The following is a 115,343-nucleotide window of genomic DNA, read 5'->3' on the forward strand; positions in this document are numbered from 1 at the left end:
CCCCCCACCCCCCATACTATAATACCCCACCCCTTTGATAATACCCCCTCCCCCCCTTGCATTATACCCCCTCACCTCTTGCAAAATACCCCCTCGCCACTTGCGAAACACCCCCTCACCATTTGCGAATTACCCCCTCACCCCTTGCGAAATACCCCCTCGCCCTTTGCAAAATACCCCCTCACCCTTTGTGAAATACCTCCTCACCCCTTGCGAAATACCCCATCGTCTCTTGCGAATTACCCCCTATTCCCTTTTGTAATACCCCCTATCCCCTTTGGTAATAACCCCTCACCCCTTTTATAATAATCCTCCACCCCTTTGGAAATACTGCCACCCCCGGTTGAAAAATGACAATGAATTATGGCCCTGACTATTCGGCCGGCAGATACGCGTCCAGCCGAATCTCAAACCCCTTAACGCCTTTCCAGGTGCTCTTATAACCCTGGCTGGGCTCGTGAATCTCGGCTGCGCGGGCCGGATAAGACCTGACCTGTTCCTGATATTTAATGCCGCAGGCATTCAAGAATGTCTTGCCATTGACCATGCCGAAGAGACCGGGCTTGACTAATTTTACCGGAAAGACGGCCGCGCCTACTTCCCGATTGACCGGCTCAAAGGCAATCTTTTTCACCTCGGGGTCATAATAAAGTTTCAGATACTTGCAATCCGTTGGCTTGATAAAACTCTCATAGCAGACCCGGTTGAAACAAATCAGGCCGGTGGTCAGGATGCTGATGACCGGTTTCTCGCCCGTGACCGGCCACTTGCCCTTGAATGATTTATAAGACATATAATTTTCTCCTATTCTTATGGCGCCGCTTTCTTCTACCTATAATATAACCATTATTCTGGTTTTATCAAGTCGGATTTGGAAAATACTGAAGATTTGTTGGCCGACGGGATATTAATTCAATATGTTCGCCCCGCACATAAATTATGTGCTGCGGGTGTCCCCCGAATCCCCCACCCTTTTAACATCCCTCCTTATCTTGACATCATTCCCCGTATTTGATAACGAATGCTCTATGAACCACAAAGATAAATCCGCTTCAGCCGCGCTCATTCTCCTGTGGCTGATTGCCCTCCTGGCCGGCGTATCCGTTCCTTACGCCTGGCTTGAATTCCGGTCATCCCAATGGCTGGGAATTTATGACCGCTGGGGGCGGATGAACGACAAAGAATACGTCCGCCTGACCCTCAGGCAGTTCAGGGACGGCAAAGATAAATCCGGCATCCCGGTATTAATCAAGCTGCTCAACGAACAGGATTACGAAATCCGCTATCGGGCCATCGACGCCCTGATAGCCCTGGGCGCCAAAGAGGCCGCCCCCCGATTAATCAGGATGCTCACCGACCCCAGCAACGCCGTCAGATACAAAACAATATCCGCCCTGGGCGCGCTGAACGCCCAACAATCGATTCCCGCGTTGCTAACCGCGTTAACCGACGACGACCCGATGATTCGGGGCGCATCCGCGGCCGCCCTGGGTAACCTTCAATCCAAGGAATCAGCCCCCCGATTAATCAGCTTGCTGGACGACCGGCATCATTTTGTCCGGGAAAGCTCGGTCTTTGCCCTGGGCGCTATCGGCGCCAGGGAATCCATTCCGAAATTGATGAGCCTGCTGGATACCGAGGACTACTACCTCATCCGGCGCAACACGGTCGAGACACTGGGAAAACTCAAGGCCACCGAAGCAAAAGCCAAGATAATCACGCTGTTGCAGGACCGGGATTTGGGCGTGACTTACAAAGCCATTACCGCCCTGGGTAAAATCAATGCCCGGGAAACCATCCCGGAGATGATGAAGTTACTGACCAATCCTGATATGAATCTCCGCCGGCTGGCTATCGGCGCCCTGGCCGACCTGGGCGCCCAAGAAGCCATACCGGTCATCAAAAAACTGCTCCGGGACGAAAACGAACCGGTGCGCCAGGCCGCCGAGAAAGCCCTCAAACAACTCGGCCTAGACCGCGAATAGCGTGACTCCGCGCTTTACTCGCATCTGGCATCCCGCCCAATCCGAAAAATATCTCCGATTATTATTGATGCTCCACCATGAATAACCTATAAATGCAGCAATATTATTATAGCAAGTGGTCCGAAAAGCATTCGGGACCAAAGGAGCAGTCTATGACAGACACCATAAAACTAAAACTCGGTCTGGGCATTATCCTGGCCGTTGGTTTAATCGCCGGCTATTACGGGTGCGGCGGCTCGTCCTCCTCCGGCTCGAGCGCGCCGGCCGTCACCGAACACCGGGCTTATGTCTCCAATGTCATGAGCGGCACCGTCTCGGTTATCAACACCCAGACCAACGCGGTCATTGACACTATCACAGTCGGCATCACCTCCGGAGCCCTGGCCATCAACCCGGCCGCCAACCGGCTCTACATGACCGACTTGTCCAGCAACAAACTGGCCGTCATCAACACCCTGGACAACAGCCTGGTTGTCAGCATCACCGTCGGCTCATCGCCCCTGGCCGGCATCGGCATCAACACCGTGACCAAAAAGGTCTATGCGGCGGATTTCAGCGAAGGCGCCGGCGGTCAGAATGTTTACGTCATTGACGCCCTAACCAACACGGTTGAAGCCACTATACCCATCGGCGCCAACCGGCTCCAGGACTTTGCCATCGACCCAATATCCAACACCGCCTATATCACCGAATTCAGCACCAAGGCCGTTTACTTCATCAACACCATCAACAACACCGTGCCCATCAGCGTCACGGTCGGCAACGACCCGCACGGCGTGGCCTTTGACCACGCCGCCAACCGGCTTTACGTCACCAATCTCACCGACAACACCGTCTCGGTCATCAGCACGGCCACCAACACGATTGTGGCCACGATTCCGGTCAGCAGTACGCCCCAACTGATTGTGGTCAATCCGGCCGCCAGCCGGGCCTATGTCTCTAACGAAGGCGACAACAACGTCTCGGTCATTAACACCCTGACCAATACGGTCATTGACACGGTCACCGTGGGCAGCGGACCCTCGGGCCTGGAACTGGACGTCGCGGCCGGACGGTTGTATGTTACAAACGGAGGCGGCAATACCGTCTCGGTAATTAACACCACCAATAATACGGTGGTGGATACCATCACGGTCGGGACTGCGCCCGTCCGGGTGGCCATTGCGCCGTAATATAATCACTTATTTGACAATAAAGAAAGGAGTGTCTATGACAGACTCAACAAAGATAAAACTCGGCCTCGGCTTGATATTGGCCGTTGGTTTAATCGCCGGTTATTACGGCTGCGGCGGCTCCAGTTCCAGCGACTCCGGCTCTTCGGCCGTCTACGAGGCCCTGGGCATCACGGACACGGCCTTCGGCACCCTGGGCGTCGTCACCACAGCCATCAGCGGCGGTTCCGCGGCATACAGGGTTAAAATCCAGCCGGATGGGCTTATTGTCACCGCTGGATATGCGAACAGCCGCTTTGCCCTGGCCCGGTTCAAGTAGGAAAATAAAACAGCCCCAAATCAAATCCCCCTCCCCCTTCACCAAGGGGGGGGTATGGTAGTGGAAGGTTTAATCCAGAACGGTGTCGCTTATTATGGTCAACACCGCACCTGCAGTGATTAGATAGTCACCATGTAAATATTAGATGGCAAGCCTGTAAATATTGGATGGTAACGATGTAAAAATCAGGTGGTAACGATATAAATGTTAGGTGGTGACGATACAAGGATTGGATAGTAACGATGTAAAGATTGGAATGTATGCACTCTGGGGCCAAGAACAAAAAAGCTGGGAAGAAGGGCTATTTCGGTAAAACCGCGTCTTGTAACGCAGAAAAATTAAGGGTTACCGGGCGCGGTGTGTGTCACCTGAGCAGAATTTGGAGATTGACAGAAAGGAAGGTTGTATGAAAAGAAACCAGGTCATGAGTTATGTCCTGTGCCTGACGCTGGGAGTAAGCGCGCTGCTCTGGGGATGCGCCCCGCCCCAGACCCTGGATTCGGTTGAAGGCAAATTCACGGTTTTATTCCCGGCCGGTTTTCCGGCGCCCAAGAAAACGAGCCAGCTGGTCAGCACCGCCGTCGGCGATATCGATGTGACTCTTTTTATCTCGGAGAAGTCAAACGGCGCCTGCATGGCCGTGTTCAACGATTACCCGGCGGATTTCAAGGACCAGGCCGACCCGAAAACCGTCCTGGACAGTTGCCGGGACGGCGCAGTCAGGCAGGTAAACGGCGTCCTGAATAAGGATGAGGACTGTTCCGTGCAAAATTATCCGGGCCGTAAAATTTACTATTCCGCGGATTCCATGGGCCAGCATCTTTACGGGGTGCAACTGATCCTGCTGGCCGATAACCGCCTTTACCAGATCGGGTATGTCGGGTCAAATAAAGACAGCCTGACCAGCCCGGAAATCCAGGGATTTTTAAGCTCATTCAAGATTACCGGCCTTGAGACCCGGTAAACCCGGCGCAGAGAGGCCATTTACTCCCGGGGACACCACCCCGATGGCCATCGGGGGGCAGGACACATCGCACCGGCCAGCCCTTGATTCGCTCCGTTCGCTATTATCTTATTTGGGGAACTCCATTGGCGTGCCTTTTAGTTCCTCTGAATAAACATCAATATGGTTGACCTTGACCTCGTCTTTGAAGGCCAGCCACAGGGAGATGTTCTGCTCGGGCAGGCAAAAGGGGATAATCATGACCGCCTTTTTTTGGCCGGCAAAGTGGCGGCTCAGGTCGGTTATCTTCACCCCGGTCTCGTCCAGAATGTCGTATTGGAACGGCAGACGATGGGATGCGATGTCGTTGGAAAAACCCAGGTTTATCCGAACCTTGTTGAGCTTGAGCCGGCTGTGATTGGCCACGACCAGGCGGACGTAATAGATATAGGTTTTTTTGCCCAGGCCCAGGAATCCGGTCCGGGTCTTTTTGCCCTGTTCTATTCTATAGGCATAATCAAGCTGGTCTTTTATTACCGGGGCGGCCGGGGCAACCGGCGTTTCTGCGGTCTGGGTGGCTGTGATTGGCTCCGGGGCCGGAGTCGGCGTTGCCAGCTGTTCCGGCGGCCCGATTACGGCGGCCAGAGCTATCCATTTGTTGATATAAAATCCGGCCACCAGCGTGGCCAGGGAACCCAGGATGATTATCAGGATGCGGAATTTTATGAACAGATGAATTTGGGACTTCCAGCTGCCGATGACGCTGCCGCATTTGGGGCAGATGACGGCCTGCTTGTTGATGGCCTCGGTGCAGAGCGGGCAGATTTTTGTTCCGCTCCGGTTGGTGCTCACGGTCTCTGCTGAATTCGTTTCAGTCGGTTGGGCGTCCATATGTTTTTATTTTACCACCTTTCAGGAATGATGGCAAGTATTTTCCGCCGGGCCGGGTGTTTAAGGCTGTTGATAAGGCGTCAATCTGGGTATCTTAGCGCCGGGCGTTCAACTTTACTTTTTTCCCGCCGGTTCCTGGGGCGAACTGGAGCGTGATTTTTTGGCCATTTGCAGTGATATCACGCCAAACCAGATGCTGGCCAGACCGGCGACCAATGATTCTTTTTCTCCGAAGAAAACCCGGCCGATGATGTTGAGCCCAATCAATGCGGTGCCGACGCAGATAAGAAAGTAAGCCAGGAAGTATTTCCAGAATCCCGGTTCGGTGTTTTTCATGTTTTCTCCTCTGGCACCCTTATGGCGCTCACCCTTTGCTTTGCACAGGGCCATTGTTCGCGGGATTTTGCCCCGGACCGGGAAAAGGATTATTTGCCCTTTCCCTTGTGTTTGGGCGAATCCTTATCTTTGCCTTTATCCTTGTCCTTACCATGGCCGGGCGAGTCCTTGGCCTGGCCAGGCGGAATGTCTTTGGGTTTGGCCTGTCCGGGTGGGGTTTTCAGGTGCCCGGGCGGGATGCGCCCCATCCTGGCCGGCAGTTTCTGGTTTTCCACATAGACCCACGGGCCGTTGTGCCCGGCGCTGTGGAACCATTTGCCCTGGCAGTAGTAATACCAGGCGTTGAGATGGAAATAGACGTTCAGGCCGCTGACAAAGTAGACCTCGGGCGCGCCGTCCACCAGCACCAGGACCGGCCGGGCCGCAAACACCGGCGCCGGTACGGCCGGCATAATGACCAGCGTGGTTTGGCCATGCGGCGTGGAATGTGACGCCACGCATCCGCCGGTTAGCGCGAGCGTTATCAGGACCCCGCTGACCCAGAGAGTTGCCTTTTTCATAAAGACCTCCTTTTTATCCGGTCCATCATACCATTTCGGCTGAAAACAGGCAAGAATTATCGGTTGCGCGCCGGGAATATCAATAAGCCGTAAGTTATTATTTCCGGGGCATAAGCCATCCCCGTTATACTGACATCTTTTTGTAAGATTTTACTTGACTTTTAATTGCCGGGTAGTATAATCCAGCCTTAATATAATAAAAACTTAATAGAAGTAATCCCGGCAAAAACTGGTGGGATAATGGCGCCTGTAGCGCCATAAAGGGAGGTAGAGAATATGGCAAGAAAATTGTTGCTATTGTCGCTGGCTGTCATTTTGATGGCCGGGGCGTTCAGCTGCGGTGGCGGCGGCGGTTCCGAAGCCGGTTCGTCGGTCAAGAAAGGAACCCTTAAAATAACCGTGGGTAAGAGCTAAACCCATTTAAAACACCTTTCCAACCGAAGGCGGATCCGCCTCCGGCGGAAATAACAAACAAGAGGAGATTCCAATATGAAATTGATAAAATACCTGCGGAACCGCAGCCCTTACAGGATAAACTCCGTCTCGATTATTTCGGGAGTGTTATCTGTGGGTTTCCTGCTGCTGATGAATGCGCTGGCTTTTGCCGTGGCGCCGACCGAAGCCACGCCGGATGAATACAAGGTGACCTGTTATAAGACCGAGATTTCCACCAACGGCACCACCTGGGTGACCTGCTTTGACAAACCGGCCGGTGAATTAGTGGACCTGGCCTCTCCGACCGGACCGGGCTCGCTGTTCGGGCAGGGCGATGTGCCGGAAGGGACTTACAAACACATCCGGATTACGATTATGAACACTATTACCTATACCTGCGCCGCCGCAAGCATACTTACCGATACCGGTTTTAATCCTTATCTGGTTGCGGCTGATGCCCATGTGCCGGTGTATTTTTCCATTGACGGTGGAAGCACCTGGAGCAATGACGGCTCGGAATTATTAAGGGCGTTTCCCCTGCCGGACCCGATTAAGGTGGAATATAACACCTCAACCAAGGTGGTAATAAACTTCATCATTACCAACTCCTTGAAAAATAACAGCGGATGGAGCCTGGAGCCGCCGGTGATGAATGTCTCCAGCGTGGTCATCAAGACCCTGGCCGTGACTTTTACGGGCGGGGATTATTTCTTTGACCGGAGCAATATCAATATCGATATCCCAGCCATTACCAGCACGATTACGCCGACCTATATGCGGTTTTCATCCGGTTGGGGTATGATAACCTTCAGCGCTCCGTTATCAAACGAAGGTGTCTACACCATTACGGCCGGGGCAAACAATACAGAAAATAGCCAGACGATTGATAGCTCTGGCGGCATTTCCGGAACGATTAATACTCCGGAAATCTATATGGGCCCAACCGATATGACCGGGACATATTTTATCGACCCGTCCGGTTTTCTCAATATGCTGATGCCGGAATCCGGCATCATCCGCGGCGCGGTCTCGGATGACGGCCGGGTCTTTATCGCGGTCGAGGCCGAGGTGGCCGATAGTTACCATATGATTTATGCGGTCAAGAAAGAGACCCAGTTAGCCCGGGACCTAAACGGTAAATTTATCTTTTGTATGTATGGAAGCCGTATAACTGCCGCGGTAGATGATGCGACCGGTTTACCATATCCTCAGGGTCACAGAATGAGATATCAGGTGGAACTGGGAATGGTGGACATTAACGCAGCGGGCAACGCCCTGACACCCTCAGGGATTAGTAATAATGTAGAAATCCTAAGGCCGTTGAGCGATACCCAATATACTGATTTACCTATGACCGAAGCGTATAGCAATACGCAGTCCGGGACGCTCCATACCGATACCAACGGCACCTGGACCCTGAATGGCGGCGACTCAATGATGCAGGGCTATACGCTGCCTGATGATTCGGTTACCCTGCTCTGCGGAAGTACAATAACCAATACCTCAATATACACCGATACCGGTATTACATATACTACTAATGTAATGCAATTCGGCGTGGTGCTTAACCCGGTTACCAGCACTTCGTTTGTCGAAGCAGACGTGGTCGGCTCTTACACCTTTGTCTATCGGGGCGACGAGTATGGCCAGAATGGCGGGATAAGCACGACCATGTTCTGGGTGATGCTGGGCCGGATTAATTTTAACGGGACCGGCGGTTTTACCGGAAGTATCACTATGTCTGAACGGGGTTCAGTTTCCACCGAAGAGATTACCGGGCAATATGATGTGGTCAGTGAAATAATTGGCGCCGCGGGCGCGACCATGTCGGTCAGGGTAATCAGATTGTTCGGGAGTTCTGTGGGCGCTATTGACCCGCGCAACGGGCCGCACCTGATAATGACGCCGGATAAAAAGGTGGCGGTGGTATATGTCCCGGCCACGGAATGGCTTCCGGACGGAGATGCCAGCCCGGTTGAAACAGATAATCAGGCAAGAGGCCTGGGCTTTGCGGTAAAAACCAGATAGGGAAATACGGTAAGTCCAAAACCCCGCTGCCTTCCCCGATAAATATCGGGGCGGGGGCGGGGTTTTTTATTCTTCCGGTCAATCCCGGAGACTTATTTGCTTTGGTTCCTATACTTATCGATAATATCCTGCCGGATGGGACAAAAGACGTCCAGCATTATGAACGGTTCATCGCCGACACAGGTATCCCCGTGCGGGACATTTGCCGGGATGCAATAGAAATCGCCTTTTCCCACGCTCCGTTCCTGGCCGCCGATACGCAGTAGCGCCCGGCCGGAGTAAACTATCCCAACCTGCTCATGCGGGTGGGCATGGATTTCCACGGTATGCCCGGGTAGGGTGGTGTTAAGCGCCATCATGGTTTTCTCGCCGTTGAGGCCGGTCAGAATTACAGTTTCCAATCCCGGCCGCTGGGAAAACTTGGGCGCGCCGGACGGATTGATAAAATACGAGTTCATATAAATCATCCTTTCAGCCTGCCGATTCAGTGAGACGCCCCGACTGCCCGGAATATCTTATTCGCCGTCGACCGGCGGCGCGAAGTAGATAAAATCACCGACTCCGGAAGACAGCGCTTCCCGGAGCGTGGCCTCTTTGCCGGCCGTGTTTTCATCAACCCCAACCGGTATCAGCGTTTTGTACGATGCCGGATACCTTTTGTAAGAGCGTTCGGGGATGTTGAATTTGTATTTAATATGGCCGCTGCCGGCGACGACGACGATCTGACAGGCCTGATCATTGGCGGATTTAAGGCAATTGGCTATGGCCTCACCGAAGGTTTCATCCCAGATGCACTGGAGCAGATACATCCGGTCTTCGTCGAACGCGCGCGCCATTTTCTTCATCGGTTCAAACGACTTCATCACGAACTCGCGATGCGCCTTATTGGAGGTATCAATGTCCCGGGCAATAAGCTTCTGCTCGCCCGGCGTAAGTTTGTCCCAGCCCTCGTCAGCCAGCTTGCTTTTTATCGCCTTTTCCACGTTCAGCCCGAGCAGTTTCAGGCCGTTGGTTTTGGCGTAACGAACCAGCCCGATGTAGTATTTTTCATACCAGTCGTTGCTGAATCCCTCCCGGACCGCCGCATCGAATTCCGGTTCGGTGATTTTCCCGGCAATATAGTCGTCGCAGACCGGCTGTTTAGAACGGTACAGGAATTCCATGGCCAGGATGGCCTTGGGGTTTTTCCGGGCGATGCCCCGGAGAATATCATCCTGTATTTTGTGATGGGCCGGGTTGGTATGCGATTCGGCCACATAAATAACCCGGATATCCTTCAGCCGTTCCAATAAGGCGTCATAATCCAGCACCTCAACAGTGCCCAGGTCGACGTATTTATTATAGAGATCCGGTATTTTTAACGAGGCCAGCGCGGCCGCGGTCTTTGAAATCGCCCCGGCCTGGGCGGCGTCCGGTTTATACCCGGCGCTAAAACGGACGGGCGGGTTGTCCGCACCTGCCGGCGCCTCCAGCAGCTTTTTTGCCTCCGGCGGAATGACAATCGGGGCGCCCTTGTTATAGTCCGAATAATTCATCTCCATTTTTACCTTCATGCCTATCCCTTCGGCTTCTGCCCTGCCCGGACCGCCGCGTTTCATGGTGGCTTCCAGGCTAAGAATGACCTTGTATAAAAGGCAGGTGTTTTTTTCCACCCACATCTTTACCGATATCTTATCAAATGAGCCGCCCATATTCTGCATCTTGCCCAGTGCCTTGTTTAATACCTCGGCTTTAACCGGCACCTCGATCACCTGATACGCGACGTCCTGTATTTTTTCCTCGGGGCTGAAGGAAAAATCCTGATTAAGGTCCAGGATTGCCGTAAGCGTTTCCGGGGCTATCCTGAAAAATGACGTCATCTCGGACTGGCCCGGCAGCGGCCGCGCCCATTCCTGGCTGGCCGGATCCAGCAACACCGCATTATTCCCGTCTAAATAGCCCTCAAAGCGCGTTTTCATTAATCCCTTGTTCCCGTCCATCACTTCGCCGACGGAATAGGTCAGGTTGCCAGAGCTGGTATTGACGCAGTCAAGAATCACTATTTTCACTCCCATCGTTTCCATGCCGACTACTATTTTGGTCGAGACGCTTTTGGCGCTGTGCAGGTTTTCCGACGCCTGTTTGATAACCCCCCGGGCATCCTTAATTGCTTGGGGCCCGGATGCGCACCCGGCGAATAATGCCGCCGATATTATCAGGGCGTATATTGGCAGATATTTTCTGTTGACCGGTTTCATAAGTTTTTCCTTTCTTGCCCCGGTAAATTCCGGGGACATCCTTCAAAATCAGAACATAGTATTCGGTATGCAGGCCCAGCCTGCCGTTTATCAAGCCCGCCGCCCAGACCCGGAGCCCTTTTTATTGGGTCTTGTCAACGAACGTGCCGCCGGTAATATCGGCAATGGTTTTCATCAAGTAGGTATTGGCCTTGTCGCCCTTGGCCATCGGGTCGGTGTTATTGGGGTCCAAAACGCCGACGGCAATGGTGTTGATTTTTATCCGCCGGGTTTCGTTTATCTTGCGGATGGCGTCAACCATCTCAGCCGGGTCCGATATCCGGCCCAGGTTCGGGTTACCGTCGGTCAGCAGGAAAATAGTGTCGGCGCCGTTAACCGGCTCGACCGGAGAGCCCTTGCCGCCCCCGGTAATCACCCGCTTGGGCTCGTTCGCCTTGGCCGGAGCCAGCGTCAATTTATAGGCCGCCTCCAGAGCGTCGTAAATATTGGTCCGCCCGGCCGGCACCTGGTTGTCAACGGTTTTTATGGCGTCCATCTTGTTTTCGTTGGTCGCCGGCACCAGCTCTTTTTTCCAGATTCGCACGTCGTTACTATAAAATACGATGGAAAAATAAACCTTGGAGTCCAGGGTGTAAAGGGTGTTGATTAATTCTTTCCGGACCGAATCAATTCTTCTTTTGACCGGACGGCTGTCGACCTCTTTTTTCTTCTTTTTCAGTTCTTCCGGAACCGGCGGCGCGGCATCGGTCCCCGATTTTTTCTTGTCATCACCGGTTATGACAACCTTGTCTTTTTCCGGCTCCTCAGGGACCGGCGCCTCTTCTTTGGCCGCCCATTCCATGCTCCGCGATACGTCCATGACAAAGACCACCCGGTTCGATTCGATTTTGGTGCCGTAGTATTCCCCGCGAATCACGGACCGGGTCTGGCCGGGATTTTTGGCGTCGCCCGGGCTGTCCGGTATTTCCCGGTTGAGCTCTTCCAGCAGGCTTATTAACGCGGCCAGGACGCGGGATTCGATGTTTTTGTCATTCATGGCTTCGACGATTTGCTTGATGCTGGCCGGAGATTTTAGCGCGCGTAAATAATCAATCGCCGCCAGTTTGACTTCCCAGGCCACCAACTGAACCAGCAGCTTACCGGCCGGCTCCAATCCGTCCGGCGCGTTCAGTTCCCTTAAGGCATCGAGCGCGGCTATTTGCAGCGCCGTTTCTTTTTCGTTGACCAGTCCGGTCAATACCTTGACGGATTCGGGTTGGTTGATGCCGCCCAGGGCCTTGACCAGGTAAAAGCGCCCGCGCCAGTCAGCCGTTGGATTGGCCACACCCTTGATGATTAAGCTGACGGCTTTAGCGTCGCTTAATTTGCGCAATCCCAGGACGCAGGCGTCAATCACCTTGATACTGACCTGTTCCTCTTCCTTACCGTTTTTGTTGCGGGCCAGCTCGTCGGCCAGCTGGCTGATTAACAGCCCGGCCGCTTCAGGCTCGACGGTTGAGGTTATATTTTCAGCCAGACGCACGGTTACGGCAATCCGTTTCCCGGCGTCATTGTTTTTGCTGTCCTTGAGGAATTCGTCTTTTGCCGTTTTCCATTCGGCATCGCCGCCGGATGAGAATAGCGCTGCCAAGAAGACCAGGCCTGATGCCATAATAAGGATGCAGGATTTTTTTATGCTCATGATATATCTCCTTCTAATATCCCGGTGCATAACGTCATGCACGATGCAAACCTTTCTTGATTGTTTTCCAGCCTATCATTTTTCGGGATGCAAGGCAAGTATTTGTCCGGGCGGTATCCCGATAGGAAGCCGGACGGTTTTTATTTGCATGTTTCCGTCCGGTTATATATATTCAAGGCGATAAGGAGACGAACCATGAAAATATTTTCCTTGCTGATGACCGGTGTCTTTGCCTGCGGTCTGCTAGGTTGCGGGAATCCGCCAACAACACCGGAATCAACAACGGCCCAGATACCAATCATGGTCCGGGGGCAGCCGGCTTTGGTCCGGGCGCCGGATTTCTACCAGGGCGAGCTGGCCTGGACTAATGTGGAATATGTCCTGCATTCGTCGGCGGTCGGCCGGCTGGTTACCAATGACGGAGATAATCCTTATTCGGTGCCGGTATCATTCGGCTATTGCCGGGAGCGGATTTATTTCCATTCCTCAACCATGGGCAAGAAGATGAATAATATCGTCGATAATCCCAAGGTGGCGTTTGTGGTGGACCGGTATAACGAGCGCGAGGGTTGGGCCAGCATCAGCATTTTCGGCACGGCCCGCATCGTAGAGGGTCCGGAGGAAACCAGCCTGGCGCTCCAGCGTTTTTCCGCGGCCTATAAAAACCCGCCCGATGAAATAGAAGCAAAGGCGGCACAGGTAAAACCGGAACCGCTGCCGCCCATGGAACTGACCATGGTGGAGATTACCCCGGCCAAAATCACCTCGCGCCTCCTGCCGGTGTCTTTGGATTTGATGGCGAAAATGCCTTATATGACGGACAGCAAGATACCGGATCCGGGCAACCAACCGCTCAGCCCGGAAGATGCCCAGGTGTTCACCGGCGTGCTGCCGGCGGACACGGTCAAGTGGCTGCTGAATTCCGGCGCCTGGGGGCGCCTGAATATATTCGCGGGCGATTATCCTGATTCCGAGCCGGTGATATATTATTATCGAAACGGCAGTATATATATCGATTTGAAAAACGACGATTCACTGATAGCGCTGATTAAGAAAGACGGCCGGGTGAGTTTTTCCCTGGACCGGATAACCGATGATTTATCGGACTGGAAGGCCGGGCTGCCGGCCCTGGGCGGCAAGTCGCACAGCCGGCCGCTGACACAAACCGCCGGCCTGTGGCTCTGGCTAAGCATCAATGTTTTCGGCGATGCCCAAATAATCTTTGACCCAACACAGGCACTGACACATGTACGGATAAAAATCACCCCGCGGCTGATTACTTCAAAGGCCAGCCATATGCCCCTGACGCTCCCGAAAATGGTTTACACTTTCAAGGAGCCGCTGCTCCTAAGATAATTTATCCTTTAGCCAGGCCCGACTGCGGCGGGCAGGCAGGAAAGTGACGATTTTTGTTTGCTTGCGCCGGGAAATTATATATATTACAAAAACAATAAACAGAAAACTAAGGAGCTGAATCATGAAAATGTTTTCTTTGCTGATGACCGGCGTCTTTGCCTGCGGTCTGCTGGGTTGCGGGAATCCGTCAACAGCGCCGGCTAAAACACCGGCCGCGCCGGTTATAAAGGCCCAGCCGGACCCGGCCAAGGCGCCGGATTTCTATAAGGGGGACCTGAGCTGGCGCGAGATCGAATACATCCTGCATTCGTCCTCGGTCGGCCGCATCATCAGTTTCGGCGAACAATATCCTTATTCCGTGCCGGTGAGTTTCGTTTATTTCGAGGGCAAGGTGGTGATTCATTCCAGCCCCAGGGGGACGAAAATCAATAATATCAAAAAGAATCAATCGGTTTGTTTTGCGGTGGACCGCTATAACGAGCGCGAGGGCTGGGCCAGCATCAATATCTTCGGCCAGGCCAGTGTGGTGGCCGACCCGGCCAGGAAGGGCGAATTGATGGCCAAGTTCGAGGCGGCTTATACGGCCAGCCCAGACATGGTTGAAACCGCCGTGGCTAAGATGCAATTTAAGCCGGTGGATGTGCCGGTGGCCATGATAGAAATCGCTCCGGATAAGATTGCCAACCGAGTTTTGTCCGTGCCCAGGGATTGGCTGCTGAAATTCCCGTATATTGCCGGCCAGATACCGGGCGAGAATGTCCTACCGACCGGCGCGCACGGCGCCAGCACCAAACCCATGCCGGCTGAACTGATTGACTGGACGCTCTATTCCTGTTCCGCGGGACGGCTGGATACTTTAGCGGCCGGATATCCGGATTCCACGCCGGTTAATTACGCCTATTTTGACGGCAAGGTTTATGTCCATTCCCGCAATTACGGCTCCAAGGTAACCAATATCAGTAAAGACCAGCGGGTAGCTTTTTCCGTAGACCGTTTTAACAAGGAACGCTGGCTAAGCGTGAATGTTAGCGGCACGGCCCGGCTCATCACAGACCCGGCTGAGATGGCTTTGCTGATGAATAAATACACGGTGGCGTTTAACACCACCGAGATAGACAAGATACCCGAGGCGGTTAAGGCGGTCATCGCCCCCGAAGAACGGATAAATAAAAGCGTCGGGCGGATGGCTGAGAAGATGGTTCTGATTGAAATCACGCCCAATCAAATCACGGGCCGGATGAATAACGTGAAATTGAATGTGGTCAAGCTGCCATATACCCTAAAAGATAATCTCAGGCCGGAGCAGGAATAACCGGTAAATTCCGGTAGCATTATTTCGCGAAGTCAATAATTTTGACAGTACGCGTCCAGGCCGAATAGGCCATCAGGGCGGTAATACCGGCGGTTAAGACCCAGTAAATCAGCGTGACCCATTTTTCCGCTCTGTCAGCCCCCGGCTTAAAGATGCCGACGTCTTCCGCCAACCGGCTGAAAATCTCCCGGCACCAGATAAACCCCAGAACCAGAACGGCTATATAAAAAAGCTCTACGCTGCGGTGCCCACCATAAAAACGAGCTATTCTAATCATTATTCCTTTTTTAAGTGGTACTAACCAGCAATTTCTGGTATTGGCAGAATCCGCAGTCATCGGTATAATCCGGTATCTGCGAGCGGTCCAGGCAGTCCTTGGCCTTGATGAGTTCCTGTTCCACCCAGTTGTCATTGCCTTGGTATGCGTGGATTTCGATATTGAATTCTAGCCGGGCATCAAACTTTTCACAGTCCTTTTTGCCGTTGCAGTAGACGAAATAGCCGGTATCGGATATCCTGAATCCGTTCTGCCTGAAGAGCCACTGGTAGATTTCCATCTGGCGCTTCCAGGCAACATGCCATTCCTCGTTAAGCGAGAGATCGCCCTTTTTGGCCGTGGCTTTGTAATCCACGATGCTGAGATTGCCGTCCGGGTGTGCCCAGACATCGTCAATGGCTCCGAAGACCAGGAAATTGGTCTTTTTGTGCAGCATCTGGATGCCATGGAAGTTGTTGCGCCAGTCATCGAGTTTCTCGTGCCTGAAAGGCACGGCCGGGATGGCGTATTTTTCCATCAAGGGATGGATCTTTTGTTTGGCGCGGTAGAGGTCGAATTCACGCTTGAGCAATCCATCAACCGCCACATTCAGGGTAAAAGGCAGACCGTCCGGCTGTTTGATGCCCAACCGGCGGTCCAGGTAAAAACAGCGCGGGCAACTCATGAAGTTTTCCAGCTTGGTCCGGCTGAATTTAAAGAGCTCTTTTGATTTGGGGTCGTATAAGGTGGATTTTCTGGGCGGCATATCAGTTCCTTTCGCTATGTTTATTTTACACCCTACCATTTCGCTCATGAAAATCAACTATTTTACCACTATGCATAATCGAAAACTTAATCACATTTATCTCCTTATCATCTTAATTCGCGGTCTCTGCGGCGTTCCATTAAGTTTGGGCAAGATTTAACGGCAGACGCTCAGCGAGACGCCGACCCGGCCCCGGAATAATTCTTACCGCTTCGATAACCTACTCCATGATGATGAAATGCTTTATCAGGGTCCAGCCGATCAGGGCAATGCCGGCGCAATTGATTAGCCCTAATACCGCCACCTCAGGTACGGAGATGTGAAAATAGACAAATTTAGTCAGAAACCAGAATAACATGAAATATAAAAAACACATGCTAATGCCGACGCCTAAAACCGGCGGGAATATATAAAGAAAAAGAAAAGGAAATAATAGTTCCAGGAATGAACATACGGCCATTTTCTTCAGGTCCGAGGTAAAATGGAATATGGTTTCGCCGATACCGAGCCTGTCAATAATAAAGATGCCGGCCACCGATGAAAAGGTATGGGTGGCATAGACAATCAGCGCCAAAAGCCAGAATTTATCAATATCAATTTCCATATTTACCGGGTGCGCATCGCGCCTTGCTTTGATTGGGACGTTGAATTAATAATTTCCGTATAATTTAATCAGGTCGGCCGCGATCAGCGCATAAATAAAATACGTGATGAAAAACAGGGTTTCCCGCCACTTTGGCATTAATACCCAAACACCGGCCAGTATCCCGAACAGGATGGAAACCAGCCATAACTGCTGGATGCCCAGGATTAACGGCACGGCCAGGAAAGATAAGCAGGCCAGGAACGCGATAATTATTTTGCCCCATCTGGCTCCCAGCAATACCGGCAGAGTCATGACGCCGGACTGGCGGTCCGCCTCCGCATCCTTAATGGTGATAATATTGGCCGCCAGGGAAAACCCGAGCGGAATCAGTATCATGAATCCGGTCGGAAATTTATCAGCCGTCTTGACGCCGCCGAAGATTGAATAACCCAGCAGCATAGCCACCAGGGTGTTTATCCCGATGACCATCATATTGAGCGGGAAGACGCGCTTTAACCTGAAAGGCGGAGCCGAATAAACCAGGTATAACGCCTCAAAGAAAAACAGGATTAGCAAGGCGGTTAACGAGACATTAAATGCTATGAAGGCCGCCAGCAGAAAATAAATCAATCCGATAATTTTGTATTCGCCCAAGGGGATAATCCCGAGCGCCAGCGGCCGGTTTGGATTGGAAATCCGGTCGCTCTCTACATCAAAGATGTCATTAACCACCACCATAGCCTGGAAAGCAAAGAAGACAGACAAACACAGACTTCCGCAGGCCAGATAATCTATCGGATTACCGAATACCCCGAAGAAATCCCTGCCTTCCACCAGGTAGCCCAATAATATTCCGGCCAGCGTCATCCCGCAGAAGTGGATAGACCGGGTCAGCCGGATGTTCTGCACCAAAGCCAGGCATCTTTGGCGGTTGTATAAGTAATACCAGACAAAGAGCCCCAGCACAATGACCGGCAGATAAAGCAACGACGGCGCCAGAAATGCTATCGGTATCAAGCTGGGCGCATAAAATATCTGTTCGTAAGGAAGAACGCCAGCATCAGCCGGTGGCGGCATCTGAGGAAAAACAGCATGCCAGCCATAGGCTAGGATAACCAGGAAACCAAAGACGTAGAAGATGAAAGAAATGTAGAACAGCAGCGCGCCGGCCAGCGATTTAATCAGATTCCGAGTCTTGATGAAGATATAGATAATGGACAGCAGGCAGGCGATGACAAACTCTATCCTGATACCCGGCGGAGCGGTCCGGGGAAAGCTTACCCACGGATTGGCGCAATTCACGAAGAAATCCCAGACATGCTCGAATGTATGAGGATAGGTGATATTTTCCCCCTTGCCTCCGGACCAGATGAAATCAAAAATCGGCGGGAACCAGATAATCCAAAAGACAATAACCGTCTTGGAGATTTTCTCTATCCGTTCCCTGGTCAGAAGCCGGACCAGAATTACCAGGATGAGAAACTGGCTGACATACAGCAAAGAATAGTGACTGGTAAAAATGATTATGGCCAGATACGGGTCGTCTGAACACCCAATAGTCTTGACGCTTTCTAATGCCCCTTCCAGGAAATTGCGGATAAATATGATGCAGGAAAAGCATATCATCCACCAGCCGAATCCGATTTGGGTTGATTCAATGGAATCGAAAAACCGTTTCAATCTATTAAACATAAATCCAATTCGTGTAATTCCGGAGACACCCGCCCCGCCAGCCGGAATCTGATTTACTTTATCTCTTTTTCGCCCTTGAGTTCCGGTGCGCTCCAGTAGGTGCTCCCGGTCACGTTTAGTACGCTAACACGATCTCTTCCCTAACGAAGTCACGGCGGTTACGGTATTTGTTTTTCACCTTTCAGTTCGCCTAAAACCGAGTTTTTAATGTGTATTTTCAGGGTGTAAGGACCCTCTGCACCTTTTTTAATGGTTCCGTTGTATCCGCCTCTGATTTCAGAAATATTGTTTTGGGAATTACCCGGAACAGTGCGGTTGATGGCGCCCTTGGCAACTGATTTTTTTCCGGCATCGAATATTTCCACGGTCGCCGGCAAGATGCTGGGCGAAAACTTGCAGTATTCCTCGCCGGCCGAGCCATAAACGCTGACCGATTCGGGTATGCTGACGTTGTTATCCTGAATACTGCAAGAGCAGTCCAATTTATAAGGCGCGCCCCACTGGACTTTGACGGACTTTTTCTTGCCGTCTTTATCCTCTCCCTTAACTATCTCTATACTCTTCATCTCGCCGGCTTTGATGGCCATGGAACACTTTTTTTCCGGGATATATCCCAGCCAAAGACTGTAAGAACCACAGGGCACCAGAGCGGTTTTGCCTTTAGAGACGTCCAAATAAATATCGGACGTGTTCAGAATGAGCATCTCCGGCTTAAGCGGGCATTTAAAATCACTGAGCATATCCACTTCGCCGCATTCGCCTTCGTAAGGAGTCAGGGTAATCTGCTCTCCGCCGGTTTCTATTTCGCATTCGTAAAGTTTATTTTTAATATTGATAACCCGGCTGACCGGCAGAGCATAAAGTGATTTTCCGATAATAAAAGCGTCCCGGCCTTTTTCGTCATAGGCCTCGTTTTTATTGGCGTCAATCAGGGTGATTTCCAGGTCGTCGATTTTACCAGTGACATAAGCCGTAAATTCCTCGGGCGCCATGATACCACGCTGTATCATCTCAGGCGTTATAGCTTTTATTTTTTTCACCTTATTGTCCATCAAAGTCAATTGGTAGGTTTTCGGAGCGGTCGGCCCATCTGTGCCGGACCGAAGATATCCGGGCGAGGCCACAAGCATGGCCGATGCTGCGCAGACAGCCAGAAAAATAGATATCTTTTTCATACATCCTCCTTCATTATACATTTATCCATAATGCATGGGATACCGGGCCCATCTCAATCCGATATTGTCTTTCGACAAGCGCCACCAGATCCTGCAGCCAGAATTACATTAAAACCTTGCGCTTAATGTACAAATCTAATTATTCAATGCCTTCATAAAATATCGTCATCCAATCCTCTTCAGATGGTACTCTGCTATGCTTAATTAAAGATAATCATCAGTATAAATAAAATCAGCCAGCCAGCTGAAAGCGCGTAAAGGAAGTATTTCAATATTTTATTTTTACTGCTCAACCCCCAGGATAAAAAGGCCAGGGAAGGAATTCCCATGACAGTAAACCAGAGGAGCAACGAACCGCCCCAGAATATAAGCGTATAGGCCAGGGTGCCTTGCTGAACCGGACGATCGCCCTTGGTAAAAGCGGCAATCAAAAAGACAAGGAAAAATATTATAGCCAATGCGATGTAAGTGATGACGATAATTCTGAACCAGCGCGGATGTTTGTATTTTTCGGTATTTTCGCTCATCGTCTACTTTCCTTCCCACGTAGTTCCATATCCAGCCTACCATTTACGCTTTCGCCAGGCAAGATTTTATTTAAACTCCCCCGTTAAGGCGCTGGCGCATAACTTCGGCCATAATAATTGCGGCTGAGTGGCTCAAGGATAAGGACGGCCTTTCGTCATCGCCCGGGATATTGGGCATGGGTATCCTGAAAAAGCCGTCACACTGCTCGCGCACCACGGCTGATAAGCCCCTTTTTTCGCCGCCCAAGGCTATAATGCACGGACAGGAAAAATCCATATCATAAAACGTCCGTTTGGCCCCGGCTATCGCGCCCCATATCTTCAGTCCGGATCGGCTTAATTGTTTTAAGGTCTCGGATTCCTTTTCTATCTTGACCAAAGACAGACGTTCATAGGCGCCGCATGAGGTCCTTGAGAGCGTCAGCGGGTCAAAGTTCCAGATGTGTTTCTTGAGCAGGATGGCATCAAGGCCGAAGGCAAAGGCGGAACGGATGATGAACCCCAGATTCTGCTCGTCTTCCACGCCTTCCAGCAGGAGCATTAAAGATGCTTGCTCTTTCCTTTTGATATTGTCAATCAATTCATCAGCCGTGGTCAGGGATATAGACGAACAGATAGCAATGAGACCGCCGTGGGTCCTGCCCTTTGCCGCAGCATCGAGTTCCTCGGGTGAGACGGTTTTGACCGGGATATTCTGCTGGGTGGCCAGGGTCAGAACATCAGCGGTCTTGTCACGGTGCGCGCTCCAACTGACCATAATCAGTTCAATCTTACGCCGGTGCGCCTTCAGGGCAGCCAAAATGGACTGCCGGCCTTCAAGTTTCTCTTTCATCTTGAATAGAATAATCCGGGTTATTTTAGTGTGACGACATCCCGGGCGCAGCGGAAACCCAAATAGTTACTCCAAAATTGGCCCAGGTCTTTGGTTGCATCCGAACGTGAGCCAGGTAAGATGCCGTTTTTGCGGACCGTTAACCTGGCGCTGGTCGGTGAACTTATCCAACTGCCGCCCCTGATAGTATGCCCAATTCCGCTTTGAGGTCCTTTAGGATTGTCCGCGGCCCGTATTTGGTAATATGTGGGATCAAAGTAATCAGCGCACCATTCCGAGACATTGCCGGTGATATCCAAACATTCATAAGGACTCTTGTCAGCGTTATAAACGCCTACGGGTGCAGTCTTACCCGGGCCGTCTTCGCCGGTATTAGCTTTCTTTTCCTGATAGGCACTACCCCAGGGAAAGATTAATTGCCTATCCGAGCGCGCCAGTTTTTCCCATTCGGCCTCGGTCAGAAGTCGCTTGCGCGCCCATTTGGCATACGCCCAAGCGTCTTTCCATGAAACCTGCACCACTGGATGATTTAAAATATTTTCTATACTCTCACCTGTGCCTTTGGGGTCTTTCCACGAGGCGTTTTTAACCGGCTCCAGAACGCCATCATTATAAACCCAGCCGAAACCTTCGACCTCGGCGTCTGTAAGGTATTTAGCCTCTTCCACGAATTTGCGGAATTGTTCGTTGGTAATCTCAAGCTTATCAGCATAATAGGCAAACAGGTTAATCTTTGTAGCAGGTTTTTCTTCAGGAGCGCCGTTGTCATCGCCCCGGGTAAATTCGCCAGCCGGAATCAGGACCATTAATGATGAGTCATTGGTATTGGTGATAACGATATATGCCGACAGGTTTGAATCTCTTTGGCCGGTTGCAGGTTCGATACCGTTAAAATCCAGGAATTCCTTTTCGGTTAGCGCCTTTAACTGGTCAATCTCCGTAAAGCTGTCGGCATATTGCCGGGCGCTTTCCAGGGTGGCATACGCCTCCTTAAATAATTGCGACTGACGCTGCTGGTTGGCCTTGGCAATAGAATCTTTGTAACTCTTCTGACGGTTTGCTTCCATCTCGCGCAAGACTTCAGCCCATTTATCCTTAACTCGCCGGATGAACTGGTTAACCTCATTTGCCTTGATAAAATCATCCAGCATAGCAGCCCGTTTAGAGAGATTAAATTCCTTGGTGCTGTCCGAGATAATTTTGTCCACGGCCAGCTCTTCCTGCTTTATGCGGGCGTCTTCCACAAGTTTTTCGGCCAAAGGCAGGATTTCGCTCTTGCTGTACATGGCATTAAACCGTTTCAGAAGGCTTTTCATTTCCCTAAGGTAATCGCCTTCCAGCGAAATAAGCCAAACGCGCATCTGGAGATAGGTGGCAGCCGGTGGAATAAGTTCGTCCTCTAACTCTATAAGCCGCTCGGTTTCCTTGCGCGCCGCGGAGAAATCCTTTGACTCGATATTCTGAATAATCAGGTTAAATCTATTTTGCTCCTTGGTCTTGGCTTCTTCAATGGATTTAAGGGTCTCGGTAATCATGGCCTCAATCAGCCGGAGTTTTTCGTTCTGTTCGTCTATCTTCTTCTGAACCTCTTTTAACAGAGTAATAGCCGGAGCATAATCCTCTTTCCTGACCAGGATTTCTTCCAGAATCTTTTTGCTTTCATCGTATTGGGCCTGCTCGTAGAATTCGTTGGCTTTGTTATACAACGCCTGGAGTTCTTTCAAGAGCGGGTCTTCCGGAACCGACGTATTAATAGAACCGATCGTTGGAGGAGTAGTGACTCCGGCCATATCGGTGCCGGTTACGGTGTTAGACGCATTATGAGACGGAATTACCGGCGGTTTTTTCCATGGCTGCCAGAACCCCAAAACAGCCAAGACCGCCACCGTGGATACCAGAGCGGCCGTAGCCATAATTTTCTTTTTGCGTTTTTGGTAGATGATGGAACTGGGTGCCAACATTGTGGCGTCGATGCCAGACGCAGCCGCCCGCTCAGGGTCAATCGTGGCGTGAACCAGGGGCTTGCCTTTTTCGAAGGCATCCAGATCCTCCAGGAGCTTAGCCGGCGTGGCATAGCGTTTTTCCGGAGCCTTCTGGATACATTTCATTATGATGGCTTCCATACCTGGCGGGAAATCAGCCATATTCTGGGAAATCATCATGGCCGTGTCGTAGATATGATGGCGAATCATGCTCATGGCGCTTTCGCCTTCGAAGGGAATCTTGCCGGTAGCCATTTCATAAAGCACTATACCCAACGAATAAATATCGGAGCGGATATCAGCCGCGTTGCCCATACCCTGCTCAGGCGAAATATATTTAGGCGTGCCGATGACCGTGCCAACCATAGTGGCCTCATGGTCTCCGCCCTGAGCCAACTTGGCTAATCCAAAATCCATGACCTTGACCTGTGTATCTTTGATATTAATGGTAGCACTCATCAAGCTGGCTGATTTTTCCGCCTTCTCAGGTGAAGGCGAAATGATGGAAGAGCTGTATGAAACCATAATATTGGCCGGCTTGATGTCACGGTGAACAATCTGGGCCGGGGAATTCCAGGCGGCCTTAAAGGCCTTGGCAACCGAGACGGCCACGTGGATAATGTCATCTACTGAGAATATCCGCCCATTTTCCATACACTTGGAAAGAGGCACGCCCTGAACGAATTCCATAATGAAGTAGGGCGAGCCCTGGTATTCGCCGGCGCTGTAGACCTGAATGATATGCTCTTCGGCTAACTGGGCCAAGCATTCGGCTTCGCGCCGGAACCGGCGGACAAAGTCCGGATCGGCCGTAAGTTCCTTTTTGAGAATCTTGATGGCCACGGGCCGGTTGAGCGAAACCTGCTTGCCGATAAAAACCTCGCCCCAAGCGCCCTTGCCTAACAATTTAGCGCGGTCAAGTTCAAAATCACCCGCAATTATTTCTGATGGCATATTACAATGCTTTTATTTCTTTCACCAGTTCAGTGACTATCTTTGATTCAGTAATTTTGCGAATTCTCTTCCCTTGCTTGAAGAGGAATCCGAATCCGTCACCGCCGGCGATGCCAATGTCACATTCCTCGGCTTCGCCCGGACCATTCACCACGCATCCCATAATAGCCACCTTGATATCCTTGCCATTAAGAGATGGTGTGTGTCTCAATAATCCTTTCAACTTCTCCGCTATCCTAACAATATCCATTTCGCACCGACCGCAGGTCGGGCAGGAAATAATCTCAAGCCCGGCCTTGCGCAGTCCAAGTGATTGTAAAATCTTGTATCCGATTTTGACCTCATCGTGCGGCGCGCCGGTTACAGAAACCCTGATCGTATCGCCGATACCATCTAGAAGCAGTCCGCCGATGCCGATAGCAGATTTAATTGTAGCATCTTCTATGGTACCGCTGGCCGTCACACCCAAATGCATCGGGTAATCGCATTTACCGGCTACATAACGGTAGGCATTGACTGTCGTTACCACATCGGACGCTTTAAGCGATATCATCATATCATTGAAATGTAAAGATTGCAAATATTTTGCATATTCCAATGCTGATTCTGATATAGCTTGCCAGTTGCTTCTGGGAATGCCTTTTCCAGACGCTATTTTACTCCTGAGAGTGGATTTATACCATCCTTTTACCGAGCCGGAGTTTAAGCCCACCCGGATAGGGATATTTGCCTTTCGGGCTAACTTGACGATTCCGGCAATCGCATCTGGGTCCGTGATATTACCGGGATTGAGACGCACCGAATCCACGCCCTGTTTGATAGATTCCAAAGCTAGTTTAGGATTGAAATGAATATCTGCTTCTATGGGAATACGAATTTTCTTCTTTATCTGCGCCAGCGCCAGGGCGGACTGGTGATTTGGGATAGCCAGGCGAATAATTTCACAACCTAGTTCTTCTAACTCTTTTATCTGCCGGACCGTGGCGTTGACGTCAGCCGAATCGGTCTTGGTCATTGACTGGACCGAGATTGGCGCGCCGCCGCCTACCTTAACCCGACCGATATAAACAGCCCTGGTTTTACGGCGTTTAATACTTGCTTCCATAGGGGTAATTAAACATTTTTAATCTTTAGTTGACAAGTTTTTCCTAAAGTATATATTGTCCCTATTCCTTGAAATTATGGCGATAATATATTGACCCCATATGCCGTCCGAGATATATTATTCGAAATATTAATAAGTTAGGGAGGAAACTATATGCCGAATCCGAAAAGGAAGCATTCCAAAAGCCGCAAGGGAATGCGCCGGGCGCACCAGAGTATGAGCATACCAAGCGTCTCTCTCTGCCCGCGCTGTCATGCTGAAAAACTGCCCCACCGTATCTGCTCCAACTGCGGATATTATAAAGGCAGTGCCGCTGTGAAACTGTAGAACAACACCCCTGCCCAAGCGGGTGGCGCCAAAGCGCCACGGTGCCCTTATGGGCGCTCACCTGCCCCTCTGGATAGAGGGAATTGATAAGGGGAGAGTAGAAGACATCTTATGAAGATTGCTGTTGATGCTATGGGAGGCGACCGGGCTCCGGAAGAAATCGTTAAAGGGGCTCTGCTGGCGGCCGGTACATTCCCAGACGTTTCCATCTTGTTGATGGGAGATAAAAAGGCCATAGAGAAATGCGCCGGCGGGAATATCCCCAAAAATATAGAAGTCGTCCATACTTCACAGATAATCGGCATGGATGAGTCACCGGTTGAGGCCATCAGGCAAAAACCTGATTCCTCGCTGGTAAAATGTTTCACTTATGCCAAAGAGAAGAAAACCGATGCGGTGGTTTCGGCGGGTAATACCGGGGCGGCCGTGGCCGGGGCTACGATATTCTGCGGATTCTTGCCCGGCATCAAACGCGCCGGGATTTCCATACCCCTGCCCACTGAAAAAGGCGTGACCTACCTGATAGATGTCGGCGCCAATATCTTCTGCCACCCGATTCACCTGCTTCAGTACGGTATTATGGCTGCGGTTTATGCCAAACATATCAGGAAAGTCGAGAACCCCAGAGTGGGTCTGCTTAATATCGGCGAAGAGGATACCAAGGGCAACGAACTGGTCCAGGAAACCTGGGCGCTGATGAAAAAAGCACCGATAAATTTTACCGGCAATATCGAAGGCAATTATCTTTTTAAAGGTGATTGCGAGGTTATTGTCTGCGAGGGATTTGTCGGCAATGTGATTCTTAAAGTAGTCGAAGGCGCGGCTGAATTCCTGACCCGAAGTTTTATGGGCTCTTTGATGAAACTCAAGGACCAAATTCCGCAATTTGAGGCAATATTGCCCGGACTGGAGAAAATAAAAAAGCAGTCGGATTATTCTGAATACGGCGGGGCAATGTTAATGGGCATCGACGGTGTTTGTATTATCTCACACGGCCGTTCCAACGCCAAGGCCATTGCCAATGCCATTAAAGTGGCGGTTGAATCCGTCAATAACCAGGTCAATAAGCACATTGTGGATGAGCTCCATAAGACCAAATTGACCTGGTTTGATTTATATAAGAGTTGGAAGACGCACAGGTAAATTTCGGAATGCTGAATTGAAAGGATATGTCTATGAGAAAAACGATTCTCACCATTGCCTTAATAAGCTACAGCGTCTTGTCTGCAGGCTGTGTTGCAGCTTGGGTTGCAGGCGGAGCGATTGCCGGATACGGCGTTTACTCTTACATCAATGGCGAACTGGAGAGTAAATACCCGGTTGGGTTTGACAAGGCCTGGCAAGCATCTGTCAGCGCTATGGAACAACTGCAATTCACCAAGGAATCATCCACCCGCGACGGGCTGGCCGGCAAATTGGAAGCCAAGCGCGGAGATGGGACACCGATTACCATTAGTTTTGAACTTATCTCTGAGAATGTCACTTCTATCAGGGTAAGAGTAGGCATGTTCGGCGACCAGGAGATTTCGGAACGTATCCATGAACGTATCAAGACAAATATGGGCTTGTCGGCAAAATAATCGGCAGTCCCGATGTCCCTTACGGGATTTTATTATAGAATACCGTTAGGTAAAGCGGGACAGGTTGGAGTCAGCAAATGCAGAATAGCATCAGAAAAGAAATGACCTTGGGGGCGATATTCCTGGCCGCCATTCTATTCCTGATATTTGTCACCGTCAGCATATCGAAACTGAATCTCTTTTCCCATACCGAATACGTCAAAGTAAATTTTGAAAGCGTCAGCGGCTTAAAGAACGGCGACCCGGTCCGGGTCCTGGGAATGGAGGCCGGCACGGTCGACCGGATGAGAATCCTGCCTGATAATACAGTCAAGGTGGTGTTAAAATTATCCGAGGCGATTGAATTGCGGGAAGATTATAGGATTACAATCGAGGAATCAAGCATCCTGGGCGGTAATTTTATCGGAATCGACCCGGGCACGCCCGGTAAAAAGGTCGTCAATATGAAAACAACCCTCAAGGGTGAAGTAATATCAGCCGGACTGGATGCCTTGGGCGTTTTCATCAAGGAAAATAAGGATGAAGTGCGGGAACTCCTGAGCAAGGGCGCTAAAATCGTCAAAGACGCCTCGGAAGGCAAGGGCACCCTGGGCAAACTCCTGGTTGACGAGAGTTTGTATAACAACCTCAAGGACACATCGGAATCACTGAAAAATATGAGCAAAAAAGTTGAGTCCGGAGAGGGCAACCTGGGTAAATTCCTGAATGACGACCAGCTTTATATTGACCTGAAGGATTCGGTGGAATCCGTCAAAAAGACCCTGAAACAAATCGAGTCCAACAAGGGTTTCCTGGGTAAACTCATCTATGACGAAAAACTCGCCCAGCAGGTCTCTGACGCCGGCGATTCGGTGGTGAAACTCTTTGAACCGGTGGTTAAGACCAAGGTCTTCCTGGGCGTGGACAGCAAATATTACCCCGAATCCAAGGCGACGATTTCCGACGTCTTTCTCAGGATAGAACCGCGCGAGAGCAAGTATTTCCTGCTGGGCGGTTCTATTCTTTCGCTTGATAAAAACGGAGACGTCAGCTTTGACAAGCAGAGCCAGGATAAAGACCAAATCTTCATTAAAGCCAATGTCCAGATTGCCTACAGGTTTTTTGAAGACAGTTTTACCTTCAGGACCGGACTGATTGAAGGTAAATTCGGCGGAGCCATTGACTACGAAGAGCCGGTTTCTGACAGTTTTATCACTAAATTCGCCTTTAGTTTAGAGGCCCGGGACGGATACAACAGCGTGGCGGACGAAAAGATAGACGAGAATCTTCCGGCCGCCATGGTCCGCGCCTACGGCTCGTTGACGCTCTGGAATCATTTCAAGGTTTATGCGGGAACTTCGCGCCTGACCAGCGACACGCCTGAATTTATGACCGGTATCACCTTTGAGTATCTGGATGAGGATATCAAGAGTTTCGTAACTCTCTTAGGTATATCACGCTAAATTCCATAATGGCTACTATTAAAAATATCTTAGTTGTCCGCTTAGGCGGCATCGGCGATGTGACGGTTATCACGCCTGCCCTAAAGGCGCTCAGAAAACTATATCCCCAGAGCAAGATTTCGCTGATGACCAACCATTATTCCGCTGAAGTGGTGCGCGGCGCGCCTTACGCGGATGAGCTGATTACATTCACGGATTTATTCTCCACCCAGTCCGTATTTGAATTCCTCAAGCCGGGAATATTATACCAGTTATATTGCCTGGTAACCCTGATGCTCGGGCGGCGCTTTGACGTATTCATTTCGCTCCACAACCTGGTCAAATGGCCCAACGTGGTAAAGCCGTTCATATTATCCATCCTCAGCCAGGCGCCGGTGCGGGCCGGATTTAACACCCATAGCCGGGGATTTTTCCTGAATGTCAAAACGCCGGACGATTCCAATAAGCACCTGATGTTCCGATGCCTGGACGTGATAAAACAACTTGCTTCCCGCGGTAAAATAACTTATACGCTTCAGCCGCCATCGCCTGAGGTCTGGCTGGATGATAAGGACCGCGAATTTGCCGCTGATTTTTCCGGCCGGAATCCGACCGGCCTGCTGGTCGGCATCCACCCGGGCGGTAATACCCGGACTTATGCGACCCAATGCTGGCCGGCCGAAAGGTTTGCCCGGGTTGCCGACGCCATTGCTGATAAATATAAAGCCCGGATTTTGCTGACCGGCAGCAAAGCCGACCGGCATATATTGGACAAAATCACGTCTCAGTTAAAAATCCCTCCGCTTCGGCTTCCGGAAGATATCAGCGTGAAACAACTGGCCGCCATTATCGGCCGCTGTAATCTTTTCATCAGTAACGATACCGGCCCGATGCACCTGGCCGTGGCAATGAAGGTCCCGACCATCGGCATATTTGGAGGAGGCGATTTCAGCATCTACGGCCGCTATCCGGCCGAGATGGGCTTCACCGCCCTGAAAAAAGACCTGCCCTGCTCGCCCTGCTATCATAAAATAAAATGCCAACCGCCGGAATGCCTTGACAAAATAACGATGGAAGAGGTCCTGCAGGCAGTGGATAAGCAGCTAAAAATAATAAACAAAAATGGCTAAGATAAAAATCGTCCATGTCATCACCCGCCTGATTAAAGGCGGAGCGCAGAAGGTCTGCCTTGATATTGTTGAAGGGCTTCCCCAAGGCCAATACGAAGTGTCCCTGCTAAGCGGCCCGGAGACCGGCCCTGAAGGCTCGCTCTGGGACAAGGCCCGGCAGGTTCCGGGCGTCACCATCAAGGCCATCCCTGAACTGGTGCGCGAGATTTCTCCGATAAAGGATTTAACCGCTTTAATAAAATTATACTTCTACTTCTGTAAAACCCGCCCTGGCATCGTGCATTGCCACACCTCCAAGGCCGGATTTATCGCTTGCATCGCCGGATGGCTGGCCCGGGTGCCGGTTATTATTTACGCGCCCTACGGACATCTATTCTCAACCACTGCCATGATACCCTCGGTTTCGCACAGTACATTACGAATGCGATTATTTTATTATCTTACCAAATTGGTCTGCTTATTATCCGTGAAAGTCATTGCCCAAAACTCCGCTGACAGGGATGAGCAGGTGAAACTCCGCCTGGCGCCGGCCGGCAAATTCGAGGTCATCCATAATTCGGTGGAGGTCAGGCCTATATCCCAAACCGGTTCCGGCAGCAAACGCTACCCGCTTTTAGCCACAGTCGGGCGCCTGAGCGCTGAAAAGGGACAGGTATATCTTCTGGAGGCGCTTAAATCGGTCCGGAAGGAATTCCCGGACACCCAGCTCCTGGTTATCGGCGATGGCATACTTCGCAAGGAATTAGAGACGTTTGTGGAAAAGGAGAACCTGAATAACAACGTCAGGTTTACCGGGCTCTGTGACGACCCGTCCCAACTCCTCAAGGATATCGATATTTTTGTCCTGCCCTCGCTCTATGAATCATTCGGCATTGTTTTGCTCGAAGCAATGGCCCAGGGCAAACCGGCTGTGGCCAGCAATGTCAACGGCATACCGGGCGTGGTGGCTCATAATCAAACCGGTATTCTGGTCCCGCCGGCCAATCCACAGGCATTATCCGAGGCGATAATAAAGTTAGCCCATGACAAGGAACTGGCCTGGAAAATGGGTCAGGCCGGATATGAACTGGTAAAAAAATTATTCCGCAAGGAACAGATGGTGGCTGATTTTGACAATCTGTATAAAAGAACTATTGAAAAAACTCTCAACATGTCATTGCGAGCGACAGCGAAGCAATCTCATAGCGCTAATGCGATTGCCACGAGCACCTCTGGCGCTCTCGCAATGACGCAAGAAAGAACTCTAACTACGGCTCCAACAGTAATACCATCCGGATTAATAATAGAACCGGCTGCCAAATCCGACCTGCCGGTTATGGCCGCAATGCATCTAGAACCGTCTGCCACTAAGGTTCGAGAAATAATCCGGAAAAACAGCGGCGCTTATAGATTTTATCTTGATAAGGTAAAAATGTTTTACGCCATGGAACCCAATGGCGTATTGGTTGTCCGGGAAAATAATCAAATTGCCGGTTTTGCCATCATCTCTAAGAAATCCGGAAAAATGAAACAAACGGCATTCAAGAAGGGCTATATTCTGCATTTCGCCGTGAAAGCATTGCTATTGCAATATGGCACGGATAAAAAAATGCTGAAGAAGCTGTTCATGGTGCCGTATGCTAATTTTACCGGACGGCGGATTTCATCACCGGTAGCGCTGGAATCGGACAATCCCGCCAAGATATGGGTATTCATCGTAATGAAAGAATCACGCAATCAGGGCTTGGGTTTGAAACTTATTGAAGCCGCCTGCGCTTATGCCGGCCGGCAGAATAATAACATCAGCGCCACGTTCTTTAAGGATAATATCCCGGCCCTGAATCTCTATAAGAAAGCCGGATTCGCCATCCGCGGCGAGTGCCTGGAAAGCACCGGTCCGTCGTATTATCTGAGCAGGCGTTTGGCAAATACACCATCAAACAATCCGACATTAAAGCGGTCAATCAAGACCGCCAACCGCGCGGTCTATAATGCCAAGTCCGTTGAGCAATACGAGCAAAACCCGAGCATCTTTGAAGCCGGCCGCCAGGAAACCGTCAAAAATATTATCGCCCGGATAGCCAAACAAACCTCCGGCGGTACACCCCCACACCAAAACAACCTGCCCGACTACGCCGTTCAGACTGATTGGTGTGGGGGCAAATTCCTGGATATCGGATGCGGCACCGGCAACCTGGTCAAAAAAGGAAGCGGTTATTTCCCAACCGCGATTGGAATGGATATGGCGGTTAATCTCCTGAAACACGTGAAAAAAGCCAACCCGGAAATAAATCTCGTCGTCGCCGATGCCGATTACCCGCCGTTTAAGAATAATACCTTTGACTGCGTCACTTTATACGCCGCCCTGCACCATTTATTCAACCCGGTAAAAACCATGGGCGGAGTATCCCCGTTGGTAAAACCGGGCGGTTATCTTTATACCGACCATGACCCGAATTATTTCTTCGGCCGGTTCTATCGTTTTTACTATCGGCTCAGATACCGCGGCCAGCCGGGATTTGACACGGAAAACGAGGAAACGGCTGAATTCCACAATACCAAGACCGGCGGAATCAACCCCGAATCGCTGAAAGCAAAATTGCTCAACAACGGTTTCCGGGATGTGCAGATTAATTATCGCCACACCAGCAACCCGTCCCTGCCGCTGTTAGCACGTCTCGGCCTGTTGATGCTCAAGGCATCCGCCCGCATCGTGCCACTGAAAAGTTTCTATACCCACTTCTATATAATTGGCAGACGTTAACCCAGATAAAACCAACGTTACCACCTGTCATAATTTAAGCATAATTATACGATCTTTTTATATAACTCATTATATTATAGAATATTGTATAAATATCACCTCGCCAAAACAAGGGGGGAGGGGGTATGGTGGGGGGTAGTACCCTTGGCGCTACGGAGGTACGTCACCGGCGCTACGGAGGTGCATTCCAGGCCCTGCATAGGTGTATTCCAGGCCTTATATAGGTATATTCCAGGTGCTACATAGGTGCATTCCAGGCACTGCATAGGTGTATTCCATACGTTATAGAGGTATATTCCAAACGTTATAGAGGTGAGTTCCAGGCGCTGTGGAGGTAAGCTCCAGGCGTTATAGAGGTAAGCTCCAGGCGCTACGGAGGTAACCTCTTGGCGCTACGGAGGTAATCTTCTGGCGCTATGGAGTAGTGGCGTCTACAAACCCTCATAGGGGGGTATAAAAAGAGGATTTATGGTGATTCCGTTCCTAAAAGCAGGTGATTTTACCCAGATTATGGGTCACATAGCACTTATGTGACTAACATAGCCCTTAAGCAAGCTTGTTCAACTCCTAAGCAAGCCTGCTCAGCCGTCCGGCAAGCCTGCTCAGTCATTCTGCAAACCTGTAAAATCATTCAGCAAACCTGAAAAATCATTCTGCAAACCTGCAAAATCATTCTGCAAACCTGCAAAATCATTCTGTAAACCTGCAAAATCATTCTGCAAACCTGTAAAATCATTCTGCAAACCTGCTCAGTCATCCAGCAAACCTGCCCAGCCCATTCCTTATGTGCTGGGTGTCCCCGGATTCTGCCCCGGACACCCTCCTTTCCTTATCACCTTATTTACTTATCTACTGTTTTCTTTCCGCCTCTGGCGGGTGTCCCCATCTCAGTTGGAGACGTCCCTATCTCGCTTGGAGAGGTCTCTAACCCAGTTGGATACGTCTCTGAACCGTGGGAGAGGTCTCCATTCCGGCTGGAGAGGTCCCCATTCCGGTCGGGGATGTCCTGGAACGGCATGACACTTTAGGTTGCTTATAACCACGTTAGAAGCGAATATAGTGGCGCGATAAAATAATAAGTGTGTCTAATCACCCAATAGTGGACGCTTCTAATCGGGGCTAACGGGGTGAAGGATTATTAGATGTGGCCTACCCAGAGTTTACCCTGAGAAACAAAGGGTAGGAGAGCGTCCCCCGAATTCCACTGAATTTAGTTGGAACCTTTAATTATAACTTGGGTAGGAATAACTATTACACTTTGCAAACCCAACTGACCGTCAGAGTTATTACCCCAAACCCAAAGTGTGTTATCGGTCTTAAGAGCTAGTGTATGTAAACCACCACAAGAAATATGTTTCCAGTTAGTTGCATTACCTACCTGAACAGGTGAGATATGATTCACTATATTATTCAGTCCTAATTGGCCATAATCATTTTTCCCCCACGCCCAAAGTGTACCATCAGTCTTAATAGCAAGGGTATAATCATCTCCACAGGCAACCATCTTCCAATTGTTTGCTTTACCTATCTGGACTGGTGAGATGTGGACCACTGTATCACCCAATCCTAATTGGCCATAATCATTTTTCCCCCACGCCCAGAGCGTACCATCGGCCCGAATGGCTAAAATATGGCCGTTCCTGCTATCAACCGTCTTCCAATCGCTTTCTGTTCCTATTTTGGTTGGTGTAGTTCTTGAAATCAGATCTCCCAATCCCAACTGACCGTTATTATTATTTCCCCAAGCCCAGAGCGTACCATCGGTTTTAATAGCAAAGGTATGCCAATCAGAACACCTGATTTTTTCCCATGTGGTCTCGGCGCTAACCTGAACCGGCGAGAATTGTCTAATTGCATTACCTATTCCCAATTCACCATTACTATTATCGCCCCAAGCCCAGATTGTGCCATCGGATTTGATGGCGACTGTATGGCCCAATCCACAGGAAACGGTTTTCCAGTAGTCATTATCAGCACCTACCTTAATTGGTGAGTTAACGTATGGCACTTTACGTTCAGAATTAGACACTGGGATAAATTTATATAAGGATTCGTTTTTAGTGATATCACCCAATCCTAATTGGCCATAGTAATTCTCTCCCCAAGCCCAGAGTAAACCAGCGCTATCAATCGCCATAGTGTAATTCTGTCCGCAGGCAACTACTTGCCAATCACCGCCGGCTATATTCAATTTAGTTAGTGCACCAACGGGTAAGAAATCGTCTTTCCTGACACCTAATTTACCGCAATAATCATCGCCCCAGGCCCAGAGTCCGGTTCCGTATTTATCCTCGGCTATGGCTATACTGTGCGATATGCCAGCACCCACCTGCAACCAAGTCATACTCGTTTTAATACTGCCGTTGGTATCAGAATTTTCAAACCACGTCTGGACAATAAGCAGGCCAATGACGGATGATAAAACAACCCCTGATAACAACCCAATAACCAACCATTTAATATTTCTATTCATTTTTATCCGTCTCTTCACTATTACTCTTTAGCATATGTCCGTATATTAATAGTTTTTTCTGTCTTATTATCAGCGTTATCAGTGGCGATAACAGTCGCGCTGGTTTGGCGTCCAATAGTGAATGTGGCAGGTAAAATATATTCCTTCGATTTCACGAGGCTTAGATTATCCCTCACAGTTATACTGCTATTTAATCCAGCAGTAAGTGAACTCCCGGGCGCCGTCTCGCCGTTCTGCCCCGTTATATATATTACAATAAAACCCCCTTTTCCAGAATCAATTTCTGGCGGCGTTTTATCTATAGACACATTTATTGTTGCCTCACCACTTGCATTACCTGCCTTATCTATTGCAGTGCAGGTGGGATCATATCTACCATCGGTACTATAATGTTTATTAAGTGGATTTGGGACAGGCAGTTTAATTCCTGAACTTGGGTCAGGATCTTCAGCAGTAAAGGTCACAGTTACGGTTTTTATTTTATTATTGTACCAAATGCCGGCGTTGGGTTGCGGATCGCGAACTACTGTAAGAGTAGGCGAGGTCTTATCTATACTTACTTTCACGACTTCATAGTTACTTTTATTGCCGGCTTTATCAATTACCTGCCATTCTTTTCTGATATCACGGCCTTCTTCTGATACAACTTCCACCTTTGTAGCTTGCCCGTCAATCCCGGAAAGATTGTCGGTTGCCTTGAATGTTATGGTTACATCTGTATTATTCCAGCCATTCTTATTAGGGGCAATTTCATGAGTAATCTTTGGCTTAATTTTATCAATATTAATCGGCTGCTCGGTTTCCTTTAATGCCATATTACCTGCCTTGTCAAAGAAAAACCAGAATGTGCTTTGCCCAGCGCCTTCATCTGAAAGCACTTCCGTGTAAGTAGGTTCTCCGTCAATGCCGGAAAGATTGTCCGTGGCGTTAAACGTTACCGTTACATCGGTATTATTCCATCCATTGGTATTCGGCCCCGGCGCGATTACATAATCAATTGCCGGCGGTGTCCAATCAATATTAACTGTAACAACTACCTCTTCAGATTCCAAACCCAAAGTATCGCGTGCTCTCCGGCTTCGTTGAATTCCAGCCCCTTCTTCTGATATTACTACGATTTCTATTTCTGGAGTAGCAAGTGGCGCGCCTCCGGGGTCGCTCGCCCTGAAAATCACTGTTACCGGACCATTATACCAGCCATTGGCATTAGGCGCAGAAGGAATAACCTCGGCGCTAATTATTGGCGGGAGGTTAACTACTTCCGGTATCACGGGAAATGTCATCCCGCATCTCTGTGGTGCAAGTTCGGGAATATTGCCAATATCCTGCGTCGTGCCGTCTAAGGTTTCTTCTGAGGCGTGGGTTATCGGATATGATACGCTGACCGGGCCCCATTCATTGCCCGCTACAGCAGCCGCGCTTATCAGGGTGCTGGTAATACCATCTGATTCGGTTCGTTCTAATGAAGCATTATATAGCCCGCTGTCATTCAGCAATTCGCCATAGGTACTGATGGCTACCGTATCGCCAACCTTGGCGCTGGCCGGCCCTGAAACCTGAACCCAGACATTGTTGCCTTCGGTGTGGACTGATTGGTAATTCTCCCTGGGCGCAACCGGTATCGCTACCTCGTTGGTCCTCTCAAAACCAGTCCACTCAAGGGCAAACCTGGTGTGGTTGGAGATTCTTACGGCCAGCTGATTGGTGTCCTGAATCCGTACCCCTATCCTGATGCCCGGCCTGGTTATAGAATGGTCCCCCAGATAGCCGCTGTAATAGAACCTGGCTGATGAAGGCAGGGTTGAATCGGTTGGATTGTAGATACTGCCGGACGGGCCGGCTAAGAATGGTTCAGGGTTATTTTGAGCATAAGCCGTTGCAAAGGATGACCCTTCACTTTTGTATACATCGTTATCCTCAGAATGAATATGATTGTAATAGTAAAGATAACCGGCCCCCCCCCGGGTTGGGTCTGCCGCGGCCTCCGTCCACCACGAGCCAATGCCGCTATGCCAGTAGTCATAACTTTCCTCAACAGAAAGAATCCGGGCCGAGGATACTTCCACCATAACCGCGCCCCACAAGTAGGCAACCGGCGAGACAACGCCCTGGATTTCTATATAGACCACATCGCCCGGATTTGCCTTGAGAACATCGACCGGCTGACCGAATTCATCCAGCGCCACCGCGGTAAAATTAGGCGCCTGGGCATAAAGTCCTGAAGCAGATACCAATAGGACTAATAAAACCAGACCAACAATTCCAAAATAACGATTTGACATAACACACTCCTTTCTGCCCCTGATATAAGGACAGATATTGGCGAGTCTGGATGATGCTTAAATCAATGATGTCTTACTCTACAGATTCGAGCCTATTTATTAACAATCAATTAACTACATTATAATTCTACATCGCGTAATGTCAAGAAAAGAGAACTGTTTTTTTCACACCAACAGACCCTATGAACTACATGCATTATAAACTCCTCGGTTAAAACTCCACCGCCAACCCAAGCATATAATTCCGTTCCGGCGAGGGATAGAGCGCAATCGTCCCGCCGGAATTGGTTGCCCCGTATTCCTCATACCGCTGGTTGAATAAATTATTCACCCCCAGCGATGCCTTGACCTTCTTATACTGGTAGATGAATTTTGCATCCACGGTATTGTAGGCGTCCAGCGGCCTTTGCTGGTTGGGCTGGTCGGAAATCAGATAACGGCTTCCCACATAATTATAGTAGAGATTGACATTGAGATTCTCCACTGCCAGAGGCGGCGTGGTAATGATTATGCCGGCTTTATTATGAGGCACGCCCGGAACCTCGTTACCCCTGAACGCCCCCTGCTGGAATTCGGCGCTGGTATAGGTGTAATTCAGGGTGATGCGCGGTAATTCCTCGCCCGGCTTGTATTCCATCTTGGCTTCGACTCCCTGGCGGCTTATCCGGTCGTAGTTCTCGTTCTGGCCAAACGGCGGGGTATAAGGATTGTAGAAAATCTCGTTATCAACATCAATGCTGAAGAGCGACAGATTGGTCATCAGGTATTCAGACGGGTTATGCTTTACGCCGATTTCCACCTGTTGGCCGCTCTGAGGCTTGAGAGCGGAGTTCAATCCGCTCCAGGATGAAAAGTATTCATCAATAGCCGGGAACCTGAAACTCTGATTGTAATTAAGATAGACCGAATTGTTGTCCTGATACAAATAGGTCAAGCCCGCGTGGAACACATCTTCATTGAGTGTCTTGCGGGCCGACAGGCCTCCGCCATTAAAGGAGTAAAACGCCTTTTCATGCCGATAGCCGGTTGAAAACCCGTATTTCTTGCTGACCTCAATCTCGCCCAGAAGATACAGGCCCAGCGAATCCTTATCAGCGCCGGTGCCGGAAAGATTGCCCTGGTCCTTGAGCCAGTCAACCCCGGTGGTTATCTTAGCGGTCTGGCCGGTGATGCCGAACTCCCTGATATAGCGCGGGGCCAGATGCATTGAGTCAATCTTGTTATCAAAAGTCCCCCAAGGCATATAAGTTGCCGAAGAGGTCTTGTTGCGCAGGGATAAATCAGTGGTGAAATCGCCGATGTCATCAAATGAGTTATTGACCTTGAGTTTATAATAGTAATCCTCGGTGGTGGCCAGGTCATTGGGCGTGGTGGTTGACCGGCGTCCCGATGTTGCAATCTGGGCCGGCGTCAGGTAGCCGGGCAGGCCGTATTCGTCGTTATGGATGCCCAAACTCATCTCGGCATTAAACTCGTTACCGAAAATCAGCCCCAAACTGATATTCTTGTCATCGGAGTTGAAATACGAATTCTGCCGATAGCCGTCGGTATTGCGATAGGACTGGTTGACAGAGAAAGTCAAATCCTGATTACCGCCGTTGGCAAAGAAGGCGAAGTTGTTGGTATTGTAACTGCCGGAAAATGTGCTCAGTTTGCTGTTAACGCCCTGGCTACCCTTTTTGGTGATGATATTGATGGTGCCGGCCGTGGCATTGTCGCCGTAGAGAATACTTCCGGCCCCGCGCACGATTTCTATCTTGCTGACGTCCTCAATCGGTATCTGGGACCAGTCCGTGCCGGCCAAATCAACCTGGGTCACCCGCCGTCCGTCTACCAGCACCAGGGTATTCAACGGCCCGCCTTCGCCAAACCCGCGCATATCCAGGGTGACGGTTTTGCCGGTGCCGGTCCAGTCATTAACCATCAAACCGTTTTCGGTCTTCAGTATCTCGGAGATACACCGGGCATTGGATTTCTTGATGTCGGCCTCGCTGATGACCGTGACATTAGCCGGGATTTTGAGGAGTTCCTTTTCCGAGCGGGTCGCCGTGACGATGATTTCGCTGGTCTTTGTTATTGGCGCGGACGGCTCATCCGCAAAAACACTGTTGGCCATCATACAACCGATGGTCACTAACCCAATACCTGTTATCTTACCTAATCTTTCCATCTTCTTCTCCTTTCGAGAATACTTCCCAAGATAGATAATAGTCCGGGCTTGTCTCAATATTACATCAAGACATTACCGTTGCGGGGCAGCGTTCCGAATCACACGGAAACTTCCTTTATCTATCCGGTCTTAGAGCCAGTTAATCCGTATGGATGTTACTGGCTCTTATCCAGCACACTCCACGAACCCTGACGGGTTCTCTGAGCAAGAACCCGGAACGGGTAACTTATGTGCGGGATTAGATAGCACCATCCCGACCCGTTAGTTCGGGACAGGCAGGCGCCATCACTGGTTATTAATATTTTAAACTCCTAAAGTATTCCCTCTCCCCTGGTGGGAGAGGGCAGGGTGAGGGGGACACCCTCCCCTTAATCCCCTCCCATCTGAGCGCCATAAGGGCGCCATGGCGCTTCGGCGCCAAAGGGAGGGGAAAAGTTTTATTATAACCTCTCATTTTATCCTATCTTTAGGCACCGGTATCACATACGGCTTGCCTGAGATAGGATTTTCTTTTACCACCACCACGGTCTTATAAACCGCCTCAATATTCTGATAAGTCAGCACCTCAGCCGGGCTGCCGGACTTATATATCTTGCCTTCTTCCATGAGTATCAGCCGGTGGCAATATTCGCCGGCCGTATTAAGGTCGTGCAGGATAACCACAATCGTCAGTCCCTTTTCCTTATTAAGCTGCTTAAGCAGGTGCAATATCTCCACCTGATGCCCGATATCCAGGTGCGAGGTCGGCTCATCCAGCAAAAGCAGTTTCGGCTCCTGTGCCAATGCCTGAGCCAGGAACACCCGCTGTAATTCGCCTCCGGAAAGTTCGGTCACCATCCGCTCCCGCAGTCCGGAACATCCTGACAATTCCATTGCCCCTTTGATTATTTCTTCATCCCGTTCCGTAATCATCTCAAACCGTCCTAAATAAGGCGTTCGGCCCAAGGCCACAAAGTCATAGACCTTAAACGGAAATGCCATCATAAGAAACTGCGGCACGACGGCTATCTCCCGGGCCAGCGCCCTGACCGACCAGGCGCTGATTTCCTTTTCCTTATATGACAAACTACCGGTGTATCCGGGAATAATCTTGGTAATGGTCCGGAAAAGCGTGGTCTTGCCAGAGCCGTTAGGGCCGATGATGCCGACAAACTCCCCCTGATTTACCGCCAAGGAGATGTTTTTTATGACCTCCTTAGTTTGATAACCACTGGCCAGATTAGATATTTTTAGCATTTATAAGCATCCCTATAAAAAACACGCCGCCCACGATACCGGTAATGACGCCGACCGGCAATTCAGCCGGCGCGATAACGGTCCGGGCCAGGGTGTCGCTGACCACCAGGAATATCGCGCCGCTCAAGGCGCTGGCTATAAAAAGGCCGCGGCTTTGGGGCCCCACTATCGACCGCATAATATGCGGTATCATCAGGCCCACAAACCCGACCATCCCTGAAACCGCCACACAACAGCCGGTAATTAGAGAAGTAATAACAAATAAAAATGCCCTGATTCGATGCGGTGAAATCCCCAAATGGCTGGCCTTCTCATCACCCAGTGTTAAAACGTCTATATCACGGCTGAAAAAGACCAGAATCAAAACACCGGCTATAAGAGGGGTGGTTATCACTTTTATAATCGGATAATCTATGGTGGCAAAACTGCCCATCAGGAAGAAGAGCACGGATTGAATCTCGGTCGGCTTGGACACGGAAAATATAAGCAGGACCAGCGACGAGCATATAAATGAAAGCACCACGCCCGAGAGAATCAAACTACTGACCGAGAAATGGTGACGGCTGGTAATGACATAAACAATAATGACCGAAACCAGCGCGCCGATGAATGCCATGATAGGCCACGAGAAACTGGCCGCGGATAAAAACGGCACTATCATGCATAGAGCCACGCCCAGAACCGCGCCGCCTGAAATCCCGAGCGTATAGGGCTCGGCCAGCGGATTGCGCAGGATGGCCTGAAGCACCGCGCCGGCCACAGCCAGGCCCAGGCCGACCAACACTGCCCCTAATATCCTGGGCAGGCGCACCTCATAGACAATCTTTGCCTCTGTTTCTTCCGTCGTGCTACAAAAACCTCTTAAGTATTTATATGAAACCCCTGTCGGCCCAATGCCTAAACAGATAACAACTACGCTGGCCAGAACAGCCAATAATAAACCGATTATCAATATCTTGTTCATTTATTTCAGGTATTCCCGCATCTGCCTGACTGCCTTGATAAAATTAATCGGCGTGGGTTGGCAGAGCAGGTCCGCATTCATCACGTAAACCTTTTTATTATTCACAGCCGAGATGTTGGCAAACCGCTCTTGTTGCCACATCTGTTTGGCTTGTTCGGTTATCTGACCCATATCGCTGATAATAATAACATCAGGATTTCTCCGGATAATCTCCTCAACGCTTAAAGTCGGCCAGGGCAGGATGGAGTCAGCCGCGATGTTACGTCCGCCGGCATTGTTTATTATGTCGTTAATAAAGGTATTCCGGCCCGCGGTCATCAGGGGAGTTACATTCAACTGGATAAATACCTTAATCGGTGAAACACTTACTGTGGTGATCGACTTTAACTCAGCTTGTATCTGATTAAGGAATCCTTCTACTTCATTGATCTTATCCAGCAGTTTGCCGTAGAGCCGGAAATTGGATTCCATGTCCGCCCAGGAATTGGTCTCGCCGAACACAAACACCCTGATATTGAGCGATCTCAATTTCTCCACTATCTGAGGCCGGTTGCCGTCCTTGCTGGCCAGGATTAAATCCGGATTTAATTCCACTATCTTTTCAATGGATGGTTCTAAAAGGTTACCGATACTGGTGGCGCTGATGCCAACACAGAAATCCGTCCGGCCGACGATTCTATCCTGGGCATTGAGTATCTTGACATTCTCGGTAACAGCCGGCGCCAGGGAAATAATCCTTTGAGTGGTTATGGGCAATATAAATGGAATCCCGGTTGCGTCAGTAATTACGTTGAGTGACAAATCCGCCTTTTGCACATGGGCATTTTTCTCATTTCCCTGCGGACAGCCGATAAGCGTTAAACATAACACAAGAAACGCCATCCCAAGAAATATTTGTTCTTGCGTTCTGGAGTTTATCCTGAGGTCCTTCGAAGGATTCTTCAGTTCTTTAGTGTCACTCATATTTTACCTCCCTAAATAAATAATATACGCCCCGAATAGTACGGCCACCTCGGTAATCTCGTTAACCGCGCCGAGGATATCGCCGGTTATTCCGCCTAAAATGCGCTTGGAAATCATCGCCATAACCATTGCCACGATAACCGGAATAATAACCGCTGCCAGCCAGATAAAATTATCTGAAATAATACAGAGCGCCAAGGTAACCAGCAGCATAACGGCGGTGGATATAATGGCGTCCGTACGGGTGAGATTATCCACAAACGGCTTGGCTGTTCCCTCAGATGCCGCCGGGGCATAGGAACTGGCAAACGCCGCAATGACCATTGACCACCGACTCAGCAGCGGTATCATAATTAATGTTATATTAGAATAATACGGCATGGCCAACGGCAAACTGGCCAGTACCGACCATTTTAGCAGCAGGATAAAAAATATGCCGATAACCCCCATTACGCCGACGTGCGGGTCGCGCATGACCTTGACAATTTCCTCCCTGCTCCGCCCGGCATAAAACCCGTCGCACATATCGCTCAGGCCGTCCAGGTGCAGACCTCCGCTTAAAGCGGTCAATGCCAAAAGCACCAGCGTGGCCGTAACCGTGGCAGAGAAGTTCAGCGGACCGAATGATAATATCTTAAGAAGAATTAGAAACAATCCGATAAGCAACCCGATTAGCGGAAAATAGCGCATGGACCGGGACAGGTCTTTGGGCTCCACCGAACCTAACTTAATCGGTATCGGGGTCAGGAATTGCAATGCCATAAGTAATGCTTTCATTTTATTCCTCCTTTATTTTCTCAGCCACACTCGCTTCGGCAAAGGTGGCCATTTCGTTAAGAATACGTACAGCCGATTCGCACAGTGACATGGCCAGGGCCGCGCCGGTGCCTTCGCCTAATCTCAGATTCAAATCCAGGAACGGTTTCAAGCCCATATGAGCCAGGGCGTATTTATGCCCGCGCTCCTGGGAACAGTGGCTGGCGATAATAAAATCCTTGGCCTGCGGCGCCAATCTGGTAGCAATCAATGCTCCGGCGCCGGAGATAAATCCGTCAATCACCACTGGAATCCGGTGCCGGGCCGCGCCTAAAATCAGGCCGGCAATCCCGCCTATCTCATAACCGCCCACCTTGGCCAAGACATCTATCGAATCAGAAGCATCCGGCTTATTCAGCGCAATGCCTTTCTTGATGCTGGCCACCTTCTTTGACCAAGTCGCTTCGTTGATGCCGGTGCCGTAGCCGGTCACATCTTCTACCTGGCAGCCGGTAAATACTGACGTAATCGCGCTACTCGGCGTGGTATTACCAATACCCATATCGCCCGTGCCGATGATGTCTATGCCTTTTGATATTTCCTCTTCCACCAACCTAATTCCGGTCTCTATGGATTTGATCGCCTCTTCACTGCTCATTGCCGGGCATTTGGTAAAATTCCTGGTCCCTTGGCTTATCTTGCAATCCTTAAATCCGTTGCCTGACAACTGTCCGTCCACGCCCATATCAACTATAACCACCCGGGCGTTGACCTGTTTGGCCAGGACATTAATCCCGGCTCCGCCCCGCAGGAAATTATAGACCATCTGAGGCGTCACCTCTTTGGGATAGGCGCTCACCCCTTCCTCGGTGACGCCATGATCAGCCGCTAAAGTAAATATAACCTTATGTTTAAGCATCGGCAATTCCTTGCCGGTGATACCGGCAATGTGTTTAGCCAATTCTTCCAGCCGTCCTAAACTGCCCTGTGGCTTGGTCAGATTATCCAACCGTTTCTGGACCTTGGCCATCACAACAGTATCAAGCCGTCCGATTCCAGATACGGTCTCATCAAGTAAATTCATACAATCCTCCTCGCTCGGAGTTTACACTGAGCGCAGCGAACGTGCTCTACGCTCCACGCTCTATGCTACTTTATCTTCAACGCTATCCCGGCCATCATCATATAAACCTCATCGGCGGCCCGGGCGGTTATCTGGTTGACAATGCCGGACAAATCCCGAAAATCCCGGCCTAATTTACCCTCCGGCACAATCCCGGCCCCGACCTCGTTAGTCACTATAATCACGGTCAATTCAGAATCATTAATAACCTTGAGCATGCTTTCAATCCGGTGAATTATCTTATCGTGATCATTCAGCTCAATAAGAAGATTAGAGGTCAACATGGTCAGGCAATCAATCAGCACCACCTCGGACAGGCCTTTCAAGTTCATCAGGACCGTATCGATATTCTTGCCTTCTTCCACGGTCTGCCATTCGGCCGGCCTGGATTTCTGGTGATGCTTGATTCGCTCCTCCATCTCAGCATCCTTGAATGTGGACGTGGCAATATAAACCGTGGTGGTCTTGTGCAGTTGCCTGGCCAATTCAACGGCATAATGGCTCTTACCGCTCCGGCATCCGCCGGTAATAAGAATCAGTTTCTTACTCATAACTTTATTATTTTATGTTCGCAGGTCTTGGGCTCTAATTTCCAGAAGTCATTCAGGCCATTACCGTTCATCTCGCCGACAATGATTCTGAAAGGACCGCTGTGCGTGACAATGGCAACCATCCGGCCGTTATGATTGCTCCGGTCTAATTTCCTCAGGAATCTGGTTACACGTTTATGGAGCATAATCGGCGTCTCGCCGTTTGTGGCGCCGTATTTGAGCGGGTCTTTATACCATTTCTTAACATCAGCCGGAAACTTTACCTTGATTTCTTCCAGCGTATGCCCCTCCCATTTGCCCAGATTGGATTCTCGGAGTAAAGAATCCTTAATCAATTTTATCCGGCGTTTACCCAAAGCAATATCAGCCGTCTGGAGCGTCCGAGTCATCGGACTGGCATAAATCACATCAATCTTGTGTTTACTAAGCGAGCGCCTGAGCCGCTGGGCCTGCCTGATGCCTTTACTGTTTAATGGCGCGTCAATCGCGCCGCCGCAATAACGTTTTTCGATGGTATAGTCGGTCTCGCCGTGGCGGATAAGAATCAGTTTCATAATATATAATCTCTCAATGTAATCCCTCCGTCCCTGCGGGACTACGGGATAAGTGCGACTAATTCGCTTACGCTCAAAGTCGCACTAAATAAAAAAATCCCGCACACAACCTACTTCCCTGAACTATCAAAGAAATAGATTACGTGCGGGATTGCACCCTGATTTACTTCATCCCGGTTATATCAGTAAATACCCTTTTCCACGAAGATATTTACAATATAGCAAATCCCGCTATTCAGCGGGATAACTCGCTGTAACATCCTAACGGATTAACAGCGAGTAAGACGGCAGGTCTTCTGGCTCACGGCTCATCCTACTCATCTCGCCTTCCCATTCCTAAGAACAGTGGCATCGTGAGATTTTCGTCCCCGTATACAGCGGCGGGACCGCACCGATTTTATGGCATTCGTTATCACCACATTCGGATTCCCTATATCCCGGACATAATCCCAGTGGGATTATGTATCGGGTCGCCTATCTTATGAACTAAACTAACTATTATCTGACCAAAGTCAATAAATAAATACTATTTTATAATCCGGCCTGCTTGATTATTTCCGGCACCAGGTGCCCCAGACCCAGCGGCATAATGTGGATGCCCTGGCAGTGAGGCTTGATGTCCCTGATAATCCGGGCCGCTATCTCCACGCCTTTGGATAATTTATCCTTGGTCTCTTTTACCTCTTTTATCATATCCTCCGGTACAAACACACCGGCCACGTTCTCGTTCATAAACCGCGCCATGCCGACCGACTTCAATATAATAATCCCGGCCAGAATCGGGGTGGTGATGCCCTGTCCCCGGACCTTATCCACGAAGGCGCGGAATTTGTCCACCTCAAATATGGATTGGGTCTGGATGAACTGCGCCCCGGCCCTAATCTTCTTTTCCATCTTCATTATCTGCAATTCCACCGGCTCCAGGCAGGGCGAGACCACGCCGCCCAGCAGAAAATTCGGACTGCCGTCCAGTTTATTGCCGGCAATGTCCTTGCCTTCCATCAGTCCCTTGGCCGCGGCAATGAGCTGGACCGAATCCAGGTCAAAGACACCCTTGCACTGGGGATGGTCGCCCAAGCTCTGATGGTCGCCGGTCAAGCACAGGATATTTTCTATGCCGAATATGGCGGCGTTAAGAAACTCGGATTGGAGCGACAGGCGATTACGGTCCCGGCAGACCACCTGCATTATCGGCTCGTATCCGCGCTCCTTGAGTTTGATACAGGTAGCCAAACTGCCCACCCGCATCACGGCTGACTGGATATCGGTCACATTAACCGCAGTCACCTTCTCGCCGAAATGCTTGGCCTCGTCCAGGCAGGCATCCATATTAATGCCCTTAGGCGGACCAACCTCCGAAGTAATAATGAATTTACCTGATTTTAATGCCTCGCTTAATTTGCTCATCTAAATACCTCCGGTATACGAAAGAACGCAAGAACTGAAGGACTAAAGAACAGATTTATTTCTTTAGTTCTTTCGTTTCTTCGTCCTTCTGTTTTTCAGTTGTTACTGTTTGGTACGCTTCGTGGATTATCGTTGCCGGGCGCTTGACCGCGCCGTAATTCTTGGGCAATTTAATCTCCTTCAACAAATCCAGCTTACCTAATTTCTCCAGGCGTTTATATATCAATACCCAACCGCAGTCACGGGTGCGTTCCACCTCACACTTGCCCTTTTCGTGGCCACCGCATGGGCCGTTCATCAAACTCTTGGAGCACATGGTCACCGGGCAGACCCCGCCGGTCTCATCCAACACGCAATCCCCGCAGCCCAGGCAACGCTCCATCCAGATTCCGGGTTGGATAGTCGCGCCCATAAAATTAGTATTAAGGCCCGGTAATAAAACCTTTTCCCCGCCCAGCACCTCGGCCGTAAACTGGACCCCCACACCGCAGGCAATGGAAAGAATCGCATCATATTGGGTTAACTTATCTTTTACTTCTTCGATATACTCGCGGTCGCACTGACGCAGAATGGTGATGGTATCTATTTGCTTCTGGACCTTATCCATATCAAAAGCCATCTGCAGTTCTGTCTGGAGCAACCCGGCTTCCTTTTCCCCACCGGCCATGCAGATAGCCACGCAAGACCCGCACCCTAAAACCAAAACTTTATTGTATGGCTTGAGCATCTCTTTAATTTCATCAATCGGTTTACGTTTAGCGACTATCATATTAAGCTCCTCTTACTCGCTGTTAGACCTATGGTCGTTACAGCGAGTTAGATCCCGACGAATGTCGGGATATACCTTTAACTTGAAACCTTTAACTTATTAAACGGCGATGGCCCCAGTTTTTTAATCCGCTCGGTCATTTCCCGGACCGTATCGGCAAATCTGGTGCCCATGGCCGCGGACATATTGAACATCTCCAGGCGTTCGGGTTCTATCCAGATTTCCTTGAGCAGTTTCTTGACGTAATTGACCCACTGCTTGGCGTGCAGATTGCCCTGCATAAAATGGCACTCGCCTTCCAAACAGCCGGCCACGAATACGCCGTCCCAGCCCTCCTGAAACGCCCTTAATAAATGCAGCGGGTCAACCTTGCCGGTGCAAAGCAGGCGAATAATTCGGACATTAGGCGGATACTGCAGGCGCATGGAGCCGGCCAGGTCAGCCGCCGAATAGGCGCAGAACTGGCAGCAAAATGCCAGTATCTTCGGCTCAAAATTGCTGCCGGGAGTTGTTTGTTCGTTACTCATATATCTCGCACTTGGCCACGATCTGGCTGTCCTTATAATGAGCCAGGTTGATGGCCTTTCTCGGACAGGCCGAGACGCAGACTCCGCAACCATGGCAGAGCGACGGCTCGATAAAGGCCACGCCGGAATCGGTTATCACACCATCCTTCATCTTAGCGTTCTTGACTATCTTGGGCACATTGAACGGGCACTCGCGCACGCAGGTCAGGCAGGCAATACATTCATCCGGATTGACTTGGGCGATAATGCCGCTGATGGTCATCTCCTTTTTGGAGAGAATAGCCGCGGCCCGGGCCGCGGTGCCTTTTCCCTGGGCAATGGATTCATTAATATGCTTGGGGAAATGGGCCAGCCCGGCCAGAAACATACCTTCATTGGCAAAATCCAGCGGCCTGAGTTTCAGGTGCGCCTCCAGGAAGAATCCTTCGGTATTAAGCGGCACCTTCAGAGCCGTACCCAACACCTGGGCATCAGGTTGCGGACGCACCGGCATTGATAAAACCACCAAATCTGTTGGAATATTTATATCTTTCTGGATTAACCCGTCGAATAACTGGACAGATAATCTTCCGTCTTTAATCTGTGTAATCTGTGGCTTCTTATCCACATCATACCTGATGAATATCACCCCGGCCTCGCGCGCCTGGCGGTAATATATTTCCCACATTCCATAGGTCATTATGTCGCGGTAAAGGATGTAGACATTGGTCTCCGGATTTTGTTTCTTGATACGCAGGGCATTCTTGATAGCCTGGGTGCAGCAGATCCGGGAACAATACGGATGCTCAGTGTCACGGGCTTCAACGCATTGAATCATAACGACTGATTTTACAGATTTCAGAGGATTAACCTGCGCAATCTGTTGCTCCAGTTGCAATTGGGTAATCACATTGGGATTCTGGCCATACAGATATGAACCCGGCTTGGCTTCCACCCCGCCGATAGCCACAATCACCACCCCATGCTGAATCTCTTCGGTCTTGTCGCCACATTGAATCAGTGATTTATAATTCCCGATAGAGCCGGTAATCTCTTTTAGCGTCGCGTTCTTATAAACCTTGAGTAACGGCTCATTTTCCACCTCGGCCAATAATTGTTTAAGATGCTCTTTAGGATTCTGGCCGTTTGCGGTCTGGGTGATATTCCAGAGATTCCCGCCCAGCCGATCGGTCTTCTCCACCAGGTAGGTCATAAATCCCTGCCGGGCCATGGACAGGGCCGAGGTAATGCCGGATAACCCGCCGCCAATCACCAGGGCGTTCGGCACCACCACGAATGTCTGTTCCTTGAGCGGCTCCAGATACCGGGCCCGACCCACAGCCATCTTGACCAAGTCCTTGGCCTTGACCGTTGCCTCGAGCGGCAAATCCATATGCACCCACGAGCACTGGTCGCGGATATTGGCCATCTCAAAAAGATATTTATTCAGACCGGCGTCGCACATCATCTCCTGGAACAGTGGCTCGTGCGTGCGCGGGGTGCAGGACGAGACAATTACCCGGTTGAGTTTATGCTCCTGAATCATCTGGATGATATGCTGCTGGGTATCGGTGGAACAGGTATAAAGGTTCTCCTCGGCAAACGCCACATTGGGTAACTTCTTGGCAAAGTCCACCAATGACTGGACATCCACCACCCGGGCAATATTGGTGCCGCAACGGCAGACAAATACGCCGATCCGGGCTTCCTCGCCTTTGATATCCCGTTCCGGCGGATAGTCCTTTTGCCGAACCATGGTATTGCGAGCTGATGAAAGTAATTCTCCGGCCAGTGCCGAGGCGCCGCTGGCGCCCATAACCGATTCCGGAATATCCATCGGCCCGGTAAATACTCCGGCCGCATATATGCCCGGCTTATTAGTCGCGCCGTAACTAAATTCGCCCTCATTGTTGAACCCATACGGATTCAGGGTCAAACTCAGATTCTTGCACAACTGACGTCCGGTCTCGGACGGCGTAAAGCCGACCGACAGCACCAGCATATCCACCACTTCTTCTTTTATGGTATTGGTGGCTTCATCAGAATAGGTAATCAGCAAACTCCTGGTCTCGGGAATCTCCTTAACCGATGAGATGATGCTCTTGATATACTTAATGCCTTTTTGCTTAGCGGAGGTGGTATAATACTCGTAGCCCTTGCCAAACGAGCGCAGGTCATTATAAAATATAGATACCTCAACGCCCGGTTCGTGTTCCCTGGTAATGATAGCCTGTTTGGTGGCATACATACAGCAGACGGCTGAGCAGTAATCATTGCCGATGGCGTGGTCACGCGAGCCGACGCACTGAACCCAGGCAATCTTATGCGGATGTTTCTTGTCGGATGGCCTGAGCACCTGCCCAACGCAGGGGCCGGAAGCCGAAAGCAGACGTTCATACTGGATGGAGGTAACCACATTGGGCAGCCGGCCGAATCCGTATTCGCCCTTGAGTTCGGCATTAAACATATCGCCGCCAGTGGCCAGAACTACGGCGCCGACCGCCAGTTCCCGCACCTGCGGTTTCATATTATGCTCTATAGCCTTGGGCTGGCAGGCCGTAACGCACTGCAGACATTCGCAGCACAGCGCGCAGGATAAACAACGGGCTGATTCAGCCACTGCCTTTTCCTCATCCACCAATTTCTCTACTTCTATGAATGATTTCTTGCGCTTCTCAGCCGACTCCTTGGGAATAGCCAGGCGCTGTTTTATAATCTCTTTTTCTATCCGGCCCTGGGGTAATTCCACGCCAATCTGTTTCCCGCCTCTGCCCTCTTTGATATCTTGTCCGGCCAGATAGCGTTCAATGGAAATAGCCGCTTCGTTACCGTGCGCCACCGCTTCAATTACCGATGCCGGCCCGCGCGCCACGTCGCCGCCGGCAAATACGCCTTTGATATTGGTCTCTAAGGTAATCGGATTGGCCTTGACGCTATTGGCCGGTCCTTTTTCCAATTCCTCAAACCCGGCCAGGTCAGTCCGCTGCCCGGTAGCAATAATAATTGTATCCGCTTCTATGGTCGGGCCCGGATTGCAGGTAAATTTCGGGGCAAACTTCTTGAAGCCAGACGAGAAATCATAGACCGATTCGCAAATGGTCGTGGCCAGTCCGGCAACCTTACCGTCTCTAACCACCACCTTGGCCGGACCTAATAGGCAATTGAATTTAATGCCCTCTTCCTCGGCTTCTTCTATTTCCCATTCGTGGGCCGGCATCCGGTCCTTATGTTCCAGGTCCCGGGTCTCGAGACAGACGATGCTAACCTCCTTGGCGCCCAGGCGCAGGGCGGTCTTGGCGCAGTCCATAGACACATTACCGCCGCCGATGACCAGCACCCGCTGGCCGCTAAACCGTGTTGCCAGCGGCTCCTTCTTCGCCTCGCGTAGGAACGGCACGCCGTAAATCACGCCCTTGGTCTCGCTGTTCTCCAGCGGAATCTTGGACGGCTCCTGATAACCCACCGCCATAAACACCACGCTATATTGTTCACGAATCTTAGCCAGCGAAATGTCTCGGCCGATTCTGGTATTAGTTTTTAGTTCTATGCCGGTGGCCAGGATGCGGCTTATTTCGTACTCCGCAATCTCCTTAGGCACGCGGTAATCCGGGATGCAGGAGGTGAGCATTCCGCCCGGCTTGTCCGACGCCTCGAATATGGTCACGGCAAAACCCTTTTCCCTGAGTCGCTGGGCGCAGGTCAATCCGGCCGGCCCGGCTCCGATAACGGCTATCTTTTCCGTCTTGGTAACGGGCATTGGCTCAACCGGCTTCTCGCCCTTGGCCCGGACCGTATCGGCAATGAACCGCTTGAGGTATCTGATGGAAACTGATTCATCCACATCCTGACGGTTGCATTCGGTCTCGCAGGGATGATGACAGAGCCGGCCGCAGATAGCCGCAAAAGGCAGGACGCGCCGGATGACCTCAAGCGCCTCGGGATATTTCTTCTGGGACAGCAACGATACATATGCGTGGGCATTGACTCCGGCCGGGCAGCCGATTCGGCACGGGCTGGTGCCGTCCTTGCTGATGACATACTTATTCGGGATGGCCTGAGGATAGTGCTTGTGGATAGCGGTCATCTGGCCCAGTTCCTCGTCAAAGGGATTAGGCAAGCGGACCGGGCAGACCGCGGCGCAGTCGCCGCAGGCATTGCATTTATCTAAATATACATAGCGGGGCTGCTGCAGAATCTGGGCCGTGAAATTACCGGGCTGACCTGATACGGCTTGAACCTGTGAATAGGTCAAAATCTCGATATTGGGATGCTTTTCCACCTCAACCAGGCGCGGTGAGATGGTGCACATGGCGCAGTCATTGGTCGGAAAGGTCTTGTCTAATTGAGCCATCCGGCCGCCGATAGCCGGCGACTCTTCGGCCAGATAGACCTTAAACCCGGCGTTGGCCAGGTCAAGGGCGGACTGCATTCCGGCAATACCGCCGCCGACCACTAATACGGCGCCTATTTTCTTATCTGAATTACTGGCGTGGCTCATATCCCTCTCGTCTTCGCTTAATCAACAGCTTATTATACTATCAAACATCTCTGGCCGGGTCAATAAAAACCGCTCTAATTGCGAAACCAAAGTTGACAATGCAACAAAATGATGTATTATAATCCGCATGGCAGTAAAAACCGAACTCAACCTACGCGGCAGGCACAAGATTGCATTGGTCGGTAATCCCAACGTGGGCAAGAGCGTCATCTTTGGGTTACTGACCGGACAGTATGTCACGGTTTCCAACTATCCGGGCACAACCGTGGAGGTCACCCGCGGCCAGTTCCTCTATGATAAAAGAGAAACCGTCATCATTGACACACCCGGTATCAACGGCCTGATTCCCAACTCAGAAGATGAGAAGGTAACCAGGGATATCCTTGTCAACGAGGATATAAATTACATCGTGCAGGTGGCGGACGCCAAGAATCTCTCCAGGGCATTATTCCTGAGCATCCAACTGGCTGAAACCGGAATCCCGCACAGCCTGGTTCTCAACATGAGCGATGAGGCGAAGAGTTTGGGCATTAAAATAAATATTGCCAAACTTAGCCAGATATTGGGTGTGCCGGTCATACCAACCATAGCAGTCCAACGCGAAGGTATCGGCGCCCTGATAAAAACAATCAAAGATACCCTGCAAGCTAATCCGTTCGTTCAGCCGGGAATAAATCTGGTATCTTATGAGCCGAAGGTTGAAGATGCCATTAAGGAATTAAGCTTGTTATTACAAAGCGCTCCTCCACGGCAGTATTCACCAAAGACCACCCTGAGATTTCAGGCCCTGATGTTACTGACCGATGATTTAGCGCAGTCAGAAGGATGCGAAATCAACACGATACATTCGGTCCGCGAGAAGGCAAAACAATCATTCTCCCAGCCGCTGAGTAATATTATCAACCAAAAGCGGTTAAACAAGGCGCAGGAGATTGTGGCTAAAGTCCAGATATATGAAGGCGGAAGAAGAACCTCGTTGAGCGACTTTCTGGGCCGGATTACCATGCATCCGTTCTGGGGCATACCCATACTCCTGGTAATTCTTTTCCTGCTCTATGAATTTGTCGGCGTCTTAGGCGCCACCACCCTAGTCGGCTTCCTGGAAAATACGGTGTTTGGCCAATACATCAATCCCTTTGCCACCCAACTCTCCGAAAGATTTATTCCAATCGTATGGCTCAGGGATTTCTTCACCGGACAATACGGACTGATTAGCATGGCCCTGGCTTACGGGTTTGCCATTATCCTACCCATCGTGGCCACCTTCTTCCTGGCCTTCGGGATTATGGAGGATTCCGGCTACCTGCCCCGCCTGGCTGTGATAGTCAACCGCCTCTTCCGGCTGGTCGGGTTGAACGGCAAGGCCGTCCTGCCGCTGGTGCTCGGACTGGGATGCGATACCATGGCCACCATGGTCACCAGAATCCTGCCCACCAATAAAGAACGGATTCTCACCACACTGCTGCTGGCCCTGGGTGTACCCTGCTCGGCCCAATTGGGCGTGATTATGGGATTGTTATCAGGCGTTTCTTTATCTGCCGTATTATGGTGGCTGGGATGCCTGCTCGTTATAATGTTCATCGTGGCCTATTTTGCCAATAAGGTAATCAGCGGGGTCTGCTCTGACTTTATGATGGAAATACCGCCGATGAGGATGCCGGAAATCGGGAATATCCTGTCCAAGACCTTTGCCAGGGTAAAATGGTATCTCAAGGAGGTCATTCCGATATTTATCCTGGGCACCGCGGTCCTGTTTGGGCTGGACCAGACCGGCGCGCTGGCGTATATCGAAAAACTATTTACGCCGGTGGTGACCGGGTTGATGGGTCTGCCCAAGGACGTCACGGCCGCGTTCCTCATCGGATTCTTCCGGCGTGATTACGGCGCGGCCGGGTTGTATGACCTGGCACAAAAGGGACTGCTCAATCCGCAACAGATAGTGGTTTCGCTCATTACCATAACCCTATTCGTGCCCTGCTTTGCCCAGTTCCTGATGATGGTCAAGGAACGGGGCTGGAAAGTGGCGCTGCTTATCATCGCATTCATATTCCCGCTGGCCATACTGGTGGGGAGTGCGGTGAACCTGATACTTAATTTAATCGGTGGATTATAATATGAAACCACAGATGCACACGGATAAACACAGATATTAAACCGTGTTCATCTTAGTGAAAGGAGATATCGATGGAAAAGAAACTATTCCACAAAGAAATAACCGGACTGATACTCCGTTCCGGCTTTGAGGTTCATAATATATTGGGTTGTGGATTTCTGGAAAAAGTATATGAAAATGCAATGGCTTATGAACTAAAGCATCTGGGGTTGAAAGTAGAAAACCAGAAAGAAATAAAAGTTTCCTATAAAGGCGCAGAAGTCGGTGTTTATGTGGCGGATTTAATAGTAGGAGAAAAAATAATCGTAGAACTTAAGGCGGTTGAAGAGATCACTAAAATACACCAAGCACAATTATTAAACTACCTAAAAGCATCAGGTTACAAGGTTGGTCTCATATTAAACTTTGCCAAGACAAAGCTGGAATATAAAAGATTAGTGATGTAAGATAGACACAGATAATATAAATCCGTGTCTATCTGTGTGTATCCGTGGTTATAATTTTGGAGGTGTCTTATGAAGAAGCGTAAAGAAGAAATCCTGGAACTGGCCTGGGTGGGCAAGGAAAAAGGCAGTTTCACCAGGGAAGACGTGGAAAAAAGCGCTGATGATAGAATCTCTCCCGGGCTTTTGGATGAGTTGATAAAAGAAGGATATCTGAAGGAATCCGGTAGGCAGGTGTCCATGACCGCGGAGGGCGAGAACGATGCGCGCCGGTTGATTCGGGCCCATCGCCTGAGCGAGCGGCTGTTCACCGATGTCCTGGACATCAAACCGCAGAATATGGAAAAACACGCCTGCACCTTCGAGCACTTCCTCAATGACGAGGTGGTTGACTCCATCTGCACCATGCTGGGGCATCCGACCGAATGCCCGCACGGGCACCAGATTCCGCCCGGCGAGTGCTGCAAAAATAAACTCAAAGAATTATCGTCTATCGTGGTGCCGCTGACCGAACTCAAAATCGGCTCCGATGCCCGGATTGCCTATGTGGTAACCAAACAGCACCAGCGGCTGGACCAGCTCACCGCCTTTGGCATTGTCCCGGGCGCCACACTCCATCTGCACCAGATAACACCTTCGTATGTGGTCCGGGTGGGCGAGACCGACATTGCGCTGGATACGGATATTGTCAGGACGATTTATGTGCGATTAAAGAAATCCGGTTCCTAAATCAGGCGTCTTAATATGGAAAAGAAACCTGTTAAAACCCTCTACCTGCCCGACCGGCGGAAATGGCGCCGGTGGCTGGAGAATAACCATCAACGCGTAAAGGAAATCTGGCTGGTCTATTACAAAAAACACACCGGCAAGCCGTCTATCCCTTACAACGATGCGGTGGAAGAGGCGCTGTGCTTCGGCTGGATTGACAGCACGGTCCGTAAGCTCGACGAGGAGCGCTACATCCAGCGTTATACGCCCCGCAAGCCGAACAGCATCTGGTCCAAACTCAACAAACAGCGGGTCAGCCGGATGATAAAGCAAGGATTGATGACCCAGACCGGCTTAATCAGGGTGAGAGACGCCAAAAAGAGCGGCGCCTGGAACCGGCTTGATGTTATAGAGGATGTTAACAGAATCCCACCCGGCCTGGCAGGCGCCATAGCCGCCAATCCCAGGGCCAGAAAGAACTTCGCCCTGATGCCGCCTTCAACCAAAAAGATGTTCTTCTGGTGGATTCATGGAGCCAAGACCGAATTGACCAGATTAAAACGCATCCAACGCACGGTCCAACTGACCAGCCGCTATAAAAAAGGCCAACGGCTCATTCCGTATATGTAATACCCGGCAAGTATTATTGTCTCTCCGCTTCAGGCACCCGGCCGACCGGCGTATTTATGGCAAAACTGAAATTCTTGGCCGGGTTGCCGGGCTTTTCCGGCATCCGGCTCCAGATGGAATTTATCCCCGGCGTTCCGTATGTTGCCGGCGTATCCTTTTCCACCGTGGTATGGTAGGTTGGCTTACCGCCGATTTCTATGAACATCCCGATGTTGTTACACCCATAGCGCCAGGAATCCGGAGACATACCCTGGTTGGAAAATCCGAACGAGCTGTTGGTGTAATATTCGTAGGTGTTGTTGCCGCCGATGCTCATAAATACGCCGATGGAATTATTGATGGCCGAGCCGAGCAGGACCCCGCCGCCCGCGCCTTTGACCCCGGTATTGGTCAGGGTCTGCTTGTTGTCCGCATCCTTCCATTCCCAGGCCGAGAACTTATTATCACCGCCCCGGTCCAGGAAAAATGCCACGGCAAAATCATGCGCCCCGCCCTGCGAGATGGCGTGCCAGACGTGATAGCTATCGCTGCCCGCATCATCAATGAACATGGACAGCCCCATATGCGGCGTCGAGCCCTGGACCCAGAACGAGCCCTCATATTTATCGTTACCGGATTTATCATAGAGGATGCCGGTGCCGTACCAGTAAGACGTGGCCTGCCCGTAGACCCCGCATTCGTAGGTATCATCGCCGCTGAAATCCTGCAGAATGCCGGTGCCGCCGGCCATGGAATGCCCGCCGAAGATGTCGCCCCGCTGGCCCCAACCCGCGCCCTGGCAGAAATTATAATTGCGCAGGTTATCGTGCCCGCGCACTCCCGGATGCACCAAATCATACGGTTCAGCTACATATTTATCATTGCCGCCGGTGTCAATCAAGGCGCCGTAACCGCCCACAAACCCAAATCCCTGGCTGGTGTAATAGGCGTAATAGGAATCATTGCCGCCCAGCTTGACCAGATTGGCCACGCCGAACGATGCCGAACCCTGGGCTGAGGTGTGCGCCTTGAATGAATCATCGCCGCCCCGGGCCCAGAGCAGGCCCACGCCAAAATAACACATGCCCTGGGCATTGTTCACCGCCGTAAAGGTGTCATCACCGCTGTTATCCAGCAGGAATCCGTAACCGAGAATCCCGGCGCCCTGGGCGCAGGGCGTGGACTTGTCCGCTGTATAGGTATCATTGCCGCTCCAATCTATGATGGTGGAAATCGGATGCTCCAGTTTATATGAAGCCGCGGCCGGGCCTGTGTAGGTGTCGTTGCCATAGAGGTCGATAATGGCCAGATAGTTCTCGCATTGGTAAACATTTTCCTCGTCCTTGCTGTTAAAGGCAATCTTGCCCAGCGGCGTATCTATCTCAAAGGCCAGGTTTGAGATGTTGACCGCGACCATAGTCGGCGTTGCCACGCCTTCGGTGGTGACTGCCCTGGCCGGCTTATCCAGGAACGCCTCGAATTCACAGATGGCCTTGAGATTCAACCCGGCGCCGGTATAGAGGTCATCATAATCCAGGGCCTGGCCTAAATCCCAGTTGACCACATCCATATCATTAAATTCCTCATCTATATCCTCCTTCGCGGCAAAACCAAGAACCGCGCAATCAAAAGCGTGCTGGAGCCGTTCCTTAGGATAATTCCGCACCGCCCGGTCGCGATAGTATTTGGCATCTTTGGCGCCCAGGATTAGTTTGGCAATATAGGCCTGCAATTCAGGCGGCACATCCTTCAATGCCTTCTCCATAGCCATCCGGTTTTCTTCTGTGATAATGGCATCGCACTTCTTGGCCAGTTCTATCAGGGCGTTCAGCACCGGCATTTCCTTTTTAGGTTCCAGCTCCGGCACGTATTCATATCTGTATGCCGCCCGATGCCCGGTCCGGATTTGGGAAATCCCGCACTGCTCGAACACGCCCTTGGCCGTATCAGATATGTTTTTTTCCTGGGCCTTAATCAGGTCAAAACAGAACTTGGGGAACTCGTAGGGATTCTTCCAATAGCGCACGAAATGGGGCTGGACCATGACCTGCTGGCTGGCCAGGGTATCCAGGGTCTGGGGGTCAAGCCGGGCTGTTTCCCGGGTCAGGCCCTTGGTATTGAGCAGATAGGCAACGATATCCGTATCGCTGACAATGCCCTCTGGCTTGACAACTGTTTCGGGCTTGGGCTGGATTGGTGCCGGTACGGGTTCCTTTATCTGGGCCAGACCGACTGCGCTAACTATCAGAATGATGCCGATACCGAGCAGGGAAATAAATCTATTCTGTAACATATACAAATCTCCTATAAAGTAATAAGGTTTGCTCTAATCTATAAAACAGAATCATTAATGGCAAGGAAAATGAACCAAGCGTACGCAGATAAACGCAGCCCTTTGCGCAGCAATGGTCGGCAGTATTCAGCCAGTGGCTGAAACGCACCGGGTACTTTGACGGATTATCATGATTTAATCTGTGTAATCTGTGGCTTCTCTTGACATCCCAGACCTAAACTGCTATAATACCTCTATGATTAAAAAGGTGGTGAAGAAGAACCTCGCTTACTGGCTCAGCAAATCACCGTCCGAACGCATCTCGGCGATGGAATTATTAAGGAAGCAAAAATATGGTGATTCCGGCCCAATCCAGAAAACTGTCCGAGTTACTACGAGTCACAAGAATCTGTACCCACCCAGAAAAGGGCATAATATGTAAACGCGCCGTAGGCCGGAAGAAAGACCTGGCTGATATCGAAGCCCTGGGCGAATAACTAAGGAAAATAGAACCACACATTCTGGCGCCAAGGCGCCATCAGTGCAAGCAGATTACTCAGATTCCGCAGATTAATCGGTGTAATCTGTTGTGGCAATGCTTGACATCTCAGACTGAATTTGATAGATAGTCACAATATGGGCAGCATTCTTCTCAAACATTATATTATTACTTGCCTCGCCTTATTATTATTCGCATTTCAAAATGGCTGCGATGTTCGTGTCAATAATCCTGAGTTGGTGACAAACATTGGCGCTTCCTTTGAAACACAAGGCAAATACGAGAAAGCTCTAAGGCACTATAATATGGCCATCCAATCTAACCCGAATTATTCTCTTGCCTGGGTTAATAAAGGAGGCGTGCTTTTAAAGTTAAACCGTCCTAAAGAATCACTTGAAGCCACCAATAAAGCCCTTGAACTTAATCCGAATAATTCCAAGGTTTGGGTTAATAAAGGAAATGCCTTTTGCATGTTAAATAACAGTGACGAAGCGCTTAAGGCATTTGATAAAGCCATTGAAATTGACCCTAAAAATGCTGATGCATGGTATAATAAAGGAGATACCTTGGGGCAATCAAGTCGTTTTGAAGAAGCGCTCGAGGCCTTTAATACAGCCCTTAAAATCAACCCTAACGATTTCGGGGCATGGATAGGCAAGGGCACTTCTTTAGGAATGTTAGAGCGTTATGAAGAAGCTCTCAATGCTTTTGACAGAGCAATTAAAATCAACCCCAAATTCGCTATGGCTTGGTCCAACAGAGGGTCTGCTTTGTTAAAACTAAACCGTTTTAACGAAGCGATTACGTCATTCAACAAAGCTATTCAATTAAACCCGTCGCTTGAAAAACCATTAAGACCCAGAATCAACGAGGCAAAAGAAAAGGCGAAAGAAAGAAAATAGAACCACAGATTACTCTGATTTCGCTATCGCGGTCACTACGGTGTTCACCGGATTAATCTGCGAAATCTGTGTAATCTGTGGTTAATTAAGGAGGTCATTATGCGCATATTTACACGCGGAGATTTGGACGGTTTTGCCTGTTCGGTCCTGGTCACCACCATGGAAAGCGTCAAGGAGATAATGTTTGTCCATCCCAAGGACGCCCAGGACGGCCGGTTCGAGGCGACCAGCGAGGATATCCTGGTCAACCTGCCCTATGTCAAGGGCTGCGGCCTGTGGTTCGACCATCACATCTCCGAAGAAAAGAAACTCAAGGATATGAAGGGCTTTAAAGGCGCCTATGCCGTGGCCCCCAGCGCGGCCCGGGTGGTTTACAACTATTATCGCTCGCCTAAACTCGACGCCTACAAAGAAATGCTCCACGACATCGACCGGTTTGACAGCGGACAGTTGACTACCGAAGACGTGGTTAACCCCAAGGGCTGGATTCTGCTGGGTTATACCCTGGACCCGCGCTCAGGCCTGGGCCCGGAATTCCAGAAATACTTCCGCTGGCTGGTGGAATATGTCAAGGAGGTGCCGCTCGATAAGGTGCTGGAGCACCGCGAGGTCAAGAAACGGATTGACAAACTCCGGGCTGAACAGGCCGAGTTCACCCAGATATTAAAGGAACACGCCAAGCAGGACGGCAATGTGGTCCTGACCGACCTGCGCCATCTGAACAATGTCCCGACCGGCAACCGGTTCCTGGTCTACACCATGTTCCCTGAGGCCAATGCCGAGGTGCGGATATTCTGGGGCAAGGCCAAGCAGAACGTGGTCATTGCCTGCGGGCACAGCATCTTCAACCGGACCTGTAAGGCCAATGTCGGCCGGATGCTGGCCGAATACGGGGGCGGCGGCCATACCGGCGCCGGCACCTGCCAGGTGCCTGTGGAAAAGTCCGAGCAGGTCATAAAGGAAATCATACAAAGATTAAAAGAAAATAAATAACTGTGCAGTGAAAACAAGGTAAAATAACCATCTATAACTGATTCAAAGCCGATTTAGTCCCCACATCCGTGCAGATTGACACCCTTAATCCACAGGACTAACATTCGTATCCCTGCGGACTGACACCCGTATCCCTGTGGACTAACACCCTTAGCCCTGCGGAGTCAGATTCGTATCCCTGTGGACTAACACCCTTAACCCTGCGGAGTCAGATTCGTATCCCTGTGGATTAACACCCTTAGTCCTGCGGAGTCAGGTTCGTATCCCTGTGGATTAACACCCGTATCCCTGCGGACTAATACCCGTATGCCTGTGAATTAATACCCTTATGCCTGTGGAATAAGGGTCATATTCTACACCCTTTACAGATAGGGGGTAGGGGATATACGGTTAGGGGGGTAGTGGGGAGGGGGTGGGGAGTGGGGGTACTTTCGGAAAAATACGGATGTTTTGGGCAAAACTGGCTAAAAATCGAGGGAAATGGCCGTTTTCAGCCGGTATAACCTTAAGGTTACGAGTTATAATCTTAAGATTACAGGTTATAATCTTGAGATTACGAGTTATAATCTTGAGATTATGGGTTATAATCTTAAGATTACAGGTTATAATCTTGAGATTACGAGTTATAATCTTGAGATTATGGGTTATAATCTTGAGATTACAAGTTATAATCTTGAGATTACAGGTTATAATCTTGCGGAGCCGCAGCGGAGTCCCGATGACCATCGGGGAGGTTACGGCTTATAACCTTGAGGTTATGGGTTATATTCTTATGGCTACGACCCACCGTCATACGACGGGGTAAACTCCGGGAGTCCCTCACGGGATTCGTTGCTACTTTCCCGTTAGGGACGCCTACCTACCAGCCCCGTTACGCCCGTCTGACCGTGCCATTCGGGCAGGTCGGGACGGAGTAGGCAGGGACTACCTTGCCGATGGAGGGCCACAAGATGGTATTGCCAGCCCAATGTTATTCTGACAGATAAAGAATATTGCGGAATGATGCCTTGCATTTTTCAGCGCTTAAGGCCGGCAATCCTTTGAATCGGGTCTGCTTTCCTTCGGGGATGTTAGCCTCAAATTGTAATTCGCCGTTTAAATAACATGAAACCTTTTCTCCTTTTATCATAAACCTCAAGTTATTCCAATCACCGGCTTTGAATGTATCGGGCAACGCCCGGTCGGCCAGCCGGCTTAGGTTTGGAACCGCTTCACCCCTGGATGAATACCTAAACAGACAGATGCTGTTTTCCCGGATAGCATACCAATAAAACGTATGGTCGTAATCAATCACAGCAAAGGCAATACCGAAAAACTGGTCGCCCGGCGTTTCTTCCAGCCGGACATCCAGGGAAATCACATAATTCCCCTCCAGCACTCGGGTGTGCTGAAGCTGGATCATTCCCGGCTCCAAATTACCGCCGGTGATGGCGCCATTTTCTACTTTCCACCAGGCCTTCTTGGAGATATCCCATCCGTCCAGGTTATCGCCGTTAAATAAGGGATCCATAAGGTTTTTTTCCTCGTTCATAAGGTTCATCCGGAACAGGTTTAACTGTTCGGTGATTTCTTTTCGGTCTGGTTCCATAGCGGATAGGCGTTCCATAAGACCAAGCAGGTATTCATTGGCGCTCTGCGGGTATTTGCCGGCCAGGTCCAGGAATTTGGTCATGTATTTAGCGTTCATCTCGTCGAATTCGGAACTGATTTTGCCGTATTCATTCAGATAAGTTATGATTTTAGCTGAAAGTTTGGCTTGGGCATCGCTGCGTTTTTCCATTTTTTCCAGCAGTTCGCTGGCCTTGGTAAAATCCTTGGCGGCCTCGGCCATTTCTTTCATCTGCCAGAAGAATACACCCCGCTCAAAATAAGCGTCCGGGAAGTCAGGCGCCTCGTCGATGGCTTTCTGGAATAATCCCAGCGCGGCCGGATAGTTCTTTTTCTGGACCTGTTCTTTGGCTTTTTTGAAATAAATCTGGGCCGATTCCTCGTCCGGGAAGACGTTCAGAATAAAAAATAACCCGATGGCCAGCGGGCTGAGCCAGCGCAAAAACATTCTATCTGGTATCTGTCTCATAATCCAGTTCACTTCAGGAGCTTGATATCCTTAAACCGCACCTGGCAAAGCTGGGCCCAAATGGCCAGGACGCCGCCGCAGACCTCGGTCCGATATTCAATCACCAGGTTATTATTGATATATATGCGGTATAAATCACCTTGCGAGATTTCCACCTTCAACTGGTTCCACTCGCCTTTCTTGTAATTATCAGGCAGGGGTTTGGTGCTGAATTCCTTGCGCTCCTTATTAACGACACCAACTAATTTAACCACTTTTTCGTCCACCACGGATATACCCCGGGTATTCATGCCGGTCCGATCACCCAGCATAATACCGGCCGAATACGGCCCGGGCCGGCTTTCCAGGGTTTCGTCAACTCGGAAGTCCAAAGCGACGGTAAAATCACCTTCCAACCATAAATCTTTCCGGCGATTGCCGGAGCCTTTATTAAGCAGTTTGGCCACCAAAATATTGCCGTCTTCTATGTCCCAGTCATTCGGGTTTTCGGGCAGCCAGTCCGCGGCCAGCTCACCCATCGGCAGCGGCTTCCAGCGCGGCAGGAAGACGCCCTGAACTATCTCGTCGTACATCTTTTTCGCCTCGGAGTTTTTGGGGTCCAGCTTAAGGATCCGTTTGAGCGCCTGTTCGGAGAAAAAATTATCCTTGGCCCGGTTTTTCCTGGTGAAACCCAGTAACTGTTTGATATATTCCTGCTCAATCGCCCGGCCCTCGGTTTCTATTAACTTGCTGCTGGGGTCTTCCGCTTTCAGTTTATTCAGGATTTCCTCGGCTTTCTTCTTGAGCTGAATCAGGACCAAGCTCGGCTTGGCCAGCCCGTCGATAAGTGAAATACATTTTTTGAATGCCTGGCGGCACCGGGGCTTTTCATCCATTTTTAAGTGCGCTTCCCCGATTTTGAAGTGGACCTCCGGCATTTCCGGGCTTTCCTTGAGGGCTTTCTGGTAGAACTCCAGGGCGCGTGGAAACTCGCCTTTTTTCAGCGACTCATCGCCCTTGGCTATAAATTCCCGGGCAATCGCATCGTCCGGGAATAAGGAACTGACGGCTAAAAAACAGACAAGAATTATAGTAATGGAAATGATGCAGTATTTTGCATATGCCATATATTATGTATATGATAGATAAATCATCCAAAGTCAAGAAATTATGACCAACCGGTATAAACTCAGATCAGCCCCTGTAATGACATGACACTTATTTCTTTACCCCAGGTTATTCCTACACGGACTAATGAGGAATAAAAAACTTCCGTTCCAGGCCCTTAGACCATTCGGTCCAATTAGAATTCTTGGGCGCGTTCTGAATCAGCAACTGGTATTCGCCCAGCCGGGCATCGAGGTTGTCCAGATAGTGCAGGACAATCGCCTCCTGAGTCATGGGCAGGACCGGCGCGCCGTATTCCCGCTCCCCGTGATGGCTGGCTATGAGATGTTCTAATAATGTCGTGTATTCAGTCGGGAAGCCCTTGATTTTGTTAACCTTCTCATTGAGCATCAGGATACCAAAAACCGTGTGGCCGACCAGACGGCCTTCGTCCGTGATTTGCGGCGTGACCTTGGTCTCATACTCCCGGATTTTGCCGATGTCGTGCAGGAATATGCCGACGAGAAGCAGGTCCAGATTGAGCGTCTGGTATTGCTGGCCCACGCTAAGCGCCAGATTGGCCATATTTAGGGTATGCTCCATCAGGCCGCCGGTATATGGCTGGTGTTTTTCCACCGCGGCCGGCGATTTCTTGAACCGCTCTATAAAATCCTCGTCCTTGACAAATGCCTCTAGGAGTTTGACCAGATGCGGGTCTTTGACGCGGGCCAGGACATTGGTCAGCCGGTTATAGAGCGCCTCGATGTCCAGCGCCGTGTGCACGGCAAAGAAGTCCGGATTGATGTCCTTATCCGAGGCCGGGGCAATGGATGAGGTCTTGAGCTGGAGCTCGCCCTGGTATAAATCCACCTGGCCCTTGATGCGGACGAAGGAATATTCGGAGATAGAATCCAACTGGGCGATGTTGTCCCAGATGTTAGTCGCCACCTTGCCGGTCTTGTCGCGCAGTTCCAGCCGGAAATAGATGGAGCCGGTCTTGGTCTTGCGCTGCTGCTTGGTGACCAACTGGAACACCTGGTCTATGGGTTCATAAGCGGCCAGGTCCTTGACGAATTTGTGTCCGATTGAAGTAGCCATGAACTAATATTAAGAACCACGGACATAAAAGTCAAGAATAATTAAACTCGTATTCACCACAAAGAGCACAAAGGACACAAAGAAATGCAACCACAGATTACACAGATTACCGCAAGTTAAAGCTGGCGAGTTACCGGGTAAGTGGATAACTTTTTAGCCACCCTAAACCCTATTTCAGCCCATAAAATTGGAGGTATAAACATTGGCAGAAGACAAAGAAAGCTAATAATTTCCGAATTTACACCCCACCATTCTAACGCATCAATATAAGGCCCCATAGGAAAAAATAACAACCCTAAAGCAGAAATAATACCTCCGGTAAAAAATATCGTATAAAGCACTTTTTTCGAAGCCATTAATTCAACTCTGTACCCTCTTAAATAAAACCAACCTGTAAAAAAGGATCCGAGTATGCATCCTAAAACTGTTGACGACACCACATTAAGAATCCACAGAAATAACGGATCAGTTATATTATGAAATTTATGTGGCCTGTCTGGATATAATAACGTTTCCAGCAGCACTAATGTTATTGATGCTACGAAAAAACCTACAATAAACAGTATTGGTATGCTTATACGAAAAATAGGCCGCTCATGTTTTTTCTTAGTGTTTTCTTCGATCATATTTACCTCTAACTAATGGCCTAATACCAGAATTCGAGTTGGGAGGCAAGAAAGAAGATAAGTTCGGTTATGCCGGTTAGGCTGTTTAGATGGCTAGGTCGGTTGGGCAGAAGTTCCCTCCGACACACCCCTGAATCCCCTCTTATTAGAGGGGACTACGGAATTTATTCACCACAAAGAATTCTTTGTGCCCTTTGTGGTGAGTATTCTTATCTCCTGGGCCGACGGTCGCGGTCATCCCGGCCAAAGGGCCGGCCTCTGCCGCCGCCGCCGCTGCTCGGGGTGCTGGGCACATAGGTGCCTTCAGGTACCAACAGCGCCTTGCGGCTGAGTTTGACCTTGCCCATCGGGTCTATGGAAATAACCTTGACCTCAATGGAATCGCCCATCTTGACCACGTCGGTGACCTGGCCGACAAAGCCATCCGATAGCTCGGAGATATGGACCATGCCTTCGGTGCCGGGCATGATCTCAACGAATGCGCCGAAATCCTTGATACCAGTAACCGTGCCTTTGTAGGTCTTGCCGATTTCAGCCGTGGCGGTGCATTCCTCGACCATCTTCTTGGTCTTTTCAGTGGCTTCGGCATCGGCCGCGTAAATCATAACCGTGCCGTCTTCTTCAATTTCAATAGTAGCTCCGGTATCGGCCTGGATTTTCTTGATGTTCTTGCCACCCGGACCGATGAGCGCTCCGATTTTGTCGGTTGGGATGCGCACCTTGACAAAGCGCGGGGCATACTGTGAAATCTCGGCGCGCGGAGCAGCCAGGATCTTTTTCATCTCAGCCAGGATGTGAATCCGGCCTTCCTTGGCCTGGGCCAATGCCTGGCGGATGGTGTCTTCGGAGATGCCGCCGATCTTGATATCCATCTGGACGGCCGTGATGCCTTCGGCTGTGCCGACCACCTTGAAATCCATGTCGCCTAAGTGGTCTTCAGCGCCCAGGATATCGGAAAGGATTCTGACTTCCTTGCCTTCCTGGACCAGGCCCATGGCAATGCCGGACACGGGTTTTTTCACCGGCACTCCGGCATCCATTAACGCCAGTATGCCGCCGCAAACCGTGGCCATTGAGGACGAGCCGTTGGACTGGAGGATATCAGAAACAATGCGGATGGTGTAAGGGAAATCATCCTTGGGAGGCAGGACGGCCTCGATGCCGCGTTCGGCCAGATAGCCGTGCCCGATTTCCCGGCGGCCCGGGCCGCCCAGGCGCTTGATTTCACCCACCGAAAACGGCGGGAAATTATAATGGAGCATGAAGTGCTTGGTGTATTCCTCAGCCAGGCCGTCGATTCTCTGTTCGTCCATGGACGAGCCGAGCGTGGCCGAGACCAGCGCCTGGGTCTCGCCCCGCATAAACAGGGCCGAGCCGTGGTTCCGGGGCAGGAAGCTGACCATACCGGAAATCGGCCGGATTTCCTTCAATGACCGGCCGTCGATGCGCTTGTTGCTCAGGACCAAAGCGCGCAGCGCCTCGCCTTCCAACGTGTTCATAGCCGCGCCGATTGACTTGGTCACCGCGGCGATTTCGTCCTTGTCGGTGAGTTTGGCGGTCTTGTCCTTGATGACCGCTTCCTTTATCTTATTGAGCGCCTCTTTGCGCTCGGACTTGACCTTGGTCTGGATTTTGGCCTGGATATCCTTGTAAACCGATTTCTTTACTTCATCGTATATGCCGTCGTCCTTTTTCTCCGCGATGACCATCTTGACCGGTTTGACCTTGGCCTGAAGCTGGACCTGGAGTTCGACCAGTTTCTTGATTTCCTTGTGGGCGAATGCGATAGCCGAGACAATGACGTCCTCGGGCAGTTCCTTGGAGCCGCCTTCGACCATGACCACGGCGTCCGCCGAGCCGGCTACGATCATATCCAGTTCGCCGGTGTCAATTTCACCATAGGACGGATTAATGATGAAGTTATTGCCGATTTTGCCGACCCTCACCGCGGCGATCGGGCCGTTAAATGGGATGTCGGACACGGCCAAAGCGGCCGAGGCGCCGTTGATGGCCAGAACATCCGGATCGTATTCGTCGTCAGCCGAGATAACCATAACCATCAGCTGAAGTTCGTTGCGGAAGGTATCGGAAAAGAGCGGCCGCAAGGGCCGGTCAATCAGACGCATGGTCAGGATTTCCTTGGTGGTCGGCCGGCCTTCGCGCTTGAAGAATCCGCCCGGAATCTTGCCGGCGGCCGAGGTCTTTTCCCGGTAATCGACAGTCAGCGGCAGCATGTCGTTGTCGCTCTCGAATTCCCGTTTCTCGCCGTGCACGATGGTAGCCAGGACCATGGAATCGCCGAATGACACCACGGCCGCGCCGTGCGCCAGCTGGGCCAACTGCCCGGTTTCAATAGTAAACTTGCGTCCGCTGATTTCGGTCTCTACTGTGTGTTTCATATTTCTCTATATTCCTTTTTCTGTGCTCGAGCAGGTATGGTATAAGAATGAAAGTTTGGTGGTTATACTGCCTGCAGGAGGATGCATATTATTTCCTGATGTTCAGATCCTTAATTATCTTCTGGTAGCGCTCCGGCTCGTGGTTAGCCAGATACTTAAGGAGTGCGGAACGGTTTCCAATCATCTTCAAGAGACCGCGGCGGGAGTTATGGTCCTTGGGAAAATGCTGGAAATGGCTGGCCAGGGTATTGATCCGCTCGGTCAGGATAGCGATCTGGACATCGGCCGAACCGGTGTCCTTCTTGTTCAGCTGGTGCTTCTTGATGACCTTGGTTTTGGCTTCTAAGGTTAATGCCATACTTTCATTTTCTCCTACTCTACACTTTTATTCTCTCTTTTATTAAAAACGATATTACTACAAAAAGCGCTGGTTGTCAAGAAAATGCCGGAAATATTTATTATATAGTAAAATCACTCATTTTTCTTGGTATTCCGGATTGGTTTTTGGTATTATTTGACTATCCTATGACACAGATAATCCTAAAAGATCAGGGCGCGTCCCAAGCCTTTAATATCACCAAGGATATCACGACCATCGGGCGAAGCAGCAAGAACGACGTGGTCATCCGCCAGGGCGAACTGTCGCGTTTCCACTGCCAGATCCGCAAGACCGGGGACGACTATGTCATCGTTGACCTGGACAGCCGGAACGGCATCTATTTTGACGGCAATCGGGTCAAGGAGAAGAAGCTGGTGGCCGGGGACGAGATACAAATCGGCAAGGCCAGCATAATATTTGAAAAAGAAATACCCAAGCCGGACCAGCCGCCGGCGCAGGACAAACCCGTTGCCCCGGCAGTTCCCGGACCGGCCGCCGGGTTATCGGCTGACGAATTCATCGCCCAGGGCCGCAAGAATGCATTTTCTATGCTGGTTAAAGTATTCATTATCGCGGCCATCGTTTTCATTGTCTTCGGTTACGGTTATATTAAATTCAAAGAGCTCGCGGGCTTGAAGATGAATATCATCTCAAAAAATTCGTCATTTGAAGAACCGGCCCAGCCGGCCAATCTGCCCAATGGCTGGCTGTCTCTGACCGATACCAAAGCGCGCGTCACCGTCAGCGACCGGGAATTCCAGGATGGCAAATATTCCCTGTTGGTGGAAAAAATGCCGAACAACGGTGAATTCTGCACCGAACTCCACCACAGTTCTGTTATCAAGATGCCGTCTTATGACATATCAAGCCAGTACGTGCAGATATACACTTTCAGCGGCTGGGTCAAATCCGACCCTTTCAAGAAATCACTGTCCGGTTACCGAATCAGCTGGTTCGACAATAGCCACCAGTTGATCAGGGATGATTACACCGAATTCACCGGCGGGACCAAGGAATGGCGTAATCTCACCTCCAGCACCAAGCCTCCCGCGGAGGCAGCTTACGGCAAGTTTTCCTGCGTAGTCCTCGGAACGGAATCATTGGTATATTTTGATAATGTTTCGGTATTACAAACACTCTCCAACGCGCTTCCCTCATCAGCCAACAAGATTGAACGAGCGGCGCTGGACAACCAATTATTCAAATTGACGGTTTGGCACTCAGGCATCTGGAAATTGGAAAACAGCCAGTCATCGGAAGGCTTGGACCTGAACGGCGAATTGGTTTTTAAGCCGTCGAACCTGGAATCACGCCAGAGTTTTTACAACCACAGCAAGATTCTGACTGCAAACAACGAGCGTATCCAGGCCAACGTCCAGATGATCAATCCGCTCTCGCTGGAAATGATTAACGTCAATGTGGAGAGTTCCATCAGTCCGACCATGACAATGACTTACAATTTCCCGGCGGAATTATACACCTACCTGCGCGATAAATATTTCTCGCTGGTCAGTGCTATTCCGGCCGGCAATATCAGATACGTAAAACTGATAAGCGACTCGGGCGTAAAGGAAATCTCGTTATATGACAAAACCACGGAAAAGGTGGCCAGCATAAATATCGGGCTGACCAACAATATCATTTCTATAAAGTATCTGCAGCCAGTTGAACTAACAATAACCCGTGACTCTGACGTCCTATATTTTACCCAGATCTTCCAACCGGCGACTTTCGGGAGCGCCGCCGAACCCAGGCTGTCTTTCGGGCTGGAGTTTGACCTGAAATCATTGACCCAAAGCCAAACGGATTGGGAACGGTTCCTAATTCAGGCCCAGGAAGCAGAAAAAAGCAATAATCTGGGCGAAGCCATAGAATTATACCGGACTATCATCATGGGAATAGGTAAAACAGCGGAAATGACTCCGGCGGTGGAGGCCAAATTAAATACGCTGGAGAATGCCGCCCGGGACCGGGTTCAAAATATCATTGACCTTCTGTCCACGGCCAGATTGCTTAAGGATTTCGGATTGTACGAGCGGGTATCAAAACTGGCCTGGGAAACATCTAAGACATATAAAAAGACCGAATACGGCGAGCGGGCCAAGGACATTATCCAGGAAATAAAAACCGAGACCGACCAGCTAAAAGGCTCTGACACCAAACAGAATGCCGAAAAGATGCTGGCGATTGCGGACGGTTTTGCCAAAGAGAACCAGAATAACCTGGCCGGCTGGCTTTACGAAGAAATTATCCAGCGCTATGCCGGAAGCCCGGCGGCCAAGCAGGCCAAAGAAAACCTGGAAAAGATAAAGAAATAGATAATTATGTGGACCGGTGTTGATGTTGGACATTCGTATATAAAGATAGCGCAGATAGTTCCGTCCTGGGGCGGATTCCGCCTGTTCGGCATTGCCAAGGTAAAGAATGAACTACCGGCGGATGACTCCAAGACCTCATCCACTATCAGGAGTTTTGCCCGGGCCCAGCTCCAGCGCATCTTCCAGACCACTATCGTTCCCTCCAGATGTATTATCGGCGTAACCGGCAAGGATATAAATTTAAGAATCGTCCAGATGCCGCCCATTCCGTCGGCCATAAAATTCAGGAAGATGATGGAATATGAACTCATCCAGATAGCCGGTAAAAGCGGCGAATCCCTTTATTCCGATTATTGCCGTCTGAATCTGGCCAGCAAGTCGTATCCGGAAATACCGGTGCTGGTGGGAATGGCCAAAAACACTTTCATCGACGAACAGATAAAACGGATGCGGAAAGCCGGCCTGGCGGTCGAGGATATCAGCCCAAATGCCATCGCCCTGTCTTATGCCCTGAGGCAAACTGAGATAATCAAGCCGGAGGAAACGGTGCTGCTGGCCGATATCGGCGCGGTCAATACGGAAATCGTCATCCATCAGGGCAAACACCTGATTTTCGCCCGGAATATTTCGGGCGGCGGCGCGGATTTGACCGAGACCATTCAAAACCGGCTGGGCATCCCAAAACACGAGGCAGAAAACCTGAAGATAAACGCCGGTAAAATCGTGCCGCGCGAGACCGAAATCAGCGGCGAAGACCGTACGCTCCAGGAAACCCTGAGAAGCGGCGTGGGCCAGATCCAGTCTTCCATTGAATCCGCCATCTCATTTGCCATCGCGCAACTGAAGGTGGAAAAACTTTCTCCGGACCGGATCTTCATATCGGGCGGCACGGCCAAACTTAAGGGCCTGGCCGGATATCTCGGAGAAACGCTCAACAAACCGGTTGAGGTCTTCAAGCCATTCAAGAATATCAAAGCTAACCTGCCGGCGGAAACCAAAGACAAGGTCGTGGAAACAGATTGTGATTTCAGCGTTGCATTGGGTCTGGCCTTAAGCGGAGCGGCGTATAACCGGAACACCCATATTTCATTCCTGCCGCCCCAGATAAACAAAAGAAAGGTTTTTTACCGAGAATCGATTCCGCTCATCGCGGCCGGCATTATCATATTCATCGGTATGGTCATCTGGTTTACCAGCGTCTATTCGGAACGGGCCCGGGAACTGAATAATATCGCCCAGCTGAAAACGGAGCAGAAGAAATTTACCGACGTACTGAATAAATTTAACCAGGCCAAGGAACGCGTGAAATCACTGGACGACACCTATCAGAAACTCAACAAGATAACCCAGGCGGCGGATTTGTCGTATATCACCATAAAACTGATATCCCGGCATCTGCCGACGGAAGCATGGATTTCCCAAATAACCATGTCCGGCGTTCCAACCCGTGACCCGAAAAAGCCGGCCGACATAGATTCGGCCAGGGAAATCACGGTAATCGGATACCTGGAGGATGATAATCCGTACAATCTGGAGAACCTCAAGACGTTCGTGGACCAGCTCAACCAGCCCAATGACTACCTGCCTATAGAAGCCGCCTTGAAACGGTTGGATATTCCCAAGACGGTTATGCCGCGGGCTAAAAAGGAATTTGAAATCAATATAAAAGCCAAGGAAACAGCCGGGAAATAAATTATGCATTGGATAGCTGAACATAAAAGATTTGTGGTATTCGTACTGGCGACAATAATTCTTCTGCTCATAGAACAATACTATTTTATCGCCGAGATTAAAAACGAAACCAGCGCCCTTCAGGAGCAGCAATATAAACTGCGCTCTGAGATAGAAACCAAGATTAAAAAAGGCCCGTTTATTTCCGAGAAGAGCATTCCGAATGTCGAGGAGGAAATAAAATACGCGACGAAAAAGCATTTATATCTCAAAAACCGGATAAATTATAAACCTTTGGCCGGTTATGAGATTCCGGTAACCAAGCGGCAGGACGAATTGATTGTCAATTTCCAGTCTTTGCTCAAGGACACCCAGAAACGGCTGGAAAAAAACTCCGCCCAAAAAGGCATTCCCATCCCGGCTAAACTTGAATTCCCGCTCAGCAAGGCATCCGAGGAAACCATCAGGTTTTATTATGAGCGACTTGACATCGTTGAACAACTGATGAATCTAGCCATGGACAGCAACTGCCTCAAGGTTATTGATTGGGGCGTCAGCGAAAATGACTTCAGGGAATTCAAGGATATTAAAGAAACCGTGTTCAAAGGCCCGTCCGGAACAAAGAACATGGTATTTATCAGGATAAACGGATCTTTCGGCTCGATAATGCAGTGTATCAACCTGCTCCGTAACGCCGAAAGATTCGTTTCCCTCGAAAGAGTAATCATCAGCAATACTAATCCCGACCTTGATAATATCACGGCGACCTTTATTGTAGCCGGAATAAAACTGGAGGAAGTAAAATAATCCTATGCTCAAGGTATCCAAAGAAAAACTGCTGATTATCTTATCCGTTGTATTCCTGGGACTGGTTGTCTGGCTGATTACTTTCAACCAAAGTAAGACGTTAGATGATTGGGCTCTAAGCCAGAAACCCAAAACATATTATCCCACACCGCTCAAGGATTCATCCGCTGATTTAAACAAGCTCGATATCTCCAACCGCAACCCATTTATCTCTTCGGTTAAGACCATAGACAACCGCATTGAATTACCACTGCCTGATATCGCGGAAAAGCAATACACCCTCATCGGTTTCCGGCCAATTCCCGATTCGCGATTCTATAATAATAAAAGCGTTCTGAAGGTACCGTTCGGTAGACTCTATCCTTATGATGATTCCGCCAGATTAGCCCTGCCCCAGGGCCGGACCCTGCCGCCGGTAGAAACCCTCAATTCACTGATTAGCACCATCCACGAACCGCCCAAACTGCCGGAAAAATCCTCCGGACAGGTTAAGGAAGACATCATCATAATGAAGAACGGCCCCAATGTTCCCGGTAAATATGTCGGCGAGGATAAAGACTGGGTTTATTTTGTCAAATCAGGCCAGGACAAAGTAACCAAGTTCAACAGACAGGATATTGCGGACATCCAGCGGGTTTACACCTCCGAGGAATTATATGAAACCGAACTTAATAAGGTCTCAACCAATGACGCTTATTCATGGTATCGCCTGTCGGAATGGTGCTTCAAGAACGGTTTGAGCGACAAAGCGGCGGCGGCCCTGAAAGAAGCCATCAAGATTAACGACCACGAACTCAAATTCTATCTGGCCCTGGCTGATTACTACCTGGGCAAAAATGATTTTGACAGCGAGATTGCCATTTGCCAGACCGCCCTGAAATCATCCCTGCTGGCCAAGGAGGTAATTTATTATCGGCTGGGCAGGGCCTATGAAAAATTAAAACTCTCAACTGATGCCCGCCTGTATTATGAAAAAGCCGTGTCTTTATCGCCTAATTACACCGAGGCATTATTCAGGCTGGCCTACCTGTACCGCCAGAAACAAGATTACGAATCAGCTTCAAGGGCCTATGAAAAAATAAGAAACCTCAGGAACCCGGACAGCGCCTATCTCGAAGGCCTGGCGCTTCTCCAATACCAGATGGGCCAACTAAAAGAAGCCCGGCTGAACATCCAGGAAGCCCAGAAAAACGCCGATGCCTCGTCTGAATCATTCAATCTCCTGGGCATGCTGGACGTCCTGGACGGAGATTATAGTAAAGCCTGCGATAAATTCCTGTATTCCATCAACTCCAAACCCGACCTTTCGTCCGGCTGGGCTAATTTGGGTCTGCTTTACCTGTCCGCCGGCCTTTATGCCGAAGCCGAGATGCTCTTCACGGAATATACCGTCCTCAATCCGATTGATGAAACACCCTATATCGGACTGGGCTATCTCAAATGGCTCGGCAACAAAACCGATGAAGCGTCATCATTCTTCCAGAAAGCCCTAAAGATGGCGCCGGATAGTTTCAACGCACACTATGCCCGCGGCCAGTTATATTTTTACCTCCAGCAATATCCCGAAGCCCAGCAGGATTTCCAGTGGTGTTTATCCAATAACCCCTCTTTTACCGAAACCCTGTATTATCTGGCCACCTTATCGCTCTGCCAAAAGAACACCAAAGAAGCGCTCAAATACTACAAGGCGTACTTCAATCAGACCACCTCCGACCTTGCCCCAGCCGTGGATGAGTGTAATTTCGTTCTCGCCCTGATAGCATCAGACAATATCAGGCAGGCAAAAAAAATACTGAGCGAATCGGAGCGGCTAAAAAAGTATGTACCAGCCCTTAATATCTCCGCTTATTTTGATTACAAGGAACTTAATGCCGCGGAGGCGATAAAGAAATTACAGATGGCCTTGTCACTCGACCCATCGAACATCTACGCCAGAAATACCCTTGATATCATAACCAAATCATCATCGCAGGCAATCTGGGTTGATGACTTTGCCAGACCCGACAGCAGTGTGCTTGGGCACGGCTGGAGCGAGGCCGAAAAATATGGCGTGGAAATATCCGTCGCCAACAAGCAATGCCTGTTCAAAGGCATCCAGTCATTGAACAAGGACGGCTTGACCACCCTGGAAAAGACCGTGGCCCGGGCTTCCTTTATCCGGTTTGAAGCCAGACTCAATCTCGACCTGGAATCAGATGTGGTTGCTGGTATTTATCTTACCAGCCCGTCAAAGGAACGGACTCTTTTCATCGCCCGCAGAAAAATCGCTCGGCCGGATGGCAGTTCAGGTGGACAAGAAATCATTTACGGGTTTTCCGCCAAGCCGGACGCGCCGCCTCTTGAATGGTCATCTTTCAAAAAGATGATTGTAATTGCCGAAGACTCCAAAATATCATTAGAAATAATCGGTCCCAGTGACCGCCCCACGGAAATCCAGTGTTTCATTGATGATGCTTTGTGCGGCATTATCCCCTTCAAAGGAAATATTATACCCATTGGCCGGGCTCAAGAAACCTCATATTTGACCGGCATCTTCGGTTACGGGCCGCTGGGCAGGGAATGGCAGCTGAGCGTGAAAAACGTCCGGGTCTTTGAGGAAAAACTGAAGTAGCGCTATCTAATCCTGCCTTTTTTTACAGAACAAGCCGAATCTATACCTCCACGTGTATTATAGACGGTCTTGATGCATAAGTACCTGGGCTTGAGAATCCGGTAAATGTCTTTGAAAAGGCGGTTGGTGACGTCTTCCTGGTATATCCCGACATTCCGGTAAGCCAAGAAGTAATACTTGAGAGATTTGAGTTCCAGACAGCATTTATCGGGAATGTATTCAATCACCACCGTGGCTATATCCGGCAGGCCGGTACCCGGACAAACCGCCGAAAATTCTCTGGTGGTATACTGGATTAATTGCTTTTCGCCTTTGTAAGGAAAGGTCTGAATGGTTTTAGGATTTATTTTATCCATAATCTGCGGCTACTCTTCCAAAAGCTCCACATTGGCCCTGGGGATAGTCGCCACCTTACCGTCCGGAAATTCGGCCTGCAACACCCGGGCCGGACTTTCGGTTTCTATCTTGACCAGCTCGTTAGGCAAGGCCTTGACCTTGGCCAGTTTGCCGAAATAGGGTTCACGGATAATCCGGATGACGTCGCCTTCTTTCATGGCGCCCCGTTCCCAGCCCTGGTCCACGGCTTTTTCCTTTTCCTTCAATGACGGATCGGGGATAATGATTTCCGGCCTGATGACGCCAGCTCGAATCTGGGTGGCTCCGCTGATCGAGGCCTTTTTGCCTTGTTTGGCCACCAGCAGTTCAAAGGTCTTGCGGGCCATGTTAATCCGGCCGAATCCCTCAGTCAGGACCAAGGTCAAACCAATCTTCTCGGTGCCGGTAATAGCCACGCCCAGGTCATAGCCCAGCAGGGCCTTGAGGTCTTTGTCGTCAAATCCGCCTACCACAATTCCCTGAACGCCGGTATCAATGGCCTTTTTCAGGGCCAAGGACGAAACATAGGATCCGCCGACAATGATTTTATGCTGGTGCACGGGCAGGATTAAATCCGGGGTCAGTTCTTGGCCCGGGTCTTTAACGATGACCTCAATGACACCGTTGGTTTCGCCGCCGATGCCGAAGATACCCTGGATAAAACTGCAATAGGATTCGACATAAGCGCCCTCTTTGTCCATAATCTCGACCACCTCGCCGTCAATATAGGCCTTGAGTTCCAAGGGCTGGGGCTCTTCCCTTAACAGCACCTGGCCGGTCACAGCCGAGACGCTTTCCACCGTACCCTTGATGGGCGACTTTATCGAGGTCTTGAACCACTTGATCAGCGGCTTGCTCTCGGCAATGGTTTCGTCCTTGACTATCGTGTCGCCCGGCTTCTTAAGCATATAATGCTGGATGTCTTCAGGCGCAATGGAGAGCAGATTGACCACATTAACAGTATGGACCTTGCCGGGCAGTTCGGTCCGGGCAATAATGGTATCGTTAGTCACCTTTTGCCCGACCTTGACCTGGACATTGCCCTGGATGGGCAGAATCCGTTTCTTGCGGATAAGAGTCCGTTCGGTCACCCTCAAACCCGGTGTATATGCATGTCCCATAGATAATTCCTTCTAATTATAAATTATAATCAAATATTATACCGGCCGCTTCGCACCGGGTCAAGCATTTCTGCTTTAAAAGTTATCCCGCATCTATAATTTGGATGAGTGCGGGATAACTCGCTGTAACGATCCTTCGTCGCTAACAGCGAGTAAATGGCGGAGGCGTGTAGGAATCGAACCTACCCATCCCGCTTGTGGCGGAATACGCTGGCTTTGAAGACCAGGAGGGCCACCAGACCCCTTTCACCTCCATTAGAATCTGTTAGTTATTCCGCCACGCAGTGGCGGAATGACGTTACAGATTCTTATGTCCCGATAATCATCGGGACAATACACTCTTACCTATGCTCCATGTTCGCCAACACCCTTACATCACCTTCCCTTTTAGTCACCTTGATGGTATCCAGGTATTCTAATAACGGAATCGCGTATTTGCGAGAAGTATTCACCAATCTGGAAAACTCGCCGGCTTTAATATTCGCATTCCGGTTCAGGTGTTCCTTGAGCGCCTGGGTCGCTTTGATTACGGCCTGGCGGTGCATGACCACACCATCGGACAGGCCCACCAAAATATCCATCTCCTTTAATATATGAATCATCTCCTCCAAGGCCCTGGGTTTTACATTCAATGCCTTTTCCAGGCCATCAATCCCGGGCGGGCTGAAGAGGTTATCAAGGAAAATCTTTTCCGTCCGCTCCTTAAGTTGCGCTTGTTTATCGGTCAGTTTAATGGAATATCGGCTGAGTTTGGCGGATTCACCGGTTAATTGCACCGCACCCTCTTCGGATAACCCGGTTAATGCGCTTTCAATAAAATCATCCGTTATTGCGCTTTTAGCCAATACTGATTTTATCTCCTTGAGCGGGATATTAATTATGGCTGGGTTCTTAAGATAAAAGTCGTTCATCTCCTTGATTATCCGGTCTTTGAGCAGCCTGAAATTATCGGCATGCATTATCCGCCGGGCTCTGGCTCCGGCAATAATTACCCGCCCCGCGTCTGATAATTTATTGATGGCCTGTTCCACCTCCGGTTCGGGCAGATTGACCTTGGCCAGAATATCTTTGGAATTAACGGAAACGATGCCTGAATTAATCAGCACCTGCTCCACCGAATCTCCGTCATCAGACACCTCCAGCGCTTCAAGCTGCTCCACAATCTCGGCCTGAAAGCGCTTGTGTTTTACCGGATGGGCATCAATGATATGCCCGCCGCCGATGGTAATCATCGGCGCATATAAACGCATCACAAACCGGTCGTCCTTGGCCACGCTCAGCGGCAACTCAGACTTAAACTGGATGAGGCCGTCCTGTCCCGGCTCAAGTTTATCCTTATCCAGCAGAACAATCCGTCCCAGGAACTCACCGGTGCCGATATGTAGCCGGACCCGGGTAAAGTTCTTGACCGGACGCGGGCAACCGGGCAGAATCTCTATAGCCGCGTCAAATATGGAGGTCGGGGCAATATAACCCGGCGCAGCCAGGGTATTGCCTCGAATCAGGTCTTCCTTCTTGATGCCGGCCAGGTTTATACCGGCCCGCTGGCCGGCTGTAATCTGGGCCACCTTGCCGCCGTAGGACTGGATTTGGCGCACCCGGGCCGGAATCTTCTGGGGCAACACCTCAAGGATATCATTAACCTTCAATACCCCGCTGACCAATGTGCCGGTAATGACCGTACCCGAACCGCTCATGGTAAAGATACGGTCTATCGGCAAACGGACCGGCAGGTCTTTATTGCGCTGGGGAATATTGGGCGCCAGGCGGTCTATGGTGTTGATTAATTCGGGCAATCCCGCGCCGGTGACTGACGATACTTTGAGCACCGGCGCATTCTCCAGAAAACTGCCTTTGACCAATTCGGAAATCCCAAGCATAGTTTCTTCCAGGCGTTCCGGACTGGTTATATCCACCTTGGTTAGGACAATAATTCCGCTCTTGATAGCCAGCAGATTCAGGATATCAAAATGCTCCCGGGTCTGGGGCTTAACGCCCTCGTTGGCATCAACCACAAACAGGACCAGGTCAACGGTATTAACCCCGGCCAGCATATTCTTGATAAAGCGCTCATGACCCGGGACATCAATTATCTGGGCCAGCCGCCCGCCGGGCAGGAGGAAATTGGCGAACCCGATGTCTATAGTCATCTCCCGCTCTTTTTCCTCTTTGAGCCGGTCCGGGTCAATCCCGCTTAAGGCCTTAATCAGCGTGCTCTTGCCGTGGTCCACGTGACCGGCTGTGCCAATCAAAACATATTCCATACAAACTAAAAGACGGAAGAACCTAAGAACTAAAGAACAACCGCTTGCAGTACTTTCGTCCTTCCGTTCTTTCGTTCTTCAGTTAGAAGTACTTATTTTCTATCGCCTCGGTCGGGCATTCTTTCTGGCATTCCAGGCAGCGGGTGCATTCCGGTGAATTGGGCGAAATGTGAGTATGCACAGCCGTCGGGCAAATATTGTAACACGCCTCGCATTCCGTGCACTTATTCTTGTCTATAGCCAGCTTGTAGAGGCTGAACTTGTTGAGAAGCGCAAACATGGCGCCAATCGGACACACCGCCCGGCATAACGGACGGCTGATTAACACGAAAAGAACTATAAAAGCAATCAGTATCCAGAACCTGGGTGATTTCAGCCATATCATCCAGAAACTACTCTTCTGGCCATCCGCACCCTGTCCATCTGTAAACTGCTGGTTTATCGCCGGAGCAACTTCAGTGGTTTTGGCATCAGCCGGTGTTATAGAAAGCGGCATAAAGGCCTCAAGCGTCCCGGCCGGGCAAAGCCGGCAGAAGAAGAAATCCTGGGGCGTGGTCTGACCCGGAGTCAGGTCAATCCCGAAAAATAGCGGAATCAGAATGACCATGATAACCAGAGCCGCGTATTTGCCGTATTTCAGGAATGACGGCAGATTGAATTTCCGGCCCGGTATCTTATAGAGCAAATCCTGAATAAACCCAAAAGGGCAGACCCAGCCGCAGAGCATCCGGCCCAGGAGCGCGCCGAAAAGAACAATCGTGCCCAGAACAATAAAGGGGAAAACGCCGTTGGCAAAGAACTGGCCTAAAGCTCCAATCGGGCAGGCGAATGCCGAGACCGGACAGCCCCAGCAATTCAGTACCGGGAAACAAACCTGGCGATAAGTAAAGAAATAAGGATTAAGCAGAAAGACAAATACGGTTTGGGTTATCCGGCGCCAGAGGTTGATACTTGATTTCTGCTTTGCAGACATTTACAGTTAATTATGAATTATAAACTATGAGTTATCAGTTAGAATTAATAACTAATAACTCATAATTATTAACTATTATTACCCCGCACACGGCGGGTATCTTATTTGCTCCCTCAGGTGGAGCAGGCCTTTTCGCGCTCTTTGATAAGCAGGTTACCATCCTTATCCCGGGTAATGCCGTCATAGCACATCTGGTCCATCAAATCCGGCTCGGTCATTGTAACGGTTTCAGGCAACGCGCCTTCCTTGGCCGGCCCTTTGAGAACGTCATACTTGCTGAAACCGAAACCGTAAACCAGTCCGGCCACCGCCGCCATAAGCAGAATTACCGTAAAAACATTAATCACTGATTTCATAAGCGCTCTTATATTAGCATTAATTGCCGGTTAGGCAAATATTTCAGTCAATCATTTCCAGTAATGCCTGGATGCGCGATTTTAACTGCCCGGAATCAGACGGCGAATAGTTGGTTTCTATTTTCAGATACGGCAAGCGGTGTTTCTGCTTGATGTGCTTTCGGATAAAGTATGACTCCACATCATAGGTCAGACAGCCCTGCCAGATAAGTTCTATAACGGCCTGGGGCTTATATTGCTTTATCAGTCGGTCCAGCGCCTTCAGGCGCCGGGTGTTCGGAGTCATGACCGAACAAGGCAGGTAGAAGTATTTCTCAGCCAGCGCCTGAATCGGGTCAATGTCCTCGCGCACATCTGTTTCAATTGGCCTTAAGCCGGTGCAGTTTTCCTGGGCCACTACCGCGCCGCCCACGTCCTCTATAATCCTCATCACCTTTTCCGCCTCGTGCGGCATAGGCACTCCGGTGACCAGGATGCGCGGGCGCCCGTCTTTCTTAGAATCATTTCTTCTGGCCGAGCTGACTATGGCATCATAGGCCTTGAAATCATCAGGTATGCCGGAGATTAAACTCTTGGCATTGAGGATATCCATGCCGGACAGGAGAGGCGGATTCGATTTGGCCAGCTCGGCTATTTGCCGCCTGAGTTGGCGTTCCTGATTCATAACCTTAATCGCAGCTTTCAATCGCTTGTCGGTTATCTTGGTCCCGAATTCCTTTTCCAGATACTTCCGGAACTTAACCAATTCCTGTTTCCAGTGCTCAAACGCCTGCTTGTCATCTACCTTCTGGGGCAGTTCCAGGATATACATCGGCCTGGTCTGTCCGAGAATCTCAAACATCTTCTTCTTGCCGTCGCAGGTGGTCTCGCCGACCAGCAAATCAGCCATTTCCAGAAACGGATTGCATTTGAGTTTGGCGTAGCCGTAGGAACTCTTAATCAGCGGGCAGAGATTAGCCGGCAGGTCCTGCTCAGCCGCCGAGATGGTCTGGTTACTGCCCCCGCACATGCACACCGGCACGGCATTGGCGGCCATAATGATTTCCCGGGGCGTGTATTCGCAGAATATGCCGACTATTGGTTTGCCCTGTTTCTTGGCCTGACGGGCATACTTGAGGCAGTTCTCAATCATATGGTCAAAATACGCCAGAGGATTCTGGGTTGGACAACAGGATTTAGCAGATTGAACGGAACAACAAGAGGATTTACTACTAACCATAATATTTAACACGAATCACACGAATAGAACGAATAAGACGAATAAGTAATTACATTCGTACCATTCGCTCCGATTCGTGTCATTCGTGTTCGTATTCCTATTTACCCAATACAATATGTGATTCCTGATTAGGAATCACCTCGCCGACCACGACCGCATCGCTGACGCCCTGGTTATGCAGTTCTTTAAGCATCTCATCCGCCTTGTCCTTGGGCACGGACATCAATAGCCCGCCTGAGGTCTGAGCATCAAACGCGATATTCTGCATCTCTTCAGCCACCCCGTCTTCTATCCGGCTAAACTGGCCGTAATAGTCCTTATTGCTGAACGACCCGCCTGGCATAATACTGTCCCGGGCAAATGCCCTGGCCTCTTCAAACACCGGAATCTGCTCGGCGCTGAATCTCAGTGTCACCTGGCTCATCAGCCCGATATTATAAGCGTGGCCTATCAGCCCGAATCCGGTTATATCAGTACAAGCATTCGTTCCTATCTTAAGCATCACCTCGGACGCGGTCTTGTTGAGCGTGGCCATTGATTTAACTATCCGTTTCATCAGGTCATCAGCCACCTTATCCATGGTGTTAGCCATGGTAATAATCCCGATGCCCAGCGGCTTAGTCAGTATCAACACATCGCCGACCCCGGCGCCGGCATTGGTGACTATCCTCTTCGGGTGAATCAGGCCGGTCACAGCCATGCCGTATTTAACCTCCGGGTCAATGATGCTGTGCCCGCCCACGATGACCGCGCCGGATTCCTTGACCTTATCCGCCCCACCCTTGAGAATCTGAGCGATGACATTGTGGTCCATCTTCTTGGGCGGAAACCCAATGATATTCAGCACGGTCAAAGGCCGGCCGCCCATGGCATAGACATCGCTCAGGGAATTGGCCGCCACAATCGCGCCGTAGTCATAGGGGTCGTCCACCACCGGCGTAAAGATATCCACGGTCTGGACCAGGGCAATCTCGTCGCTGATGCGATAGACCCCGGCGTCATCAAGCGTATCACCGCTGACCAGCATATTGGCATCCTCAAATTTGGGCAATTGGCGCAGAACCTGCGCCAGGTCCTTGGGGGACATCTTGCCGGCTCAGCCCACGCACGAGACAAATTTGGTCAATCTTACTTTTTCTGTCATATAAATTCTAACACGAATCAGACGAATAATAGCGAATCGTACGAATACCGCAGTAGCCGCGATAGCGAATTATTCGTGTCATTCGTCCTCATTCGTGCCATTCGTGTTTATCTTATTATCTCTTTCAACGCATTTATTATTTCAGTATCTTCGCCATCCAAAATAGTCCGCATATCAAAGAGCACCCGGTTATCCTTGAGCCGGGCTAAAATAGGTATCTCGCGCTGCCTGAGTTGGTCGGATAATCTCTGGGCTGAAATGCCCTTGGGTTTTATTGCCACGGCCTTGGTCGGTATATTGTATCCGGCCAGGGAACCGCTGCCGGCCTGGGAATAGTCGTCAATCACCACTGCGTCCGCCAACCTGTTCTTAAACGCCTCAGCCCTTTGGCCCAGCGTCTTTCTATCAGTGGTCAGCATCCTCAAGGTCGGGTTGGCCTGCATAACCGTATCCTTATCCCGGAATAATTTCAGGGTCTCTTCCAGTGCCACCAAGGTAAGTTTACCGGCCCGGAACGCCCGATATAACGGATTCTTCCTGATGACCTCAATATATTTCTTCTTGCCGATAATAATGCCGGCCTGGGGACCGCCCATGAGTTTATCAGAGCTGAAGCAAATCACATCAGCTCCGGCCTTGATGCTCTCAGACACCAGCGGTTCGCCGGTCAGCCCGAAAGAAGACAGGTCAATTAATGCGCCGGAACCGATATCATCTATAACCGGTAGTTTATGCTTATGCCCCAATACGGCCAGCTCCTTGATATCCACCTCGGAGGTAAATCCGACAATCCGGAAATTACTGGCGTGGACCTTGAGCAGCGCTCCGGTATTGGCGTTAATCGCTTTTTGGTAATCCTTGAGATGGGTCCGGTTGGTCGTGCCGATACTCTTCAGGCGTGCGCCGCTGGTCTCCATGATATCCGGAATCCGGAACGAGCCGCCGATTTCCACCATCTGGCCGCGCGAGCAGACAACCTCCTTGCCCTTAGCCAGGGTATTGAGAATAAGAATCGTAGCCGCCGCATTGTTATTGACCACGGTCGCGGCCTGGGCGCCGGTCATCTCGCAAATCAGCCCTTCAATAATCTTATCCCGGTCTTTCCGCAATCCGGTCTTGAGGTCAACCGCCAGGCGCGAATAACCGCTGATATGATGCTTGAGCGCATCCACAGCCGAAGCCGGCAGCACAGCCCGGCCCAGACCGGTATGAAGCACAATACCCGTGGCATTGATAGACCGGCGGAACAAAGGCATAGTCCGCTGGCGCACCTCTTTCTCCACTAACGAGAATATTCCTTCTGTATCCGGCATCCGGAATCCGGCTATCTCTTCTCTATCCAACGTCCCGATGCCCTGCGAGGATGCGGGGCGCTCCGTTCGTGAGCATCGGAGCGCCTTGATTGACTGCCGGAGTTTATCTAAAACACTGCGCACGGATTGGACCACCAGGGAACGCGGGCAGGCCGCTAAAAGCGCCGCTGTTTTATCGAATTGCAGTATCTCTTCAATGGACGGAATTCCTCTTAGCAAGACGCCTTTACTGTGTTTATCTGTGTCTATCTGTGGTTTCATTATATTACGGTAATTCGCTTCTTTCCCGGTTTTATAACCCTACCAATAATGGTTGCCTCTTTAATACCTTTCGCCCTGAGTTTTTGCAACAATAATTGCGCCTTATTCTGAGGCACGCTTATCAACAACCCGCCTGAGGTCTGCGGGTCAAAGAGCAGATTAACCATTTCCTCAGGCAGTCCTTTGGGCATGCTGACATAACGCTGATATGACCGCCGGTTATTGCGGGTGCCGCAGGGCACAAATCCGGCTTTAGACAGCTCCAGCGCCCCGTCAAACATTGGCACGGCCTGGTGGTCTATAACCATGCTGACCCTGCTGTTTGACGCCATCAGATAACTATGCCCGATGAACGAAAAACCCGTCACATCCGTGCAGGCATTGGCTTTCATCTTTACCGCTATTTCTGATGCAATCCTGTTAAGCGTGAGCATGGATTTAATAACCGGTTTCATCCCGTCCTGCTTAACCCTGCCGGCCTTGAGCGCCGAGGTAAATACCCCGGTGCCCAGCGGCTTGGTAAGTATCAGGCAATCGCCGGGCCGGGCCTGGGAATTGGTGATAATCTCATCCGGATGGACTGTGCCGGTCACGGACAGTCCGTATTTCAGTTCCGTGTCATTGATGGTATGCCCGCCCACCAGGACCGCGCCGGATTCCTGAATCTTGTCCATCCCGCCCCTAAGCATTTCACGCAGGACATCAAGCGGGAATTTAGAGGCCGGGAAACCGACCACATTCATGGCGGTAATCGGTTTACCGCCCATGGCATAGACATCGCTCAGGGCATTAGTTGCGGCAATCTGGCCGAAGAGATAGGGCTGGTCCACGATAGGCGGGAAGAAATCCACGGTCTGGATGATGGCTATTTCAGGTGATAATTTATATACGCCGGCATCATCAGGCCGGGCCAGGCCGACCAGGAGATTGGGGTGTCTGCTGATGGGCAGATTGCGCAGGGCGCTGGAAAGGATATCCGGGCTTAGTTTAGCGGCGCAGCCGCCGCTCTGGACCGTGCTGGTAAGCCGGATATTTGACATAGTACTCGCCCCGTTAGAAAGCCCCTTAAAGAGCAGATAAACCTACATTTCTGCCTAAGAATATCGCGTTTAGAACTTTCTAACGGGGTAAAGTGCACAATCATTCCCCTTTCTCTCCTTTCACCTCGCCGAGCAGTTTGTGGTTGCAGAAGAGTTTCACGCTAAAGGGGCGCTGGGCACCTTTCTTTACTCCACCGGAGTAATCATTAATCGAGCCCCCTCAGCCCACACAGAAGGCGCCTTTGCTGACCTGGGTTTTCGCGCCATCGAGCACCTCGACCTGGGGGAAAATCTTGGGGCTGAAATTATAGTATTCCTCATCCGCGCTGCCAAAGACCCGGATGGATTTATAGGTCACCTTGACCTTGTCGTAGTCGTCCACGGAAAAATTAAACTCAAACCTGAATGACGCGCCCCACTGGACGCTGGTCGTGACTATCTTACCGTCCTTGTCAACCGCCTCGGCCACCTCTATGGGCTTCATCTGGTTCTGCTTGATAGCCGCGTGGCTGGTGCCTTCCTCAATATAGCCCAGCCAGAGATTATAGGAACCGACCGGCACCAGGGCTTTCTTGTTGCCGGCCACATTAATATAGATATCGCCGGAATTGACGATGAGCAGGTCCACGCCGGTCGGGCACTTAAATCCGCCCAGCAGGTCGAGCTCGTTGCATTTGCCTTCGTAGGGCTTGAGCGAGATACTTACGCCCTTGGGGTCGACCTTGCACTCGTAGAGCTTGTTCTTGAGATTGATGACGCTGCTGACCGGCACGCCGTAGCGGGACTTGTCAAAGACCATCAGGTCGGTACCGATCTCATCATACGAGCCGTTCTTGTTCTGGTCAATCAGCATCAATTCCACGCCTTCCACCTTGCCGGAACTGAAGACCGGGAAATCATCCGGCACGTGCTTATCCTCCTGAATCAACTGCGGGGTGAGCACCTTGGCGAACGAAGACGGCCTATTATTGGTGTTGTTGGTCACGGCCATGGGATAGTCCTTGACCTCGACCGACCTGGTGCTGGTATTATCCTGCGACCTCAAGTCTGAAGAAACAAGAAATGCCAGGGCCAGAACCGACGAAAGGATGAGAATCTTTTTCATAGTATGCACCTCCTATTTAGTTTGTTTGCGCGGCGCCGTAAATGCGCCCTCAATCACAGATGTGGACTCTAAGAATCTATATATTATTATACCCCGTCATTAATCAGATGTCAAGTAGAATCGTAAAAATATTTAGCTCTGCTGAAAACCCTCTCCCCCATTGCGGAGCGGCAGCGGAGTCCCGATTATTTCGGGGTGGGAGAGGGCAGGGTGCCCCGATGTCCATCGGGGAACCCCTCCCATCAAGGGAGGGGAAAAATAGAGGGTTCTCTAAAACCAAAATATCTGAATTATTCCAGTTAAGAATCTTTCCGGAAAATACGATAAAAGGTAACTAACCCTTAACCTAAGAAATGCGACGCCATAAGAAAGGTCTTACCTATGCCCAAATCCTCTAACACCCCGCCCGACAAGGCGAGGCTCGCCAAAGGCGGTCAGCCGGACAATACGGAAATGGTGGACACGGAACTGGACTTATCGGCTATCAGGTTATGGCAGTATCTCCAGGCCAACAAGAACGTCTCGGTCAAGGCGCTCCAGGCCGACTATGCCCAGATAATCACCGTGAAGTTAAGGGAGCTGCTGCCGGCGGAAACCGCGGCCCAGATGGGCATCAAACTGACCCTGGGCCGGCTCCAGCGCCAGGGCAAGGCCAAAGTCTTCCACGACTCCTATACCAACCAGGACCGGGTCTGCGTGTCCGGGGACTGGGCCTTCAAAAGCAAATGGATGACCGCCATAGAAATCTCGCCCAATATGTTATAGGGGCTGTTAGGAGTAAAACGACCTTTACAGTCCCTTATCCCGACATGGGCAGCGTCGGAATTAGGCATTCTTGAAACGTAGTGATTATTGCTTAATTGTCAACTCTAAATGTCATATTTACTGCAAAATCAGGCATAAAATGCCTATAATCACATATCTGCAGATTCCATCTAATTATAGAATGAAATCCGGCTAAAATACGGTCAAAATAGAAGAAATTTGACGGTTTTATAGTGAAAGTGTTGAAAAATTCAACATAGTAATACCCTAAAATGGTACTACCCCTACTACTCCTCCCCCCGGGGTATACTACCCCCTACCCCCCTCATATATTAACCATAGGTACCGGTTGTCGTATCCATAGGTGTCTCTTGTCGTATCTCTGGGTGCCGGTTATCGTATCCATGGGTACCAGTTGACGTATCTATGGGTACTGATTGTCGTATCAGTAGGTACTGGTTGTCGTATCAGTGGATACTGGTTGTCGTATCAGTGGGTATCGGTTGACGTATGAGAGGGTATCTGTTGTCGTATCAGAGGGTATCGGTATTGCTACGAATGGATATCCGGTAATAATGGAGAGGGTATTGGCTATCGTATCTATGGGGTCTAAAATTTACACTAATTCAAGTTAGGTGGCACACCTCGGTTTCTATCCCTTTATTTACACAGATTATCAGGCACTTTTTTTAGAAACTGGTTACCAAACATTTCCCTTAATGCTTTCGGTGATGGTTATGAATAAAGATTAACGGCCTTGGCCCATTTCTGCAGGGCATTGACCCGGGCGGTCTTTTCTTCAGGCAGCGCCAGCGGACGGCCTCTGGTGTCAATGATAATACCGACTACGCCGCCTTTGACCTTTTTCCTGACCACCTTGCCTTTGCCTTCACCCATGTCAAAGTTCTTGCTGGGATGGACCTCGATGGTGGCTTCATGGCCGACATTCAACGGATAGAGTTTTATCTCGCCGAAGGGCATAGAATCAACGGTGGTCTTGCCGTCCGGATAGGTAATCTTGTATTCCACGCACCGGTCGCCGGGTTTGGCCAGTCCGACCGGGCAGATGGCCGCGCCCAGGTAAACCATACAGTCCCGGTCAAAGACGTCGGTGGCCGCCTTTTCATTGACCGTGGACAAGACGCCCAGGTGCGGCATCATAAAGATGCTGTCCACGGACAGGTGGGTGATTCCGGCCGGCTGGTAGGAGTCAATCATCATGACCATGGACTGGACCCTTCTGGGGGCGTGCGAGAGTATGCCGCCTGAGCCGACAATCAGGTGCAGGCGGTTCATGTCAATCAGGGTCTGGCCGCTGGCCGACTGGTCAAAGGCATCGGAAATCGAACGTTCCTGCTGGACGCCTTTTAGTCCCACGGCCAACTGCTTGTGGTGTTCAAATGCCAGGCGCAGTGCCTCGCGGGCAATGGCCTGTTCTATCTGCAGTTCGTCCCGGGTCTGCGGGATAGTGGTCGGGCGAATCATCTTGTTCTTGATGCGGTTGCGGATATCCTCTTCCTGGACGTCAAAGGGCACCCAGCGCATAATATTGGGCAGTCCGGCCTCGGCCAGGACGTTGGAGATAGAGTAACTCATGCCCAGATTGGCGCTGACCGTGCGGTTGAAAATACCGTCAAAGACCGAAAAAGTGTCGGTAGTGGCGCCGCCGATATCAACACCGACCACGTTGATGCCCTGCTTCTTGGAGATGGCCTCCATAATGAGACCCACCGCGGCCGGCGTGGGCATAATGGGCGCGCCGGCCCAGGACATGAGTTTCTTATAACCGGGTGCCTGGGCCATGACATGCTCCAGGAATAAATCGTGTATCTTGGTCCGGGCCGGAATCAGGTTTTCCCGTTCCAGGGTCGGCCTGATATTATCAGTAATATACAAAGCCGTCCGCTTGCCGAGAATCCCGTCAATCTGGGTGCGCGCCTCTTTGTTGCCGGCGAATATTACCGGCAGTTGATAGCCGATGCCGAAGCGCGGCTTGGGGTCGGCCGCGGCCAGGTATTCGGCCAGTTCCACCACGTGGGTGACGGTGCCGCCGTCTGTGCCGCCGGATAACAGGACCATATCAGGCCGGAGTTGGCGGATGCGTTCTATCTTTTCATAACCCAGCCGGCCGTCATTGGAGGCCAGGACATCCATAACAATAGAGCCGGCGCCGAGCGCGGCTCTTTGCGCGCTTTCACCGGTCATGCTCTTGACCGCGCCGGCCACCATCATCTGCAGTCCGCCGCCGGCGCTGCTGGTGGAAACATAAAGGTCAACCCCGACATTGCCGTTATTGGGATAGATAATCTTTTCGCCGTCCAGGATTTTGCGGCCGGACAATTCCTCTATTTCGGAAATGCCGTTTAACACGCCTTTGGTCACATCCTCAAAGGGCGCTTCGACCGTGGTGGGCGCCTCGCCCCGGAAGGTCTGGCGGTATTCGCCGGACGGCATCTTTTCTATTAATATGGCCTTGGTAGTGGTGCTGCCGCAATCAGTGGCGATAATGACATTAAGTTCTTTGCTCATCTTCTCTCTTTTCTATCAATTCTATCAAAAACGGGATGCTCTTCCGCCGCTCCAGTATCTGGGCCAACAGTTCCACCTCCTTGGTGGAAATCGCCAGCGACACGATGGGCTGGAAGAAGACCATGGCCTGGCTGGACAGGAAATTCAGGGGCCGGACGCTTTCCAGGAACATCAGGGCCGGGGCGGCCAGCCGCCTTTTGACCACCGCGTCAGCCACCTTGTTAAGCAGTGCCGTTTCCTCTTCCGAAAACACGGTCTTGGATTCGTCCTCGGTGGCAAAGGCGTATCTCACTTTATCCCAAAAACCCTGTTTAACGTCAGACATCATATGCTCTATACCGTAATCATAGACAGAAGCTTTTTGTACCGCTCCTGAACCTGTTTACGATTTGTGTCCTTAAGGCCTTCGAGGCCGAATTCCTCGATGGTAAAAGACGCCACGACATTACCATAAAGCAGCGCCTGCTTCAAGTTTTTGACCGACAGATTGTCGATCCGGGCCAGGTAACCCATCATGCCGCCGGCAAAGGAATCCCCGGCGCCGGTCGGGTCGCGGACCACTTCTATCGGGTAACCGGGTATGGCAAAGAAATCGTTCTTGGTAATCAGCAAGGCGCCGTGCTCACCCTTCTTGATGATGAGCATCTTGGGCCCCCATTTGAGGATGGCCCGGGCCGCGCTGACCGTGTGATGCATCCCGGTCAACTGGTGCACCTCGTCGTTATTGACAATCAGGCCGTCAATGTGTTCAATCAGTGACAACAACGCCTTTTTCTCGTTGGCAATCCAGTAGTTCATGGTATCGCAGACCACGAATTTGGGACGGCGAATTTGCTTAAGGACATTTTTCTGGAGTTTGGGAGAGCCGTTAGCCAGGAAGACGTATCGGGAATCCTGGTAATAAGGGGGAATGACCGGCTGGAAATCGCCGAAGACGCCGAGCGCGACCGCCCGGGTCTCGGCCCGGCCCATATCGCCGACATACTGGCCGGACCAGCGGAAGGTTTGGCCGGGTTCGGTCTTTAGCCCGCGCAGGTCAACCTTACGGCTTTTGAGCAGTTCCAGTTCCTCATCCTGCGCGAAATCGTTACCGACCACGCCGACCAGGCGGACCGGCGAGAAGAATCCGGCGCCGTAGGAGAAATAGACGGCCGAGCCGCCCAGGATATTCTCCACTTTGCCGTGCGGGGTTTCAATCGTATCAAGAGCCACAGAGCCGACAACTAATAAAGACATATTTCATATATTTACCAAAATCTATTGCTTAACTCAATATTTTTAGTTATAAAGTAAATTGATTTAGCAGATATATCTGATTATTGCCCCCGTAGCTCAATTGGATAGAGTGGCTGGCTTCGAACCAGAAGGTTCCCCGTTCGAGTCGGGGCGGGGGTATTGTAAAAGCAGGTTTCCGCCAGAGGCGGATCTGCCTTCGGCATGACAAGTCCTGCCGGGGGTATTTTTCTTAATGGTTACGAAAGGTGGCGGTACTTTATGAGGGTTATTTCTATTGTCGGCAAGTCCGGCAGCGGCAAGACCACGCTATTAGAAAAGATAGTCCGGGAACTGGCCCGGCGCGGGTATCATATCGGCACCATCAAGCACGATACGCACGGGTTTGAGATTGATTACCCGGGCAAGGATTCCTACCGGCATTTCCACGCCGGGAGCCAGATGACCATGATTTCCGGCCCGGACCAGATAGCGTTAGTCAAACGGCTGGCCAAGCCGCTGGCTTTGGATGAGACGCTCAGGATATTCTTTAAGCCCCATAAATTCGACTTGATTATCACCGAGGGGTTCAAGCGGGAGAACAAGCCCAAGATAGAGATAGTCCGTAAGGCAATATCAACCGAGCCGATTTGCCGGAATAAAGGCGACCAATTAGCCGCCTTAGCCAGCGATATAAAAATCACGGGTTATTCGGTGCCCCAGTTCGGACTGAATGAAATTAAGAAGATAACTGATTTTATAGAAAAAGAGTTTATAGCCACGAAGACACGAAGGCACTAAGAAACCCCTTTGGATCTTGTGGTAAAAAGCCCCGATGTTCATCGGGGTCTAAGTGGCTGTAACGCTCCTTTGTCGCTAACAGCCACTAAGAGAGGATTATTTATGTCCGGAGAAGAAAAGAAGATCGGCTTAGTACAGGTCAAGGTCAACGGCCAGGTTGTGCCCATCAAGGGTTTTGTCCAGGATTTCATCGGGTTCGCAATCATCGGCATGCTCAAGAGTTTGAACGATGTGCCGGAACCGCAGGAAGTGGAAGTAAAGATTAAAGTTCACCCCGTTAGAGATACTTAATATAATAAACATATAAATCCACTATATTATTTGTGTAGAACGGTAAAATAACCTCCTTATTACGGTCGCCCTTGGCGACCTATCTCTAACGGGGTAAAGCCAGAATAAAACACTAATGACTAACAATAAAATAACCGCCGTGATACTTTGCGGCGGGCAGAGTAAAAGAATTGGCCGGAATAAAGCGTTTCTTAAAATAGATAACAAACCCTTCATTGAAATCATCATCAATAAACTGCAGGGATTATTTCAGAAGATAATTATTTCCGCCAAGCAACCTGCCCCATACCGGTATCTAAAATCGGCTAAAGTAGTGATTGTCAATGACCGCTCCAAGATTCTAGGCAGTCTGGTCGGGATTTATTCGGCATTGAAGAAGTCGCCCACCGAATACATCTTTGTGATTGCCGTCGATATGCCCAATATAGAAACAAAACTGATAAAGCGTCTCCTGCGGAATTACAAAGGATACGATGTAGTCATACCTGAAACCAGGAAAGGGTTGGAGCCGCTCTGCGCGGTATATTCCAAGAAATGCAGCCCCTTCATACAAGAACAAATCAGGCAAGGCAATTACAAGATTATAGATTTCTTTGACAAGGCCAAAGTAAAGACCATCCGGCTGAACCGGGACGGGCTATTTAATGTAAACACCTTAAAGGATTACTATTTACTCCGGTAAGTGCCCATCAATTGCCCCTTGCCGATAATGTGCCCGGCCATGGCATTAACCAAGACATCCTTGGTAGTAGTCTTGGGCTCCAACTGAAGCGCGCTATCCAGGGCATAGAGTTTGAAGAAGTAACGGTGCGTGCCTGAAGGCGGAGCCGGGCCGCCGTAGGCCGGACGCTTGAAGTCACTCTTTCCCTGCTGGGCGCCGTTGTCCAGAACCTCCTGAACAGGAACGCCATCGGGTAATCCGGAAACCGTAACCGGAATATTATACATCAACCAGTGAACCCAAGTGCCGCCGGGCGCATCCGGGTCATCGCAGACAAGGACAAACGTCTTGGTACCGGTCGGAACATCAACCCAGGCCAGGGCCGGAGAAATGTCCTGGCCGTCGGCCGTGTATTTGGCCGGAATCGCTCCCCCATCCCTGAACGCCGGGCTGGTGAGCTTGATAACCGCCTCATTGCCTTTTACGGCCGGGTCGGCAACATCGTTACGCGAACAACCGATAATCAGGGAAATGCAAATCAATAGCAGGATATTTGTTTCAAACATATGTTTTCCTTTTACTCACTGTTAGGTCTCACGCCCGTATGGGCGTAAGAGCGTTACAGTGAGTTATCCCGACGAATGTCGGGATTTATTCTTCCCTATGTATACATTTTATATCTAACCAAGTCAATCAGAATCCGGCATCTTTAACCTAAGCCATTTCATATAGAACCAGCCCATCAGGGCGCTGGCCAGATGAATGATATGATTAAGCCAGGCGGCCTCGCCGGCCAACTGCCCGGCCATGCGCAGGCCCAGGAAATGGGTGCTCTTTTCCAGTTCCATTATCGTGACCATTACCAATAAACCAACGACATATAATATCCTGGTTGCTGTTTGCCTCCAGCGGTAATCCGCCTCTTTCAGGTTATGTGACAGGAACCTATAGAGCAGGAATAAAACCGAGAGGCCGCAGGGAATGGACAAGAATTTAACCCACTGGACCGACAAGCCGCCCCAGAATGTGCCGTCGGACGGGGCGCGGATGAGATAGCGCAGAAAGGTACCTTCCAGCGCCTGATACCATCCAGACGAGGCGTCGGTCAACATATCGCTGATAAAGCGCAGGACGCCGAAGGCGGCCAATGGAATGGCGATGACCAGGCTCATTTTAGTCTGTTTAAGTTTATCCATTGTTAATGTTACAGAATGTTACAATAGGTTACAGAAAGTTACATACGGTTACGGTATCATAACAGCTTGCTTACTCGTATGTCAACCATTTTATTCAGCGGTTTTTGTTGCGCTGTATTGTCAAATTAGTAAACTGAATTACTGATTTTTAGGTGTGACAAAGGAAAGGATTTTATGACCGATAGTTCTATGACCAGCAAAATACGAGTCCGTTTCGCGCCCAGCCCGACCGGGTATCTCCATATCGGCGGCGGCCGGACCGCGCTATACAATTATCTCCTGGCCCGGCACTATAACGGCACTCTGGTGCTGAGGATAGAGGATACGGACCAGGTCCGCTCGACCGATGAATCCACCAAGGCCATATTCGAGTCGCTCAAATGGCTGGGGATTGACTGGGACGAAGGCCCGTTTTACCAGAGCCAGCGCCGGGATACCTATAACCAGTATGCCCAGAAACTGCTGGACGAGGGCAAGGCCGTCTACCGCGAGGACCCGGGCAAGGGCAAGGCGATTGTCTTTAAGATGCCGCTGGGGCGCAGTTTCGTCTTTGACGACCTGGTACACGGCGCCATCAAGTTTGAGAGCGACCTGTTGGGCGACCAGGTACTGGTAAAGTCAGACGGATTCCCGACCTATAATTTTGCCTGCGTGATTGACGATTCACTCTTGAATATCACGCACGTCATCCGGGGCGACGACCATATCTCCAACACGCCCAAACAGATTGCGCTTTACGAGGCGCTGGGCCAGCCGATACCAAAATTCGGGCATATTCCGCTGATTATGGGCGAGGACGGCTCGCGCCTGAGCAAGCGGCACGGGCATACCTCAATCGGCGAATACCAGGAACTGGGTTATCTGCCTGAGGCGATGTTTAATTTCCTGGCGCTGATGGGCTGGTCGCCCGGAGACGACAAGGAATTGATGACCAAGGACGAGATTATCAAACTGTTCACCATTGAACGGGTCAAGGACAAACCGGCCCAGTTCAATCTCAAGAAGCTGACCTGGATGAACAGCCATTACCTGAGACACCTGCCGGTAGAACGGCTTTATCAGTTAACCAAGCCCTATCTGGAAAAGGCCGGATATGATTTGGCCAAAGCGACTGAAACCAAGGCAATGAAACTGGTCGACCTGTACCGCGAGCGCATCAAACTGCTTTCCGAGATTGCCGAGGTGACCAGATTCTTCTTCGAGGACAAGATCAATTACCAGGCCGAGGCGGTGGATAAATTCGTCAAGACCGCGGACGGCACGCAGGTCCTGGGGATGGTCCGTGATGGCCTGGCCAGCGCCGCTGATTTCTCGCATACCTCGCTGGAACCAATCCTGCGCCAGGTGGCCGAGAGCAAGGGACTGAAGTTCCAGGGCGTGGCCCAGCCGGTCCGGGTGGCGCTGACCGGCACGACCGTTTCGCCCGGCATCTTCGAGGTGATGGAATTGCTGGGCAAGGAACGGGTTCTGGAGCGGATAAATGGGTGCCTTTTATAAAGCAGACCTGGCCAGGGCTTTCATATTTAGCGTCATTGTCTTGCTTGTCTATTTTGGAGCATTCCGGATAGTATTCAGGAAGTTTTACCTCAAGAGAGATATAAGACACTGGGGATGGATTGACCGGCTCATTATCGGACTGGCCATAGCCGGCGTATTCTGCTTTACCTGGGGCTATTTCATAGAACCAAACCGCATCGAGGTCATACATCTGACTTTGAAGTCCGATAAGATTATGATGGGGAATTCAATCCGCCTGGTGCATCTCTCGGATTTACATATAGAAGAGGAGGGTTACCGGGAATTGACCGTTCCGAAACTGGTGGAGCGGGAAAATCCGGACCTGATACTCCTGACCGGCGATTATCTTAATAACCACAATTCCCAGGAAATATTAAGACGGTTTCTGGAGAAATTAAAAACATCCAGTAAGTTTGGCGTATATGCTGTGGCAGGCAATTTTGACAGATGGTTCCCAAGCCATGAGGTATTCAAGGACCTTGGCATAAAACTACTGGACGGAGAATCGGCGGCATTGGATATCCGGGGTTCTCGAGTAATTATTACAGAAACCCATTACAACATTAATAAGCAAACGGGCTATAAGATATACCTGTGCCATTACCCTGATTTTATACCGGAAATAAGCCGGACCGGAGTGGATTTATATCTGTGCGGGCATACGCACGGCGGGCAGATAAGGATGCCGCTTTACGGCGCATTGATGACATTTTCCCGTTTGGGCAAACGTTATGAAATGGGCTATTACCGGGAAGGTAATATGGACGCCTACGTAACACGCGGAATCGGATTGGAGCCGGGCATACTGGCATCGGCCCGGTTCTTATGCCCGCCGGAAATAACGGTTATTGATATTGAGCCCAAGTGATTTTATAGCGGAAAATACTTGATTTTTTATATGCTTTTTCTATACTATATGCAGTAATTAGCGGCTTTGAAACATTCTATATTATAGAGACGAAAAGAGGATTTTTATGAAAAAAACATTCTTTATTCCCGTTGCAGGAATGATAGTTATTTCATTCTTCCTGGGCCTGACTCTCTGGGCGGGTAATCCGGCCAGCGATTTGCAGGACGGCATTAAGAAACCCGACCGTGAACTAGTAAAGAAAGCGGTAGAACAACTGGTGTTACAGAATGACACCAAGGCCTGCGACACCCTGATTAGTTCCGCGAATTCTACCGAAGACAGCGGCATCTACTGGATACTCTTGGAAGGACTTTCCCGCTTTACCAATACCGAGGTCATTTCCAAGTTAACGGGTTACATATTAGCCAACAAGTCCAAATCAATCGGCCGTGACTTACTCGGAGCGATGAAGAATAACCGCTCATCCAGCATTCTCCCACTGCTCAAGGAGGTCATTGAAAAAGGCACTTATGAGATGAGGATTGAATGCATTCATCAACTCAGCGCCATTACCACCAGGGAAGCATTAGAGGTGTTATGCGGATTCCTTAAAACACTTGACGAAAAGAATGATAAAGAACTGGTAAAGGAAGCTATTGCTTCGCTGAAGAGGATTACCGGCGTGGACCGCGGAAATTATCCGGCCTCCTGGCTGCAATGGTGGGAGGAAAACAAAAATAAGCAGCTAGGTGACATTATTAAGCCCAAGACCGCGGCGGGCGGCAGTATTGATAATGTAAGCGTATATCGCGATATGACCGGCGTGGAGGATTTACCCAAAGACAAGGTAATAGTAATCAGAAATGACTTGTGCGACGAAAAGGCCAAGGTCAGCGGGTTTGACGGTAACTACGACCATATCCAGGATATCCTGACCCGACTCGGCATTGCACATACGGTGGTCGGCAAATCAGAATTGGAAAAGGACTCATTTGATTGGGATAATGCCTGGGTGATACTCTTTAATTGTATGCTTTATAAGGAGCATTGCTGTAATCCCAAGCACAGGGCCGGGAAAACCAAGACCAGCGAACGGCTGGTTAATTGCGAAGGTGAGGGCGCGCACCAAAACCATAAACCCGAAGTGAGCGATAAAGTAATAAAGAAAATACAGAAATTCGTAGAAACCGGCGGATATCTGTTTACCGAAGACATGAATATCAACGAAATAATCGTGCGGGCATTTAAGGGAATAATAGCCTCTCCGAGATTTCTCCCCGCCAAAGATGTTCCGATATTGCCGGCGCCCGGGGCGGCATTACATCCATATCTGAAATACGTCTTTGAGGCAGCGCCTTCAGGTTCCAGCGATGCACCTGAGACATCGGAAGCAGAAAAATCGGGCGAAACCCGGTCAGTCAAACCGGGCGAATTCCGTATAGATGCCGAATGGAAGATTGACGAGGACAGCCCCGATATAAAGGTGCTGAAGAAGGACGTAACCGTCCTGATAATGAGCCCGAAACTGGTAACTAAATCTAATACCGACGGCGCGGTGGCGGTTACCTTCGGCGTATCGGGCAGCAATATCGTTACAACCGGCACTGAAAAGGGACCGTCTTATCAGGGAGGCGGCCGGGTTTTACATGTCATGAGCCATTTCGGCCATCAAAAATCCAAGGTGGACGAATTCGCCCTGCAAAATCTGATACTTAATTTCATAATGGAACTCAACCAGCGCAGGCCAAAAGGAAAAAAGTAGATTACCCTACAAGGAGAACACCACGATGCGAAAAGAATTCTTAATTCTGCTATCAGCTGTCATTTTTCTCTGTATGATATTCAACATCCCGCTGTCGGCAGGTAATCCGACACAGGACCTGCAAAGCGGCGTCCAGAAGAAAGACAGTTCAAAGGTAAAAAAGGCTGTCGAGGGATTGGTTTTACAGAATGACGTTAAGGCATGCAACACCCTGCTTGATGCCCTGACACCACAGCCTGATACCAATATCTATTGGCTGATTTTGGAAGGAATATCCCGTTTTAGTAATAGCGAGGCTATTTCCAAGATTACGAATTTTATCCTGAGTAAAAGGGATCAGGACGTCGGCCGCGACTTATTAGGGGCCATGAAAAGTAACCGTTCGCCTAATATCTTACCCCTGCTCAAAGAGGTTATGGAAAAAGCCCCTGAGGATTTAAAGACCGAGTGCCTCCATCAATTAGGCGGCATCCAAACCAAAGAGGCGTTAGAGGTGCTGTTTAACTTTCTCGAAACATTGGACGAGAAAAATGACAAGCTGTTAACAAAAGAAACTATCGGCGCGGTAAAAAGGATTACCGGTCTTGACAAAGGCAATTACCAGGCTTCCTGGCTGGCCTGGTGGAAGGAAAACAAAGACAAGCAAATAAGCGATATTATTAAGCCCAAAACCGCTGCCGGCGGCAATATTGACAACGTGTCACAGTACCGCGATATGACCGGCGTAGAGGATTTACCAAAAGAGAAGGTTTTTGTAGTCCGGAACGACCGGTGCGACAAACATTATCAAGGTGACCGCAATTATGATAAAATCCAGGATGTTTTAACCAAAATGGGAGTGGACCATACAGTGCTTGGTAAATCAGAATTAGAAAGCGATTCTTTTAACTGGAAAGAAGCCTGGGCGCTTGTATTCAATTGTAATTACTATAAAGATTTATGCTGTGGTAAAGGGTGTGGCAACAGCGGTCAAGCTGTGGGCGCGAGAGTCAATAGATGCGTCAAAAGTGACGATCCTAAGCATGACCATATGACCCATGATACGGAACTCAGCAAGAAGACTATTCAAAAGATTAAAGAATTCGTGGAATCCGGCGGCTATCTTTTTACTGAAGACTTGAATATCAGAGAAATAACCGGCCGCTCATTTAAGGGGGTAATTACAGACACCAAGGAGTATTCTGACCGGACGGTGCAGATACTGCCCGCGCCGGGAGCAGTATTACATCCGTACTTGAAATATGTATTTGAAGCGCCCCCTTCAAGTTCCAGCGATGCACCCGGAATGCCTGGCATGCCGCCGTCAGAAGAAAAATCAGGGGAAACCAGGTCTGTTAAACCAGGCGAATTTCGCATAGATTCCGAGTGGAAAATCGATAACGGCAGCCCCGACATTAAAATCTTAGGCAAAAACGTCACGGTTTTAATAATGAGCCCTAAACTGGTTGATAAATCACACCCGGAAGGCGCGGTAGCCGTTACCTGGGGTGTATCAGGTGAAAATATCGTATCAACTGATGGCAATAAAACCTCTTATTCGGGAGGCGGACGGGTTTTACATGTCATGAGCCATTTCGGGCATCAAAGATCTAAGATTGATGAGTTTGCCCTGCAAAACCTACTCTTAAATTTCCTGATTGAGCTCAACCAGCGTCGCCCAAAAAGCAAAAAATAGGATTATAATAAACATTGAGTTATCAAACCTGTTGGCAAGAAAAAGTAAAGAAGCTTCCCGAAGAAATATTCACTCGCTTTGAAAAAGTAAACAATCAGTCAACTCCAAAACGCGCTTTACTGGTTGGCAAAGGCATTGAATTGTTACTGCCCAACTTAAACAGATTCCTTGGCAAATCAGAATGGAAGCTCTTCATCAGCCAAGCCGAGGACGGATGTGTCCCGTGCTGTCGCGAAACAGGCATATCATCAGATAATTCAGAAACTCCGCCTGATAATTTAGTTTACCTTAAGGGCGGATCGGATAAATGCCTATCCTCTTTTCCGGCGGAAATATTTGATCTGGTGTTTTCCTTGTGGGATTTGCCCTCTCAAAGCCAAAGCAACATCTTTTATACGGACAATCTTTATCGCTTAGTGAAAAAAGGGGGCAAAGTCAGCGTTATTACCTATCTTGACGGCTCGCCTGAATTACCACTGGATGTTATAAAGAGAATAATCCGCCGGAAGAAATTACCGCTGAAAATATTTAAATCCGCCCTCCCGGATTCGACCGGAAACCTCAGGAAAATGCTTAATAAAACCGGCTTTGGTGACGTCCGCATATGGAAAAGCAGTATTGCCTGCGCTTATCAATCAGCGGAAGATCTACACAATGACATCTTCTCAGACGGCGAAGGAAATCTTTTTATGGCTGACACCACGGATGAACAACGCATTTTTGTAAAGGAAGAGTTTATCAAAGAAGCCAGCGCATATTCATTCCCGCTGGAAATAAGTTATGACTTTGCAGGCGGGGTAGGGGTTAAACCCTGAGAAGGTTTTAACAGCGAAACATTTACCTTACGGCTGATAACGGGCTGGCTGTCACAAAGCAGCTCAAAAACATACATGCCTTCGCTTTCAAAAACGATATTTTTCATGTCAAAGATAAATTCTATGGTGGCTAATGGATTAGGAAATTTAATCGGACCGGTTAGATTAAGGATGACCTTATTTGACTGCAGATGAGTACATTTTAGAGCCCCATCATATTGGCCGATACCCTCGGTAAGAACGCAATAAACATATAAAGTTTGATGCCGGCAGGGCAATTCAGCCGCGGCAATGTTGTTAAAGATGCCAATAACACTCTTTTTACCGGTCAGGCGGTCGTCAATAACGCCATCACAAATAACCATGGCCAGGGGAATTGGCTTGGGTTTCTGGGTGTTCATATCATTATTATATCAGAATTTTCTTGAACTACAAGTTTTGCATTATATATTACTTCCTATATTTACAGAAGGGAGATTTCAAATGATAACAGCCGGTATAGATATGGGCGCCAAAACCATTAAAGCGGTTTTAATCAAGGATAACAAGATAATCGCCAAAAGCCTGGGCTTAGGCGGTTTTGACCAGCGCGCCTCGGCAGAAAAGGTTTTCAACGAGGCATTATCGCAGGCGAAACTGTCCCGTAATGATATAGAGCATATCACGGTTACCGGCATCGGGCGCAAGGAAATTATTATGCATCCGCCCATTTCGGCTGACCGGGAAGTAACCGAGGTTACCGCCGCGGCAAAGGGCGGTACTTATTTATTCCCGCAGGTCAGAACCGTAATTGATGTCGGCGCTGAAGAAGGCCGGGCCATCCGCTGTGATTCAGCCGGCAAGGTAATTGACTTCGCGGTGAACGAGAAATGCGCCGCCGGCGCCGGCTCTTTTACCGAGGCCATGAGCCGGGCCCTGGAACTCCCTCTGGAACAAATCGGTGAAATATCCCTTACCTCTCAACAGGTCATCCCAATGAATGCCCAATGCGCGGTATTTGCCGAATCAGAAGTCGTCTCATTAGTCCACGCCAAGACACCCAAAGCGGATATTGCCCGGGCCGTCAATGATGCTATTGCCAGCCGAATCGCCTCTATGACCAGGCGGATTGGCATGGAAAAAGAGGTCCTGCTAATCGGCGGTGTGGCCAGGAATAAAGGGTTTGTCAAATCACTCAAGGACAATCTGCAGACTGAAATCATCACGACACCGGATACGGAGTTTGTCGGGGCTATCGGCGCGGCACTGATTGCGGAAAAATAGAGCCTGATTATTTTGCCTGATAACCGGAAATTTTCTGTATCCGCCGCTGGTGGCGTGGATTCCCGGTATCAAACGGAGTTTCCAGCCATATCTTTACTATTTCCCTGATATCATTTTCCTTAAGCGCCCGGGCGCCTAAGCATAAGATATTGGCATCGTTATGCTGCCGGGACATCTCGGCGGTAAATTTATCATATGGCGTAACTGCTCTAACACCTTTAATCTTATTGGCGGCAATACACATTCCCAACCCGGTGCCGCATATCAAAATGCCTTTTTGATATTCGCCTCCTGAAACAGATTCGGCCACCTTAAAGGCGAAATCAGGGTAGTCAACCGAATCTTCATTATTTGTTCCGAAATCGGTAAAATCATATCCCGACTGCTTAAGTACTCCTTTAACCATCTCCTTGGTCTTATATCCGGCATGGTCAGAGGCAACAGCAATTTTCCCGGCGTTTTTTATTTCATTTAACATATAATCTTCTCCAAGGCATTTTGTATTTTATCGGCACATTTTCGGTAGCCTTCTTTCCCGGTCATAATCGGGTCTTCAATGTCATTCCCATCCTGGTTAAGAAGCTTCATCCGTTCCGTAATAAGCGGCGCCCACTCTCTCAATGTGGTAAAATGCCCCCTGGTCATTACGTAAATCTCATCCGCCTCTTCAAGCATCGACAAGGTCACCGGCTGGGAAAGGTGATTCCTGATATCCACGTCATTCTCCTTCATCAATTCAATGGCCGTGCCCGAAGCCGGGCTATTATAGATTGCCGATGTGCCGGCTGAAATAATCTTATAACCATTTTCTTCCAGTTTTGAGACGGGTGTTTTTAGACGGGCTGCTAACATCTTCCTGAATAATCCCATGGCCATCGGACTGCGGCAGGTATTACCTGAACAGACAAAAACAATCATCTTATAAGTCAGGCGCCGGATATTATCTTCAGTGATAGAACCCTGACGCATTATCTCAAATTTGTTATCCGCTGTAACTTTGACAACCGTGGAAGAGACGCCTATTTTAGATGGACCGGCGTCAATAATAACATCAACTTGCTCATTTAATGTTTTTATAACTGTTTGGGCATCAGCCGGCGCGGGCCGGTCTGCAAGATTGGCGCTTGAAGCAATCACCACCACTTTAGAGAGTTTAATCAGGTCTTGCGCAATAATATGGTTAGGCACCCTTAAACCAACCCAGCCGCCTTTGGAATCAGGCAGGACCAGCGTCAGCGGTCCGGGCCAGAACGCCTTCATCAGACGAAGCGCCAGTCGGGGCACGGTCGAGGTATGGCAATAAACATCATCGGCGGACGCTAAATGAATGGTAAAAGGCCTGGTTTCAGGGCTGTTTTTTGCTTCATAGAGCCGTTTTACGGCCGAAGGGATATTGGCATTCGTGCCGAGTCCATAAACGGTTTCGGTCGGGAACACCACCAGACCGCCTCCTGAAAGAACCCTTGCCACATTGGATAAAATACCTGTTCGGTAATTCTTAATGTCTATCTTAATAATTTCTGCTGGCAAAATAAATACTCCTATATGGATTTTATAATACTAACTTTAGCAATCCTGTCAATCTATTTCTCATTCAACCGGCCGTATTACCGGGATTAGCCGTTTGAGGTAGCGCTCTTGGGCATTAAGGATGCCATTATTACTCCTCACCACCACTATTATACAAGGTATCAGGAGACGGTAGATACCCCCTATACCCTACCCCCTCCCCCCGGGTACCCCCCTCCAGTGGCTACTATTTGAACCTCCAGCATCCAGTGTTTGAGCATCCTGCATACCCTGGTTAAACCTCCTGCCTACCATGGTTTAACCTCCTGCCTACCCTGGTTAAACCTCCTGCCTACCCTGATTAAACCTCCTGCTTACCATGGTTAAGCCTACTGCCTACCCTGGTTAAGCCTCCTGCCTACCCCGGTTTAACCTCTTGCCTACCCTGGTTTAACCTCCTGCCTACCCTAGTTAAGCCTCCTGCCTACCATGGTTGAGCCTACTGCCTACCCTGGTTAAGCCTCCTGCCTACCCCGGTTTAACCTCCTGCCTACCCTGGTTAAACCTCCTGCCTACCCTGATTAAACCTCCTGCCTACCCTGATTAAACATCCTGCATACCCTGAGTAAACATCCTGCATACATGGTTTAACCAGTAGCACACCTTGGTAATTTTTATGGATGTTTCAGCGGCTACTTTAGGAGCTGGTATAAATCATAAACTGATTTATTGACTTATAAAAGGCGGGAAATCACGAAAAACGGCCTCTAAGAAACAGTCCGTTTAATCTGAATAAGTGTGCTAAGAAGCCCGGGAAGGTCTTTGAGGGCCAGGGAATTCGGGCCGTCGCAGAGCGCTCTATCGGGTTGAGGATAGACCTCAAAGAACACGCCATCTGCCCCGGATGCTACCGCAGCCCGCGCCAAATACGGTATCATCTGCCGGTTACCGCCGGATTTACCCTTTGCCCCACCGGGTATTTGGGCGCTGTGCGTGGCATCATAAATCACCGGATAACCAAACGCCTTCATTACCGGTATGGCCCGCATATCATTGACCAGGTTATGATAACCGAATGAGGTGCCCCGTTCCGTAATGATAATCTTATTATTACCAGTGCTTTTTACCTTTTCTATCAGATAGATTATGTCTTCGGGAGCCAGAAACTGGCCTTTTTTGATATTTACCGGCTTACCGGTTTTACCGGCGGCAATCAGCAAATCGGTCTGCCTGCACAAAAGCGCCGGTATCTGGATTATATCCAGAACCCCGGCGGCCTGTTTTACATCTTCCTTGCAATGGACATCAGAAAGCACCGGAATATCTAACTGTTTTTTTACTTTAGCAAGTATCTCTAAACCCTTTTTTAAACCAACTCCGCGATATGAGCGGTGGCTTAACCGATTGGCTTTATCATAGGACGCCTTAAAGATAAAAGGTATCCTGGTTTCTGAAGCGATGTTTTTAAGCGCCTCGGCTATCTGGAAGGTGAGTTTTTCATTCTCGATTATACAGGGCCCGGCAATAAGAAATAACCGGGAATCTCCGATTATGGCATCACTTATTTTTATTCTCATCTTATTATCCCCTTCGTTTTACTACTGGATAAAAGCCAGTAATTCACTGCGTTCAAACTGGCTTTAATCGTCAGGAGGAAACATGAAGGTTGGCGAGTTTTTAAGCCACCATTCCTCCCATCGCTTGGTACCGCTTGAAAGTTCGGACTCATTACTATAATATTTATAATCCAGTGTTACGCCGGCAATCTTACTTAAAAGACTAAAGGCAATAGCTCTTTTATTGGGATCTGATTTCTTGAGAAAGTCAATCAAAACCGGCACGCCTCTTTTATCTTTCAGCTTAACCAGCGCTTCAGCCACGGCAAATATAAAATCATCGTCATCCCCCGAGAGATAGCCGCTTAATTCATCCACTACTGAATAGTTTTTAAGATTGCCCAGGATGCGGGCGGCAGAAATCCTCAAGGAAAGGTCCTTTAGAGAAGGAAGCAACAGGGGCGTGGCATCATCCACTAAAAGTCCGCTGAAGACCAATTCTACCCGGGTATGATAATCAGGGTCCGGTTTTTTCAGCGCCTCGATAAGGGCCAAAACCGACCTTTTGCCGAATTTACGCAGTTCAAAAGCAAGCTTATTGGTATCGCAAGACGGATTGGCTAATTCCTGGAGTAATTTAGTGAGCCGTTCGGTCTGCGATTGTTCGGGTGAAAGAGACGGGGAACGCATCTCCATTAATTCCTTTCGCAAGACCCCCATCTCAAATCTGAGCGACTCCATATCTTTTTGCTGTTTATTAAAACGCTGGTTTAAATCATATGCCTCTTTGGCGAGAACGGCTATTTTCTGTTCCAATTCCATTGTTCTGTCATCCCGCTGCTTAAGCTGATTACTGTAAGAGCAGGAGGCCAGAAGCGTTGAGAGTGCCAATATTACTGCTATAAAAGGCTTGCTGTTCATTTAATAACAACCTGATTTACCTGTCCCGGTAACTTTCCGGTAACTTTTCCGATATTATAGGCGTTATATTTCACCTTTTTCAACCGGCGAATAATGGCTGAAGCATAGAATTTATCGACTATAATAACCAGGCCTATACCCATATTAAAAACCCGTTGCATCTCTTCCGGTGCAATATTGCCGGTCTTTTGAATCAACGAGAAAATAGGCGGAAGCGGGAAGGCATCGGCATTAATCTCTACGCAGACATTCTTGGGCAATACCCGGGGAATGTTTTCCACCAGCCCGCCGCCGGTAATATGGGCTATTCCCTTAACTGCCTTTTTACAGCTGTAATTCCGCAAAATATGTTTGACTGCTTTTGCATAAATTATGGTGGGCTTCAGGAGTTCTTCGCCAAGGGTGCAGCCAAGTTCAGGACTATGTGATTGCAGTTTATTTACCTCCTCTTTATGCGAAAGACCCTCCAGAAAAACCCGCCGTACCAGGGAATAACCATTGGAATGCAGCCCCGAAGACGATAACCCAATCACCACATCGCCGGGCTTGATGTATTTGCCTGTAATAACCTTATGTTTATCCACCAGGCCCACGGCAAAACCGGCCAAGTCGTATTCTGATGGCGGATAGAAATCCGGCATTTCAGCGGTCTCGCCGCCCAGAAGAGCACAACCGGATTGCTCACAACCGGCGACAATCCCCTTGATAATATCAACGATTATTTTCTCGTTCACCCGGCCACAGGAAATATAATCAAGGAAGAAAAGCGGTTCGGCGCCGGTAACAATCAGGTCGTTGATGCTCATTGCTACAAGGTCTATGCCAATTGTGTCGTGTTTATTCAGAAGAAAGGCAATCTTTAATTTCGTCCCAACCCCATCAGAACAGGCCACCAGCGTCGGCGATTTGTAACTCCTGGCAAATAACGGTGCAGTGTGGCTTTTGTCCCGGCGTGATACGCCTGTTTTGGGGAATAAAGAAAACAGACCGGCAAAACCCCAGGGATGGTCAATCACCCTGGGGTCATAGGTTTTCCGGCTTAGGCGGATAATTTCGTCTATCACACCATCCTTCTTGGTTGTATCAACACCCGCGGACTTATAGGTTAACATCTTGGTTATTGTATCCATTTTTTATCAAAATCCAATAACGATAATTTATTGAACAGTTGCTTTTCCGTCCCTGCCGCTCCGAGATTTTTTTCTATCCGGAATAAATAGTATATTATATCTATGTCATCTTTATCAAGTTTTAATGCTCTCTTTAATTCTTTCTGCGCAGCGTATAAATCATTCTGCAAGTAATACTTAATCCCCAGCTTCAAAAGGGTTTTCTTTTTCTCCCTGAGTGATTTGCGTTTTCGATAATAAACAGTGTTAAAAATATCCACAAGATTATATACGTATATAATAAAGCATGAAGCGAGAAGCACAGAACGCAAAACATGGAACGCCGGGAATAAGAAGGAGATGACAATTAAAGACGTATCAAGCAGAATTACGGCAGAAAAAAATATGAGCAACCCCTTGAGATACCTGCTTAATAAGATTTGGCCGAGACCGGGGAAGAATACGGAAAGGATAAGAGGGAACATTGAATTGATATAGTTACTATATAGTGGACTAAAACCCTCTCCCCTTGTGGGAGCGGGCAGGGTGAGGGGGACACCCTCCCCTTAATCCCCTCCCATCAAGGGAGGGGAAAGAGTTTTATTAGGATATCCTATTATGGTTTATATCTGCTGCCGCTCTGAGTAAATCCGCCGTTAACAGCACCGCCCCAGATCATCATCTCCCTGATAGTGCGATCGTTATCAGGTCTGATGAAATCCATCCATAACCCCTTATGATAGGTACGGGCGGTTGGGGCGCCTAAAGAGTTAATGGTGGTCCAGCGGTCAAGTGCCGGGTCATAATGAGCGCCGTCGTTAAGATAGTTACTGCCGTTCCAGCCGCCCCAGACAACCAATTCAGCGCGACTGCGTCCCTGCCAATCGGTCCATTCGGACCAAACCGCATTATGATAGGCCCGGCTGGCCGGCGCATTGAGCGTAGTAATATCTCTCCACGAGTCGGTTACCGGGTCATATATTGCACCGTTATTCAGGTAATTAACCCCATCGTATCCGCCCCAAATAAGCACCTTGTTACGCCAGGTCCAGGAATTCGTGGCATATTTAAGGTCGCCATTTCCATTGTCATAGTAACTGATATAACTCTTCTTAGACTGGTCAACAGCTATATTACTATATTGCCCCACGTCACCGGACTCATCAATAATTACCGGGGCATCCCAGGTAGTCGTATATACAGATGACTTACTGATATACTTGAGTCGCCCATTAGTAGTATCATAGTAACTGATATGGACGGTGGTAGGCGTAGGAGTAATCTTGGAATCTACAGCCAGAGAGCAATATTGCCCGTGGTCTGCAGGAGTGGAATCCGGCTGGTTTTCTATAACAAATGCGCCGGTCACATTAGAGGCAAACTTAAGCCGGCCATTGGTTATATCATAGTAGCTGATATAGATATTATTAATAGAATCAATACCTATAGAAGAATACAACCCGACATCTCCGGCGCTCTCAACGATAACCGGCGCTAAATATGTCCCGGTCGTACTCATAATCGCATATTTAAGGTCGCCAGAGGTCTCATCGTAATAACTGATATACGCCTTATTAAGGTTATCAGCGGCAATAGAGGTGTATTTCCCGACCGTAGCGGTGTTGTCAACGGTAACCGGCGCATTCCACGAGCCGGTCACGCCGCTAATATATTTAAGGGCGCTATTAGTCGCATCGTAGTAACTGATATGGACTAAATTACCGGTCCCGATAGCAATATCGGTGAACAATCCGACATCACCACCACTATCAAGCGTATCTGTCTGCCAGGTTGCAAAAGCAGTGCTGCTAATGGCATATTTAAGGTTGCCATTAGTCCGGTCATAATAACTTACATGGAGACGACCGGTAGAATCAATGGCAATACTGGTGTATTCGCCTACTCTATTCCCAGCCGGGTCTACATTTACGCCAACCGAATCCCAGGCGCCGCTTTCATTTGTGGTATATTTCAAGTCGCTCGAAGTGTAGTCATAATAAGCCACATGGGCCCGGCCTGACGGAGACAACACAATAGAAGAATACATTCCGATATCATTAGTAGTAACTGTATTATACGTAGTCCAGCCCTCTTCCGAACCGGCTCCGGTCCAGGCCGCGGTATGGCCTTCCCGCCCGACAAACCCCAGAGGCGGTGTTGATGTGCTTTGCCAGGTATCGGAAATCGGTATATACCTGCCGCCGGTGTTAAGGCGGTTATTACTGACGGATTGCCCGCCCCAGACAACCATCTGCATAGGCGTAATGGTATTAGCCCAGACCGCAACATGATTCATCCTTACATCCGGACGGTTAGTGCTGGTTATCGGATACCAGTCCTCTGATTCAAGTTCATAAATAGCGCCATCATTGTAATAATTCGACCCATTATAACCGCCCCAGACTATCATTTCGTTACTGTCATTAGGTCCGTCATAAGCCCAGATGGCTGAATGCCATGCCCGAGGCGCTAATGCGGTGGGTGTTAAAGAAGACCAAAGGCCGCCCCGCCCGACAGCCGGGTCATACCTGCCGCCGGTATTTGTATACGATGTCCCATTAAAACCGCCCCAAACAATCATTGTCGGTGTAATCGTAGTGGTAATAGGGCCGGTCCAAACAGCCGTTTGCCCGTATCGTGCTGTCGGAGCTCCGGAGTTTTTGAGTAATGACCAATTATCCGTAACCGGATTATATCTGGAGCCATTACGGAATGCCTTGGCGCCATTCCAGCCGCCCCAGATAATTACCTGCGGGCTGGCTGTGGTAATAATCCAGCTAGTTCCGTCATACCTATAAACGCTATTTTCATCCTTTACCATTACATACATGCCTGCAACAGGCGTCGTAAAATCCCAGGTGGGCGGACTGTCGTCAATACAAACCGTAAGATAATTCCCATACCCTGCCCAAGCGCCAGCCGCCCCTGTGGAAGATATCAAATACCTGTCATTTAGGACAGGTGCCGGGGGAGGGGTTGCTAAATCTTTATCTAAAACCGGTTTCTGCCAATTAAAGTTAGTGAAGACCATGGTATGGAATTCGCGGCTGACCGGCGGTCCAATCATAGGCGCAGGTACCTCTATCCAGGAATCAGTTGCCGGATTGTATCTTCCGCCGTCGTCAAGATAGCCATCAACACCCTCGCCGCCCCAGACAATCATTTCCGTACCGGTCCAGACCGCCGTATGCCCTTCGCGGCCAACCGGGGTTTCAGCCGTTGTAGTCATAACCAGCCAATAATTGCCTGTCGGCCTATAAAGACCACCAGTATTTAAGTAACTGCCATTATACCCTCCCCAGGTAAGCATCTGGGTACCGGTCCAAAGCGCCGTATGCCCGGTACGGGAAGTAGGACAATTAACTGCCGGTAAGGTCGTCCAGGCATCATTATAAATAGACCTGTACGTCGGCGGTTCCAACTGTACGACATAATCCCGTGGAGAAGCCGGCGTATATCTGCCGTCAGAGCTGGTAAGGATAGTACCGGTATTAATCGGATAAAATATACTGCCGGTATTTCCGCCAAAAATACACATCTGGCTTCCGGTCCAGACTGCGGTATGTCCGTTTCTGGCTGCAGGCGTGGAAGACGCTGGATAAGTAAATTCATACCAGGCATTATCAGAAGCGTACCAAATACCGCCGGTATCAAGTGTATCCCCAGCAGTATTTATGCCGCCCCAGATAAGTAATCTCCGGTTTTGCTCATCCCAAACGCCTGTATGACCACCTATGATTTGCAAAGGCAAAGCAATAACCTCGCCGGTCCTCGCAATAGGCGCATCAATTGTTCTGCTAAATGGAACAGCTGTTAACACATATTGATAGTTATTCCAAACATTCTGCAAGGTATAATACTGATTTGAACTCTGCAGAGGAAGAGAAGTCCAGGTGTCACTCCAAATATCATATCGTCCGCCAGAATTAAGACGCTCATATTGAGCCGGGAAATAATCGCTCCGCCAGGTATAACCACCCCAGACAATCATCTGGCCCGATACACCTAATCCCGGAGACCAAACCGCAATATGGTTACTTCTTGAGATAGGCGCGTTATCAGGGTCAAGAAGCGGCGTCCAGGTATCATTAGCCGGGCTGTATCTTGCCCCGTCATTAAGGAAATCCATATCAGAATTTCTGCCGCCCCATATTATCATTTCGCTGCCGGTCCAGATAGCGGCATGCCCGGTCCTGGTGGAAGGCGAACCGATATCGTTTATGTAGTCCCACTCATCCATCGTCGGGTTATAACGAACCCCATCTCCAAAATAGGTGACATCGGCTCCCGAGATAACATGTCCGCCCCAGAGAAGCATCTCTGTCCCGGTCCAAACCGCGGTATGCCCCACCCTTCCTTCAAACATACTGAAACTCGCGTTTGAGTTTGGCTTCCAGGGCGAGGTGGTGGAATCAACCACCATAGCGAACGGCGCATTGGTGGCAGTTGTATCACCGAAAGCATTTGACGCTTTCACCCGCCAATAATACGTGCCGATATCCGGCAGGGCGTCTATGGTCAATGTGAAAGACGTGCTATTTCTGGCAATACCAGTTGCGGTATAAACTAGTAAACCGGATGTAAAGGCCGTATTTGTCGCCACCTCTATGGTGTAGCCGGTTTCACCCACGCTATCATTCCATGTAAGCATTGGGGTATACGAAAGAATCGTCGAGCCGTTTACCGGCGAGGCAATATTAAACGGGTCTGGCGGTGTGCTGGGCACAAAGGTATCAAATACGCTGTAAAAAATCGTCTCATAAGGTTCGATATTATTGGCCGTAGTGGTTCCGTAATCATTAACCGCGATTACCCGCCAGTAATAAGTCCGCCTGGTGTTAAGAACGCTCGGTTGCACATTATAAGTATTCGTTACCCCAACCGGTTCATTACGCACAACCGTCCCGGTAATTGAATCCAAGTATATCTCCACTATATAACCAGTCGCATTAGCTGCATACGTCCAGGTTAATGTCGGTGTTAAATTCACCTCTACGGTCCCGCTAACCGGCGTGCCTAATTGGAATGCTCCCGGAGGCGCTCCAGCCGTGAATTGGAACGGCGTATTTGTTGCCGTGGTGTTTCCTGAAGCATTCCGGGCTATCACCCGCCAATAATATAAGGTAGTGCCAATCAATGTCCCGCCGGGAATAGTAACCGCGGTAGTGCTGGATGAAATTGTCGCATTCTCATAGACTATCGTTGTCGGAGTAAACGTGGCTGCGGTAGACACCTGCAATGTATAACCGTCTAATATCGTAGATACTGACCACATAAACACCGGTGTCAGCGTATAAATAGTCTGGCCATTTAATGGTTGTGATAAATTAAAAGCAGTGGGAAGAACCTGGGTGGTAAAGTTAAACGGTCCGTTACTGGCAATGGTCTGTCCCTGCCCCTGGTCGTTGGAGGCAATCACGCGCCAGTAATATGTCCGGGCTGTTTCTAATATCCCGTTTGGTATCTGGAATGACGTGGCCGAAGTAACCAAAGGAGTCGTGGTCACAAGAGAGGCAAAAGAAAGGGAGTTGCTTATCTGCAACGTATAGGTAACCACATAAACAGAACTAGTCCAGGTGAAGGTCGGCGCCAGAGAATCCTGAATGATGCTGTCACTGCTGGGCGAGACAAGATAAAAACTTAACGGAGCCGTAGTTGGCGTAAAGGCATACGGCTGATTTGAAGCGAGTCGCTGGCCATAGTCATTCACCGCGGTTACCCGCCACCAATAAGTAATCCCCATTTCCAGGGCATTTGACGGAACCGTAAATGATGTTGTGGTGATACCCCGGTTTTCATAGCGATACGGCTCCACAAAGGTCATGTCATCATCAATCTGCAGATAGTATGTGGTGGCCAGATTAGACGGACCCCACTGAAGTGTTGGTGTCAGCGAACCCATTACACTCCCGGAAATCGGCATTGATAAACTAAAAGCCGCCGGCGTTACATTAACAGAGAAAATTAATGGGGCGTTGTATGCCACGCGTCTGGTCGCATCAGTGGTAAATTCGTTTGCGGCAGATACGCTCCATAAATAATTCTGCCCGCTGGACAGAACACCGCTGGGCAGGGTAAAGGAAGTCGTCGCGATATTAACGTTTTCATACACCAGCGAGGAAGTGCTGGTAGAGGTAATTTGTAATGCGTAGGTAGTGGCCCGCTCTGAAACGCTCCAGGTAAAAGTAGGCGTAACAACCGTAAAAACAGTTCCGGTTACCGGCGTAGCCAAAGTAAAACTACGCGGTCCGACATCAACGAAAAATCTATAAGGGGCGTTGGCTGCCGTAGTGGTTATTGGTGTGTCATTAGATATCGCTATCACCCGCCACCAATACCATTGCTGGTTAACTAATCCGCCGCTTATTGTATACGACGTGGTGGTAATCCCAAGAATAGTTGCCGGACTATTAAAATCTATATCCGTTGCTATCTGCAGGGTATATTCGTTTGCCAGGTCTGATATCGTCCAGGTAAATGTCGGGGCCAGGGTATCAATCGTTGTCCCTGAAATAACCGTGGACAAAGTAAAGGCGCGGGGCTTTACATCGGTTCTGAAAGACAACGGCGCATTGGAAGCCGTCCTGGTTACTCCGGTGGTATTATTAGCCATTACCCGCCACCAATAGGTTTGATTATCAGAAAGCCGGCCAGCCGGCAGAGTGTATGCCGCGGAAGTAATGGCCGGAAAAACCATTGTCGTGGTAAAGGTCATCACCGGCGATACCTCCAGGGTATATTCAGTAGCCAAGTTGGATATGGACCAGGAAAAATCCGGTGTCAGGGTGGAAATCACGCTGGCGCTTATCGGTGACGACTGATTGAACGACTGCGGAGTGACATCAATCGTAAATGAATAAGGCGGATTAGTATTGGTCGCTGTTGTCTCGCCTACGTTATTAACAGCTGTCGCTTTCCAATAATAGGTAGAACCGTTTTGTAGAACGCCTGGGGGAACGCTAAAAGACGTGTCTGTTATGCCGCTATAACTCAAAATAGTTGGCGTATAAGAAGTATTCAATGATATATCCACTCGATACGTAGTCGCCTGGGTAGCTCCGGTCCATGAAAGAGTCGGCGTTATAGTTTGCTGGGTGCTACTTATCGCCGGGGCGGAAAGAAGGAAAGAACCCGGAGCGCCAACTACATAGAATGCGGCCGGGGCGTTTGAAGCATATGTAGTTCCACCCGTATTAAAAGCGCTGACCCGCCAATAATAGGTTACCCCATTGGATAATGTGCCGGGCAATGCGGATGCCATCGAATAGGTGGTTGTTACGGGTAATATAGTTGAATATACCACGGGAGGATTAAAAGAGTTTTCCGTATCTATCTCGACAGTGTACCCGCCTGCCTGGGCTGACTCAGACCAGATTAGCGTCGGCGTAGTGCTGTATATTGTTTCACTCGGAGGAATCGGAGACAGCAAATTAAATTGTCCTGGTGTAATACCGGTATTAAAAGTAAATGGCGCATTGGAAGCCACAGTTGACGTTCCGGTGTCTCTATCCACCGCAATTACCCGCCAGTAATAGGTGGTGTTTG

The 115,343-nt window shown here is 49.9% G+C and carries 96 protein-coding genes, 2 tRNA genes and 1 riboswitch (1 of these 99 running past the window's edge); of the genes, 37 read left to right on the forward strand and 61 right to left on the reverse strand.

The genetic code is table 11. The features are described from left to right. Positions 1-373 precede the first annotated feature (373 nt). The gene (locus HZA49_01445) at positions 374-793 is read right to left on the reverse strand and encodes a hypothetical protein (protein ID MBI5778105.1); all 420 of its coding nucleotides are present in this window, start codon (positions 791-793) and stop codon (positions 374-376) included. Between the two features lie 235 nt (positions 794-1,028). Here HZA49_01445 and HZA49_01450 point away from each other — a divergent pair, with 235 nt between their 5' ends. The 4 genes from HZA49_01450 (at position 1,029) to HZA49_01465 (ending at position 4,440) form a co-directional block, all read left to right on the forward strand. Next, the gene (locus HZA49_01450; protein MBI5778106.1) at positions 1,029-1,985 is read left to right on the forward strand and encodes a HEAT repeat domain-containing protein; all 957 of its coding nucleotides are present in this window, start codon (positions 1,029-1,031) and stop codon (positions 1,983-1,985) included. 152 nt (positions 1,986-2,137) lie between these two features. Continuing rightward, a complete protein-coding gene (locus HZA49_01455; protein ID MBI5778107.1) occupies positions 2,138-3,157 on the forward strand; it encodes a YncE family protein in 1,020 nt (339 codons plus the stop codon). A 37-nt stretch (positions 3,158-3,194) separates the two neighbouring features. After that, positions 3,195-3,476 (forward strand): hypothetical protein, encoded by a 282-nt coding sequence (locus HZA49_01460; protein ID MBI5778108.1) that lies wholly within the window; start codon positions 3,195-3,197, stop codon positions 3,474-3,476. A gap of 406 nt (positions 3,477-3,882) precedes the next feature. Next, entirely contained in the window at positions 3,883-4,440 is a 558-nt protein-coding gene (locus HZA49_01465; GenBank protein MBI5778109.1) for a hypothetical protein, read from the forward strand. Between the two features lie 108 nt (positions 4,441-4,548). On the opposite strand, the gene HZA49_01470 is transcribed toward HZA49_01465, so the two are convergent. From HZA49_01470 to HZA49_01480, 3 genes are all read right to left on the reverse strand, one after another. Then, positions 4,549-5,310: a hypothetical protein gene (locus HZA49_01470; GenBank protein ID MBI5778110.1), complete on the reverse strand. Its 762-nt coding sequence runs from the start codon at positions 5,308-5,310 to the stop codon at positions 4,549-4,551. Between the two features lie 114 nt (positions 5,311-5,424). Then, positions 5,425-5,646 (reverse strand): hypothetical protein, encoded by a 222-nt coding sequence (locus tag HZA49_01475; protein ID MBI5778111.1) that lies wholly within the window; start codon positions 5,644-5,646, stop codon positions 5,425-5,427. Between the two features lie 89 nt (positions 5,647-5,735). After that, entirely contained in the window at positions 5,736-6,206 is a 471-nt protein-coding gene (locus HZA49_01480) for a hypothetical protein (GenBank protein ID MBI5778112.1), read from the reverse strand. A 276-nt stretch (positions 6,207-6,482) separates the two neighbouring features. Here HZA49_01480 and HZA49_01485 point away from each other — a divergent pair, with 276 nt between their 5' ends. After that, positions 6,483-6,620 (forward strand): hypothetical protein, encoded by a 138-nt coding sequence (locus tag HZA49_01485; GenBank protein ID MBI5778113.1) that lies wholly within the window; start codon positions 6,483-6,485, stop codon positions 6,618-6,620. Positions 6,621-6,695: 75 nt separating this feature from the next. Further along, positions 6,696-8,669 (forward strand): hypothetical protein, encoded by a 1,974-nt coding sequence (locus HZA49_01490; GenBank protein MBI5778114.1) that lies wholly within the window; start codon positions 6,696-6,698, stop codon positions 8,667-8,669. A gap of 92 nt (positions 8,670-8,761) precedes the next feature. Here the strand turns inward: HZA49_01490 and HZA49_01495 are convergent, their stop codons facing one another. The 3 genes from HZA49_01495 to HZA49_01505 form a co-directional block, all read right to left on the reverse strand. Then, positions 8,762-9,127, reverse strand: coding sequence for a cupin domain-containing protein (locus tag HZA49_01495; GenBank protein MBI5778115.1), 366 nt, complete (start codon positions 9,125-9,127; stop codon positions 8,762-8,764). A gap of 57 nt (positions 9,128-9,184) precedes the next feature. Beyond that, a complete protein-coding gene (locus HZA49_01500) occupies positions 9,185-10,906 on the reverse strand; it encodes a ChaN family lipoprotein (protein MBI5778116.1) in 1,722 nt (573 codons plus the stop codon). 121 nt (positions 10,907-11,027) lie between these two features. Then, entirely contained in the window at positions 11,028-12,587 is a 1,560-nt protein-coding gene (locus HZA49_01505) for a VWA domain-containing protein (GenBank protein MBI5778117.1), read from the reverse strand. A gap of 195 nt (positions 12,588-12,782) precedes the next feature. On the opposite strand from HZA49_01505, the gene HZA49_01510 reads away from it, so the two are divergent. Then, positions 12,783-13,943 (forward strand): pyridoxamine 5'-phosphate oxidase family protein, encoded by a 1,161-nt coding sequence (locus tag HZA49_01510; protein MBI5778118.1) that lies wholly within the window; start codon positions 12,783-12,785, stop codon positions 13,941-13,943. 121 nt (positions 13,944-14,064) lie between these two features. Next, positions 14,065-15,255, forward strand: a complete 1,191-nt coding sequence (locus HZA49_01515; protein MBI5778119.1) for a pyridoxamine 5'-phosphate oxidase family protein — start codon at positions 14,065-14,067, stop codon at positions 15,253-15,255. Between the two features lie 19 nt (positions 15,256-15,274). Here the strand turns inward: HZA49_01515 and HZA49_01520 are convergent, their stop codons facing one another. The 9 genes from HZA49_01520 to ispG form a co-directional block, all read right to left on the reverse strand. Continuing rightward, the gene (locus tag HZA49_01520; protein MBI5778120.1) at positions 15,275-15,532 is read right to left on the reverse strand and encodes a hypothetical protein; all 258 of its coding nucleotides are present in this window, start codon (positions 15,530-15,532) and stop codon (positions 15,275-15,277) included. Positions 15,533-15,542: 10 nt separating this feature from the next. Next, a complete protein-coding gene (locus HZA49_01525; protein MBI5778121.1) occupies positions 15,543-16,295 on the reverse strand; it encodes a PD-(D/E)XK nuclease family protein in 753 nt (250 codons plus the stop codon). Positions 16,296-16,497: 202 nt separating this feature from the next. Further along, complete coding sequence (locus tag HZA49_01530; GenBank protein MBI5778122.1) at positions 16,498-16,881, reverse strand: hypothetical protein; 384 nt, start codon at positions 16,879-16,881, stop codon at positions 16,498-16,500. Between the two features lie 45 nt (positions 16,882-16,926). Further along, on the reverse strand, positions 16,927-18,555 hold the full coding sequence (locus HZA49_01535) for a UbiA prenyltransferase family protein (protein ID MBI5778123.1): 1,629 nt from the start codon (positions 18,553-18,555) through the stop codon (positions 16,927-16,929). Positions 18,556-18,713: 158 nt separating this feature from the next. Then, positions 18,714-19,730: a hypothetical protein gene (locus HZA49_01540; GenBank protein MBI5778124.1), complete on the reverse strand. Its 1,017-nt coding sequence runs from the start codon at positions 19,728-19,730 to the stop codon at positions 18,714-18,716. Positions 19,731-19,930: 200 nt separating this feature from the next. Next, the gene (locus HZA49_01545) at positions 19,931-20,257 is read right to left on the reverse strand and encodes a hypothetical protein (GenBank protein MBI5778125.1); all 327 of its coding nucleotides are present in this window, start codon (positions 20,255-20,257) and stop codon (positions 19,931-19,933) included. A gap of 70 nt (positions 20,258-20,327) precedes the next feature. Next, complete coding sequence (locus HZA49_01550; protein ID MBI5778126.1) at positions 20,328-21,089, reverse strand: RNA methyltransferase; 762 nt, start codon at positions 21,087-21,089, stop codon at positions 20,328-20,330. 20 nt (positions 21,090-21,109) lie between these two features. After that, positions 21,110-24,025 carry an SUMF1/EgtB/PvdO family nonheme iron enzyme gene (locus HZA49_01555; protein MBI5778127.1) on the reverse strand — a complete coding sequence of 972 codons (2,916 nt, stop codon included), beginning with the start codon at positions 24,023-24,025 and terminating at the stop codon, positions 21,110-21,112. Position 24,026: 1 nt separating this feature from the next. Then, on the reverse strand, positions 24,027-25,130 hold the full coding sequence (gene ispG, locus HZA49_01560; protein MBI5778128.1) for a flavodoxin-dependent (E)-4-hydroxy-3-methylbut-2-enyl-diphosphate synthase: 1,104 nt from the start codon (positions 25,128-25,130) through the stop codon (positions 24,027-24,029). A gap of 153 nt (positions 25,131-25,283) precedes the next feature. On the opposite strand from ispG, the gene rpmF reads away from it, so the two are divergent. The 6 genes from rpmF to HZA49_01590 all read left to right on the forward strand — a co-directional run bounded on the left by rpmF (position 25,284) and on the right by HZA49_01590 (position 32,331). Beyond that, a complete protein-coding gene (gene rpmF / locus HZA49_01565; GenBank protein MBI5778129.1) occupies positions 25,284-25,457 on the forward strand; it encodes a 50S ribosomal protein L32 in 174 nt (57 codons plus the stop codon). 111 nt (positions 25,458-25,568) lie between these two features. Next, positions 25,569-26,600 (forward strand): phosphate acyltransferase PlsX, encoded by a 1,032-nt coding sequence (gene plsX, locus HZA49_01570; protein ID MBI5778130.1) that lies wholly within the window; start codon positions 25,569-25,571, stop codon positions 26,598-26,600. A gap of 32 nt (positions 26,601-26,632) precedes the next feature. Next, complete coding sequence (locus HZA49_01575; protein ID MBI5778131.1) at positions 26,633-27,037, forward strand: DUF3568 family protein; 405 nt, start codon at positions 26,633-26,635, stop codon at positions 27,035-27,037. Positions 27,038-27,114: 77 nt separating this feature from the next. Then, entirely contained in the window at positions 27,115-28,479 is a 1,365-nt protein-coding gene (locus tag HZA49_01580) for an MCE family protein (GenBank protein ID MBI5778132.1), read from the forward strand. Positions 28,480-28,487: 8 nt separating this feature from the next. Further along, positions 28,488-29,588 (forward strand): glycosyltransferase family 9 protein, encoded by a 1,101-nt coding sequence (locus tag HZA49_01585; protein MBI5778133.1) that lies wholly within the window; start codon positions 28,488-28,490, stop codon positions 29,586-29,588. Further along, a complete protein-coding gene (locus HZA49_01590) occupies positions 29,581-32,331 on the forward strand; it encodes a GNAT family N-acetyltransferase (protein ID MBI5778134.1) in 2,751 nt (916 codons plus the stop codon). Before HZA49_01585 ends, HZA49_01590 begins: the two co-directional genes overlap by 8 nt. A 1,210-nt stretch (positions 32,332-33,541) precedes the next feature. Here the strand turns inward: HZA49_01590 and HZA49_01595 are convergent. The 14 genes from HZA49_01595 to HZA49_01660 all read right to left on the reverse strand — a co-directional run bounded on the left by HZA49_01595 (position 33,542) and on the right by HZA49_01660 (position 52,583). Beyond that, positions 33,542-34,804: a hypothetical protein gene (locus tag HZA49_01595; GenBank protein ID MBI5778135.1), complete on the reverse strand. Its 1,263-nt coding sequence runs from the start codon at positions 34,802-34,804 to the stop codon at positions 33,542-33,544. A 20-nt stretch (positions 34,805-34,824) separates the two neighbouring features. Then, complete coding sequence (locus tag HZA49_01600; protein MBI5778136.1) at positions 34,825-37,086, reverse strand: hypothetical protein; 2,262 nt, start codon at positions 37,084-37,086, stop codon at positions 34,825-34,827. 211 nt (positions 37,087-37,297) lie between these two features. Beyond that, on the reverse strand, positions 37,298-39,256 hold the full coding sequence (locus HZA49_01605) for a TonB-dependent receptor (GenBank protein MBI5778137.1): 1,959 nt from the start codon (positions 39,254-39,256) through the stop codon (positions 37,298-37,300). Positions 39,257-39,706: 450 nt separating this feature from the next. Beyond that, on the reverse strand, positions 39,707-40,492 hold the full coding sequence (locus HZA49_01610; protein ID MBI5778138.1) for an ABC transporter ATP-binding protein: 786 nt from the start codon (positions 40,490-40,492) through the stop codon (positions 39,707-39,709). After that, complete coding sequence (locus HZA49_01615) at positions 40,476-41,456, reverse strand: iron ABC transporter permease (protein ID MBI5778139.1); 981 nt, start codon at positions 41,454-41,456, stop codon at positions 40,476-40,478. Before HZA49_01615 ends, HZA49_01610 begins: the two co-directional genes overlap by 17 nt. Continuing rightward, positions 41,457-42,419, reverse strand: a complete 963-nt coding sequence (locus HZA49_01620) for an ABC transporter substrate-binding protein (GenBank protein MBI5778140.1) — start codon at positions 42,417-42,419, stop codon at positions 41,457-41,459. A gap of 3 nt (positions 42,420-42,422) precedes the next feature. Continuing rightward, positions 42,423-43,196: an adenosylcobinamide-GDP ribazoletransferase gene (gene cobS / locus HZA49_01625; protein MBI5778141.1), complete on the reverse strand. Its 774-nt coding sequence runs from the start codon at positions 43,194-43,196 to the stop codon at positions 42,423-42,425. Position 43,197: 1 nt separating this feature from the next. Then, positions 43,198-44,259, reverse strand: coding sequence for a nicotinate-nucleotide--dimethylbenzimidazole phosphoribosyltransferase (cobT, locus tag HZA49_01630; protein ID MBI5778142.1), 1,062 nt, complete (start codon positions 44,257-44,259; stop codon positions 43,198-43,200). A gap of 65 nt (positions 44,260-44,324) precedes the next feature. Then, positions 44,325-44,849 (reverse strand): bifunctional adenosylcobinamide kinase/adenosylcobinamide-phosphate guanylyltransferase, encoded by a 525-nt coding sequence (gene cobU, locus HZA49_01635; protein MBI5778143.1) that lies wholly within the window; start codon positions 44,847-44,849, stop codon positions 44,325-44,327. Further along, on the reverse strand, positions 44,846-45,403 hold the full coding sequence (locus HZA49_01640) for a histidine phosphatase family protein (protein ID MBI5778144.1): 558 nt from the start codon (positions 45,401-45,403) through the stop codon (positions 44,846-44,848). Before HZA49_01640 ends, cobU begins: the two co-directional genes overlap by 4 nt. A gap of 268 nt (positions 45,404-45,671) precedes the next feature. Then, positions 45,672-45,893, reverse strand: a riboswitch (cobalamin riboswitch). 41 nt (positions 45,894-45,934) lie between these two features. Continuing rightward, complete coding sequence (locus HZA49_01645; protein MBI5778145.1) at positions 45,935-46,810, reverse strand: methylenetetrahydrofolate reductase; 876 nt, start codon at positions 46,808-46,810, stop codon at positions 45,935-45,937. Between the two features lie 55 nt (positions 46,811-46,865). After that, entirely contained in the window at positions 46,866-47,579 is a 714-nt protein-coding gene (locus tag HZA49_01650) for a methylenetetrahydrofolate reductase C-terminal domain-containing protein (protein ID MBI5778146.1), read from the reverse strand. Between the two features lie 77 nt (positions 47,580-47,656). After that, positions 47,657-48,106: a hydrogenase iron-sulfur subunit gene (locus HZA49_01655; GenBank protein MBI5778147.1), complete on the reverse strand. Its 450-nt coding sequence runs from the start codon at positions 48,104-48,106 to the stop codon at positions 47,657-47,659. Continuing rightward, a complete protein-coding gene (locus tag HZA49_01660; protein ID MBI5778148.1) occupies positions 48,099-52,583 on the reverse strand; it encodes an FAD-dependent oxidoreductase in 4,485 nt (1,494 codons plus the stop codon). The genes HZA49_01655 and HZA49_01660 overlap by 8 nt, the downstream gene beginning before the upstream one ends. A gap of 127 nt (positions 52,584-52,710) precedes the next feature. Between HZA49_01660 and feoB the strand changes: the two genes are divergently transcribed. From feoB to HZA49_01680, 4 genes are all read left to right on the forward strand, one after another. Beyond that, the gene (feoB, locus tag HZA49_01665; protein MBI5778149.1) at positions 52,711-54,696 is read left to right on the forward strand and encodes a ferrous iron transport protein B; all 1,986 of its coding nucleotides are present in this window, start codon (positions 52,711-52,713) and stop codon (positions 54,694-54,696) included. 71 nt (positions 54,697-54,767) lie between these two features. Further along, the gene (locus tag HZA49_01670) at positions 54,768-55,142 is read left to right on the forward strand and encodes a GxxExxY protein (protein MBI5778150.1); all 375 of its coding nucleotides are present in this window, start codon (positions 54,768-54,770) and stop codon (positions 55,140-55,142) included. Positions 55,143-55,211: 69 nt separating this feature from the next. Beyond that, positions 55,212-55,868, forward strand: a complete 657-nt coding sequence (locus HZA49_01675; GenBank protein ID MBI5778151.1) for a metal-dependent transcriptional regulator — start codon at positions 55,212-55,214, stop codon at positions 55,866-55,868. A 15-nt stretch (positions 55,869-55,883) separates the two neighbouring features. Continuing rightward, positions 55,884-56,477, forward strand: a complete 594-nt coding sequence (locus HZA49_01680; protein MBI5778152.1) for a YdeI/OmpD-associated family protein — start codon at positions 55,884-55,886, stop codon at positions 56,475-56,477. Positions 56,478-56,490: 13 nt separating this feature from the next. Here the strand turns inward: HZA49_01680 and HZA49_01685 are convergent, their stop codons facing one another. Then, positions 56,491-58,749: a hypothetical protein gene (locus HZA49_01685; protein ID MBI5778153.1), complete on the reverse strand. Its 2,259-nt coding sequence runs from the start codon at positions 58,747-58,749 to the stop codon at positions 56,491-56,493. A gap of 332 nt (positions 58,750-59,081) precedes the next feature. Between HZA49_01685 and HZA49_01690 the strand changes: the two genes are divergently transcribed. The 4 genes from HZA49_01690 (at position 59,082) to HZA49_01705 (ending at position 61,869) form a co-directional block, all read left to right on the forward strand. Further along, positions 59,082-59,225 (forward strand): hypothetical protein, encoded by a 144-nt coding sequence (locus tag HZA49_01690; protein ID MBI5778154.1) that lies wholly within the window; start codon positions 59,082-59,084, stop codon positions 59,223-59,225. A 139-nt stretch (positions 59,226-59,364) separates the two neighbouring features. Further along, positions 59,365-60,129 carry a tetratricopeptide repeat protein gene (locus HZA49_01695; protein ID MBI5778155.1) on the forward strand — a complete coding sequence of 255 codons (765 nt, stop codon included), beginning with the start codon at positions 59,365-59,367 and terminating at the stop codon, positions 60,127-60,129. Between the two features lie 99 nt (positions 60,130-60,228). Further along, complete coding sequence (locus HZA49_01700) at positions 60,229-61,122, forward strand: exopolyphosphatase (protein ID MBI5778156.1); 894 nt, start codon at positions 60,229-60,231, stop codon at positions 61,120-61,122. A 480-nt stretch (positions 61,123-61,602) separates the two neighbouring features. Continuing rightward, the gene (locus HZA49_01705) at positions 61,603-61,869 is read left to right on the forward strand and encodes a hypothetical protein (protein ID MBI5778157.1); all 267 of its coding nucleotides are present in this window, start codon (positions 61,603-61,605) and stop codon (positions 61,867-61,869) included. Between the two features lie 223 nt (positions 61,870-62,092). Here HZA49_01705 and HZA49_01710 read toward each other — a convergent pair whose 3' ends face one another. The 6 genes from HZA49_01710 to rpsO all read right to left on the reverse strand — a co-directional run bounded on the left by HZA49_01710 (position 62,093) and on the right by rpsO (position 68,766). Continuing rightward, positions 62,093-63,199 (reverse strand): DUF1080 domain-containing protein, encoded by a 1,107-nt coding sequence (locus tag HZA49_01710; GenBank protein ID MBI5778158.1) that lies wholly within the window; start codon positions 63,197-63,199, stop codon positions 62,093-62,095. A gap of 8 nt (positions 63,200-63,207) precedes the next feature. Then, positions 63,208-64,305: a tetratricopeptide repeat protein gene (locus HZA49_01715; protein ID MBI5778159.1), complete on the reverse strand. Its 1,098-nt coding sequence runs from the start codon at positions 64,303-64,305 to the stop codon at positions 63,208-63,210. A gap of 124 nt (positions 64,306-64,429) precedes the next feature. Beyond that, entirely contained in the window at positions 64,430-65,383 is a 954-nt protein-coding gene (locus HZA49_01720) for an HD domain-containing protein (GenBank protein ID MBI5778160.1), read from the reverse strand. 116 nt (positions 65,384-65,499) lie between these two features. Next, positions 65,500-66,009 (reverse strand): hypothetical protein, encoded by a 510-nt coding sequence (locus HZA49_01725; protein MBI5778161.1) that lies wholly within the window; start codon positions 66,007-66,009, stop codon positions 65,500-65,502. Positions 66,010-66,218: 209 nt separating this feature from the next. Then, positions 66,219-68,408, reverse strand: a complete 2,190-nt coding sequence (gene pnp / locus HZA49_01730) for a polyribonucleotide nucleotidyltransferase (GenBank protein MBI5778162.1) — start codon at positions 68,406-68,408, stop codon at positions 66,219-66,221. A gap of 88 nt (positions 68,409-68,496) precedes the next feature. Then, on the reverse strand, positions 68,497-68,766 hold the full coding sequence (gene rpsO / locus HZA49_01735) for a 30S ribosomal protein S15 (protein ID MBI5778163.1): 270 nt from the start codon (positions 68,764-68,766) through the stop codon (positions 68,497-68,499). A 167-nt stretch (positions 68,767-68,933) separates the two neighbouring features. On the opposite strand from rpsO, the gene HZA49_01740 reads away from it, so the two are divergent. From HZA49_01740 to HZA49_01755, 4 genes are read left to right on the forward strand one after another with little or no spacing between them, the layout of a single operon-like run. Further along, the gene (locus HZA49_01740) at positions 68,934-71,105 is read left to right on the forward strand and encodes an FHA domain-containing protein (GenBank protein MBI5778164.1); all 2,172 of its coding nucleotides are present in this window, start codon (positions 68,934-68,936) and stop codon (positions 71,103-71,105) included. Between the two features lie 6 nt (positions 71,106-71,111). Further along, positions 71,112-72,797, forward strand: a complete 1,686-nt coding sequence (gene pilM, locus HZA49_01745; GenBank protein ID MBI5778165.1) for a pilus assembly protein PilM — start codon at positions 71,112-71,114, stop codon at positions 72,795-72,797. Between the two features lie 3 nt (positions 72,798-72,800). Continuing rightward, positions 72,801-73,583: a hypothetical protein gene (locus HZA49_01750; protein ID MBI5778166.1), complete on the forward strand. Its 783-nt coding sequence runs from the start codon at positions 72,801-72,803 to the stop codon at positions 73,581-73,583. 4 nt (positions 73,584-73,587) lie between these two features. Further along, positions 73,588-76,194, forward strand: a complete 2,607-nt coding sequence (locus tag HZA49_01755) for a tetratricopeptide repeat protein (protein MBI5778167.1) — start codon at positions 73,588-73,590, stop codon at positions 76,192-76,194. Positions 76,195-76,196: 2 nt separating this feature from the next. Here HZA49_01755 and queF read toward each other — a convergent pair whose 3' ends face one another. The 11 genes from queF to HZA49_01810 all read right to left on the reverse strand — a co-directional run bounded on the left by queF (position 76,197) and on the right by HZA49_01810 (position 87,365). Then, the gene (gene queF / locus HZA49_01760) at positions 76,197-76,550 is read right to left on the reverse strand and encodes an NADPH-dependent 7-cyano-7-deazaguanine reductase QueF (GenBank protein MBI5778168.1); all 354 of its coding nucleotides are present in this window, start codon (positions 76,548-76,550) and stop codon (positions 76,197-76,199) included. A gap of 9 nt (positions 76,551-76,559) precedes the next feature. After that, positions 76,560-77,690, reverse strand: a complete 1,131-nt coding sequence (locus HZA49_01765; GenBank protein ID MBI5778169.1) for a hypothetical protein — start codon at positions 77,688-77,690, stop codon at positions 76,560-76,562. 157 nt (positions 77,691-77,847) lie between these two features. Beyond that, a tRNA-Sec gene (locus tag HZA49_01770) sits at positions 77,848-77,944 on the reverse strand. An 87-nt stretch (positions 77,945-78,031) separates the two neighbouring features. Continuing rightward, positions 78,032-79,954 (reverse strand): selenocysteine-specific translation elongation factor, encoded by a 1,923-nt coding sequence (selB, locus tag HZA49_01775; GenBank protein MBI5778170.1) that lies wholly within the window; start codon positions 79,952-79,954, stop codon positions 78,032-78,034. Positions 79,955-80,036: 82 nt separating this feature from the next. Beyond that, positions 80,037-80,927 (reverse strand): 4Fe-4S binding protein, encoded by an 891-nt coding sequence (locus HZA49_01780; GenBank protein ID MBI5778171.1) that lies wholly within the window; start codon positions 80,925-80,927, stop codon positions 80,037-80,039. Positions 80,928-81,040: 113 nt separating this feature from the next. After that, positions 81,041-81,283 carry a hypothetical protein gene (locus HZA49_01785; GenBank protein ID MBI5778172.1) on the reverse strand — a complete coding sequence of 81 codons (243 nt, stop codon included), beginning with the start codon at positions 81,281-81,283 and terminating at the stop codon, positions 81,041-81,043. 43 nt (positions 81,284-81,326) lie between these two features. Beyond that, positions 81,327-82,415: a 2-hydroxyacyl-CoA dehydratase gene (locus tag HZA49_01790; GenBank protein ID MBI5778173.1), complete on the reverse strand. Its 1,089-nt coding sequence runs from the start codon at positions 82,413-82,415 to the stop codon at positions 81,327-81,329. A 184-nt stretch (positions 82,416-82,599) separates the two neighbouring features. Then, positions 82,600-83,589: a selenide, water dikinase SelD gene (selD, locus tag HZA49_01795; GenBank protein ID MBI5778174.1), complete on the reverse strand. Its 990-nt coding sequence runs from the start codon at positions 83,587-83,589 to the stop codon at positions 82,600-82,602. Between the two features lie 164 nt (positions 83,590-83,753). Then, entirely contained in the window at positions 83,754-85,220 is a 1,467-nt protein-coding gene (locus HZA49_01800) for an L-seryl-tRNA(Sec) selenium transferase (GenBank protein ID MBI5778175.1), read from the reverse strand. Then, the gene (gene selD, locus HZA49_01805) at positions 85,220-86,260 is read right to left on the reverse strand and encodes a selenide, water dikinase SelD (protein MBI5778176.1); all 1,041 of its coding nucleotides are present in this window, start codon (positions 86,258-86,260) and stop codon (positions 85,220-85,222) included. The genes HZA49_01800 and selD (HZA49_01805) overlap by 1 nt, the downstream gene beginning before the upstream one ends. 220 nt (positions 86,261-86,480) lie before the next feature. Next, positions 86,481-87,365 (reverse strand): hypothetical protein, encoded by an 885-nt coding sequence (locus HZA49_01810; GenBank protein MBI5778177.1) that lies wholly within the window; start codon positions 87,363-87,365, stop codon positions 86,481-86,483. A gap of 381 nt (positions 87,366-87,746) precedes the next feature. Between HZA49_01810 and HZA49_01815 the strand changes: the two genes are divergently transcribed. Beyond that, positions 87,747-88,130 carry a hypothetical protein gene (locus tag HZA49_01815; protein ID MBI5778178.1) on the forward strand — a complete coding sequence of 128 codons (384 nt, stop codon included), beginning with the start codon at positions 87,747-87,749 and terminating at the stop codon, positions 88,128-88,130. Between the two features lie 735 nt (positions 88,131-88,865). On the opposite strand, the gene HZA49_01820 is transcribed toward HZA49_01815, so the two are convergent. Genes HZA49_01820 through HZA49_01830 form a run of 3 tightly spaced genes read right to left on the reverse strand, consistent with a single transcriptional unit; the run spans position 88,866 to position 91,895 of the window. Continuing rightward, complete coding sequence (locus HZA49_01820) at positions 88,866-90,659, reverse strand: glutamate mutase L (GenBank protein ID MBI5778179.1); 1,794 nt, start codon at positions 90,657-90,659, stop codon at positions 88,866-88,868. After that, on the reverse strand, positions 90,643-90,987 hold the full coding sequence (locus HZA49_01825) for a hypothetical protein (protein MBI5778180.1): 345 nt from the start codon (positions 90,985-90,987) through the stop codon (positions 90,643-90,645). Before HZA49_01825 ends, HZA49_01820 begins: the two co-directional genes overlap by 17 nt. 5 nt (positions 90,988-90,992) lie before the next feature. Continuing rightward, positions 90,993-91,895, reverse strand: a complete 903-nt coding sequence (locus tag HZA49_01830) for a sugar kinase (protein ID MBI5778181.1) — start codon at positions 91,893-91,895, stop codon at positions 90,993-90,995. 85 nt (positions 91,896-91,980) lie between these two features. Between HZA49_01830 and HZA49_01835 the strand changes: the two genes are divergently transcribed. The 4 genes from HZA49_01835 (at position 91,981) to HZA49_01850 (ending at position 93,645) form a co-directional block, all read left to right on the forward strand. Further along, positions 91,981-92,054 (forward strand) — tRNA-Arg (locus tag HZA49_01835). Between the two features lie 99 nt (positions 92,055-92,153). After that, positions 92,154-92,672, forward strand: coding sequence for a molybdopterin-guanine dinucleotide biosynthesis protein B (mobB, locus tag HZA49_01840; GenBank protein MBI5778182.1), 519 nt, complete (start codon positions 92,154-92,156; stop codon positions 92,670-92,672). Between the two features lie 102 nt (positions 92,673-92,774). Beyond that, entirely contained in the window at positions 92,775-92,963 is a 189-nt protein-coding gene (locus tag HZA49_01845) for a hypothetical protein (protein ID MBI5778183.1), read from the forward strand. A 115-nt stretch (positions 92,964-93,078) separates the two neighbouring features. Next, a complete protein-coding gene (locus HZA49_01850) occupies positions 93,079-93,645 on the forward strand; it encodes a molybdenum cofactor guanylyltransferase (protein MBI5778184.1) in 567 nt (188 codons plus the stop codon). Here HZA49_01850 and HZA49_01855 read toward each other — a convergent pair. Next, positions 93,630-94,190, reverse strand: coding sequence for a YbhB/YbcL family Raf kinase inhibitor-like protein (locus HZA49_01855; GenBank protein MBI5778185.1), 561 nt, complete (start codon positions 94,188-94,190; stop codon positions 93,630-93,632). The genes HZA49_01850 and HZA49_01855 overlap by 16 nt on opposite strands. A 123-nt stretch (positions 94,191-94,313) precedes the next feature. Continuing rightward, on the reverse strand, positions 94,314-94,820 hold the full coding sequence (locus HZA49_01860; GenBank protein MBI5778186.1) for a hypothetical protein: 507 nt from the start codon (positions 94,818-94,820) through the stop codon (positions 94,314-94,316). 189 nt (positions 94,821-95,009) lie between these two features. On the opposite strand from HZA49_01860, the gene HZA49_01865 reads away from it, so the two are divergent. The 5 genes from HZA49_01865 to HZA49_01885 all read left to right on the forward strand — a co-directional run bounded on the left by HZA49_01865 (position 95,010) and on the right by HZA49_01885 (position 101,440). Next, positions 95,010-96,317 (forward strand): glutamate--tRNA ligase, encoded by a 1,308-nt coding sequence (locus tag HZA49_01865; GenBank protein MBI5778187.1) that lies wholly within the window; start codon positions 95,010-95,012, stop codon positions 96,315-96,317. After that, complete coding sequence (locus tag HZA49_01870; GenBank protein ID MBI5778188.1) at positions 96,301-97,206, forward strand: metallophosphoesterase; 906 nt, start codon at positions 96,301-96,303, stop codon at positions 97,204-97,206. The genes HZA49_01865 and HZA49_01870 overlap by 17 nt, the downstream gene beginning before the upstream one ends. Before the next feature lie 106 nt (positions 97,207-97,312). Next, positions 97,313-98,950 carry a HEAT repeat domain-containing protein gene (locus HZA49_01875; GenBank protein ID MBI5778189.1) on the forward strand — a complete coding sequence of 546 codons (1,638 nt, stop codon included), beginning with the start codon at positions 97,313-97,315 and terminating at the stop codon, positions 98,948-98,950. A 25-nt stretch (positions 98,951-98,975) separates the two neighbouring features. Next, positions 98,976-100,625 (forward strand): hypothetical protein, encoded by a 1,650-nt coding sequence (locus HZA49_01880; GenBank protein MBI5778190.1) that lies wholly within the window; start codon positions 98,976-98,978, stop codon positions 100,623-100,625. A gap of 14 nt (positions 100,626-100,639) precedes the next feature. Further along, entirely contained in the window at positions 100,640-101,440 is an 801-nt protein-coding gene (locus HZA49_01885) for a hypothetical protein (protein ID MBI5778191.1), read from the forward strand. Here the strand turns inward: HZA49_01885 and HZA49_01890 are convergent. Then, the gene (locus tag HZA49_01890; GenBank protein ID MBI5778192.1) at positions 101,404-101,841 is read right to left on the reverse strand and encodes a hypothetical protein; all 438 of its coding nucleotides are present in this window, start codon (positions 101,839-101,841) and stop codon (positions 101,404-101,406) included. The two genes, HZA49_01885 and HZA49_01890, sit on opposite strands and share 37 nt — an antisense overlap. 82 nt (positions 101,842-101,923) lie before the next feature. Between HZA49_01890 and HZA49_01895 the strand changes: the two genes are divergently transcribed. Then, positions 101,924-102,703 carry a CoA activase gene (locus HZA49_01895; protein MBI5778193.1) on the forward strand — a complete coding sequence of 260 codons (780 nt, stop codon included), beginning with the start codon at positions 101,924-101,926 and terminating at the stop codon, positions 102,701-102,703. 7 nt (positions 102,704-102,710) lie between these two features. Here HZA49_01895 and rpiB read toward each other — a convergent pair whose 3' ends face one another. The 7 genes from rpiB to HZA49_01930 all read right to left on the reverse strand — a co-directional run. Continuing rightward, complete coding sequence (gene rpiB, locus HZA49_01900; GenBank protein MBI5778194.1) at positions 102,711-103,181, reverse strand: ribose 5-phosphate isomerase B; 471 nt, start codon at positions 103,179-103,181, stop codon at positions 102,711-102,713. Further along, positions 103,175-104,233: a threonylcarbamoyl-AMP synthase gene (locus tag HZA49_01905; protein ID MBI5778195.1), complete on the reverse strand. Its 1,059-nt coding sequence runs from the start codon at positions 104,231-104,233 to the stop codon at positions 103,175-103,177. The genes rpiB and HZA49_01905 overlap by 7 nt, the downstream gene beginning before the upstream one ends. A gap of 746 nt (positions 104,234-104,979) precedes the next feature. Next, positions 104,980-105,789 (reverse strand): 3-deoxy-8-phosphooctulonate synthase, encoded by an 810-nt coding sequence (gene kdsA / locus HZA49_01910; GenBank protein MBI5778196.1) that lies wholly within the window; start codon positions 105,787-105,789, stop codon positions 104,980-104,982. A 63-nt stretch (positions 105,790-105,852) separates the two neighbouring features. Then, the gene (locus HZA49_01915) at positions 105,853-106,689 is read right to left on the reverse strand and encodes a HEAT repeat domain-containing protein (protein MBI5778197.1); all 837 of its coding nucleotides are present in this window, start codon (positions 106,687-106,689) and stop codon (positions 105,853-105,855) included. Further along, positions 106,686-107,801, reverse strand: coding sequence for a phosphoribosylformylglycinamidine cyclo-ligase (locus HZA49_01920; GenBank protein MBI5778198.1), 1,116 nt, complete (start codon positions 107,799-107,801; stop codon positions 106,686-106,688). Before HZA49_01920 ends, HZA49_01915 begins: the two co-directional genes overlap by 4 nt. Positions 107,802-107,806: 5 nt before the next feature. Next, a complete protein-coding gene (locus HZA49_01925; protein MBI5778199.1) occupies positions 107,807-108,283 on the reverse strand; it encodes a hypothetical protein in 477 nt (158 codons plus the stop codon). A gap of 131 nt (positions 108,284-108,414) precedes the next feature. Next, positions 108,415-115,343 carry the 3' portion of a DUF2793 domain-containing protein gene (locus HZA49_01930; protein ID MBI5778200.1) on the reverse strand. The gene runs 340 nt beyond the window's last position, so only the last 6,929 of its 7,269 coding nucleotides appear in the window; its start codon lies beyond the right edge, outside the window — the gene reads right to left on this strand; the stop codon is at positions 108,415-108,417.

The sequence above is a fragment of the Planctomycetota bacterium genome, assembly GCA_016235865.1.
Taxonomy (GTDB): Bacteria; Planctomycetota; MHYJ01; order JACQXL01; family JACQXL01; genus JACRIK01.

Coding starts and splice junctions, on each gene's coding strand:
- HZA49_01445 (MBI5778105.1), bottom strand. CDS start 793: ATGTCTTATAAATCATTCAAGGGCAAGTGGCCGGTCACGGGCGAGAAA.
- HZA49_01450 (MBI5778106.1), top strand. CDS start 1,029: ATGAACCACAAAGATAAATCCGCTTCAGCCGCGCTCATTCTCCTGTGG.
- HZA49_01455 (MBI5778107.1), top strand. CDS start 2,138: ATGACAGACACCATAAAACTAAAACTCGGTCTGGGCATTATCCTGGCC.
- HZA49_01460 (MBI5778108.1), top strand. CDS start 3,195: ATGACAGACTCAACAAAGATAAAACTCGGCCTCGGCTTGATATTGGCC.
- HZA49_01465 (MBI5778109.1), top strand. CDS start 3,883: ATGAAAAGAAACCAGGTCATGAGTTATGTCCTGTGCCTGACGCTGGGA.
- HZA49_01470 (MBI5778110.1), bottom strand. CDS start 5,310: ATGGACGCCCAACCGACTGAAACGAATTCAGCAGAGACCGTGAGCACC.
- HZA49_01475 (MBI5778111.1), bottom strand. CDS start 5,646: ATGAAAAACACCGAACCGGGATTCTGGAAATACTTCCTGGCTTACTTT.
- HZA49_01480 (MBI5778112.1), bottom strand. CDS start 6,206: ATGAAAAAGGCAACTCTCTGGGTCAGCGGGGTCCTGATAACGCTCGCG.
- HZA49_01485 (MBI5778113.1), top strand. CDS start 6,483: ATGGCAAGAAAATTGTTGCTATTGTCGCTGGCTGTCATTTTGATGGCC.
- HZA49_01490 (MBI5778114.1), top strand. CDS start 6,696: ATGAAATTGATAAAATACCTGCGGAACCGCAGCCCTTACAGGATAAAC.
- HZA49_01495 (MBI5778115.1), bottom strand. CDS start 9,127: ATGAACTCGTATTTTATCAATCCGTCCGGCGCGCCCAAGTTTTCCCAG.
- HZA49_01500 (MBI5778116.1), bottom strand. CDS start 10,906: ATGAAACCGGTCAACAGAAAATATCTGCCAATATACGCCCTGATAATA.
- HZA49_01505 (MBI5778117.1), bottom strand. CDS start 12,587: ATGAGCATAAAAAAATCCTGCATCCTTATTATGGCATCAGGCCTGGTC.
- HZA49_01510 (MBI5778118.1), top strand. CDS start 12,783: ATGAAAATATTTTCCTTGCTGATGACCGGTGTCTTTGCCTGCGGTCTG.
- HZA49_01515 (MBI5778119.1), top strand. CDS start 14,065: ATGAAAATGTTTTCTTTGCTGATGACCGGCGTCTTTGCCTGCGGTCTG.
- HZA49_01520 (MBI5778120.1), bottom strand. CDS start 15,532: ATGATTAGAATAGCTCGTTTTTATGGTGGGCACCGCAGCGTAGAGCTT.
- HZA49_01530 (MBI5778122.1), bottom strand. CDS start 16,881: ATGGAAATTGATATTGATAAATTCTGGCTTTTGGCGCTGATTGTCTAT.
- HZA49_01535 (MBI5778123.1), bottom strand. CDS start 18,555: ATGTTTAATAGATTGAAACGGTTTTTCGATTCCATTGAATCAACCCAA.
- HZA49_01540 (MBI5778124.1), bottom strand. CDS start 19,730: ATGAAAAAGATATCTATTTTTCTGGCTGTCTGCGCAGCATCGGCCATG.
- HZA49_01545 (MBI5778125.1), bottom strand. CDS start 20,257: ATGAGCGAAAATACCGAAAAATACAAACATCCGCGCTGGTTCAGAATT.
- HZA49_01550 (MBI5778126.1), bottom strand. CDS start 21,089: ATGAAAGAGAAACTTGAAGGCCGGCAGTCCATTTTGGCTGCCCTGAAG.
- HZA49_01555 (MBI5778127.1), bottom strand. CDS start 24,025: ATGCCATCAGAAATAATTGCGGGTGATTTTGAACTTGACCGCGCTAAA.
- ispG (MBI5778128.1), bottom strand. CDS start 25,130: ATGGAAGCAAGTATTAAACGCCGTAAAACCAGGGCTGTTTATATCGGT.
- rpmF (MBI5778129.1), top strand. CDS start 25,284: ATGCCGAATCCGAAAAGGAAGCATTCCAAAAGCCGCAAGGGAATGCGC.
- plsX (MBI5778130.1), top strand. CDS start 25,569: ATGAAGATTGCTGTTGATGCTATGGGAGGCGACCGGGCTCCGGAAGAA.
- HZA49_01575 (MBI5778131.1), top strand. CDS start 26,633: ATGAGAAAAACGATTCTCACCATTGCCTTAATAAGCTACAGCGTCTTG.
- HZA49_01580 (MBI5778132.1), top strand. CDS start 27,115: ATGCAGAATAGCATCAGAAAAGAAATGACCTTGGGGGCGATATTCCTG.
- HZA49_01585 (MBI5778133.1), top strand. CDS start 28,488: ATGGCTACTATTAAAAATATCTTAGTTGTCCGCTTAGGCGGCATCGGC.
- HZA49_01590 (MBI5778134.1), top strand. CDS start 29,581: ATGGCTAAGATAAAAATCGTCCATGTCATCACCCGCCTGATTAAAGGC.
- HZA49_01595 (MBI5778135.1), bottom strand. CDS start 34,804: ATGAATAGAAATATTAAATGGTTGGTTATTGGGTTGTTATCAGGGGTT.
- HZA49_01600 (MBI5778136.1), bottom strand. CDS start 37,086: ATGTCAAATCGTTATTTTGGAATTGTTGGTCTGGTTTTATTAGTCCTA.
- HZA49_01605 (MBI5778137.1), bottom strand. CDS start 39,256: ATGGAAAGATTAGGTAAGATAACAGGTATTGGGTTAGTGACCATCGGT.
- HZA49_01610 (MBI5778138.1), bottom strand. CDS start 40,492: ATGCTAAAAATATCTAATCTGGCCAGTGGTTATCAAACTAAGGAGGTC.
- HZA49_01615 (MBI5778139.1), bottom strand. CDS start 41,456: ATGAACAAGATATTGATAATCGGTTTATTATTGGCTGTTCTGGCCAGC.
- HZA49_01620 (MBI5778140.1), bottom strand. CDS start 42,419: ATGAGTGACACTAAAGAACTGAAGAATCCTTCGAAGGACCTCAGGATA.
- cobS (MBI5778141.1), bottom strand. CDS start 43,196: ATGAAAGCATTACTTATGGCATTGCAATTCCTGACCCCGATACCGATT.
- cobT (MBI5778142.1), bottom strand. CDS start 44,259: ATGAATTTACTTGATGAGACCGTATCTGGAATCGGACGGCTTGATACT.
- cobU (MBI5778143.1), bottom strand. CDS start 44,849: ATGAGTAAGAAACTGATTCTTATTACCGGCGGATGCCGGAGCGGTAAG.
- HZA49_01640 (MBI5778144.1), bottom strand. CDS start 45,403: ATGAAACTGATTCTTATCCGCCACGGCGAGACCGACTATACCATCGAA.
- HZA49_01645 (MBI5778145.1), bottom strand. CDS start 46,810: ATGAGCAAATTAAGCGAGGCATTAAAATCAGGTAAATTCATTATTACT.
- HZA49_01650 (MBI5778146.1), bottom strand. CDS start 47,579: ATGATAGTCGCTAAACGTAAACCGATTGATGAAATTAAAGAGATGCTC.
- HZA49_01655 (MBI5778147.1), bottom strand. CDS start 48,106: ATGAGTAACGAACAAACAACTCCCGGCAGCAATTTTGAGCCGAAGATA.
- HZA49_01660 (MBI5778148.1), bottom strand. CDS start 52,583: ATGAGCCACGCCAGTAATTCAGATAAGAAAATAGGCGCCGTATTAGTG.
- feoB (MBI5778149.1), top strand. CDS start 52,711: ATGGCAGTAAAAACCGAACTCAACCTACGCGGCAGGCACAAGATTGCA.
- HZA49_01670 (MBI5778150.1), top strand. CDS start 54,768: ATGGAAAAGAAACTATTCCACAAAGAAATAACCGGACTGATACTCCGT.
- HZA49_01675 (MBI5778151.1), top strand. CDS start 55,212: ATGAAGAAGCGTAAAGAAGAAATCCTGGAACTGGCCTGGGTGGGCAAG.
- HZA49_01680 (MBI5778152.1), top strand. CDS start 55,884: ATGGAAAAGAAACCTGTTAAAACCCTCTACCTGCCCGACCGGCGGAAA.
- HZA49_01685 (MBI5778153.1), bottom strand. CDS start 58,749: ATGTTACAGAATAGATTTATTTCCCTGCTCGGTATCGGCATCATTCTG.
- HZA49_01690 (MBI5778154.1), top strand. CDS start 59,082: ATGGTGATTCCGGCCCAATCCAGAAAACTGTCCGAGTTACTACGAGTC.
- HZA49_01695 (MBI5778155.1), top strand. CDS start 59,365: ATGGGCAGCATTCTTCTCAAACATTATATTATTACTTGCCTCGCCTTA.
- HZA49_01700 (MBI5778156.1), top strand. CDS start 60,229: ATGCGCATATTTACACGCGGAGATTTGGACGGTTTTGCCTGTTCGGTC.
- HZA49_01705 (MBI5778157.1), top strand. CDS start 61,603: ATGGCCGTTTTCAGCCGGTATAACCTTAAGGTTACGAGTTATAATCTT.
- HZA49_01710 (MBI5778158.1), bottom strand. CDS start 63,199: ATGAGACAGATACCAGATAGAATGTTTTTGCGCTGGCTCAGCCCGCTG.
- HZA49_01715 (MBI5778159.1), bottom strand. CDS start 64,305: ATGGCATATGCAAAATACTGCATCATTTCCATTACTATAATTCTTGTC.
- HZA49_01720 (MBI5778160.1), bottom strand. CDS start 65,383: ATGGCTACTTCAATCGGACACAAATTCGTCAAGGACCTGGCCGCTTAT.
- HZA49_01725 (MBI5778161.1), bottom strand. CDS start 66,009: ATGATCGAAGAAAACACTAAGAAAAAACATGAGCGGCCTATTTTTCGT.
- pnp (MBI5778162.1), bottom strand. CDS start 68,408: ATGAAACACACAGTAGAGACCGAAATCAGCGGACGCAAGTTTACTATT.
- rpsO (MBI5778163.1), bottom strand. CDS start 68,766: ATGGCATTAACCTTAGAAGCCAAAACCAAGGTCATCAAGAAGCACCAG.
- HZA49_01740 (MBI5778164.1), top strand. CDS start 68,934: ATGACACAGATAATCCTAAAAGATCAGGGCGCGTCCCAAGCCTTTAAT.
- pilM (MBI5778165.1), top strand. CDS start 71,112: ATGTGGACCGGTGTTGATGTTGGACATTCGTATATAAAGATAGCGCAG.
- HZA49_01750 (MBI5778166.1), top strand. CDS start 72,801: ATGCATTGGATAGCTGAACATAAAAGATTTGTGGTATTCGTACTGGCG.
- HZA49_01755 (MBI5778167.1), top strand. CDS start 73,588: ATGCTCAAGGTATCCAAAGAAAAACTGCTGATTATCTTATCCGTTGTA.
- queF (MBI5778168.1), bottom strand. CDS start 76,550: ATGGATAAAATAAATCCTAAAACCATTCAGACCTTTCCTTACAAAGGC.
- HZA49_01765 (MBI5778169.1), bottom strand. CDS start 77,690: ATGGGACATGCATATACACCGGGTTTGAGGGTGACCGAACGGACTCTT.
- selB (MBI5778170.1), bottom strand. CDS start 79,954: ATGGAATATGTTTTGATTGGCACAGCCGGTCACGTGGACCACGGCAAG.
- HZA49_01780 (MBI5778171.1), bottom strand. CDS start 80,927: ATGTCTGCAAAGCAGAAATCAAGTATCAACCTCTGGCGCCGGATAACC.
- HZA49_01785 (MBI5778172.1), bottom strand. CDS start 81,283: ATGAAATCAGTGATTAATGTTTTTACGGTAATTCTGCTTATGGCGGCG.
- HZA49_01790 (MBI5778173.1), bottom strand. CDS start 82,415: ATGATTGAGAACTGCCTCAAGTATGCCCGTCAGGCCAAGAAACAGGGC.
- selD (MBI5778174.1), bottom strand. CDS start 83,589: ATGTCCCCCAAGGACCTGGCGCAGGTTCTGCGCCAATTGCCCAAATTT.
- HZA49_01800 (MBI5778175.1), bottom strand. CDS start 85,220: ATGAAACCACAGATAGACACAGATAAACACAGTAAAGGCGTCTTGCTA.
- selD (MBI5778176.1), bottom strand. CDS start 86,260: ATGTCAAATATCCGGCTTACCAGCACGGTCCAGAGCGGCGGCTGCGCC.
- HZA49_01810 (MBI5778177.1), bottom strand. CDS start 87,365: ATGAAAAAGATTCTCATCCTTTCGTCGGTTCTGGCCCTGGCATTTCTT.
- HZA49_01815 (MBI5778178.1), top strand. CDS start 87,747: ATGCCCAAATCCTCTAACACCCCGCCCGACAAGGCGAGGCTCGCCAAA.
- HZA49_01820 (MBI5778179.1), bottom strand. CDS start 90,659: ATGAGCAAAGAACTTAATGTCATTATCGCCACTGATTGCGGCAGCACC.
- HZA49_01825 (MBI5778180.1), bottom strand. CDS start 90,987: ATGATGTCTGACGTTAAACAGGGTTTTTGGGATAAAGTGAGATACGCC.
- HZA49_01830 (MBI5778181.1), bottom strand. CDS start 91,895: ATGTCTTTATTAGTTGTCGGCTCTGTGGCTCTTGATACGATTGAAACC.
- mobB (MBI5778182.1), top strand. CDS start 92,154: ATGAGGGTTATTTCTATTGTCGGCAAGTCCGGCAGCGGCAAGACCACG.
- HZA49_01845 (MBI5778183.1), top strand. CDS start 92,775: ATGTCCGGAGAAGAAAAGAAGATCGGCTTAGTACAGGTCAAGGTCAAC.
- HZA49_01850 (MBI5778184.1), top strand. CDS start 93,079: ATGACTAACAATAAAATAACCGCCGTGATACTTTGCGGCGGGCAGAGT.
- HZA49_01855 (MBI5778185.1), bottom strand. CDS start 94,190: ATGTTTGAAACAAATATCCTGCTATTGATTTGCATTTCCCTGATTATC.
- HZA49_01860 (MBI5778186.1), bottom strand. CDS start 94,820: ATGGATAAACTTAAACAGACTAAAATGAGCCTGGTCATCGCCATTCCA.
- HZA49_01865 (MBI5778187.1), top strand. CDS start 95,010: ATGACCAGCAAAATACGAGTCCGTTTCGCGCCCAGCCCGACCGGGTAT.
- HZA49_01870 (MBI5778188.1), top strand. CDS start 96,301: ATGGGTGCCTTTTATAAAGCAGACCTGGCCAGGGCTTTCATATTTAGC.
- HZA49_01875 (MBI5778189.1), top strand. CDS start 97,313: ATGAAAAAAACATTCTTTATTCCCGTTGCAGGAATGATAGTTATTTCA.
- HZA49_01880 (MBI5778190.1), top strand. CDS start 98,976: ATGCGAAAAGAATTCTTAATTCTGCTATCAGCTGTCATTTTTCTCTGT.
- HZA49_01890 (MBI5778192.1), bottom strand. CDS start 101,841: ATGAACACCCAGAAACCCAAGCCAATTCCCCTGGCCATGGTTATTTGT.
- HZA49_01895 (MBI5778193.1), top strand. CDS start 101,924: ATGATAACAGCCGGTATAGATATGGGCGCCAAAACCATTAAAGCGGTT.
- rpiB (MBI5778194.1), bottom strand. CDS start 103,181: ATGTTAAATGAAATAAAAAACGCCGGGAAAATTGCTGTTGCCTCTGAC.
- kdsA (MBI5778196.1), bottom strand. CDS start 105,789: ATGAGAATAAAAATAAGTGATGCCATAATCGGAGATTCCCGGTTATTT.
- HZA49_01915 (MBI5778197.1), bottom strand. CDS start 106,689: ATGAACAGCAAGCCTTTTATAGCAGTAATATTGGCACTCTCAACGCTT.
- HZA49_01920 (MBI5778198.1), bottom strand. CDS start 107,801: ATGTTAACCTATAAGTCCGCGGGTGTTGATACAACCAAGAAGGATGGT.
- HZA49_01925 (MBI5778199.1), bottom strand. CDS start 108,283: ATGTTCCCTCTTATCCTTTCCGTATTCTTCCCCGGTCTCGGCCAAATC.